We start from the raw sequence: 115,343 nt of genomic DNA, 5'->3' as shown, positions 1-115,343 counted from the left end.
CCATGCCGTCCAAGCCAATAAGCCGCCGTCGCACCGGCCACGCTGGCGCCGGAAATCAGAACGTCGGTCACTTGATATCTGCCAGCCTTTTTGCGTCGCGGAACACGTCGTCGAGCATTGCTGGTGTCAACCTACCGGTAAACATGTTTTGCTGGCTGGGGTGGTAGCAGCCGAGGAGCCGCACACCGGGCGCGAATTGCGCCACCACCCCGTGGCCGAACCGCGGCTTGCGCATCGCGGTCGCGCCCGGCAGCCGCAGCGCGATTTGCCAGGCGAAGCCGCCCAACGCGACGATCGTCCGCACGTGCTCGGCCACCAGCCGCCATTCGGCCTCCAGCCACGGCCAGCAGGTGTCCCGCTCCGCTGGCGTCGGGGCGTTGGCCGGGGGCGCGCACCGCACCGGCGCCGCGATGCGAACCCCGTTGGCCCGCAACCCATCCGCGGCGTCCACGCTGGTCGGTTGGTTCACCAGCCCCGCCCGGTGCAGCGCCGCGTAGAGCTGGTCGCCGGACCGGTCGCCGGTGAACATGCGCCCGGTGCGGTTGGCGCCGTGCGCGGCGGGCGCCAGCCCCACGATCAGCAGGCGGGGCCGCTCGGACCCCCAGCCGGGCACCGGCCGGCCCCAATACGGCTGGTCGGCGAAGGCGCGGCGTTTCAGCACGGCCACGTCCTCGCGCCAGTCGACCAGCCGCGGGCAGGCCCGGCAGACGCTGATCAGGGCGTCGAGTTCGGCGATCGACGCCGCGTCCGGCGCCAGCGCGGCGACCTGTGCCGCGTCGGCGGCCACCGGGGTCCGCGGGGTGGCCGGATCCCCCGGCCATCCGCTGCCGGGAACCACCGGGGAATCGAAGGCCTGACCGGTACGAGGGTGGGCGAGCACATGAACATCCTGCAGTCAGCCGGTTGGCGGCGGCCGAAGGGCCCGAATATTCGGTGGTCCCGCACGAAATCAGCGGCTAAATTCTCCCCGGGACAATCCATGAGCCATGCGAGCCGAGGCCCGGCGCTTCTGATCCTGTCCGCCACGCTGCTGGCGACGACGGGGACCGGCATCTCGATAGTCGCGTTCCCGTGGCTGGCGCTGCAGCACCATCACAGCGCGCGCGAGGCGTCGGTGGTGGCCATCGCCATGACGCTGCCGCTGGTGGTCGCCACGCTGGTCGCCGGCACCGCGGTCGACTACTTCGGGCGCCGACGGTTGTCCTTGGTCTCGGACTCGCTGTCGTGCACCGCGGTGGCCCGCGTCCCGCTCACCGCGCTGCTGCTGGGTGCCGAGGCGATCAACGTCGTCGAGCTGGCCGCGCTGGGCTTCTGCGCGGCCGCGTTCGACCCGGCCGGGACGACGGCCCGCGACTCGATGCTGCCCGAGGCGGCCGCCCGCGCGGGCTGGTCGCTGGAGCGCATCAACAGCGTTTACGAGGCGATCCTCAACCTGGGCTTCATCGTCGGCCCGGGCATCGGCGGCTTGATGATCGCCACGGTCGGCGGCATCAACACGATGTGGGTCACGGCGGGCTGTTTCGGGTTGTCGCTCTTGGCCATTGGCGCGCTGCGGCTCGAGGGCACCGGCAGGCCGCACCGCGCGACCCGGCCCGACGGGTTGAGGTCCGGCATCGCCGAGGGGTTGCGGTTCGTCTGGAACCTGCGGGTGCTCCGCACGCTCGGTCTGATCGACCTGGCCGTCACCGCGCTGTACCTGCCGATGGAAAGCGTGCTGTTCCCAAAGTATTTCGCCGACCGGCACCAGCCGGCCCAGCTGGGTTGGGCGTTGATGGCGCTCGGGATCGGGGGCGTCGCGGGAGCGCTCGGCTACGCCGGGGTGTCCAGATATCTGCGGCGGCGTCCGGCCGTGCTGACCGCGACCCTCACCTTCGGCGCCGCGGCGGTGGCGATCGCGTTCCTGCCGCCGTTGCCGGTGATCTTGGCGCTCTGCGCGGTGACCGGTCTGGTCTACGGGCCGATCCAGCCCATCTACAACTACGTCATGCAGACCCGGGCGCCGCACCACCTGCGCGGTCGAGTGGTCGGGGTGATGGCGGGGCTGACCTACGCCGCGGGGCCGTTGGGCTTGTTGCTGGCCGGACCGCTCGCCGACGCCGCCGGATTGCGCGTCGCCTTCCTGGCGTTGGCGGTGCCGATTCTGCTGATCGGGCTGGTGGCCCTGAGGCTGCCGTCGCTGCGGGACCTGGACCGCGCGCCGGAATTTCAGGCGAGCCCGCCTTCGCAGTGACGCGTCACTCGCCGAGGATCTTGCGCTTCTGCTGCTCGAATTCCTCGTCGGTGAGCAGTCCGCGGTCCTTCAGCGCGGCCAGCCTCTCGAGCCGGTCGATCGGGTCCGCGCCCTGGTGGGCCTGCGCCGCCTGCATCGCGCCGAGCGCCTGCTGTTGCATCTCGGCGCCGCGCCGCATCATCTCGTCGCGGAAGGCGGTGGGGTCGGCAATGGCTCGGCGGATGACGTCGGTCATCGGCATGCCCATGACCTGGGCGCCCGCCAGGTCGGGGCGGGCGGCGGTCACGGCGTCGACGGCGGCGTCGGCCGTGGCGCCCGGCCGGTGGTCGAGCTGCACGCGGCTGTGGTCCTTGGGGTCGTAGCGCACCGGCAGCCTCAGGCCCGGCCGCGGCGGGCTCAGCTGAGGTAGCAGCGCGGTGACGCTGGCCTCGAACGGCGCTTCGCCCTCGGGCGTGACCCGCAGTAGCAGCTTCCAGCGAACCTCGGTGTTGTTGACCAGGTTCGGGTTGCCGACGGTGACCGAGATCGCCGACTGCTCGGCGGCCAGGACGTCCGCGAACGCACGGACGCCGACTTTGCTGAGATCTTTGCGTCCGAACACCGCGCCCCTTCCAGGATCGGTCAACTGTACAGCGCGGACGGGCCCGTAGGATCGGGTCGTGAGTGCTGACGTCCTGGCCGAGCTGATCGCCGGCCTGCCCGACGGGATGGTCGTCACCGACCCGGCCGTGACCGAGGGCTACCGCCAGGACCGCGCCTTCGATCCGTCTGCCGGCAAACCGCTGGCGGTGGTGCGGCCGCGCTGCACCGAGGACGTGCAGACCGTGTTGCGCTGGGCGTCCGCGCGCGGGGTCCCGGTGGTGACCCGGGGCGCCGGCAGCGGCCTGTCCGGCGGGGCGACCGCGCTGGACAACGGCATCGTGCTGTCGACGGAGAAGATGCGCGACATCACCGTCGACCCTGTGACCCGCACCGCGGTATGCCAGCCCGGGCTGTTCAACGCGGAGGTGAAGCAGGCGGTCGCCGAGCACGGCTTGTGGTATCCGCCCGATCCGTCGTCGTTCGAGATCTGCAGCATCGGCGGCAACATCGCCACCAACGCCGGCGGCCTGTGTTGCGTGAAGTACGGCGTCACCACCGACTACGTGCTGGGCATGCAGGTGGTGCTGGCCGACGGTACGGCGGTGCGGCTCGGCGGCCCCCGGCTCAAGGACGTCGCGGGACTGTCGCTGACGAAGCTGTTCGTCGGCAGCGAGGGCACGCTGGGCGTCGTCACCGAGGTCACGCTGCGGCTGGTGCCCAAGCAGAACGCGTCGAGCATCGTGGTGGCCGGCTTCGCCACGGTCGAGGCGGCCGTCGAGGCGGTGCTCGGGGTCACCGCGCGGCTGCGCCCCTCGATGCTGGAGTTCATGGATTCGGTGGCGATCAACGCCGTCGAGGACACCCTGCGCATGGACCTGGACCGCGGGGCGGCCGCCATGCTGGTCGCCGGGTCGGACGAGCGCGGGCGGGCCGGCAGCGAGGACGCCGCCATCATGGCCGCGGTGTTCGCGGAAAGCGGTGCGACCGAGGTGTTTTCGACCGACGATCCCGACGAGGGCGAGGCGTTCGTCGCCGCCCGCCGGTTCTGCATCCCCGCGGTGGAGGCGAAGGGGTCGCTGCTCCTCGAGGATGTCGGGGTGCCGCTGCCGGCGCTGGGCGCGCTGGTCACCGGCATCGCGCGCATCGCCGCCGAGCGGGACCTGACGATCTCGGTGATCGCCCACGCCGGCGACGGCAACACGCATCCGCTGATCGTGTACGACCCCGCGGATGCCGCGATGACCGAGCGGGCCCACCTCGCCTTCGGCGAGATCATGGACCTCGCCGTCGGGCTCGGCGGGACGATAACCGGCGAGCATGGCGTCGGCCGGCTCAAGCGGCCGTGGCTGGCCGGCTACCTCGGGCCCGAGGTGATGGATCTCAACCGGCGCATCAAGCAGGCCCTCGACCCGCAGGGCATCTTGAACCCGGGCTCGGGCATCTAATTCCGCGCTCGTGCGCCGGTTGACATCTGGCGCGCGTTGTCGTACGAATGAGACATGTCAGCGGTTATGTCTCACGACGCGCCCGTCTCCTTCGAGCTGGCCACCGCCGACACGTGGCCGAATCCCTGGCCGATGTACCGCGGCCTGCGCGACCACGATCCGGTGCACCACGTCGTGCCGGCCAACCGGCCCGACCACGACTACTACGTGTTGTCCCGGCACGCCGACGTGTGGGCCGCGGCGCGCGACCACGAGACGTTCTCCTCCGCGCAGGGGCTGACGGTCAATTACGGCGACCTGGAAATGATTGGCCTGCAAGACAACCCACCGTTCGTGATGCAGGATCCGCCGGTACACACCGAGTTTCGCAAACTGGTCTCGCGCGGCTTCACACCACGCCAGGTGGAGGCCGTCGAGCCCAAGGTGCGCGAGTTCGTCGTCGAGCGCATCGAGCGGCTGCGCGCCGCCGGCGGCGGCGATATCGTCACCGAGCTGTTCAAGCCGTTGCCCTCGATGGTGGTCGCGCACTACCTGGGCGTCCCCGAAGCCGACCGGACGCAATTCGACTGGTGGACGGATGTGATCGTCGCGGCGAACACCAGCGACAGCGGCCTGGCCGGGGCGCTGGAAACCGTCGGCGACGCGGTCGGGTCGATGATGGCCTACTTCACTCACCTGATCGAGCGCCGTCGGTCCGAGCCCGAGGACGACACCATTTCGCACCTGGTCGCCGCCGGGGTCGGCGCCGATGGAGACATCGCCGGCACGCTGTCGGTGCTGGCGTTCACGTTCACCATGGTGACCGGCGGCAACGACACCACCACCGGAATGCTGGGCGGCTCAATGCCTTTGCTGCACCAGCGCCCCGATCAGCGGCGACTGTTGGCCGACGACCTGCGGCTGATCCCCGACGCGGTGGAGGAGCTGCTGCGGCTGACCTCGCCGGTGCAGGGTTTGGCCCGAACGACCACCCGCGACGTGACGATCGGCGACACCACCATCCCCGCCGGCCGCAAGGTGTTGCTGCTGTACGGGTCGGCCAACCGAGACGAGCGCCAATACGGGCCTGACGCAGGCGAACTCGACGTCACACGCCGCCCCCGCAACATTCTGACCTTCAGCCACGGCACGCACCATTGCCTGGGCGCCGCGGCGGCGCGGATGCAATCGCGGGTCGCGCTGACCGAACTGCTCACCCGCTGCCCGGATTTCGAGGTCGACGAGTCCGCGATCGTCTGGTCGGGCGGAAGCTATGTGCGGCGTCCGCTGTCGGTGCCGATCCGGGTGCGGTCCTGATGCCCACCGACTGGCTGGGCGCGCACCGCAGCGAAGCGGCCGCCGACCGGATACTCGACGCGGCCGAGCAGCTCTACACCGAGCGCGACCAGGCCTCGATCGGTATGAACGAAATCGCCAGGGCCGCAGGGTGTTCCCGCGCGACGCTGTACCGGTATTTCGAGAACCGCGAGGCGTTGCGGACCGCCTACGTGCACCGGGAAACCCGCCGGCTCAGCCGCGCGATCAAGGAGCGGATCGGCGGCGTCGACGATCCCCGCGAGCGGCTGGTCGCCAGCATCACCGCCACGCTGCGGATGGTGCGCGACAGCCGCGCGCTGGCGTCGTGGTTCGCCGTCACGCGGCCGCCGATCGGCGCCGAGGTGGCCGGGCAGTCCGAGGTGATCACCGCCCTGGCGGCCGCGTTCGTCGGCTCGCTCGGGCCTGAGGATCCCGCCGTCGTGGAGCGCCGGGCGCGCTGGGTGGTGCGTGTGATCACCTCGCTGCTGCAGTTCCCGGGCCGCGACGAGGCCGACGAGCGGGCGATGATCGAGGAGTTCGTCGTCCCGATCGTGACGCCGGTCTCCGCCCGTCGGTAGGCGCCGCGTCGGCTCAGGTCCGCACGCGGGTGAAGCGGTGCAGCAGCCAGGCCAACGGAATCGTCACCACCACCGTGGCGACGAACAGGTTCAGCATCGAGCCGGTGTAGACGTGGGCGCGCACGATGTAGACCATCGCGAATTCCATGGTGATCAGGTGGATCAGGAAGATCTCGTAGGAGATCTCCCCCAGCCACACCATCGGCCTGGTGGCCAGCAGCCGGTAGTACCAGCCGTGATCGCCCAGCGCCAGCGGCGCCACCGCGAGCGCGGCGATCACCGCGTAGAAGCAGGTCTTGAACAAGGCCTCGCTCAGCGTGGCCGGCGACGTGGTGGGCGCGCCGGCGATCGGGGTCGACACGATGAAGTAGCAGACGACGGCCAGCGGGATGGCCACGAACGCGTACCCGCGCACATTCATCGCCTGCAGCACCGCCAGCAGCATCCCGGCGACGAACCAGGCCAGGTAGGTGGGCAGCCACAGCCGCGCGCCGTCGGGAAACCAGTGATCGGTGTGCACGAGCACCAGCCAGGCCGGGCTGATCAGCGTCATCGCGGCCAGCGCGCCCAGCAGCAGTCTCGGCTGCCATTGCCGCCGGCAGACCCACACCAACAGCACGTAGGCCAACACCGGAAGGATCACGTAGAAGGACGCTTCGACCGCGAGGCTCCACATCTGGGTCAGGCCCTGATGCAGATACTTGCCCAGGTAGCCGTTGCAGTAGATCTGCGTCAGCGTCAGGTTGCGCGCCAGGCCCAGCCAGGTGTGCCCGGGGTTGGGTCCCGCTTCGCGGAAGTGGTACAGCACATAGGCGAACAGCACCGTGATGACGTAGGCCGGCATGATCCGCCGAACCCGGTGCCACGCATAGCGACTCACCGACGGCCCCGGCGCGCCGGTGGCGGCGGACTTCACCCACGGACGGAACAGCAGGAAGCCGGACAGCACGAAGAAGATCGGCACCCCGATCTCCATCCGGGAACCCACCAGCCCCCAATACCCGTGCGTGTACTTGCCGGTGGTGTAGGCCGCGTGGGTGCCGACGACGAGCAGGGCGGCGACGGCGCGGATGCCGGTCAGCGACGCGACGCGGTCGACGTGTGCGGTCTGCTCAAGTCCGCCCTGGGCGTCCTGCTCTTCGGACAGCGTCATCCGGTGTGTTTCCTGCGCGGCTTCCCACCGTCCCGGCCGCGGGGCTTGGTCGCCGACCGGTCCGGCTGGAGATTGATCAGCACTCCCGAAATGCGGGTCTGCTCGAGCTTTTTCAGCGTCGACTTTCCCAGCTTGGCCGGCAATTCCACCAGCGAGAAGTCGGGGCCGATCGCAATGTGGCCGAAATCGCTGCGATGCAGGCCGCCCTCGTTGGCGATGGCGCCCACGATCGCGCCGGGGCCGATCTTGTGGCGCTTGCCCACCGCGATGCGGTAGGTGGCGAAAGACCGGTCCTGCCTTGGCCTTTCGGTACGCTCCCGGCGTTCGGTGTGCCGCTCGCGTCGCTCGCGCGGCGGCTCGGGCGACATCAAGAACTCTTCGCCGTCGCGGGACTGCAACGCCAGCGCCGCGGCGATGTCGGCCAGCGGCACGTCGTGCTCGCGTTCGTAATCCTCGACCAGCTTGCGGAACAGCTCGATGCCCGGGCGACCCAGCGCGGCGGTGATGGAATCGGCGAACTTGGCCATTCGTTGGGCGTTGACGTCCTCGACGGTGGGCAGCTCGGCCTCGGTGAGCGTCTGCCGCGTCGCCTTCTCGATCGCCTTGAGCAGGTGACGTTCTCGCGGAGAGACGAACAACAGCGCGGTTCCCGACCGCCCCGCCCGGCCCGTGCGGCCGATGCGATGCACGTAGGACTCGGTGTCGTGCGGGATGTCGTAGTTGAGCACGTGCGATATCCGCTCGACGTCCAGCCCGCGCGCGGCCACGTCGGTGGCGACCAGGATGTCGATGCCGCCGTCGCGCAACGCGGCGATGGTCCGCTCCCGTTGGCCCTGCGGGATGTCGCCGTTGATGGCGGCCGCGGAAAACCCTCGGGCGCGCAGCCTTTCGGCCACCTCCTCGGTGGCCTGCTTGGTGCGCACGAAGACGATCATCGCCTCGAACGGTTCCACCTCGAGCACCCGGGTCAGCGCGTCCATCTTGCGCGGGCCTGCGACCTGGATGTAGCGCTGCGAAATGTTCTCGGCCGTGGTGGTTTTGGCCTTGGTGGTGACCTCGAACGGGTCGTGCAGGTACTTGGTGGTGAGCTTGCGGATCGCCGGCGGCATGGTCGCCGAGAAGAGGGCGACCTGTTTGTACTCGGGGGTGTCGGCCAGGATGCGTTCGACGTCCTCGGCGAAGCCCATGGTGAGCATCTCGTCGGCCTCGTCGAGCACCAGGTAGTCCACCCGGGACAGGTCCAGCGTCCCGCGCTCGAGGTGGTCGATCACTCGGCCGGGCGTGCCGACCACCACCTGGGCGCCGCGCCGCAGCCCGGCCAGTTGCACGCTGTACGACGAGCCGCCGTAGATCGGCAGCACGTTGATCTTCGGCAGGTGCGCCCCGTAGCGGCTGAACGCCTCGGCCACCTGCAGCGCCAGCTCCCGGGTGGGCGCCAACACCAGCGCCTGGGTCGCGGTGCTGGTGACGTCGATCTTGGACAGGATCGGGATGGCGAACGCCGCCGTCTTGCCGGTGCCGGTCTGCGCCAGCCCGACGACGTCCGAGCCCGCCATCAGCGCCGGAATCGTCGCGGCCTGGATGCCGGTGGGCGACTCGTAGCCGACGTCGCCGATCGCCCGCAGTACGGCGGGGTGGATCTGCAGGTCGGCAAAGGTCGTCGAGGCAGCCTCAGGCGAGCTGTCCTGGTGGTTCATCGTCCATGGAGTCTAGTGGTGACCGCGCCGTGATCATCAGCACAGTTGCGCGAGGCCCGGCCATGCCTGGCACACCCGCGCGCGCGATGACGGTACGGTGCGCGATGTGTGGTCGCTACCCTGCCGTACCGAGCCACTGACCGGCTCGGCCGCCGTCGCGTTGATCGCCATGACGTTGACCGCCTGTGGTTCGGGAGACTCCACCGTCGCTAAGACGCCGCAGGCCACGACGACCAGCGAGACCCCGTCCATCACCGCCCCGGCCCAGCCGTCCGCCGCCGCACCGCCCGGCAGCGTCGCCGCGCCGGCCGACCCGTGCGCGGTCAACCTCGCATCGCCCGTCATCGCCAAGGCGGTCTCCGAGTTGCCGCGCGACCCGCGCAGCCAACAACCCTGGAACCCGGAACCGCTGGCCGGCAACTACAACCAGTGCGCCCAGCTGTCCGCGGTGATCATCAAGGCCAACACCAACGCCGTGAACCCGACGACCCGGGCGGTGCTGTTCCATCTCGGGCAGTTCATCCCGCAGGGGGTGCCCGACACCTACGGGTTCAGTGGCGTCGACCCCGCGCAGACCACCGGCGACACGGTGGCGCTGACCTACCCCAGCGGCATCAACGGGTTGACCACCGACGTGCGGTTCCACTGGAACGGCAATTTCGTCGAGCTGATCGGCAACGCCCCGGGCCGCTAGCCGGAGCCGCCTTTGCGTCGGTCCCCTCCCCTACAGTTGCTGCTGTGTTCGTCACCGGCGACTGCATCGTCTACAGCGCGTCGGATCTCGCCGCCGCCGCGCGATGCGAGTACGCCCTGCTGCGGGATTTCGACGCGAAGCTCGGCCGGGGGTCCGCCGCCACGGCCGAGGACGACCTGCTCGCCCGCACCGCGTTGCTTGGAAACGAGCACGAGCGACGCGAATTGGACCGGCTGCGCGCCCAGTTCGGCGACGGGCTCGCGATCATCGGCCGCCCGGCCTACACGCCCGCCGGCCTCGCGGCGGCGGCCGAGGCGACCCGGAAGGCCATCGCCGCCGGCGCGCCCGCCGTCTACCAGGCCGCCATGTTCGACGGGCGTTTCGTCGGCTTCGCCGACTTTCTGGTGCGCGACGACGGGCGCTACCGGGTCGTCGACACCAAGCTGGCCCGCTCGGCCAACGTCACCGCGTTGTTGCAGCTGGCCGCCTACGCCGACGCGCTGGCCGCCTCGGGTGTCCCGGTAGCGCCCGAGGCCGAACTGCACCTGGGCGACGGCACGGCCGCCCGCTACCGCGTGCACGATCTCATTCCCGTCTACCGCTCCCAGCGCGCGCGGCTGCAGCGGCTCCTCGACGAGCACCACGCCGGCGGCGCCGCGGTGCGCTGGGACGACGAGGGCGTGGGCGCCTGTTTCCGTTGCCCCCTGTGCACCGAGCAGTTGCAGGCTCACGATGACCTATTGCTGGTGGCGGGCATGCGAGTGGCCCAGCGAGACAAGCTGATCGACGCCGGAATTACCACGGTGGCCGAGCTGGCCCGGCACACCGGCGCTGTGCCGGACCTGGCGCCGAGCGCGCTCGGCAAATTGACCGACCAGGCGAAACTCCAAGTCCGCCAACGCGAAACCGGAACCCCGCACTACGAGATCGTCGATCCGCAGCCGCTGACGCTGCTCCCCGAGCCGGATCCGGGCGACTTGTTCTTCGACTTCGAGGGTGACCCGCTGTGGACCGTCGACGGGCGGGAATGGGGGCTGGAATACCTGTTCGGCGTTTTGGAAGCGGGGCCGGCCGGCACCTTTCGCCCGTTGTGGGCGCACGACCGGGCGGACGAACGCAAGGCCCTGACCGATTTCCTGGCGATGGTGGCCAAGCGGCGCAAGCGCCGGCCGAACATGCACATCTACCACTACGCGCCGTACGAGAAGACGGCGTTGTTGCGGCTCGCCGGCCGCTACGGCGTCGGCGAAGATCAGGTCGACGAGCTGCTGCGCAGCGGGACGCTGGTCGACCTTTACCCCTTGGTGCGCAAGAGCATTCGAGTGGGGGCGGAGTCGTTCAGCCTCAAGGCGCTCGAACCGCTTTACATGGGCGCGCAGTTGCGGGCCGGCGACGTCACCACGGCCACCGGTTCGATCACCTCCTACGCCCGCTATTGCGAACTGCGGGCGGACGGCCGCTGCGACGAGGCCGCCTCCGTGCTCAAGGAGATCGAGGACTACAACCACTACGACTGCCGCTCAACGCAGGAACTGCGCAACTGGTTGATGTTGCGCGCCTACGAATCCGGCGTTGTGCCGATCGGCGCCCAGCCCGTGCGGGACGGCAACAGCGTCGAGGACCGCGACCGGCTGGCGGTGACCCTGTCGACGTTCACCGGCGATGCCGCGGTGAGCGAGCGCACGCCCGAACAGACGGCGGTCGCGCTCCTGGCCGCGGCGCGCGGATACCACCGGCGCGAGGATAAACCGTTCTGGTGGGCGCACTTTGACCGACTGAACTTCCCCATCGAGGAATGGGCGGACGACACCAACGTCTTCGTCGCCGAGCACGCGTCGGTCAGCGTCGACTGGAACACACCGCCCCGCGCGCGCAAGCCGCAGCGGCGGGTGCGGTTGCGCGGCGAGCTGGCACGCGGCGAGCTGACGGCCGACGTCTTCGCGCTCTACGACCCGCCGGCCCCGCCCGGCATGGCCGACAATCCCGACCGCCGGGCGGCCGGACGCGCCACCGTGCTAGAGGCCGACGATCCGGCGCTGCCCACCGAGGTGACCATCGTCGAACGAGTCGGCAACGACGGCAAGACATTTCACCAGCTGCCGTTCGCGCTCACCCCCGGCCCGCCGATTCCGACGACCGCGCTGCGGGAGTCGATCGAGGCGACCGCCGCCGCCGTGGCGGCCGGCCTGCCCCGGCTACCCCACAGCGCCGTGCTCGACATCCTGCTGCGCCGCGCGCCCCGCACGCGAAGCGGCTCCGCCCTGCCGCGAGGCTCCGACGCCGTCACCGACATCACGGCCGCGGTGCTGGACCTGGACTCGTCGTACCTGGCGGTGCACGGGCCGCCGGGCACCGGGAAGACGCACACCGCCGCGCGCGTGATCGGGCGGCTGACCACCGATCACGGCTGGCGCGTCGGCGTGGTCGCGCAATCGCACGCCACGGTGGAGAACCTGCTGGACTGCGTGATCGACGCCGGGCTGGACCCGGCGCGGGTCGCCAAGAAGCGCAACGACCACAGCGCCCCACGCTGGCAGGAAATCGACGGCAACGCCTACGGCGCGTTCATCGCCGACACCCCGGGCTGCGTGGTGGGCGGCACGGCATGGGATTTCGCCAACGCCAACCGGGTGCCGCCGGGCGCCCTGGACCTGCTGGTGATCGACGAGGCCGGCCAATTCTGTCTGGCCAACACCGTCGCCGTGGCGCCGTCGGCGGCCAACCTGCTACTGCTCGGCGACCCCCAGCAGCTCCCACAGGTCAGCCAGGGCACCCACCCCGACCCGGTCGATACCTCCGCGCTCGACTGGCTGGTCGACGGTCGGCGCACCCTGCCCGATGAGCGCGGCTACTTCCTGCACTGTTCGTACCGCATGCATCCCGCGGTCTGCGCCGCGGTCTCCGCGCTGTCGTATGAAGGCAGGCTGCAATCCCACGACTGCACCGCGGCCCGGCGCCTCGCCGGATACCCGCCCGGCGTGCGCACGCTGACCGTTTGGCACCACGGCAATTCGACGGAGAGCCCGCAGGAGGCCGACGCTGTCGCCGCCGAGGTCGGGCGGCTGCTCGGCGCGCGCTGGACCGACGAACACGGCACGCGACCGCTGAGCGCCTCCGACGTGTTGGTGCTGGCGCCCTACAACGCGCAGGTGGCACTCCTGCGCCAACGGTTGGCCGCCGCGGGCCTTGGCGGGGTCCGGGTGGGCACCGTGGACAAGTTCCAGGGCGGGCAGGCACCGGTGGTGTTCGTCTCGATGACCGCCTCTTCCGCGGACGTGGTGCCGCGGGGAATCTCGTTTCTGCTCAACAGGAATCGGCTCAACGTGGCCATCAGCCGGGCGCAGTATGCGGCGGTCATCGTGCGGTCGGCGTCGCTGACCGAGTACCTGCCCAGCACGCCGGCGGGTCTGGTCGACCTGGGCGCATTCCTGGCGCTGACGGAGCCGGCGTGACGACCGGCCGCTAGCCGCCCGCCGAGTGCCGACCGTAACCGGTCGGCTCGTCGTCGGCGTCGCGACGGGGGCCTCGCGGCAGGCCATTCGGCCGTTGCGGTGGCGCTGCGGGCCGGTAGGCGCGAGCCGAGAGCTCGGTGACGGGACGCAAGCGCTGCCGCCCGTCCACATGGGAGCCGTTGTGCGCGAACCCGATTGGCTTACCCGGCCGAGCCGGGTCGTCCCGCAGGCCCTCTCTTGGGGGCGCCGGGCGCGGGCGCGCGACCGGATCGGCCGGGGCCCCGGGTTGGCGGCCGTACGCAGCGCGCGTCGCGGCCGCCTCGGGCTCGCGCAGGAGGATGAATTCGACGTACTCGTCGTCGTCGTAGTCGTCGTCCACCACGTCGGTGGCCACGTGCGGGTCACCGGCCACGGCCGATCGCGCGAACCCGAGCAGGAACAGCGCGGCGATGATGCCGAACAGCGCGATGAAGGCCGGCAGCAGCACCGATTGCGACATGGCGGACGCGAACGGGTCGCGCAGGAACTCGGGCAGCTGCAGGCTGGGCGTCTCCTCGCCCCCGGGTACCGGCTGCGCCGGCATCTCGGCGCCGATGCGCGACGTCATGAACGCGGCCATGCCCGCGCTGCCGAGCACCGCGCCGAGCTGGCGGACGGAGTTGTAGACGGCCGATCCCGCGCCGGCCAGGCGCGGCGGCAGGTTCCGGGTGGCGGTGGCGGTCAGCGGCGACCACACGAACGCCATGCCGACGCCCGTGGCGAAGAACGGCAGCACCAGCCGCCAGATCGGCGTGGCCGGCGACATCTCGAAGGCCAGCCAGGTCAGGGCGATCGCCAGCACCGAGAAGCCGAAGCCCAGGACCGGCCGCGGATGATATTTGTCGACCATCCTGCCGACGAAGGGCGCGAACACGCCGTTGGCGATCGCCATGGGCGCGATCAGCAGGGCCGAGCGGGTCGGCGACAGCCCGCACACGGCCTGCGCGTAGAACGTCAGCGGCAGCATCATCGCCGTCGCGGCGAAGGAGATGATGGCCACCCCGACGTTGCACAGCCCGAAATCGCGGTCACGGAATATCGCTAGGGGAATCAGCGGCTCGTCGGTGTTCATCGACTGCCAGAACACGAACACCGTCATGAACCCGATGCCGGCGACGATCATCGCCCAGATCCAGGGTTGCCAATGCGCGCCCTGGCCCTGCTGCAGCCCGAACACGATGAGGAACGTCCCCGCGCCCGACAGCACGACCCCCACCAGGTCGAACCGATGCGACTGGGTGGGTAGCACCGGGACCAGCCAGTAGGCCAGCGCGAGGCCCAGCACGCCGATGGGGACGTTGACGAAGAAGATCCACTGCCAGCCCAGCCCGTCGACCAGCACGCCGCCGGCCAGCGGGCCGACCAGGCTGGCGACGCCGGCGGTGGCGCCCCACAGGCTCACCGCCACGCCGCGCCGCTCCGGCGGGAAGATCCGGGTGATCGTCGACAGGGTCTGCGGCGTGAGCACCCCCGCGCCCACGCCCTGCACGACCCGGGCGGCGATCAGCATGGCGGCGCTGCCCGACAGCCCGCACCACACCGAGGCAAGGGTGAACACCACCAGCCCGATCAGGTACATGTTCTTGGGGCCGAATCGGTCGCCGAGCCGCCCGGCCACCAACAGCACGACCGCATAACCCAGCAGGTAGGCGCTGGTCACCCAGATCACCGTGTCGTAGCCGATGTGCAACTTGGTCATGATCGTCGGGTTCGCGACAGCGACGATGGTCGAGTCGACCATGATCATGAAGAAGCCGATCATCATCGCCCAAAGCGCGTTCCAGGGCCGCTGGGACTGCGGCGAATTCTGGGTGAGGTAATTCCAGCGCGTGGTGAGCTGGGCTGGGTTGGGCGCCGCGCGCCCGGTCCCCCCGGGCGACGAAGGCGTCGCCGTGGTCATCTACCCACCTCGTTTCAGCTCCCGACGATGCCCGCGTCGACCGGCCCGGGCCGTCACAGACATCCAGCCTGCATTATTGCCGCTGGGGCACTGCGGGGCAGCCACGGATTCCATCCGGGGTGCACCGGGGAAGGTTTGATGTTCGGTCGGCGTTGCGCGGCGGGCACGTTAGCCTGGTAGGACGCCATTTGCAGGAGAGGCAAGATGCGGGCCCGACGGAAGCGGTCTTCGAACCGGTTTTTTAGCATGTCGCACGCGGATCAGGCGCCTGCGCCCACCAACGGCCGGCCCAAGATGTCCTCGCGGGCATTGGCCCAGGTCATCGAGCGAAGCTCGCGAATCCAAGGCCCGGCGGCCGAGGCCTATGTGACCCGGCTGCGCAACGCGCACCCGAACAGCGGGCCGGCCGACATCATCGCCAAGCTGCAGAAGCGCTACGTGGGCATGGTGACGGCCAGCGGCATGGCGGTGGGCGCCGCGGCGACCATCCCCGGCATCGGCACGTTGAGCGCGCTGTCGGCCGCCGCGGCGGAGACGGTGACGTTCCTGGAAGCCACGGCGTTCTTCGTGTTGGCCGTCGCGGTGGTCCACGACATCCCCGCCGACCACCGCGAACGGCGCCGCGCCCTGGTGCTGTCGGTGCTGGTCGGCGACAACAGCAAGGAGGCGGTCACCCAGCTGTTCGGCCCGGCCCGCACCAACGGCGGCTGGATCTCCGAGAGCGTGGCCGCGGTCCCGCTGTCGTCGATGTCGCGACTGAACTCTCGGCTGCTCAAGTCGTGGGTCAAGCGGTACACGCTGCGCCGCGGCGCCCTGATGTTCGGCAAACTGCTGCCGGTGGGCATCGGCATCGTGGTCGGCGGCGTCGGCAACTACTTCGCGGGCAGGAAGATCGTCCGCAACGCCAACCGGGCCTTCGGCGCCCCACCGGTGCGCTGGCCGCGGGCGCTGCACCTGGTGCCGCCGTTCCCCGAAGCCGGCTAGCGAACGGCGATCGGGTGCTACCCCCGTCTCCCTGGCGAATCGCCGGCGAAAGGTTAGCCTTTATAGGGCGGAAACGTTGAGCATCGCCAGCGGTGTGACATGCTCCACAATCCGGGGTCGGAAAACGCACAGGCGCCACGCAGCAGCTGCGAAAGCGCTTGCAGGACAGAGGAATTGAGGCGAACGGCGGTCGTGAGCAACATTAGTTCACCATTCGGGCAAAACGAATGGCTGGTCGAGGAGATGTACCGCAAGTTCCGCGATGACCCCTCGTCGGTCGATCCGAGCTGGCATGAGTTCCTGGTTGACTACAACCCCGAGTCCACGGGCGAATCCACATCCGGCGCCGGGGACGGCCAGGCCGCCGCGAGCCCGCCGCCCGCAAAGCCCGCCCAACCGGTCGCCCAGACCGCTGCGCCCGCCCCGCCGGCGGGCGGCGACGGCAACGGCGCCTCCGCCGCGGCGCCGGCCAGACCGAAAGCCCCGACTCCCCCGCCCGCCGAAGGCGACGAGCTGCAGACGCTGCGCGGCGCCGCGGCCGCCGTCGTCAAGAACATGTCCGCCTCGCTCGACGTGCCGACCGCCACCAGCGTCCGCGCCGTTCCGGCCAAGCTGCTGATCGACAACCGGATCGTCATCAACAATCAGCTCAAGCGCACCCGCGGCGGCAAAATCTCCTTCACCCACCTGCTGGGGTTCGCGCTGGTGCAGGCGATCAAGCAGTTCCCCAACATGAACCGGCACTACGCCGAGGTCGACGGCAAGCCCACCGCGGTCACGCCGGCACACACCAACCTCGGGCTGGCGATCGACCTGCAGGGCAAGGACGGCAAACGCTCGCTGGTGGTGGCCGGCATCAAGAAGTGCGAGACCATGCGCTTCGCGGAGTTCGTCTCCGCCTACGAGGACATCGTGCGGCGCGCCCGCGACGGCAAGCTGACCGCCGAAGACTTTGCGGGCGTGACGATTTCGCTGACCAACCCGGGCACGATCGGCACCGTGCACTCGGTGCCGCGGCTGATGAGCGGCCAGGGCGCCATCATTGGCGTCGGCGCCATGGAATACCCCGCCGAATTCCAGGGCGCCAGCGCGGAGCGCATCGCCGAGCTGGGCATCGGCAAGCTGATCACGCTGACCTCGACCTACGACCACCGCATCATCCAGGGCGCGGAGTCCGGCGACTTCCTGCGCGCCATCCACGAGATGCTGCTCTCGGACGACTTCTGGGACGAGATCTTCCGCGAACTGGGCAACCCCTACCTGCCGGTGCGCTGGAGCACCGACAACCCGGACTCGATCGTCGACAAGAACGCCCGGGTGATGGAGCTGATCGCGGCCTACCGCAACCGCGGTCACCTGATGGCCGACATCGACCCGCTGCGGTTGGACGGCAGCCGGTTCCGCAGCCACCCCGACCTGGAGATCCTCAACCACGACCTGACGCTGTGGGACCTCGACCGGGTGTTCAAGGTCAACGGCTTCGCCGGTTGCGAATACAAGAAGCTGCGCGACGTGCTGGGCCTGCTGCGCGACGCCTACTGCCGCCACATCGGCGTGGAATACACCCACATCCTCGACCCCGAGCAGACGGCATGGCTGGAGGAGCGCGTCGAGACCAAGCACGTCAAACCGACTGTTGCGCAACAGAAATACATCCTGAGCAAGCTCAACGCCGCGGAGGCCTTCGAGACCTTCCTGCAAACCAAATACGTTGGGCAGAAGCGGTTCTCGCTGGAGGGCGCGGAAAGCACCATCCCGCTGATGGATGCCGCGATCGACCAGTGCGCCGAGCACGGCCTGGACGAGGTGGTCATCGGGATGCCGCACCGCGGCCGGCTCAACGTGCTGGCCAACATCGTCGGCAAACCGTACTCGCAGATCTTTTCCGAGTTCGAGGGCAACCTCAACCCATCGCAGGCCCACGGCTCCGGCGACGTCAAGTACCACCTGGGCGCCACCGGTGTGTACCTACAGATGTTCGGCGACAACGACATTCAGGTTTCGCTGACCGCCAATCCGTCGCACCTGGAAGCCGTCGACCCGGTGCTGGAGGGGCTGGTCCGGGCCAAGCAGGACCTGCTCGACAGGGGCGCGGACGACGACGGCGGAAAGAGCTTCTCGGTGATGCCGATGATGCTGCACGGCGACGCCGCCTTCGCCGGCCAGGGGGTCGTGGCCGAGACGCTGAACCTGGCGAACCTGCCCGGCTACCGCGTCGGCGGCACCATCCACATCATCGTGAACAACCAGATCGGCTTCACCACCGCGCCGGAGTTCTCGCGGTCCAGCGAGTACTGCACCGACGTCGCGAAAATGATTGGCGCACCGATCTTCCACGTCAACGGCGACGACCCGGAGGCGTGCGACTGGGTGGCGCGCTTGGCCGTGGACTTCCGGCAGCGGTTCAAGAAGGACGTCGTCATCGACATGCTGTGCTACCGCCGGCGCGGGCACAACGAGGGCGACGACCCGTCGATGACCAACCCCTACATGTACGACGTCGTCGACACCAAGCGCGGCGCCCGCAAGAGCTACACCGAAGCCCTGATCGGCCGCGGCGACATCTCGCTGAAGGAGGCCGAGGACGCGCTGCGCGACTACCAGGGCCAGCTGGAGCGGGTCTTCAACGAGGTGCGCGACCTGGAGAAGCACGGCGTACAGCCCAGCGAATCCGTGGAGGCCGACCAGATGCTTCCGGCGGGCCTGGCCACCGCGGTGGACAAGGCGCTGCTGTCCCGCATCGGTGACGCGTTCCTGGCCCTGCCGGAGGGCTTCAGCGCGCACCCGCGGGTGCAGCCGGTGCTGGAAAAGCGCCGCGAGATGGCCTACGAGGGCAAGATCGACTGGGCCTTCGGCGAACTGCTGGCGCTGGGTTCGCTGGTGGCCGAGGGCAAGCTGGTCCGGCTGTCGGGCCAGGACACCCGCCGCGGCACGTTCTCCCAGCGGCATTCGGTGATCATCGACCGCCACACCGGCGAGGAGTTCACGCCGCTGCAGCTGCTGGCGACGAACGCCGACGGCACCCCCACCGGCGGCAAGTTCCTGGTCTACGACTCACCGCTGTCGGAGTACGCGGCCGTCGGCTTCGAATACGGCTACACCGTGGGCAATCCGGACGCCCTGGTGCTGTGGGAGGCGCAGTTCGGCGACTTCGTCAACGGCGCGCAGTCGATCATCGACGAGTTCATCAGCTCCGGCGAGGCCAAGTGGGGCCAGCTGTCCAACGTGGTGCTGTTGCTGCCGCACGGCCACGAAGGGCAGGGCCCCGACCACACCTCCGGCCGCATCGAACGCTTCCTGCAGCTGTGGGCGGAGGGTTCGATGACGATCGCGATGCCGTCGACGCCGTCGAACTATTTCCACCTGCTGCGCCGGCACGCCCTCGACGGTGTTCAGCGGCCGCTGATCGTGTTCACGCCGAAGTCGATGCTGCGCAACAAGGCCGCCGTCAGCGACATCAGGGACTTCACCGAGATCAAGTTCCGCTCGGTGCTCGAGGAGCCCACCTACGAGGACGGCGTCGGCGACCGTAGCAAGGTCACCCGCATCCTGCTGACCAGCGGCAAGATCTACTACGAGCTGGTGGCGCGCAAGGCCAAGGACAACCGCGACGACATCGCGATTGTGCGCATCGAGCAGCTCGCCCCGCTGCCCAAGCGCCGGCTCAACGAGACGCTGGACCGCTACCCCGGCGCCACGGAGTTCTTCTGGGTGCAGGAGGAGCCGGCCAACCAGGGGGCGTGGCCGCGGTTCGGCCTGGAGCTGCCGGAGCTGCTGCCCGACAAGCTGACCGGGCTCAAGCGCATCTCGCGGCGGGCCATGTCGGCCCCGTCGTCGGGGTCGTCGAAGGTGCATGCCGTCGAGCAGCAGGAGATCCTCGACACCGCGTTCCGCTGATCGCAGGTCCTGACCCACGCGTACGTCGGACCGTCGGTACCGGCTAGCCTCGACGCAACCAGACATAGGGAAGGGTGCGCATGCAAGGGTTCGCCGGCAAGGTCGCCGTGGTAACGGGTGCGGGTTCGGGTATCGGGCAGGCGCTGGCCATCGAGCTGGCCCGCTCGGGCGCCAAGGTCGCGATCAGCGACGTCGACGTCGAGGGCCTGGCGGAGACCGAGGCGCAGTTGAAGGCGATCGGGGCCGAGGTCAAGGCGGACCGGCTCGACGTGACCGAGCGCGAGGCGTTCTTGGCCTACGCCGACGAGGTCAAGGAACACTTCGGCAAGGTGAACCAGGTCTACAACAACGCCGGCATCGCCTACACCGGCGATGTCGAAGTCAGCCACTTTAAGGACATCGAGCGGGTGATGGACGTCGACTTCTGGGGCGTCGTCAACGGCACCAAGGCGTTCCTGCCGCACCTGATCGCCTCCGGCGACGGTCACGTCATCAACGTCTCCAGCGTGTTCGGGCTCTTCTCGGTGCCGGGCCAGGCGGCGTACAACGCGGCCAAGTTCGCGGTCCGGGGATTCACCGAGGCGCTGCGACAGGAGATGGCGGCGGCCGGGCACCCGGTGGCGGTGACGACCGTGCACCCCGGCGGCATCAAGACCGCGATCGCCCGCAACGCCACCGCCGCCGAGGGACTCGACCCCGAACAACTGGCCAAGCTGTTCGACAAGCGGCTCGCCAGGACCAGCCCGAAACGCGCCGCCGAGGTCATCTTGGACGCGGTCCGCAAGAAGAAGGCCCGGGTGCTGGTCGGCACGGACGCCAAGCTCCTGGACGTGATGGTGCGGGTGGCCGGCCCCTACTATCAGCAGCTGTTCGGCCCGGTCATGGGCCGGCTGATGCCCAAGCAGTGAACCCCGGCGTGGCACGGACGGTGGTTAACCGATAGCCTGACCCAGCACGCCGCCACTAGGAGTCCATATGGAAGGGTTCGCCGGCAAAGTTGCCGTCGTCACGGGCGGGGGATCGGGGATAGGTCAGGCCTTGGCGCTGGAGCTGGGCCGAGCCGGGGCGAAGCTGGCAATCAGCGACGTCGACATCGAAGGATTGGCACAGACCGAGGAGCAATTGCATGCCCTCGGCGTGCCGGTCAAAGCCGACCGGCTCGACGTGACCGAGCGCGAGGAATTCCTCGCGTACGCGGACACGGTCAGGGACCACTTCGGTCAGGTCAATCAGATCTACAACAACGCCGGCATCACGTTCGTCGGGTCCATCGAAGACACCCGATTCAAGGACATCGAACGGGTGATGGACGTCGACTACTGGGGCGTGGTCAACGGCACCAAAGCGTTTCTGCCCCACCTGATCGCATCCGGCGACGGCCACGTCATCAACATCTCGAGCGCGCTCGGCCTGTTCGCGGCGCCCGGTCAGGCGGCATACGTCTCGGCCAAGTTCGCCGTCCGGGGCTTCACCGAGGCGCTGCGACTGGAGATGATGGCGGCCGGTCATCCCGTGCGGGTGACGACGGTGCACCCCGGCGGCGTGCAGACCGGGTTCGCCCGCAACGCCATCTTCGCCGAGGGGCTCGACCAGGACACCTTTGCGGAGATGTTCGAGGAGCAGCAGGCCAAGACCACGCCGACGCGAGCGGCTCAGCTCATCCTGGCCGGGGTGCTCAAGAACAAGGCCCGGGTGTTGGTCGGGCCGGACGTCAAGGCCATGGACCTGGTGGTGCGGTTGACGGGTTCGAGGCCCGAGCGGCTGATGAGCGGGCCGGTCATGGGCCGGGTGAAGCACGCCGTCGCGCGGCTGCTGCCCAAGCGCTGACTCAACGCCCCAGGCTCAACGCCCCAGCGGGTGTTCCGCCAGCCAGCCGCCGGCCACCGCCTGCGGATCGGCCCCACCGGCCACCTGGCGGCGCATGTCGACCAGGGCCGCGGTGTCCAGCACGCCGGCCACCTCGTTGATGGCCAGCAGTTGCCGATCGGCCAGCGCGTTGCGGCGATACAGCGGCACCACGTTCTCGGCGCGTATCAACGCCGGCTTGCCGTCAACGAGCGTGACCAGGTCGGTGGGCAGGCCCGGGTCGGCGGTGGTCGTCCACCCCGCGGTCAACTGGCCGACCCGCACCGCGGCGAACATCGTTGTGTCGTCTGGGAATTCGCGCGCGTCGGGCAGCCGGCAGCTGCCGACGGCCGACGGGGCGCGGCGCCCGCTGACGGTGCCGAGACTCAGGCCGCCGCAGTGCTTCGGCAGCGTGCTCAAGTCCGCGCTGACGTCGCTGCCGCCCCAGGCCTTGGCGGTGGCGCCGGTCACCAACAGCACCGGCTTGTCCTCGGCGGCCGTCGTGTAGTCGCCCGCCGCGACGCCCTCGGGCAGCGCGGCCACCATCGCGCGGTAGACGTCGGCGTCGGACATGGCCGTCGCGCCGGGCTGCAGGCTCTGCAGCGTGCGGCCGGTCAGGGCGGGCACAACGGTGAACGCGCCCGAGTCCAGGCGCGCCATCGGATCGTCCGCGCTCTCGGCGCGCGCCGCGAAACCGTAGGACCGCAGCGCCGCGACGTAGACGCCGGCCAGCAGCGCGGACTCGGGGTCCCTCGCCGAACCGACCACCAATTCCGGTCGGGGGCCGTGGTCACCGCCGTCGGCCCCGCAGCCGGCCACCGCGAGCAGGGCGGCGAGCAGCGGCGCCGCCAGCCAGCCGGTTCTCACCCCGCGATGTCTGCGGGCTCGGCGGCCAGGGCCACCGCCGTGGCGACCGCGTGCCCGACGCGCAGGTCCAGCGGGCTGGGAACGATCCGGTCGGGGGCCAGGTCGTCGCTGACCACCGAGAAGATCGCCTCGGCCGCGGCCACCATCATCTTCTCGGTGATCCGGCGCGCCCCCGCGTCCAGCGCCCCGCGGAAGACGCCGGGGAAGGCCAGCACGTTGTTGATCTGGTTCGGGAAGTCGCTGCGCCCGGTGGCCACCACCGCCGCGTACCTGGCGGCCACCTGCGGGTGGATCTCCGGGTCGGGGTTGGACAGCGCGAACACGATCGCGTCGGGCGCCATGGTGGCGATCATCTCCTCGGGCACCACGCCGCCCGACACCCCGAGGAACAGGTCGGCGCCGCGCAGCGCTTCCGCCATGCTGCCGGTCAGGCCGTCGGGGTTCGTGCGCTGCGCGAGCACGCTCTTCACGCTGTTCATGTCGGCGCGCCCGGGGTGCAGGATGCCGCGCGAGTCGACCACGGTGATGTCCGAAACACCCATCGCCAGAAGGAGATTCGTGCACGCGACGCCGGCGGCCCCGGCGCCCGAGACCGCCACCCGCAGCGACGTCATGTCGCGGCCGAGCAACTTGGTGGCGCCCATCAGCGCGGCCAACGCGACGATCGCCGTGCCGTGCTGGTCGTCGTGCATCACCGGGCAGTCCAGCGCCTCGATCACTCGGCGCTCGATGTCGAAACAACGCGGCGCCGAGATGTCCTCGAGGTTGACGGCGCCGAAGGTCGGGCGCAACCGCACCAGGGTTTCGACGATTTCGTCGGGGTCCTTGGTGTCCAGCACGATCGGGATCGCGTTCAGGCCGCCATACGCCTGAAACAGGGCGCACTTGCCCTCCATCACCGGCAGCGACGCGGCCGGCCCGATGTCGCCGAGGCCCAGCACGGCGCTGCCGTCGCTGACGACGGCGACCAACCGGTTCGCCCACGTGTACCGGGCGGCGTGGCTGGGGTCGGCGGCGATCGCGCGACTGACCTGCGCAACGCCGGGCGTGTAGGCGATCGACAACGCGCGCTGGGTGTCCAGGGGGGCCGTCGGGCCTACCGAAAGCTTGCCGCCTACGTGTGCCTCGAAGATCTCCGCATCGGTGATCGCGCCGGCTTCGGCGCGCGTCTGTATCGATTCAATCAACTCGGACACGCGCTTCAGGGTACTGACTACCGGTTAGTAGACCTAATGGGTCAGATGAGACCCAGCTCGGTCACCGCTTTGCGCTCGTCGACCAGCTCCGCGGTGGTCTTGTCGATGCGGCCGCGGGAGAAGTCGTCGATGTCCAGCCCCTGCACGATCGACCAGTCGCCGTCCTTGGTGGTCACGGGGAACGACGACACGATGCCCTCGGGCACGCCATAGGAGCCGTCGGAATAGACCGCCATCGACACCCAGTCGCCGTCCGGGCTGCCCAGCAGCCAGGAGCGGGCGGCGTCCACGGTGGCCGACGCCGCCGAGGCGGCCGAGGAGGCGCCGCGCGCGTCGATGATCGCCGCGCCGCGCTTGGCCACGGTCGGGATGAAGTCGTTCTCGATCCAGTCCTGGTCGTTCACGACCTCCGCCGCGTTCTTGCCGCCGACCTCGGCGTGGAAGATGTCGGGGTACTGGGTGGCGGAGTGGTTGCCCCAGATCGTCATCTTTTTGATGTCGGTGACCTTGGCGCCGGTCTTGCGGGCCAGCTGCGAAATCGCCCGGTTGTGGTCCAGGCGGGTCAGCGCCGAGAACCGCTCCTTGGGGATGTCCGGGGCGTTGCTCAGCGCGATCAACGCGTTGGTGTTGGCCGGGTTACCGGTCACGCCGATGCGGACGTTGTCGGCGGCGACGGAGTTCAGCGCCTTGCCCTGCGCGGTGAAAATCGCGCCGTTGGCCTCCAGCAGGTCGCTGCGCTCCATGCCCGGGCCGCGCGGCCGCGCGCCGACCAGCAGGGCCAGGTTGACGCCGTCGAAGATCTTGTTGGCGTCCGCGCCGATCTCGACCCCGGCCAGCAGCGGGAACGCGCAGTCGTCGAGCTCCATCACGACGCCCTCGAGCGCCTTGAGCGCCGGCTCGATCTCGAGCAGGCGCAGCTCGATCGGGCGGTCGGGCCCGAGCAGCGAACCGCTCGCCAGGCGGAACAACAGGCTGTAGCCGATCTGGCCGGCGGCGCCGGTGACGGCAACCTTGAGAGGACTTGCGCTCACGTCGAAATACTCCTTGTGGAGATAGTCATGCAGATTCGGGTCTCGGCACGAAACTAGCGCACCCTGCTCGGCCGCCAACCTCCGGCCGGATCGTCACGCTTCGGGGAGACGGGACGCGTAGCATGGAGCACCGCTCGTCCAGACCTGCGCTGCGATCGGAGGTGGATGTGTTCCAGGGCTTTGACGCATTGCCCGAAGCGCTTCGGCCCCTCGCGCACGAGCCGCAGCCGCCGCAGCCGGACCCCCAGCCCCAGGCCACGCACGAAACGTTGGTCGACTGCGCCGTCTACGCCGACGGCCACCGGCTGCCCGGCAAGTTCAGCTACGCCGAGGCCCGCGACAAGGTGCGCGAGATGGAGGCGCTCGGCCAGGACGCGTTCGTGTGGGTCGGGCTGCGCGAACCCGACCAAGCTGAGATGCAGGAAGTCGCGGACCTTTTCGGGATGCACCCGCTGGCGGTGGAAGACGCCGTGTGCGCACACCAACGCCCCAAGCTGGAGCGCTACGACGAGACGGTGTTCTTTGTCCTCAAGACGGTCACCTATGTCCCGCACGAATCGGTGGTCAAGGCCCGCCAGATCGTGGAGACCGGCGAGATCATGGTCTTCGTCGGCAAGGATTTTGTGATCACCGTGCGCCACGGCGAGCACGGCGGCCTGTCCGAGGTGCGCAAGCGGATGGACGCCGATCCCGAGCAGCTGCGGCTGGGCCCGTTCGCGGTGATGCACGCGATCGCCGACGACGTGGTGGACCGCTACCTCGAGGTGAGCAGCCTGATCGAGTCCGATATCGACAGCATCGAGGAGGTCGCGTTCGCGCCGGGCAGCAAGATCGACGTCGAGCCGATCTATCTGCTCAAGCGTGAGGTCGTCGAGCTGCGCCGGTGCGTCAGCCCGCTGTCGGTGGCGTTCCATCGGATTCAGGTGGAGAACAAGGACCTCATCTCCAAGGAGGTGCGGCGCTATCTGCGCGACGTCTCCGACCACCAATCCCAGGCCGCGGACCAGATCACCAGCTACGACGACATGCTCAACTCGCTGATCCAGGCGGCGCTGGCCCGCGTCGGGATGCAGCAGAACAACGACATGCGCAAGATGGCCGCCTGGGCCGGTATTTTGGCGGTGCCCACCATGGTCGCCGCCATCTACGGGATGAACTTCCATTTCATGCCCGAGTTGAACTGGACCTGGGGTTACCCGGGAATCATGGCCGCGATGACGCTGGCCTGCCTGGCCCTGTACTTCCAATTCCGGCGCAACAACTGGCTCTAGGCTTTCGGTGTGCGCCTCGGGATTCGAGCGTGTCTCCACGGCGAGGATTTCGCGATTTTCCCGCCCTGGGCGCACGCTCGAGGCCGTGGCCGCACGCCCGGTCGCGTCAACGTGGTTGTGCGGCAGGGCGATTCGGGTTCAACACGTCCACGCCGTCGTTCTGCCACGCCTGGCGCATGGCCTCGGCGCCCTTCAACCGCACCCAAGCCGCTTCCGTCGCGGTGATCGGGGTCGCCGAGAGGAATTGCACCGGATCGCGGGGCGGTTCCAGTGGCAGGTCGTCGATGTTGTTGGGCCCCAACAACACCGCGGTGAACGGCACCGGCCCGGCGGACGCCGCCCACAGCGGTGAGCCGAGATCGACCAACGCGTCGGCGGTCAACACCAGGCCCTCGACCGCCGGGGTCGCGGCCAGGACCGCGAGGCTGCGGGCGATGCCGGTGACCGGTCCCGGGTCGCGCAGGCTGAGCACGACTTCGGCGCGCGGGCCGCGCGTCTGGTCATCGACGATCTGCGTCGGGTCGGTCATCGGATAGCGCGAACAGCCCAGCGACACGTAACGGACCACCCCTCCGCTGCCGCGGAAACGCAACACCTCGATCGGTTCGGTGCCCAGGAACGTCACGCTCGCCGAATCGGGCTGCGCGTCGGCGAAGTGGCGGTGCAGGTGGGCGCGCACCCGATCCAGGACGGGGCTCACGGCTCCCCGGCGTTGGTCAGGTTCACGCCGGAGCGCGCGTCGAAGACGGTCAGCTTCGTGGTGTCGAACGCCAGCTCGATCGACTGTCCCATCGCCGCTTTGGATTCCGCGGGAACCCTTGCCACAAACTGGTTTTGGTGCGCGTCGGCCTCGGCGGCCAGCTCGTCGAGCTGCGCGGATTGCGCGGCCCACCCGGAGGTGGAGAAGTAGACGAACTTGTCGGCGCCCAGCGACTCGACCAAGTCGACCTTCACCTCGAAGACGAGCGCCCTGATGCGCTGGTAGCCGTCGATCAGTGCGGCGTCCTGGAGATGTTCGGGCCGCACCCCGACGATGACGTCCTCCGGGGCGGGGTGCCTCGCGATTGCCGCCTGAACTTCCGGCGCCAGCATCACCTCCCCGAAGGGCAGCGTCAGCCCGACGGGCGTCAACGTGGCCGGGAAGAAATTCATGGCCGGCGAGCCGATGAAGCCCGCGACGAACAGGTTGGCCGGGTGCTCGTAAAGCTCGTCCGGCGCGCCGATCTGCTGCGCGACGCCACCGTGCATGACCACCACCCGGTCGCCCAGCGTCATGGCCTCGGTCTGGTCGTGGGTGACGTAGACCGTCGTGGTGCCGAGCCGCTTTTGCAGCCGGGCGATCTCGCCACGCATCTGGACGCGCAGCTTGGCGTCCAGGTTGGACAGCGGCTCGTCCATCAGGAAGGCCTTGGGGTGGCGCACGATCGCCCGGCCCATCGCCACCCGCTGTCGCTGCCCGCCGGACAATTGGGACGGCTTGCGGTCCAGGAGTTCGGTCAGGTCAAGGGTTTTGGCGGTCTCCTCCACCTTGCGTGCGATCTCCGCCTTCTTCATCTTCGCCAGAGTCAGCGGGAACGCGATGTTCTGCCGCACGGTCATGTGGGGGTAGAGCGCGTACGACTGGAAGACCATCGCGATTTCGCGGTCCTTGGGCGCCTTCTCGTTGACCCGCTCGCCGCCGATGCGCAGCTCCCCCGACGAGATGTCCTCAAGGCCGGCAATCATGTTCAGCGTCGTGGTCTTGCCGCAGCCCGACGGCCCGACCAGGATGAGGAACTCGCCGTCGGCGATGGTGATGCTGAGATCCTTCACCGCCACGGCGCCGTCCGGGTAGCTCTTGCTGACGTGGTCCAGCACAATCTCGGCCATCGCAGCTATCCCTTCACCGCGCCAGAGGTCAACCCGGCGATGATTCGTCGTTGGAAGATTAGAACAAACAAGATGATCGGGACCGTGATCACGATGGCGCCGGCCGCGATCGACCCGGTGGGATCCTCGAATTGCGAACTGCCACCGAAGTTCGCGATCGCCACGGGCGCGGTGATCGCCGCCTTGGTGGCCGTCAGCGACAGCGCCAGCAGCAGGTCGTTCCAGGCGAAGATGAACACCAGGATCGCCGCGGCCACCACCCCGGGCGCCGCCAGCGGGACGATCACCTTGCGGAAGGCCTGGGCCGGTGTGGCGCCGTCCATTTTGGCCGCCTTCTCCAGGTCCCACGGAATCTCCCGGAAGAACGCCGACAGCGTGTAGATGGCAAGCGGCAGCGCGAACGTGATGTAGGGCAGGATCAGGCCCGGCCAGGTGTCGAACAGGCCGACGAAGCGTTCGATGTTGAACAACGGGGTGACCAGCGAGATCGCGGGGAACATGGTGACCAGCAGGGTGGCGCCGATCAACACCCGCTTGCCCGGAAAGCTCAGCCGGGCAATCGCGTACGCCGCCATCGCACCGAGCGCCACCGCGATCGCGGTCGTGATCAGCCCGATCCCGATCGAGTTGACCAGCGCCGAACTGAACAGGTCACCGCGGAAGATGCCCCGGTAGTTCTCGAAGGACACCGACGACGGAATGAGCTTGCCGTCCTTGACCGTTGACGTCGGCTTGAGCGAAAGGCTGAAGATCCACAGCACCGGAAGGAGTGCGTACACGACGACCACCGTGTCGACGACCGCCCAGACCGCGGCGCGCCGGGCGCCTACCCCGTTAACGGCCATCGAGGTCACCGCCGGGCGCCGCCGCGCCGAAAACCTTGATGTAGACCAGTGCGATGATCCCGACACAGAGGAAGATCAGCACGCTGATCGCCGACCCCAGCCCGACATTGAAGCCCTTGAACAAGTTGTTGTAGCCCAGGATTGACACCGAGTCGGTGTTGTTGGCGCCCGCGGTCAGCACGTAGATGTTGTCGAAGATGCGGAAGGCGTCCAGCGTGCGGAACAGCAGCGCAACCACGACGGCCGGCTTGATGATCGGCAGGGTGATGCGCGCCAGCCGCCGCCACGCCCCGGCCCCGTCGACCTGGGCGGCCTTGAGCAAGTCCTCTGGCACCAACGCCAGGCCGGCCAGCAACAGCAGCGACATGAACGGCGTGGTCTTCCACACCTCCGCGAGCACCACGATGCCCAGCGACGGAATCTGCTGGGTCAGCGGCGCACTGCCGTGCGGCAAAAGGTTGGCCAGATAACCGGTTCCGGGCGTCCACGCGTAATACCAGCTGTACGACGCGACCACCGTGACGATGCCGTACGGCACCAGCACCGCGGTGCGCACCAGGCCCTTGCCCACCAGGGTGCGGTGCATCACCAACGCCAGCGCCAGGCCGAGCACGAATTCGGCGGACACCGAGACGGCCGCGATGCCCAGCGTGACGGCCAGCGCGGTCCACCAATAGCGGTCGGTCAAAACCGTTTGGTAGTTGGTCAATCCGACGAACGCGGTGTCGTCGGGGGTGGCGAGGTTGTTGCGCTGCAGGCTCAGCCATACCGCGTAGCCGATGGGGTAGGCCGTCACCGCCAGCATGAGAGTCGCCGCCGGCGCGACGAGCAGGAAGGCAAGCCGCCGCTCCGACAACCGGTTTCGGCTGCGGGTGGCGGGGGCGACGGCGGCCTCATGCGGCTCCACGGCCGTGGCGGTCACGGCAACAGCCCCTTGCCGTCGATGGCCTTCTGCGCCTGCGTGGCGAGCTCGTCGGCCGTCCGCTCCGGGTCGATATCGGTGATGGGGCTCAGCGCCGCCGACAGCCGCAGCGACAACGCCTGGTAAACCGGCGTCGCCGGCCGAACGGCGGCATAGGTGAGTTGCCGGCGGATGACCGCGTGCATGGGGTACTTGGCCTGAAATTGCGGGTCGGAGTACAACGACGTCCGCACCGCGGGCAGGCCACCCTCCATCGACACGTACTTCTGGCTCTGCACGCTGCGCAGGCAGCGCACCGCTTCGAACGCCTCCGCGCGGTGGCGGGTGGTGCTGGCGACGGCCAGGTTCAGTCCGCCGATCGTCACCTTGGCCGGCCGGTCCGGCGCCACACCGGGATACGGCGCGAAACCGAACACCTTTCGGCTGGCGTCGTAGGCGATCCGGTATTGCTCGTCGCTGGGCACGAACGTGCCGACGTCGTTGATGCTGCCGGCCAGGCCCGGATCCCGGTTCAGCGGCAGGAAGGGGACGCCGCCCTTCACCGCGTTCTCCAGCATCGACGCCAGCACGTACGGCCAGTTGACTTCCAGTGCGGCCTTGCCCTGTTCGACCGCCAGGCGCGCCGTGCCCTCGTCGGTCCGGGTGATCGACGGGTCCGCCCCCGGGGCGGCGGCCACCGACTTGAGGATACGCAGCGCGTTGACGGTCGCGGCCCGGTGCGCGGGTGTGTCGGTCAAGGTGACCCGGCGGCCGTCCTCGGAAAGCACCGCACCGCCACCGCTGACCAGCAGCGTGTTGAACCACACCACCAGGCCCTCGCCCTCGTTCGCCTGCACGGCGATCCAGGCCGGCTGGCCCTCGGCGTGCAACCGGCCGGCCTCGGTCACCATCGCGTCCCAGTCCTGGGGCGGTTGACTCACCAAATCCGTTCGATACCAAAGCAATTCCGTGTTAGTTGCGACGGGTGCGCCATACAGCTTGTGCTTCCAGCGGGCCGTCGCCAACGGACCCGGGAGGGTGTCAGCGGCGGCGTCGGCGTCGGCAAGGCCGGCGGGGTCATCCGAGAGCGGCAGCGCCCATCCGGCCTCGGCGAACTCCGCGGTCCACACCACGTCCAGCGCCATCACGTCCAGCCCGCGGTCGTGTGCGCTCAGGCGCCGCGCCAGCTGCACCCGCTGCTCGCCGGGCCCCCGCGGCAGGCTCACGTGCTGGATGGCGAACCGGCCCCCCAGTTGCTTGCTGCACTCCTGGGCGACGGCGGTGAATACGGTCGAATCGGTGGACGGGGTGAAGAAACTGATCACCAACCCGTTGCCGGCGGACCCGCAGGCCGTCGCCGCCGCCGTGATGGTGACCGCCGCCAGCCCGATGACGCCCATCCGGCGCGCACGACGATTCACCACTGGGTCACACCTCTCGCGCGCGGCCTCAAATCGCCAAGCGCGCCAACAGGTCCCGTGCCCTCTCCGCGTTCTGCGGATCGCAGAGCACGTCATAGCGGCCGGCCACCAGCTGCATGGTCGAGCTGAAATCCCTTGTGCCGCGGGCCATCGCGTAGGGGACGGCGGAGGTAATCAACCCGAAGAAGACGCCGGCCACCAGGCCGGTGGCCAGCGCGGCCCAGGGATTCGGGCTGAAGAAGCCGAGTACCAATCCGATGAACAGACCCAGCCAGGCCCCGCTCAGCACGCCACCACCGAGCACCTTGGCCCAGGTCAGCCGGCCGGTGACCCGCTCCACCTGCATCAGGTCGACGCCGACGATGGTGACCTGCTGGACCGGGAACTCCTGCTCGGAGAGGTAGTCGACGGCGCGCTGCGCCTCGGCGTAGGTGGGATAGGACCCGACCGGCCAACCCTTGGGCGGCGTCGGCAGCCCGGGCGCGCGGCGGCCCGCCGCGCCCGTGGGCGTGGCGCCGGGGACTTGACCGGGCTGGAAAGGACTAGTCATTGGTGCTCATTCTCCTCCGCCCTGGCCGATGCCACATCTCGGACCTCCTAGCCTAGCCAGCGACCTGCACAAACAAAGCCGTCATCGCCCCCGGATGGGCCGTGCGACGCGCGGCGGTTCGCCGCCGGTCGGCCAACGCGGCATCGGCTAGGTTGAACACCATGACAGCGCCCGGCGACGGCTTCGGCGACCCCGCCCACGACGACCAGGCCAAACCCTCGTCCGCCGGCGGCAGCGGGGCCCCGGACCAGCCGGGGGCCGCGTGGGAACCGCCGGCGCCGGACTACCCGCCCCCGGCGTATCCGCCCCCGGGTTACCCCATCGAGTACCAACCCGGCTACGCGGGCCAATACCCGCCGCCCCCAGCCGGATACGGGCCACCGCCCGGCTATGACCAGCCACCGGGTTATGGCGCGCCCTACCAGCCGGGCCCGTCACAATTCGGAGGGCCGGCGGGCGGCTACGGGCCGCCGCAGTATCCGGGCGGCTACTACCCCGCCCCGGACTACCTGGGCGGCTATGGCACCCCGAGCGGCGTCAAACCGGGCACGAACAAGCTCGCGATCGCCTCGCTCGTCACGTCGTTCACCGGCGTGTTCTGCTGCTGCGTCGGCTCGATTGTGGCGATCGTGCTCGGCGCGGTCGCGATCAACCAGATTCGGCGGACCCAGCAGGACGGCTACGGCCTGGCGGTGGCCGGCATCGTCATCGGCGTCGCGACCTTGGTGGTCACCACGATCGTCTTCCTGTTCGCGATGCACTCGCGTTAGCCGCATCCCAGCATCTGCCGTACCGAGCGCGGCTGCCTAGGCTCTCCCCCATGGCATCGGTCAACAGGGTCTACATCGCCCGGCTCTCGCGGATGTTGGTGCTGGGTCCGCTCGGCGAATCCTTCGGGCGGGTCCGCGATGTCGTGGTCAGCATCAGCATCGTGCGCCAACAACCGCGCGTGCTGGGATTGGTCGTCGACCTGGCGACGCGGCGCAGCATCTTCATCCCGATGCTTCGGGTCGCCGCGATCGAGCCGGAGGCCGTCACCCTCAACACCGGCAGCGTCTCCCTGCGCCACTTCGAACAGCGCCCCGGTGAAGTGCTGGCGATCGGCCAGGTGCTCGACACGCAGGTCAAGGTCAACGATCCCGCGCTGCCCGAACTGGCCGGCCTGGACGTCGTCGTCACCGACCTCGGGATCGAACAAACCCGCACCCGCGACTGGATGGTGAGCCGGGTCGCCGTCCGCAGCCAGCGGCGGCTGGGGCGACGCGGCCCCGTGCACGTCGTGGATTGGTATCACGTGCAAGGCCTGAGCCCGTCGGCGCTGGCGCTGCCGGGTCAGGGCGTGGCGCAGCTGCTGGATCAGTTCGAGGGCTGGAAGGCCGTCGACGTGGCCGACGCCATCCGCGGCCTGCCGCCCAAGCGCCGCTACGAGGTGCTCAAGGCGCTCGACGACGACCGGCTGGCGGACGTGCTGCAGGAGCTGCCCGAACTGGACCAGGCCGACGTGCTCTCCGAGCTGGGCACGGAACGCTCGGCCGACGTCCTCGAGGAGATGGATCCCGACGACGCCGCCGACCTGCTCGGCGTGCTGAACCCGACGGACGCCGAGATGCTGCTGACCCGGATGGACCCGGACGATTCGGCGCCGGTCCGGCGCCTGCTGGCGCACTCGCCGGACACGGCGGGCGGGCTGATGACCTCGGATCCGGTGGTGCTGACGCCCGACACGTCCGTCGCCGAGGCGCTGGCCCGCGTCCGTGACCCCGACCTCACCCCCGCCCTGTCGTCCATGGTGTTCGTGGTGCGCCCGCCCACGGCGACGCCCACCGGCCGGTACCTGGGCTGTGTGCAACTGCAACGGCTGCTCCGCGAGGCACCGGCGGAACTGGTCGGTGGCATCGTGGACACCGACCTGCTCACGCTGACGCCGGAGACCCCGCTGGCGGCGGTGACCCGCTACCTGGCGGCCTACAACCTGGTGTGCGGACCAGTGCTCGATGATCAGAACCACCTGCTGGGCGCGGTCACGGTGGACGACCTGCTCGATCACCTGTTGCCGCACGACTGGCGGGTGGACATGCAGGCGCTCGACGCCGCCGGGCGGCTCGACGAACTGGGAGGATCCGCGTGAGCAAGTCCCCGGCACCGCGCCGGCTGCTTTCCACCCCGCGGACGTCGCGCAGATACTCGCCGCGCCTGGACCCCGAGGCCGTCGGCCAGATCACCGAGTCCATCGCGCGGTTCTTCGGCACCGGCCGCTACCTGCTGGTGCAGACGGTCATCGTGTTCGTCTGGATCGCGGTGAACCTGTTCGCCGTGGGGTTGCGCTGGGACCCCTACCCCTTCATCCTGCTCAACCTGGCCTTCTCCACGCAGGCCGCCTACGCGGCGCCGCTGATCCTGCTCGCCCAGAATCGTCAGGAAAACCGGGACCGGGTGGCGCTCGAACAGGATCGTCATCGCGCGGCGCAGACCAAGGCCGACACCGAGTTTCTGGCCCGCGAGCTCGCGGCCGTGCGGCTGGCGGTCGGCGAGGTCGTGACCCGCGAATATCTGCGCCATGAGCTGGAGGATCTGCGCTCGCTGCTGGCCCGGTTGGACCCCGAATCCGACGGCGCCGAGGGGGTCCAGGGCGGCGACGGCGTGGACCGCGCGACTAAGAAATCGGGCTGAGAACCAGTTCAGACCATTGCGCCACTCTGGTCACAAGAGTTATGTATGGTGATCTAGTTCACGGCTGAAGAGCAGTTGACCAGCTCACATACCTAGGACGGTCGAGTGCGCATTGGGGGACGCCGGGGTGCACGCCCGGCCGCCGCAGCGGAGCGGCAAGGAGCACTTCAGGTGACGCGGACGCGCGCATTCGGCGTCGCCACCATCGCCCCGTTGGTCTTCGCCGGGGCGGTGAGCGGGGCGGCGCCCTCGCTCCCCGAAAAGCTTCCGCAGGTGCACGCGAAAGTGGCCCCGGTGGCCGCGGTTTCCCCCACCGTTCCCGACCTGTCGGGCCCGGCGGTCGTGTCCGTCGACCGTTCACCGACCGCCTTCCACGTCGCCGAGCCCGCCCTGTCGGCTCCGCCGAAACCGATGATCGTGAATGCGCCTGGGGCGCTTGGCATTCCGAGCATCGCGCTGGCGGCCTATCGCAGCGCCGAACAGAAGATGGCCGTGGCCGCGCCCGGCTGCGGCGTCAGCTGGAACCTGCTGGCCGGGATCGGCCGCATCGAGTCGGGTCATGCCGGCGGCGGGGCGGTCGACGCGCGCGGCACCGCGGTCGTCCCGATCTACGGCCCCGCGTTGGACGGCACGCTGCCGGGCAACGAGATAATCCTGCAGAGCAGCACCGGCAACCGGCCCACCTACGCCCGGGCGATGGGGCCGATGCAGTTCTTACCCGGCACCTGGGCGCGGTACGCCTCCGACGGCAAGGGCGACGGCGTCGCCGATCCGCAGAACCTGTTCGACTCCACCCTGGCCGCGGCGCGCTACCTGTGCAGCGGCGGCCTCAACCTTCGCGACCCGTCGCAAGTGATGGCCGCGATCCTGCGCTACAACAACTCGATGGCGTACGCGCAGAACGTGCTGGGCTGGGCGTCGGCGTACGCCACCGGCGTGGTTCCGGTCGACCTGCCTCCGATGACGGGCCCGCCGCCCCCGCTCGCCGACGCGCACCTCGAGCATGCCGAGGGACTCGGCCCCAACCTGCCGATGAACGTCAACGGGTTGCCGTTGGACGACCCCCTGGCGCGCATGCCGCTGATCGACCTTTCCTCGCCGCAGAGCCCCGGTCAGCAGCCGATGTTCCCGTGGATGACCCCCACGCCGCAGCAGGCCCCGACGCGTCTGCCCGGCTGCACGGTGATCTGTGTCGGTTCCCAGAATCCGCCGCAGCCGGCCCAGCCGTGGGCGCCGCCCATGGCACCGCCGCCGATGGCACCACCCCCGCCGATAGCCCCGCCGCCACCGCCGGACGCGCAGGCTCCCGCGCCCCAGGCGGCCCCGGCCCCCGCGGCTGCGGCACCCAAACCCGCCGGCCCGCCGAACGCGGCGGCGCCGAAGCCGCCGGGACCCGTCGCGGGCGGCGGACCGCCGCCAGACGGCCCCATCGCACACGCCTACACTCGGCGGTGATGTCTGGTCATGACGCTGCCGACTTGAGCGCAGCAATCCGCACCGCCCTGGGGAAGGTGATCGACCCCGAACTTCGGCGCCCGATCACCGAACTGGGGATGGTCAAGAGCATTGACACCCAGCCCGACGGCGGCGTGCACGTCGGGATCTACCTGACCACCGCCGCGTGCCCGAAGAAGACGGAGATCACCGAGCGGGTCACCAACGCGGTCGCCGACGTGCCGGGCACCGGCGCCGTCAAGGTCACCCTGGACGTGATGAACGACGAGCAGCGCACCGAACTGCGCAAGCAGTTGCGCGGCGATGCCCGCGAGCCCGTCATCCCCTTCGCCCAACCGAATTCGCTGACGCGGGTCTACGCGGTCGCGTCCGGGAAGGGCGGCGTGGGCAAGTCCACCGTCACGGTCAACCTGGCCGCGGCCATGGCGGCCCGCGGCCTCTCGGTCGGCGTGCTCGACGCCGACATCCACGGCCATTCCATCCCCCGGATGATGGGCACCACGGACCGGCCCACCCAGGTCGAGTCGATGATCCTGCCCCCCATCGCCCACGAGGTGAAGGTCATCTCGATCGCGCAGTTCACCGAGGGCAACACCCCGGTGGTGTGGCGCGGGCCGATGCTGCACCGGGCGCTGCAACAGTTCCTGGCCGACGTCTACTGGGGCGATTTGGACGTCCTCCTGCTGGACCTGCCGCCGGGCACCGGGGACATCGCCATCTCGGTGGCCCAGCTGATTCCCAGCGCCGAGATCATGGTGGTGACGACGCCGCAGCTGGCCGCGGCCGAGGTCGCCGAGCGGGCGGGCAGCATCGCGATGCAGACGCGGCAGCGCATCGCCGGCGTGGTGGAGAACATGGCGGGCCTCACGCTGCCGGACGGCTCGACGATGCAGGTGTTCGGCGAGGGCGGCGGAGGGCAGGTGGCCGAGCGCCTGTCCCGCGCCGTCGGCGCCGAGGTGCCGCTGCTCGGCCAGATCCCGTTGGACCCCGCTCTGGTGGCCGCCGGCGATTCCGGCACCCCGATCGTGCTCAGCGCCCCGGATTCCCCGGCGGGCAAGGAACTGCGCAGCGTGGCCGACAACCTGTCGTCGCGACGGCGCGGATTGGCGGGCGTGTCGCTGGGGCTGGATCCGACGCGGCGCGGATAGTCAGGTCGCGTCGGCGTCGAACGGCGCCGGCCCCGGAGCCTGCACGGGCGGTGGCTGTACCGGCTGGGCGGGCTCCGCCGGCGTGGCCGCGGTGCCGTTGGCCGGCCGGTCGAAGTTGCCCGTCAAGAACGAATCGTCGCCGTCCAGCAGGTGTTTGGTCAGCGCGGCGCGCGGCGTCATCCCGCGCAGCCGCTGCAGCTCGCTCAGCGGCGCGCGCAGATCGTCGAACTCGGGCCCGAGGTCTTCGCGCAGCTGGGTGGTCACCCCGCTGAGGTAGTCGCGCGCCTGGCGCAGCGCGGTCGACGTCCAGCGGATGGCGCCGGGGAGCCGCTCGGGGCCGAGGACCACCAGCCCGACCACGACGAGGACCAGGATGTGCTCCCAGCTCAGGCTGCCGAACATCTAGCTGCCGTCGGGGTCGGGCTTGACGGTCAGGGTAACGTGCCGGCCGTCGCGGACCACCTCGATCGGGGAGTCCTGGCCGATGGTCAGCTGCCGGACGGCGACGACGAACTCGTCGGCGTCGGCGACGGTCCGGCTACCCACCTTGACGATGACGTCGTTCTCCAGGATCCCGCCCTTTTGCGCGGGGCTGCCGGCCTTCACGTTGGCGACCTGCGCGCCGGAGGCGATCGCGTTGCTCACCGACCGGGTGCTGATGCCCAGCGTCGGGTGCACGATCTTGCCGTCCTTGATCAGCGTCTGGGCCACCTGCTTGGCCTCGTTGATCGGGATCGCGAAGCCCAGCCCACTTGCGCTGTCGGACAACGACTTACCCGCGGTGTTGATGCCGATCACCTGCGAATCCATGTCGATCAGCGGACCACCGGAGTTGCCGTGGTTGATCGACGCGTCGGTCTGCAGGGCGTCGATGACGGTGTCGGTGTCCGAGCCCTCCCCCGACAACGGAACGGGCCGGTGCAACGCGCTGATGATGCCGTGGGTCACGGTGCTGCGCAGCCCGAGCGGCGCGCCCGCCGCCAGCACCTCGTCGCCGACGCGCACCTTGTCCGAGTCACCGAACCGGGCCACGCTCAGGTTGTCGACGTTGTCGACCTTGAGCACCGCCAGGTCGGTCTTGGGGTCGCGCCCGACCAGGTTGGCGGGCACTTCCTTGCCGTCGTTGAACACCACGGTCGTCTTGAACTGGCTGGGGTTGTTCGCCGCCTCGGAGATCACGTGGTTGTTCGTGATGATGTAGCCGCGGCCGTCGATCACCACGCCGGAGCCCTGCATGCCCTCCTGGTCACTCTTGGACTCGATGGTCACCACCGCGTTCGCGGTGGCGGCCGCCACCTTGGCGAACCGGCCGGCCGGGCCCTCCCCGTTGCCGTTGGTCGAGAGCGTCACCTTCGAGGTGGTGAACGCCTCGGCGACCTCGGCCGTCTTGCGCCCGATCACCCCGCCGATCACGCCGATCACCAGCGCGATCAGCAACAGCACCAGCAGCGCGAGGTAGGACACCTTGCCGCCGAACAGCACGTCGCGCACGCCCAGCTTGCCGCCGTAGCCCTGCGGCCCCCGCGGCCCCGACGGGGCGACCGCCGGGGTGCCCAACGCGGCCCCGGCCGACGGATCCCGCCACGGATCATCGAGCTCGTCGGGGCCGGCACCGTCCTTCTCGGCGGCCAGCGCGCCGGCGTCGACGGGGTGGCGCTGCAGCGAGTCGGGGCTGCCGACCGGCCGGCTGAACGCCTCCTGGAGGACCGGATCGGCCGGCTCGTCGTGCGGGGAGAACTCGCCCTGATCCCGGTACTTCTGCGGGCGGACGCGGTCGGCCAGGAAGGACCCGCGCAGTCCGGCGGGGCGGCTGAAGAGTTGACGCGAGGCGGGGTCCACCGGCGGACGGGAGACGGGGCGCGGGGCTAAGCGGTTGCCGCTGTTCTTGCCGCTGTCCTGCTTCTGGTCGAAGCCTTGATCGGAGGTCACGTTATCCCTTTGGATCCTCTTCTTGAGCGCTCGAGACAGGCCCTGCACCGGGCGATATCCACGACACCGGCGTGGTCGTGTTCACCCTAGTATCCACGGTTCGCAGCGGGTCGCCCATGAGCGCGGGGGCGGGGTGCGCAAAATTCGGCCGGGTCAACCATCGGCAGTTGCGCGGGACGGCGCCGAGCTAGGGGCGCTTGCGCTGCTCACGGGCGTCGCGGTCAGCGAATCGGTCGGATGCCCGGGTGGTGGCGTCGTCGGGCGAATCGTAGGGAATCTCGGCGAGCATGCCGAGCAGCGTGCTGGGGATGCGGATGGGATGTGAGTCGCGCAGCGCGGCGCGGGCCCGGCTTTGGTCGTCGACCTCCGCCGCGCACTGCGGGCACAGCGACAGGTGATGCGCCGCCCGCAGGTGCGCGTTCATGCGCAGCTCACCGTCGACGAACGCCGCGATGGCCTCCACGGAAAGGTGCTCGGTGGAACCGAACTGGCGCGGCGCGCCGACGGGCGCATCGCTCTGAGAGGCGAACTGTGCGGGGAGCCAGGAGAACGCGCGCCGGAAGAGATGTCCTCGATCGGGCATCACCGGGTCCTTTCGTTGCGCCTACCCCTCGAATGTAGCGCGAGGCGGTGCGCAATATCGCGTCTCAATACCGCAAATCCGCTGGCTTATCCCCAAGCGGCGAACCCGGGTGTGGCGATTCGGGCGGTCGGCTACGCCGACTCGGCGTGGGCCGCGGCCCCCGGTTGGGGGTGGGCGGCCAGGTAGTCGCGCAAGGCCTGGCGGCCGCGGTGGATGCGGCTGCGCACGGTGCCGAGCTTCACCCCCAGCGTCGCGCCGATCTCCTCGTAGGACAGGCCCTCGATGTCGCACAGCACGACCGCGGCGCGGAACTCCGGCGGCAGCGAATCCAGGGCCGCCTGCAAATCCGGGCCCAGCCGCGAATCGTGGTAGATCTCTTCGGGGTTGGGCTCGTCGGCGGGCACCCGCTCGTAGTCCTCGGGCAGCGCCTCCATCCGGATGCGCGCGCGCCGGCGCACCATGTCGAGGAAGAGGTTGGTGGTGATGCGGTGCAGCCAGCCTTCGAACGTTCCCGGCTGATAGTTCTGCACCGACCGGAAAACCCGGATGAAGGTCTCCTGGGTGAGGTCCTCCGCGTCGTGCTGATTGCCGGACAGGCGGTAGGCCAGCCGGTAGACCCGGTCGGCGTGCTGACGCACCAGCTCGTCCCACGAGGGCATCGTGGCCTTGTCCCCGGTCGCGTCGAAAACCGCGGTGCCTTGCAAGCCCTCGGACGGCTCCACCCACTCGTCTGCAGGGCAGTCCTGCGGGTGCGACATGCTGGTCGGGCCCAAAAGCGTGGTGATGATCAGATCCTCCGAATCCGTCCTGCCGAAAAGCGACAAGTCGTCACCGGCGGCAACACGTAGCCGCCAGTCCGTATTCCCGTCCCAACGCGCTCCGCGATCCATAGGGACACCGTCGCGTATCGGCGTATGTGCGATATATGAACAGTCTGAGCTCCGGCTGAGAAACCGTATCGTTACCAGCGCTGTGCAGGACATATCCGGCGCGGGGTGAAGTTAAACGCATCGGCTTCGCCGGGTGTGTCGTGGCGGGCCGCGTTAGGCGCGCCATGTCGGGGCCGCACACCGAAGTGGAATACGCTGCGGGCATGGACGGCACCGACGCAGAAACCCCCGACCAGGCGGCGCCCAGTCGAGCCGAATCCCTCATTGCGCACGCCGAGGGGTCGATCTCGGAAGACGCCCTGCTGGCGGCCGCCCGCGAGCGCGCCGTGGACATCGGCGCCGGGGCGGTGACGCCGGCGGTGGGGGCCCTGCTGAGCTTGCTGACCAAGCTCAGCGGCGGCAAGGCCGTCGCGGAGGTGGGGACCGGCGCGGGGGTCAGCGGGCTCTGGCTGTTGTCGGGCATGAGCGACGACGGCGTCCTGACGACGATCGACATCGAGCCCGAGTATCTGCGGCTGGCCAAGCAGGCCTTCTCCGAGGCCGGCATCGGGCCGTCGCGCACGCGGTTGATCAGCGGCCGGGCGCAGGAGGTGCTGACCCGGCTCGCCGACGAGTCCTACGACCTCGTGTTCGTCGACGCCGACCCGGTCGACCAGCCGGACTACGTCGTGGAGGGCGTGCGGCTGTTGCGCTCGGGCGGCGTCATCGTCGTGCATCGGGCCGCCCTCGGCCAGCGGGCCGGCGATCCCGCCGCGCGCGACGCCGAGGTGGCCGCGGTGCGGGAAGCGGCGCGGCTGATCGCCGAGGACGAGCGGCTCACCCCGGCCCTCGTGCCGCTGGGCGACGGGATTTTGGCCGCGGTTCGCGACTGACCGGCGTTGGCGGCGTCCGCCGCGCCGAGCGTGCACTGACGGCGAACTTCCGGCCGAAATGTCGCCCTGAGCGCACGTTCGGCGACGGCGCCCGAGGATCTATATGAATTCTTGAGGCGGCACCTCCTTGACTCGCGACTGAACAGACGTTTAGCGTACTGAACATGCGTTCAGCCGACCTGACCGCCGCCGCCCGGATCCGCGACGCGGCCATCGAGCAGTTCGGCGAGCACGGCTTCGGGGTCGGACTACGCAAGATCGCGGAGGCCGCCGGCGTCAGCGCGGCGCTGGTGATTCACCACTTCGGCTCCAAGGAAGGCCTGCGCAAGGCCTGCGAGGACTACATCGCCGATCAGATCTACAACCAGAAGTCCGAGGCGATTCGCTCCAACGACCCGGCCACCTGGTTCGCGCAGTTGGCCGAGATCGAGGAGTACGCGCCGCTGATGGCCTACGTGGTCCGCAGCATGCAGACCGCCGGCGAGCTGGCGAACATGATGTGGCGCAGGATGATCGACAACACCTCCGCCTACATGGAAGAGGGCGTGCGCGCCGGCACGATCAAGCCCAGCCGCGACCCCGAGGCGAGGGCCAAATACCTGGGCATCACCGGCGGCGGGGGGTTCTTGCTCTACCTGCAAATGCACGAAACCCCAACGGATCTGCGGGCAGTCCTACGCGACTATGCCCGAGACATGGTGCTGCCGGCCCTGGAGATCTACACCGAGGGATTGATGGTCGACCGGACCATGTACGACGCGTTCCTGGCCGCCGAAGATCAAGGAGGATCACATGACGATTGACAATGCAGCGCCCATCGAAATCCACGGCCTGATAAAGAATTTCGGGTCGGTGCGCGCGCTGGACGGCCTCGAGCTCTCGGTGCGCGAAGGTGAAGTGCACGGCTTCCTCGGCCCCAACGGCGCCGGGAAATCGACGACGATGCGCATCCTGCTTGGCCTGGTCAAGGCGGACGGCGGCAGCGTGCGGTTGCTGGGTGGCGATCCCTGGACCGACGCGGTCGCGCTGCACCGCCAGATCGCCTACGTGCCAGGCGATGTCACGCTGTGGCCGACGCTGACCGGCGGCGAGACCATCGACATGCTGGCCCGCATGCGCGGCGGCATCGACCACAAGCGTCGCGCCGAGCTGATCGAGCGTTTCGACCTCGACCCACACAAGAAGGCGCGGACCTACTCGAAGGGCAACCGACAGAAGGTCTCGCTGATCTCCGCCTTCTCCTCGCGGGCCCGCCTGTTGCTCTTGGACGAGCCCAGCAGCGGCCTGGACCCGTTGATGGAGAACGTCTTTCAGCAGTGCGTCGCCGAGGCGCGCGACGGTGGGGCAACGGTCTTGCTGTCCAGCCACATCCTGGCCGAGACCGAGGCTTTGTGCGAACGGGTGACCATCATCCGGGCCGGCAAGACCGTCGAGAGCGGGTCGCTGGACTCGATGCGCCATCTGAGCCGCACCTCGATCAAGGCCGAAATGACCGGCGACCCCGGCGACCTCACTCGCATCAAGGGGGTCGAGGACGTCAGCGTCGAGGGCAACACCGTGCGCGCCCAGGTCGACGGCGAGAGCCTCGGAGAACTGATCCGGGCGCTGGGCGACGCGGGCGTGCGCAGCCTGGTCAGCCAGCCGCCGACCCTCGAGGAACTCTTCCTGCGCCACTACGACACCGCGGACAAGGTGGCCGCATCATGAGCACCGCGACCCTGGATCGGTCGCACCGGCCGGCCCACCCCGCGCCGCCCCGGCGGCCGAACTTCGCGGGAACCCTGGGCATGCTGCGGCTCTACTTGCGGCGCGACCGCATCGCCCTGCCCCTGTGGGTGCTGCTGCTGTCGGTGCCGTTGGCAACGGTGTACGTCGGCAGCATCGAAAAGGTTTACCCCACCCAGGCCGCCCGCGCCGGGTTCGCGGCGTCCATCATGGCAAGCCCCGCACAGCGCGCGCTCTACGGGCAGGTCTACAACGACAGCCTTGGGGCCGTTGGCATTTGGAAGGCCGGGATGTTCCACATGCTGATCGCGGTGGCCGTCATCCTGACCGTCATCCGGCACACCCGCGCGGACGAGGAGGCCGGCCGCACCGAACTCGTGGATTCGACCGCGGTCGGTCGCTACGCCAGCCTCAGCGCCGCCCTGCTGTTGTCGTTCGGTGCCAGCATCGCCACCGGGGCGATCGGTGCGGCGGGGCTGCTCACCACCGATGTGGCGCCCGGCGGGTCGCTCGCCTTCGGCGCGGCGCTGGCCTGCTCCGGGCTGGTGTTCACCGCCGTCGCCGCGGTGGCCGCGCAGCTGTCGCCGAGCGCGCGGGTCGCGCGCGGCACGGCGTTTGCGATCCTGGCGGCCGCCTTCACGCTGCGCGCCCTCGGCGACGCGGGTTCCGGTGCGCTGTCCTGGCTTTCGCCGCTGGGCTGGTCGCTGCAAGTCCGCCCCTACGCCGGTGACCACTGGCCGGTGCTGATGCTGCACCTGGCAACCACCGTCGCGCTCACCGCGGTGGCGTATCGGCTCCTCGCCGGCCGGGACGTGGGCGCGGGCCTGTTCGCCGAGCGCCCCGGCCCCGGCGCCGCCGCGCCCGCGCTCGGCAACGTGTTCGGGCTGGCGTGGCGGCTGGACCGCGGCGCGCTGCTGCTGTGGACCGTGGGCCTGTGCCTGTACGGCCTCCTGATGGGCAGCGTGGTGCAAGGCATCGGCGCGCAGCTCGGCGACAGCAACGCCGCCCGCGACATCGTCGTCCGAATGGGCGGCACCAACGCCTTGGCCGAAGCCTTCATCGCCGTCGCGTTCACGATGCTGGGCATGGCCGCCGCCGCGTTCTCGGTTTCGCTGACGTTGCGGCTGCATCAGGAGGAGTCGGCCCAACGCGCCGAGACGACGCTGGCCGGCGCGGTGTCGCGCGATCGGTGGCTCGCCAGCCACGTGCTGGCCGCGTTGCTGGGCTCCACGGTGGCGATGCTGGTCAGCGGGTTGGCGGGCGGCCTCGTCTACGGCGCCGCCGCGGGGGACGTCGGTGGCAAGGTGGCCGTTGTGGTGGCAAGCGCGGCCGTTCAACTGCCCGCCGTCTGGCTGATGTGCGCGGTGACCGTCCTCTTGTTCGGTGTCGCACCGCGATTCACGCCCGTGGCCTGGGGCGTTCTCGTCGGCTTCGTCGCCCTGTACCTGATCGGCTCCCTGGCCGGGTTCCCGCAGTGGGTGCTCGATTTCGAGCCGTTCGCTCACATCCCACGCGTCAGCAAAGATTTCACGGCCGCGCCGCTGTTGTGGTTGCTCGCCATCGATGCCACACTGATCGCCCTGGGAGCCGTGGCTTTTCGACGACGCGATCTGCGCGGTTAGGAGCGGCATGAAGATCGGTGTTCGATTGGCGGTGTCTTCGATCCTCGGGATCGCCGCCTACGCCCTGGTCCTATTCGTGCCGGCCGGCACCATCCGCTATTGGCAAGGATGGGTGTTCATCTCCATCTTCACCGTGGTATCGATCATCCCGACAATCTATTTGGCGCGGAAACACCCGGCCGCCCTCCAGCGCCGCATGCACGCGGGACCGCAGGCGGAAAGCCGAACCGCCCAGAAGATCATCAGCGCCGGCGCGTTCGGGATCCTCTTCGTGATCATGGCGTTCAGCGCGTTCGACCATCGGATGGGCTGGTCGACCGTGCCCGTATGGCTGTGCCTGGTCGGTGTGGTCCTGATAGCGGCCGGGCTGGGGCTCTCGATGCGGGTGATCATCGAGAACAGCTACGCCGCCGCCACCGTCACCGTGGAGGAAGGCCAGAAGGTGGCCTCCGAAGGTCTCTACAAGTCCATCCGGCACCCGATGTACGCCGGAAACGTGATCATGATGGTGGGCATGCCGCTGGCGCTGGGCTCCTACTGGGCGCTGCTGTTGATCATCCCGGGCGTCGCGCTGCTCGTGCTGCGCATCCTGGACGAGGAGAAGCTGCTCTACACCGAACTGCCCGGCTACCGCGAGTACGCCGAGCACGTGCCCTACCGGCTGCTACCGAACGTGTGGTAGCCGCCCGGCGCGGCTAGATCCAGACGCCCTTGCCCACCGCGACCACACCGCCGGCGCTGATGGCGAAGCGTTCGCGGTCCTTCTCCAGGTCCACGCCGACCATCTCGCCGGGCCCCACGACGACGTTCTTGTCCAGGATGGCGTGACGCACCACCGCGCCCCGGCCGACCCGGGCGCCCGGCATGATCACGCTGCCCTCCACGATCGCGCCGTCGTCGACCACGACGTTGGACGACAGCACCGAATTGCGCACTGACGCCGCGGAAATGATGCTGCCGGCCCCGACGACCGACTCCTGCGCCGAGCCGCCGTTGACGAACTTGGCCGGCGCCAGGTTCTCGGACTCGCCCCGAATCGGCCAGCGCTTGTTGTAGAGGTTGAAGACCGGATGGACCGACACCAGGTCCATGTGCGCGTCGTAGAAGGCGTCGAGCGTCCCCACGTCCCGCCAGTAGCCGCGGTCGCGATCGGTGGCCCCGGGCACCTCGTTGTCCCTGAAGTCGTACACCGCCGCCAGCCCGTCGCCCACCAGGCGCGGGATGATGTCACCGCCCATGTCGTGATCGGAGTGATCGTCGTCGGCGTCCGCGCGGATCGCGTCGATGAGCACCTTGGTGGTGAAGATGTAGTTGCCCATCGACACGTACGTCGAGTCGGGATCGTCGGGTGTTCCCGGCGGGTCGAGCGGCTTCTCCACGAAATCGCGGATGCGGCCGGAGTCGTCGGAGTCGATGCACCCGAATGCGGTGGCCTCGCCACGGGGCACCCGGATGCCGGCGACTGTCGCACCCGCCCCGCTTTCGATGTGGAACTGGACCATCTGCTCGGGGTCCATCCGGTACACGTGGTCGGCGCCGAAAACGACTATGTAGTCCGGGTCTTCGTCGTAGATCAGGTTGAGCGACTGGTAGATCGCGTCGGCGGAGCCGGTGTACCACCGCGGGCCCAGCCGCTGCTGCGCGGGCACCGGGGTGATGTACTCACCGGCCAGCCCGGACAACCGCCAGTTCTGCGAAATGTGACGGTCCAGTGAATGCGACTTGTACTGAGTGAGAACGCAGATGCGCAAATAGCGGGCGTTGACGAGGTTGGACAGCACGAAGTCGATCAATCGATAGGCGCCGCCAAAGGGAACCGCGGGCTTGGCCCGATCCGCGGTCAGCGGATACAGTCGCTTGCCCTCACCCCCGGCCAGGACAATGCCCAGCACGTGCGGCGCTTCCCTCATGGGTCAAACCTATCGGCCCTCGGGAGACGCTGCCAGGGGGACCGCGCTATTGGCGGTGTTCTGTGCGGCTGTCCGTCAAGGTATTTGGTCCCGCCGGCCGGTCACCCATAACCCGGCCCGACTCGCGGGCCTCGCCGCCGCCGGGGGGCTCGATTTATTCGGCGTCTTCTCGGCCCGACTCGCGGGCCTCGTCGCCGCCGAACTACCGTGCGGGTATGCGGGTGGCGATGATGACTCGGGAGTACCCACCGGAGGTCTACGGGGGAGCCGGGGTACATGTCACGGAACTGGTCGCCCAATTGCGCCGCCTGTGCGCGGTCGACGTGCACTGTATGGGCGCGCCGCGGCCGAACGCCTTCGTGCACCAGCCCGATCCGCGCCTGCAGGGCGCCAACCCGGCGCTGTCGACGTTGTCCTCGGACCTGCTGATGGCCAACGCCGTATCGGCGGCCACCGTGGTGCATTCGCACACCTGGTACACCGGCATGGCCGGTCACCTGGCCGCGCTGCTCTACGACCTCCCGCACGTGTTGACCGCTCATTCGCTCGAGCCGCTGCGGCCGTGGAAGGCCGAGCAGCTCGGCGGCGGCTACCGGGTGTCGACGTGGGTGGAGCACACCGCGGTCCAGGCCGCCGACGCCGTCATCGCGGTGAGCTCCGCCATGCGCGAGGACATTCTGCGGGTCTACCCCGCCCTGGATCCCAGCGTCGTGCACGTCATCCGCAACGGCGTCGACACCGGCGTCTGGCATCCGGCGGGGCCGATGCAAACGGGGTCGGTGCTGGCCGAACTCGGGGTTGACCCGCAGCGGCCCACCGTCGCATTCGTCGGCCGGATCACCCGGCAGAAGGGCGTCGCCCACTTGGTGGCGGCGGCGCACCACTTCGATCCGCAGGTGCAGGTCGTGCTCTGCGCGGGCGCCCCCGACACCCCCGAGATAGCCGACGAGATCCGGTCCGCGGTGGCGCGGCTGGCCCACAACCGGCAGGGCGTGTTCTGGATCAGGGACATGCTGCCCATCGGCGAGCTGCGCGAAATACTATCGGCGGCAACAGTTTTCGTGTGCCCCTCGGTGTACGAACCACTCGGCATCGTGAACCTGGAAGCGATGGCATGCGCGACGGCCGTGGTGGCGTCCGACGTCGGCGGGATCCCCGAGGTGGTGGCCGACGGGGTGACCGGTTCGCTGGTGCATTACGACCCCAGCGACCAGACCGGGTTCCAGGTCCGGCTGGCCGAGGCGGTCAACGAGCTCGTCGCCGATCCCGAGAAGGCGAAGCGTTACGGCGAGGCGGGACGTCAGCGCTGCGTCGAGGAATTCTCCTGGGCCCGGGTGGCCGAGCAGACCTTGGACATCTACCGAAAGGTGTGCGCCTAGCGCCGCGGGCAGCCGGGCGCGGCGGGCGTCAGCTGGAGCTCGTGACACCCTTGAGTTCGTCACCGAGTGCGGCGGCTTCGTCGGGCGTCAGCTCGACGACCAGTCGACCGCCTCCCTCAAGTGGTACCCGCATCACGATGCCGCGCCCCTCCTTGGTTGCTTCCAGAGGACCGTCGCCGGTCCGGGGCTTCATCGCCGCCATCGAGTGCTCCCTCCAGGTTCGAGCCGGCCCGCCCTTGCGGACCCGGTCGGCGCCGAGCATGCCCCGCCAGCGATTTTCCAGCCATACCCGACATCGAACTGCCAAATCACGCCTCCATTGTTCCCTATCCAGGTCACGAGTTGTACAAAGACCCGGTTCTCGGGGGTTTGCGGGCCGCATCGTCACCGGGCGGAACCACATTGCCCGCTTCCTCCGCGGGCCGCCAGCGGCCCGCATCGTCACCGGGCGGAAGGCACCCAGCAGCCCCGGATATGGTCGTCGACCATCCCGGTGGCCTGCATCAACGCATAGGCGGTGGTCGGGCCGACGAAGCGGAAGCCGCGCCGCTTGAGCTCGAGGGCCATGGCCTTTGATTCCGCAGTGGCCGAGGGGATTTCGGAGCCGTCGGCCGGACGGGGGCGCGGTTCCGGCGCAAACGACCACAGCAGCTTGGACAGGTCCGCCGGGGTGCCCAGCTCGGCGGCGGCGCGCGCGTTCGCGATCGTCGCGTCGATCTTGGCCCGGTTGCGCACGATTCCGGTATCCGCCATCAGCCGCTGCACGTCGGCGTCGGTGTAGCCGGCGACCCGTTCGAAATCGAACCCGGCGAAGACGCGCCGGAAGTTCTCCCGCTTGCGCAGGATGATCAGCCACGACAACCCGCTCTGGAAGGCCTCCAGACTCATCCGCTCGAACAGCGCCACCCCGTCGTGCACCGGGCGGCCCCACTCCTGGTCGTGGTAGTCGCGGTACATCTCGAAGTCCGGTCCGGGCCGAATGACCGCCCAGCCGCACCGAACCAGCCCGTCATCGCTCACATCTGGTCCTGACGCTCCTCGCCGCCCTCGGGTTCCCCGGGTTCGTCCTCCGCCGCAGCGGGGGCGTGGACCGCGGCCAGCTGGCCGCGCAGCGCCTCGAGCTCGCGGGCGAGCCGGTCCAGCACCCAGTCCACCTCGCTGGTCTTGTATCCGCGCAGCACCTGGGTGAACTTGACGGCATCGACGTCCGCGCCGCTCACCCCGTAGGCGGGCAGCACCGTCGCGGTCGTGCCGCGCGGCAGGGGCGGCAGCTGCTCACCGCGACCGAACAGCAGACTCGCGGCACCGAACAGCACGATCGCCACCAGCACCAGCACGACCAGGTACAGCAACACCAACGCCACGCCGTCGATACTGCCCTATGCCACCGACACCGCGATGAACCAGCGTGGCCTCAGCGCGGCCGCAGGACCGTCATGGGCGGGCGGTCCGCCAGCGACACCGGCGACGTGTGCTGGGTGTAGCCGAACCCCTCCCGGTCGTCGGCGAAGAACTGCGTCAACCCGACCCCGGAGTCGGGGACCCCGCAGCGCGACAGCATGGTCGCGATGACCTGGCGGCTCATCGCCCCCAGCTCGGCGAGCGGCCGGTTGCGGTGGGCGCGCACCCCGAGGTTGACCTGGGCGATCGCCTCCAGACCCAGCTTGTCGAAGGTGTCCAGCAGCAGGCCGATCTCCACGCCGTACCCGGGCGCGAACGGCACCGACGTGAGCAGTTCGCGGGTGGCCGCGTACTCCCCGCCGAGCGGCTGCAGGATGCAGCCCAGCTCGGGTCGCAGCGCGGCGAGCAACGGCCGGGCCACCAGCTCGGTGACGCGTCCGCCGCCGGTGGTCCCCCCCCCCCCCCCAAACCAGCCGACCTGCAGCGGCCGCCGGTAGAAGCTCTTGACCAGGTGGATGCCGTCGCCGGTGAGCAGCGGGGCGACCAGCCAGGGCACGAACATCGGGTGCGGGCTGATCAGGTCCGAGTCGACGAAGACGACAATGTCGCCGCTGGTGGCCGCGAGCGAGCGCCACAGCGCCTCGCCCTTGCCGGGCCGGACGGGCACCTCGGGTAGGGCCTGCTCCCGGCTGACGACGCGGGCGCCGGCGGCGACGGCGCGGATCTCGGTGTCGTCGGTGGAGCCGGAGTCCAGCACGATCAGCTCGTCGACCAGGCCGTCCACCAGCGGCGAGATGCTGTCGACCACCGATTCGATGGTGTCCTCTTCGTTGAGCGCCGGCAGCACGACCGAGATGGTCCGTCCCGCCTTGGCGGCCTCGAGTTCGGCGAGGGTCCAGCTCGGACGGTTCCAGCTGCGATCGGCCAGCCACGCGTCACCGGGCCCGGCGGCCAGCACGGCGGCGTCGCTGAACAGGTCGGACGCCGTCATGCCAGCCCCCTCACCGTGCGCGCCGGCGCCCGCACGCCCTGGATGGCGGCCACCATTTCCAGCACCCGCCGGGTCGCCGCGACCTCGTGCACCCGAAACATCCGCGCGCCGGCGGCCGCCGCCAGCGCGGTGGCCGCCAACGTCCCCTCCAGCCGCTCGGTCAATTCCACACCCAGAGTCTCCCCGACGAAGTCCTTGTTACTCAAAGCCATGAGCACGGGCCATCCGGTATTAACAAGATCGCTGACATGGCGCAACAGCAGCAGCCCGTGGAAGGTGTTCTTGCCGAAGTCGTGGGCCGGGTCGATCAACACCCGGTCGCGGGCCACCCCGCGGGCGACCGCGCGTTGGGCCGCGGCGGTGACCTGGCGGATGACGTCGTCGACGACGCCGCGCGTGGTGGTCCCGTAGCTCACCCGGAACGGACGCGTCCGGGGCAGCGCGCCGCCGGTGTGCGAGCACACCAGGCCGGCGCCGAACTCCGCGGGCTCCTCGGCCAGGGCCGGGTCGATGCCGCCCCAGGTGTCGTTGATCAGGTCCGCCCCGGCCGCGCAGGCCACCTTGGCCACCTCGGAGCGCCAGGTGTCGACGCTGATCAGCTGGTCCGGATAGGCGCCGCGCAACCACTCGATGAATGGGATCAACCGGGCGATCTCGGTGCCCGCGTCGACCTCCTGGCCGGGTCCGGCTTTGACGCCGCCGACGTCGACGACGTCGGCGCCCTCGGCGATGGCGCGGCGCGCGGCGTCGCGGGCGGCCTCGTCGCTGAAGGTCGCCCCCTTGTCGTAGAACGAGTCCGGGGTGCGATTGACGATCGCCATGATCAGCGGGCGATCACCGGCGACCGGGCGGCCGCAGAACGTCGACTGCACACGTCCATGGTGCCCGGTCACCGCGCCGGGCGCGGCCTGGGGATCGAATGTGCGGCCAGCCGCACAGTGGACGCCGAGCGTGCGGCCAGCCGCACACTCAGCCCTTGGGGCGCTTACCGTCGGCCACTTCGTCGGGGTATTCGTCGTAGTAGGGCACGTAGCCCTCGTCGCGGCCGGCCAGCACGTACAACGGGTCCTCGATGTCGGAGCCGTAGGCCTGCTCGCGCAGCTCGACCTTGCGGCTCTTGAACGTCGTGGTGTGCTCGAGCGACTTGACCACCCGCACGAACAGCGGCAACGCGTAGGCGGGCAGCTGGCCGTACACCGCGGCGGCCAGGGACTTGCCGTCGAACTCGGCGCCGTCGCGCAGCTTGACCGCGGCCATCCCGGCCCGGCCGCCGGTGCGGGGAATCTCGACCCCGAACACCGTGCACTCCTCGACGGACTCGTCGGAGGCCAACGCCGCCTCGACCTGCGTGGTGGCGACGTTCTCCCCCTTCCACCGGAAGGTGTCGCCGAGGCGGTCGACGAACGCGGCGTGACCCATGCCCTGCGGGCTCATCACGTCGCCGGAGTTGAACCACACGTCGCCCTCGCGGAAGGCGTTGCGCACCAGCTTCTTCTCGCTCGACTCCTTGTCGGTGTAGCCGTCGAACGGCTGCAGCCGGTTGACCTTGCTGAGCAGCAGGCCGGGCTCCCCCGGCGGCACCCGCCGGACCCGCCCGTTGTCGTCGCGCAGCGGGGCTCCGGTGTCGGGGTCGTACTCCACGTAGGCCAGCGGCATCGGGAAGACGCCGGTGGTGCGCGGCACGTTGAAGATGTTGATGAACGCGGTGTTGCCCTCGCTGGAGGCATAGAACTCGCAGACCCGGGCGATGTCGAACCGGCTGGTGAACTCGTCCCAGATCTCGGGGCGCAGCCCGTTGCCCGCGATCACCCGCACCCGGTGCGCGCGGTCGGTGGGCTTGCGCGGCTGGTTGAGCAGGTACCGGCAGATCTCGCCGATGTAGATGAACGCGGTGGCTTCCGCGGCGATCACCTCGTCCCAGAACTTCGACGCCGAGAACGACTTGCCCAGCGCCAGCGTGGCCCCGGAGTTGATCACCGACGAGAGCGCGACCGTCAACGCGTTGTTGTGGTACAGCGGCAGGCAGCTGTACAGGGTGTCGGAGCTCTTCAGCCGCAGCCCGATGCCGCCGAACGCCGCGAGCGCCTTCAGCCACCGCAGGTGGGTCATCACGCTGGCCTTGGGGAAACCCGTTGTGCCCGAAGTGAAGATGTAGAACGCGGTGTCCCTGGCCTGCACGGCCGACGCCGAGGCGGGGTTGGTGGCCGGGGCGCTCGCGGCGAGTCGCTCCAGGTCTTCGACGGTCATCGTCTCCGTGTCGCCCGAGCCGCCGCACTCGGCCACCGCGCTGACGAGGTCGGTCTCGGCGATCAGGACCTTGGCCTTCAGCAGGCCCAGGCTGTGCGCCAGCACCTCGCCGCGCTGGTGGTAGTTGAGCATGCCGGCGACCGCGCCGCACTTGACCGCCGCCAGCATCGCCAGCACCGCGTTGGGCGAGTTGCGCAGCATGATCGCGACGACGTCGCCGTGGCCGACGCCGTGCGCGGCCAACACCGCGGCGTACCTGTTGGCGGTGGCGTTGGCGTCGCGGTAGGTGAGTTGCTGGTCGCCGAACCGCAGGAAGACACGGTCGCCGTAGCGGGCGGCCCGTTCCTGGAACACCGTGCCGATCGACTTCTTCGAGCCCGGCTGGGCCAGCAGCCCCGTCCTCGCCCCCCGCACGATCGCCGGGAAATCGGCCAGCAGGCGCGGCGCCCGAGATGCGATATCGGTCAGTTTGACCGCCGTGCGCGCTCCCCCGTCGTGATCGGCCACGTCATCCCTCGATTCTGCGTAAACAAATCCGGCGGTCAGCCTAGTAGGGGCCGCGCACTCATTCGGGCGCGCAGGCCTCCAGGGCGGCGCTCACCTTGTCGACCAGCAACAACCGGTCCATCGCCGGCTGCCCGACGTAGCCGCTGTCGAGCAGCCCGCACAGCCAGGTCGACAGGCCCTCGTAATGCCCGAACGGATCGAGCAGGACGATGGGTTTGCGGTGCAGGCCGAGGTAGCCGGTGGTCCACGAGTCCAGCAATTCGTCGAGGGTGCCCACGCCGCCGGGCAGCACGACGAACGCGTCGGAGCGGTCCTCCATGACCTGTTTGCGCTCGTGCATGGTCTCGGTGACGATCAGCTCGTCGGCCTCGGTGTCGGCGATCTCGCGGCGCATCAGGATCTGGGGGATGACGCCGACGGTCCGGCCGCCGCGGGCGCGCGCCGCGGTGGCGACCGCGCCCATCGCCGCCACGCGGCCGCCGCCCCACACCAGGGTCCAGCCGCGCTCGGCGATCGCCTCGCCGAGTTCGGCAGCGACGGCGAGCAATTCGGGATGTTCCGGTCCGGACGCGCAGTACACGCACACCGCCCAGTCGCGCATACAACGAAAGGTAGACCAAGCTTGCTGCGGGCGGCACACCGCGCGCCATAAAATCCGGCGATGCCGATTCGATGGAACGTCCCCGAGCACGCGTCGGCCCTTCAGCGGCTGGAGGCGGCGCTGGCGACCGGCCGCGGGAGCGTCGTGCTCGGACCGGACGGCTGCGGCAAGTCGACGCTGGCCCGCATGGCCGCCGAGGATTTCGGCGACCGCCACCCCGGCACGCGCGTCCGCTGGGTCACCGGCACCCCCACCGAGCGCGCGGTTCCGTTCGGCGCCTTCAGCCACCTGGTGCAGATCGCCGAGCTGGGCAAGCCGGCCGCGCTGTTGCGGGCCGCGCGGACGTCGCTGGACGGCCCCGACCTGTTGCTCGTCGTCGACGACGCCCACGACCTGGACATCCTGTCGGCCACGCTGGTGTACCAGCTGGCGCGGGCCGGCGCGGCCAAAATGATCGTCACCGGCCGCGCCGATTCGTCCCCCGAGGCCGTCGCGGCGCTGTGGACCGACGGCCTGCTCCCCCGCATCGACATCGAGCCGCCCGAAGGTGCCGGCACGCCGGCCTCGGTCGACGCGTTCCTCGCCGAGATACCCGAAGCGGCCCGGTCCGTGCTCGAGTACCTGGCCGTCGCGGAGCCGCTGGCACTCGCCGACCTGACCGCACTCACCTCGGCGGAAGCCATTGCGCAGGCGGCCGATTGCGGGGCGGTGGAGACGCGGGAGCGCGGCGGGGCCTCGGATGACCCGGTGGTGTACACGGCCCACCCGCAGTTCGCCGAGCGGGCGCGCGCGGCCCTTGGCGGCGACGGCGCGCGGCGGCGGCGCACCGAGTTGGCGCGGCTGCTGTCGCAGCATCGCTCGGACCACCTCAGCGACCGGCTCCGGCTGGCCGGCCTGGCGCTGGACAGCGACGCCCCGCAGCCGACGGCCGAGGTGGTGGCCGCCGCGCAGCAGGCGCTGCGCCTGGGCGACCTGGCGCTGGGGGAACGGCTGGCGCGCGCGGCGCTGGAGCGGTCGGGCGGGTTGGCGGCGCGGCTGGCGCTGGCGCACGCCCTGGGGTGGCAGGGCCGCGGCCGCGAAGCGGACGCGGTGCTGGCCGGCCTGGATCCCGGCGCGTTGACCGAAGCCGCCCTGATGGACTGGGCGCTGCTGCGCGCGGCCAACCAGTTCTGGATGCTCAGCGAGCCCGAGCGGGCGACCGCGTTCCTGCGGACCATCCGCGGCCGCATCACCGACGCGGGCCCGCGCACCACCCTCGACGCGCTGAGCGCCACGTTCGCGATGAACGCCGGCAACGTCGCGCACGCCGTCAAGGTCGCCGGCGAGGTGCTGGACGCCCCGGAGGCCGACGACCAGGCCGTGGCCTGGGCGGCCAGCGCGGCGGCACTGTGCGCGGCGCGGCAAGGCCGTTTCGACGACGTCGAGCCGCTGGCCCAGCGCGCCCTGGCCGCCGAGCATCCGGGGTTGCTGCGCTTCACGATCGGGCTGGGGCAGACCACCGCGTTGTTGATGGCGGGCCGGCTGGACGCGGCCCGCGAACTCGCCCAGCAGTTCACCGATTTCGCCGAATTGCAACAGCCGGGCCGGGCGATCGGCGAGGTGTTGCTGGCTTACGTGCTGCTCGCTGACGGCGAATTCGACCGGGCCGCAGCGTTACTCGGCCCGGCGGCCGGCACGCTGCAACGCACCGGCTATTCGTGGGGTCCGCTGTCGTTGACGCTGCTGGCCACCGCCCTGGCCCAGCGCGGCGACGTGGCGGCCGTCGGAAAGGCGTTGGCGAAAGCGGAATCGCGGCACGGGACGAAATCGGCGCTGTTCGCGCCGGAGCTCGGCGTCGCGCGGGCGTGGCGGCTGGCCTCGATGCGCGACTCGCATGGCGCCGTGGCCGCCGCCCGCGACGCCGCCCGGATGGCCGAACGCGGCGGGCAGCGGGCCGTGGCGTTGCGCGCCTGGCACGACGCCGTGCGGCTCGGCGACATCCGCGCGGCCGACCCGCTGGGCCGGCTCTGCGACGAGATCGATTGCGTCGCGGGCAAACTCGCGCTGGCGCACGGGCAGGCGCTGGCCGCCGGCGACGGGGCGGCGCTGCTCGCGGTGTCGGAGGACCTGGCCGCGGTGGGGATGCGCGCTGCCGCCGCCGACGCGGCCGCGCAGGCCCAGCGCTGCCGGGGCTGACTAGCCGCCGAGGTAGGCGCGCAGCATGGCCACCGCGGCGGTGATGTTGGCGACCGGAACACTCTCGTCGCGCTTGTGCGCCAGGTTCGGGTCACCCGGTCCGAAGTTGACCGCCGGGATGCCCAGCGCCGCAAAGCGTGCGACGTCTGTCCAGCCGTATTTCGCCCGCACCTGTCCCCCGGCGGCCTCGACCAACGCCTTGGCCGCAGGCTGGGACAGCCCGGGCATCGCGCCCGCGGCGGCGTCGGTCTGCTCGATGCGAACGTCGAGCCCGTCGAACACTTCGTGCACGTGCTCGAGCGCCGCGGCCACCGACCGGTCGGGGGCGAACCGGAAGTTGACCGTGACCGCGGCCGCGTCGGGAATCACGTTGCCCGCCACGCCGCCGTCGATGCGCACCGCGGACAGACCCTCGCGATACTCGCAGCCGTCGATGTCCACGGTGCGGGCACAGTAGGCGGCCAGCCGGTCCAGCACGGCGCCCAGCTTGTGAATGGCGTTGTCGCCCAACCACGGTCGCGCCGAATGCGCGCGCGTTCCGGCGGCCGAGATCACCACCCGCAGCGTGCCCTGGCAGCCCGCCTCGATGTAGCCGCCGGTGGGTTCGCCGAGCACGGCCACGTCGGCGGTCAACCAGTCCGGCAGCTCGCGCTCGATGCGGCCCAAACCGTTTGCGGCCGCGTCGATTTCCTCGCAGTCGTAGAACACCAGCGTCAGGTCGTGGACCGGATCGGCCACGGTGGCGGCCAGATGGAGGAAGACCGCGTCACCCGATTTCATGTCCGCGGCGCCGCATCCGTACAGGTCCCCGTTCTCGCGGCGGCTGGGCAGGTTGCCGGCGACCGGGACGGTGTCCAAATGCCCGGCCAGCAGCACCCGCGACGGCCGCTGGTTGCGGGTGCGCGCCAGCACGGCGTTGCCGTTGCGGACGATCTCGAACCCCGACGTCTGGGCCCGCAGCGCGGCCTCGACCTCGTCGGCCAGGCGCGCCTCGTCCCGCGATTCGCTGGGAATGTCGACCAACGCCGCGGTCAGCTCGATCGGGTCCCCGCGCAAGTCCAGCACGGGTCCAAGGTTATCCGCTGCCGCGCGGCAAGTAACCTGACCGCCGTGACTGGAGCTGTAGGCATCGGGCTGGCGACGCTGGCCGCCGACGGATCGATCCTCGACACGTGGTTCCCCGCACCGGAACTGACCGAGTCGGGCACCGGCGGCACCTCGCGGCTCGCGCTGTCCGACGTTCCGCCGGAGCTGGTCGGGCTCGTCGGCCGGGACGACGACCGCCACACCGAAACCATCGCCGTGCGCACGGTGATCGGCTCGCTCGACGACGTGGCCGCCGACGCCTACGACGCCTACCTGCGGCTGCATCTGCTGTCGCACCGGTTGGTGGCGCCGCACGGGCTGAACGCCGGCGGCCTGTTCGGGGTATTGACCAACGTGGTGTGGACCAACCGCGGCCCGTGCGCGATCGAAGGATTCGAGGCGGTGCGGGCCCGGCTGCGCCGGCACGGCCCGGTGACCGTCTACGGCATCGACAAGTTCCCGCGGATGGTCGACTACGTCGTGCCCACCGGGGTGCGCATCGCCGACGCCGACCGGGTGCGGCTGGGCGCCCACCTGGCGCCGGGCACCACCGTGATGCACGAGGGCTTCGTCAACTACAACGCCGGCACGCTGGGCGCCTCGATGGTGGAGGGCCGCATCTCCGCCGGCGTCGTGGTGGGCGACGGATCGGACGTCGGCGGCGGCGCGTCCATCATGGGCACGCTGTCCGGCGGCGGCACGGAGGTCATCTCGATCGGCAAGCGGTGCCTGCTCGGCGCCAACGCGGGGCTGGGCATCTCGCTGGGTGACGACTGCGTCGTCGAGGCCGGCCTGTACGTGACCGCGGGCACCAAGGTCGCCACGCCCGACGGCCAGGTGCTCAAGGCCCTGGAGCTGTCCGGCGGCAACAACCTGCTGTTCCGCCGCAATTCGGTCAGCGGGGCCGTCGAAGTTGTGGCGCGCGGGGGTCAGGGCATCGCCCTCAACGAGGACCTGCACGCCAACTGAGGCCGGCTAGACCTCGGCGGAGACCCTGTCGGCGGCCGGGGCGGCGCCCAGGGCGGTTCCCCTGGTCTCGGGCAGCAGATACACCGACACGAAGCTGGCCGCGACGAGGCCGGCCATCATGAGCCCGACCGCCCACCCGCCGTAGGTCGCCAGCAACGTTCCCGCGATCAGCGGCGGCACGGCCGCGCCGAGGATGCCGGCCAGGTTCATCGCCACCGCGGCGCCGCTGTAGCGGTAGCGGGTGGCGAACAGCTCGGGCACGAACGCCGCCGTGGGCCCGTTGGCCACCGCCGCAGCGCCGAACATGCCGATGACGGCGACCGCGTAGAGCACCGGCTTGCCGGTGTCCAGCAGCGGGATGACCGCGAACGCCCAGGGCAGGCACGCCGCTAGGCCGCACAGCATCACCCGGCGCCGCCCGACCCGATCGGAGAGCCACGCCGAGAACGCCACGCACACCATGCTGGTGAGCCCGCCCAGGGCGCCGATACCCCAAATGAATGTGCGCGAATAGCCCAGATGGTTGTGGGCGTACATGACCAGGAAGGTGTTGCCCAGGTAGACGAATCCCATCCCACCGAGGAAGGCGCCCGCGACCAGCACGATCTCGCGCCGCTGGAACCGCAACAGCTCGGCCAGCGGCGCCTTGGGCACCAGGTCGCGGGCCTTCTCCTCGACGAACAGCGGGGTTTCGTCGATGTTGAGCCGCACATAGAGGGCGATGCCGATCAGCCCGCTGCTGATCAGGAAGGGCACCCGCCACCCCCAGTCCATGAACGCGGGGCTGTTCTCGCCCACGGTCAGGTTGACGGCGAGAAAGGTCAGGCTGGCCAGGATTCCGGCGGTGCCGCCGCCGAGCAGGGTGAACATGCCGTACCAGCCGCGTTTGCCGGTGGGCGCGTACTCGGCGCTCAGCAGGACCGACCCGGCCCATTCGCCGCCGACGGCGAACCCCTGCATCAACCGCAGGACGATCAGGATCAACGGCGCCGCGATCCCGATCGTCGCGGTGCCGGGGACCAGTCCCACGCTCACCGTCGATACGCCCATGATCAGCAGCGTCGCGACCAGCGTTTTCTTGCGTCCGAGGCGGTCGCCGAAGTATCCGAAGACGGCCGCGCCCAGCGGGCGGGACAGGAACGCCGTCGCGAACGTCGCCATGGCGGCGACGGTGGCCAGCGTCACACCCAGGCGCGGGAAGAACACCGTGGGAAACACCAGGGCCGCCGCGGTCCCGTAGATCAGGAAGTCGTAGAACTCGATGGCCGACCCGACGAGGCACGCGGCCGCTATTCGCCGCATGGGGGTGGTGGGCCGATTCACGGTTACGACGGTAGGTGAAGCCGCCCGGTCACGCTCGGCGCTGAAGCTGACAACTTCCTGCGGGTCTGGTCAGCCGTCGGACAGCAGCTGCTTCTTGAGCACCTTGCCCATCGCGTTGCGGGGCAGCGCGTCGACGAGGCGCACCTCGCGCGGCCGCTTGTGCACCGACAGCTCCCGCGCGACGTAATTGGTCAGCTCGTCGGGGTCGGCCGAGCCGACGACGAACGCGACGATGCGCTGGCCCAGGTCTTCGTCGGGCATCCCGACGACGGCGGCCTCCCGCACCCCGGGATGCCCGAGCAGCGCCGTTTCGATCTCGCCGGCGCCGATGCGGTAGCCGCCGGACTTGATCAGGTCGACCGACTCGCGGCCCACGATGCGGTGCATCCCGCCGGCGTCGACGACCGCGACGTCACCGGTGCGGTACCACCCGTCGGCGTCGAACGCCTCGGCGGTGGCCTCGGGGCGGTTCAGGTACCCGTCGAACATCGTCGGCCCCCGAACCTCAAGGCGCCCAACGGTTTCCCCGTCGTGCGGCACTGGGGCGCCGGCGTCGTCGAGCAGGCGGGTTTGCACGCCGGTGAGCGGCAGGCCCACCCAGCCGGCGCGGCGCTCGCCGTCCACGCGGGTGGACAGGGTGATCAGCGATTCGGAGGCGCCGTACCGTTCGACGGGCTGGTGCCCGGTGAGCCGCTCCAGCCGCTCGAACACCGGCACGGGTAGCGGCGCGCTCCCCGAAACCAGCAGCCGGGCGGGGCGCAGCGCGCGGGCGGCGGCCGCGTCGGCGACCAGCCGCGACCACACGGTCGGCACGCCGAAATAGAGGGTGCCCCCGGCCTCCGAACAAGCCGCAGCGTAGCCCGCCGGCGTCGGTTTTCCGGTGTGCACGAAGCGATTTCCCACCCGCAGCGATCCGAGCAGGCCCAGCACCAGCCCGTGCACGTGGAACAGCGGCAGGCCGTGCACCAGCACGTCGTCGGGCGTCCACTGCCAGGCCTGCGCCAGGGCATCGAGATCGGCGGCGATCGCGCGCCGGCTCAGCACCACCCCCTTGGGCAGCCCGGTGGTGCCCGAGGTGTAGATGATCATCGCGGTGGCGTCGGGCGACGGTTCGGGGTAGCGGTGCCACGACCGGGCGTGCAGGCGCACCGGGATGTGCGGCAATCCCTCCGGCTCGTCCGGCACCGGACCGAGCCAGGCCTGCACCGCCGAATCGGTGAGCATGTGCCGGCGTTCGGCGACGCCGACGTCCGCGGGCACCGGGACGAACGGGACGCCGGCGATCAGGCAGCCGGTGACCGCGAGCACGGTCGCGGCGGTGGGGGTGGCCAGGATCGCGACCCGGTCCGCGCCGGCCACCCGCTCGGCCACCGACGTGGCGGCGCCCACCAGGTCGCTGCGACTCAACACGGCGCCGTCGATGCGCACCGCGTCGGCGATGTCGGTGGCGGTGACCGCCGCGGGATTCAGGGAAGCCAGCAGCACGTGAGCAGGCTACCCGGCCCAGAGAGGGTCAGCCCTGCTCGTCCCAGATCTTGGTCAGGGTGGACAGGATCTCTTCGCCGCGCCCGAGCCCACCCAGGTGGCTTTCGCCGGGGAGCACGATCAGCTCGCAGTCGGGCAGCAGGGAGACCACGTGCTCGCCGTGGGCGAACGGGACGATGTGGTCGCTGTCGCCGTGCCACCAGCGCACCGGCACCTTGACCTCGTCGAGCCGAAATCCCCAGTCCTGGGTGAACAGGATGATGTCGTTGAACGGCGCCGCCAGTTGCTTGCGGCTGCCGTTGAGCAGGTCGTCGAGGAACATCGCGCCGAACTCCGGCCGGGTCAGCAGGCGCCGGTCGCCCTCGGGCGATATCGCGGCATACAGATACAGCGCCGGATTGGCGACCGGACGGATCATCCGGACCACCAGGCTCGCGCCGATCCGCAGCGGGTCGCCGCCGAGCCGCAGCAGGGGTGCGACCCGCTTGCCGAGGTTCATCAGCCCGCTGGTGATGCCCTCGTCGCCGAGGAAGGGCGCGACGCCGCCGAGCACGCCGAGGGCGACGACCCGGTCGGACAGCACCGCTGCGGACGCGAGCGCGTACGGCCCGCCGCCGGACAGGCCGATGACGGCCATCTTGTCGATGCCGAGGGTGTCCGCGATGGTGCGCAGGTCGTCGCCGAAAGCGCGGATGTTGTGGTACCGGTGTGGCGTCGACGAGCCGATTCCCGGGCGGTCGAGGCCGATCAGGCGGATGTGGTGGTTCTCGGCGTAGACACGCGCCTCGACCGGGATCTGCCGGCGGGCGCCGGGGGTGCCGTGCAGCCAGAACATCGCGCGGCCCTGCGGATCGCCGAATTCGGCGAAGCCGATCTGGCGGTCCTCGCCGACGGCGATGTTTCCTTCGAGCTTCGGGCGGGCGATCTCGATGACCATGTCAGCAGCCTCGCATGTGACGGGGGAGTTTACGAAATGCTCACCGGCCTCAGGCGTTGAGCGGCCGCTCACCGATGACCTTCTCGGCCCGCAGGCCCGCGACCTCGTCCGCGGACAGGCCCAGACCGGCCAGCACCTCGTCGTTGTGCTGGCCCAGGGTCGGCGGGGCGGCATGGTGGTGGCGGGCCGGCCCGGGCGTGATGCGAAACGGCCAGCCCGGATAGCGGTGCGGTCCGGTGATCGGGTGGACGAGCTCCTGGTAGTAGCCGCGGGCGTCGAGCTGGGCGATCTCATACATGCGCTCGCCGGTGATCACGCGTTCGGCCGGAATGCGTTGCGCGTGCAGGGTTTCCATGATGGCCGCGGCGTCCTGGCCGCGGGTCCAGGCGGCGACCAGCTCGTCGAACACGTCGTGGTCGAGCTGCCCCTCGTCGGGCAGCGACAGCGCCACCCACACGTCGTCCTCGTTCGTCGGGTAGACGCCCTGCAGGTAGCCGCGCCGGCGGTTGCCCTGCCGCCCTTGCACTATGCCGTTCATCGAGTACTCGATCACCGGTTCGGCGGTCACGGCGGCGGCGACCTCGATCTGGGCGACCTCGATCAGCTGGCCCTCCCCGGTGCGGCGCCGGTGCTCGAGCGCCGCCAGCAGCGCGACCCCGGCGTGCACGCCGACGACGGGATCGGCGGGCCCCTGCGGGTTGCACGGCGGCCCGTCCGGATACCCGGTGACCGCCGACATCCCCCCGGTCTGCTCGAAGTTCAACGCCCACCCCACGTAATCGCGCCAGGGGCCCTGCAGACCGAAACCCGGCATCCGGACCATGATCACGTCGGGCTTCAGCGCTACCAGCGACTCGTAGTCCAGACCGAACTGCTCCACCACCCGCGGTGAAAAGTTCTCCACGACAACGTCGGCCTGCGCGGCCAGCCGCCGGACAATTTCCAGCCCGCGCTGCGAGGTCAGGTCCAGCGTGAGGTCTTTCTTGTTCAGGTTGGTGGCCTGCCATAGGCCGCTGCGCTCGTACCAGTCGTCACCCTCGAAGGGAAACGCGCCGGAGTAGCGAAAACCGTCGGGCCGCTGGATCGACTCGACCTTGAGGATGTCGGCGCCGAACGCGCCCAGATAGCAGGTCAGGTACGCACCCGCCCAGAATGTGCTCAGGTCGAGCACCTTCAGCTTGGCGAACGCAACGGCGCCCGACCCCCGAGGTGGCACCGAATGATGCGGCGCCGCAGGGCCTTTGGTGAGCCGGAACGGCGCGCCGGGGCGTCGGAAGCCCCCACCATCTAAGAAAAACTCGCGCTTGGCGTATTGCGGACATTCACCCACGGTGGCCCCGTCGTTGACCGGGGTGGCCGGGATCCGCATTGCCTGGCTCAGGTCGACGATCTCGGCGACGGTCTGCTCGGCGAGCAATGGCTCTGCGCGCGAATAGAATTCGGCGCGTTCCGGGCCGCCCAGCATGATCGGGATCTGCTGCTCGCCGAACTCGGGCAGGCCGAGCATCGCGCACACGTCCAGCCAATGCTGGCCCGTCAGGCAGTTGATTCCGACCCAGCCGTCGGCGGCGCGGACCACCCCGAGCATGGGAGCGCCGCGAGCGTTGGCGGGCAAGCCGAGGCTCTGCATCTTCTGGGCCATCAGCATGGGATACGGCAGCGTCGACAGCAACGATTCGAATTCCGAAACATCGACCAGCACAACATCATCGGAAGGGCAACGCAGGGCGGTCAACGCGCCCAGCGCACCGTAGGCTCCCGCGACGTACTCGGCGATCCGCGCGCCCACCTGCACGGGTGGGCGGTCGGGGTCGCGGGCGCTGACCCAGCCCGACGCCGCCTGCAGGGTCAGGGAGGTGGCCGGCCGGTCCCGCCACGGGCCGGACTGCCCGAACGCGGAGATCCGCAGCAGCACCAGGTTTGGGTTGATTTCGCCGAGCCTGTCGCGGCCGAATCCCCAGCCCTCCAGCGTTCCGGGCGGGAAGTTCTCGATGAGCAGGTGCGCGCCCGCGATCAGCTCGCGGGCATCGGCAAACGGCGCAATTCGCTTGCCGGCGTTCAGGTAGGCGAACATGCCGGAGCGCTCGGGGTCCGGTACCCCGTGGGGAAACGGGCCCCAGTGGCGCAGCGGGTCCCCGTCGGGCGGCTCGATCTTGGTGACCTCGGCGCCGAGGTCGACGAAAAGCTTTGCCGCGTAAGGGCCTGAGATCTCGGTGGCGAGTTCGACGACGTGGAGCCCGGCGAGGGGTCCCGTCATGCCGGGATCCCGATGGCCTTCACCTCCATGTACTGGTGCAGCCCGCTGATCCCGCCGCTCTCCCGCCCGAACCCGCTCAGCTTGAAGCCGCCGAACGGCGCGTCACCCGGCCCGATGCCGTTGACGGCGACCTGACCCGTGCGCATGCGCCGGGCGATCGCGACGGCCCGGTCCACGTCGGTGCCCCACACCGCGCCGGAGAGCCCGTAGCACGAGTTGTTCGCGATCGCGACGGCGTCGTCGTCGTCGCGGTAGCGCAACACCGACAGCACCGGTCCGAACACTTCCTCCTGCGCGATCGTCGAATCCGGTTGCACGCCGGTGAGAATCGTCGGCTCGAAGTAGTAGCCGACATCCAGGCCGGCCGGGCGGCCCCCGCCCGTCGCCAGCTTGGCCCCGTCGTTGACCGCGCCGTCGACGTGGGCCTGCACCCGGTCACGTTGGGCCGCGCTGATGAGCGGCCCCATTTGCACGGTCGGGTCGTTGGGGTCGCCGACCTTGACGTCGCGGGCCAGCGCGACGAGCCGGTCGACGATGTCGTCGTGCAGCGAATCGGGCAGCAGCAGCCGGCTGTGCAGGATGCAGGCCTGCCCGGCATGCAACGAGCAGCAATCGAACAGCATCTGCCGCAGCATCTCGTCGGTCACCTGCGTGTCGTCGAGGATGATGCTGGCCGACTTCCCGCCGCACTCGAGCAGGAGCCGCTTCATGGCGTCGCCCGCGGACCGCATGACCTCACACCCGACGGCCGAGCTGCCGGTGAAGCTGATCATGTCGATGCGCGGATCCGTGGTGAGCAGTTTGGCGGCGTCGAGCCCCGAGGGGGTGACGACGTTGACCACGCCCGGCGGGATGTCGGTCTCCTCGTCGATGATGCGCGCCAGCGCGAGCCCGGCCAACGGCGTCAGCGGCGACGGCTTGAGCACGACGGTGTTGCCGGCGGCCAGCGCGTTGTTCACCTTCATGACGTTGAGGCAGTGCGGGAAGTTCCACGGCGTCAGGATCGATACGACGCCCAGCGGCTCGTGGCGCAGCAGCGTCGTTCCGGCGCCGATGCCGGTGACCGGCTCGTCGACCAGCTTGGTGGCGAGCTGGGCCGCGTGCATCGACATGTAGCCCGCGCCGTCGATCTGCATCATGCGCTCGTTGCCGACGCAGCCCCACTCGATCTGGGACAGCGCGAAGATCTCGTCGGCGTGCTTCAGCAGCGCCGCGCCGAGCTGATTGAGGCAGCCGGCCCGCTGCTCGGGACCCGTTGCGCCCCAAGGTCCGTCGTCGAAGGCCCGGCGGGCGGCGTCGATCGCCGCGCCGACCTGGGCGACGCTCGCGTCGGGGGCGGTGCCGATGGGCCGCTCGGTGGCCGGGTTGATGTCGTCGTAGCGACCGTCCTCCGGCTCGACCCATCGCCCGTCGATGTAGAGCTGATAGGTGTCGACAAGGGACCGCGGAGTTTGTAGCTCGGTCATGCGCTTCCTCACCCGAATGTCGGTCATCTAACCACTTGGTGTACACCCATGCCCCGTTGCCGTCAATCACTAACTGCGCGAATTGCGCGCTATTTTCACGTTTCGCGGCGGTATTGACAGCGTCGGGCGGGGCGAGTAGACACAAGGCCGCAAGACACATTGCATAGATGTGTCGGATCGCCTGTCCAGGGAGGCCGCCGTGCGGACCACTTTTCCACTGCACTCCCCCGACTTCTACGCGGGCGATCCCTACCCGGCCTACCGCGAGCTGCGCGCAACGGAGCCGGTGTGCTGGAACGACGTCACCAACTTCTGGGCGCTGCTGAAGTACGAGGACATCCGGTTCGTGTCGAGCAACCCGGCGCTGTTCTCGTCGACCAAGGGCATCACCATCCCCGATCCCCAACAGCCGAGCCCGGTCCAGCCGGGCAGCTTGATCTTCACCGACCCGCCGCGGCACCGGCAGATGCGCAAGTTGATCAACTCGGGGTTCACCCGGCGGCGGGTGGCGGTCCTGGAGCCGAAGATTCGCGAGATCGTGCGAGGCATCCTCGACGACGTCCGACCCGATTCCGTCCACGAGTTCGCCGAGGAGATCGCGGCTCCGCTGCCCACCCGGATGATCGCCGAACTGATCGGCGCGCCGCCCGACGACTGGGAGCAATTCCGCGCGTGGTCGGACGCCGCCACCGGCACCGCGGACCCGGAGATCGAACTCGACCCCCTGGTGGCCATGGGTCAGCTGTTCGAGTACTTCCAGAAGTTGATCGCGGCCCGGCGAACCGACCCGCGCGACGACCTGTTGTCGGTTCTGGCCGGGGCCGAGATCGAAGGGGTTCGCCTCACCGACGAAGACCTGCTCAACTTCGCCTTCCTGCTGTTGGTCGCGGGCAACGAGACCACCCGCAACCTGATCGCGCTGGGCACCTGCGCGCTGATCGCCCACCCCGACCAATGCCGCCTGCTGGCCGAGAATCCCGCGCTGATCCCGGGCGCCGTCGAGGAAATGTTGCGGTGGAACAGCCCCGTGGTCCACATGGCCCGCACCGCGACCACCGACGTCGAGATCCGCGGGCAGCGGATCGCCGCGGGCGACGTGGTGGTGATGCTCTACGGGTCCGCCAACCGGGACGAGGACATCTTCGGGCCCGACTCCGAGGAGTTCAGGGTGACCCGGCACCCCAACCCGCACATCGCGTTCGGGTGTGGTGAACATTCTTGCGTGGGTGCACAATTGGCGCGGCTGGAGGCGTGCGTGCTGTTCGACGAGTTGCTGCGCCGCTTCCCCCACCTGGAGCTGGTGGGTGCGGTGGACCGGATGCGCGCCACCATGGTGCCCGGGGTCAAGCGGATGCCCGTGCGGCTGGGGGCCTGATGGATCTGGAGTATTCACCCGAGCAGGAGCAGCTGCGCGCCGAGATCCGCGCGACGCTGGAGCAGGTGATGACGCCCGAGCGCAGCGCCGCGATCGGCGAGAACATCGAGGGTGGCCCCGCCGTCCGGGAATGTGTGCGGGCCCTGGCCGCGGCCGACCTGCTCGGCGTCGGCTGGCCCAAAGAGTATGGCGGACGCGGTTTCTCGGCGATAGAGCAGTTCATCTTCTCCGAGGAGGCGCGGCGGGTCAACGCCCCCATCCCGCTGGTGACGCTGAATACCGTCGGGCCGACGCTGATGCAGTGCGGCACCGAGGAGCAGAAACAGCGGTTCCTGCCCGCGATCCTGGACGGCAGCGTTGAGTTCGCGATCGGCTACTCCGAACCGGAGGCCGGCAGCGATCTGGCGGGTCTGCGCACCACCGCGGTTCGAGAGGCGAACGACGCCGATTCAGAATGGGTGATCAACGGCCAGAAGATGTTCACCAGCGGCGCGGCCTACGCCGATTACATCTGGCTGGCCGCGCGCACCGACCCGAACGCCAAGAAGCACAAGGGCATTTCGATCCTGATCGTGCCCACCTCGTCGCCCGGGTTCTCCTGGCAGCCGCTGCACACCATGCCGGGCATCTCCACGTTCTACACGTTCTACGACAACGTCCGGGTGCCGGCCAGCGCGCTGGTGGGCGGTGAGAACCAGGGCTGGCAGCTGATCACCACGCAGCTGAATTTCGAGCGGGCGGCGCTGGGCAATCTCGGCGCGCTGGAACCGCTGTTCGAGCGGACGCTGCAGTGGGCCACCAACACCGAGTTCGACGGCGCCCGCGTGATCGACCAGCCGTGGGTGCAGCTCGCGCTGGCGCGGGTCGAGGCCCAGGTGGCCGCCTACAAACTGGTGAACCTGCGGGTGAACGCCGCGATGACCAAGGGCGTGCTCAGCATGGGGGAAGCGTCGGCGGCCAAGGTGTTCGGCACCGAGCTCACCCAGCAGGTCGCCCGCCAGCTGCTCGAGGTGCTCGACCGCAACGGCGTGCGCCGCGGGCCCGGCGCGCCCCTGCGCGGCGCCCTGGAATCCGCGTACCGTCAGGCGGTGATCAACACCTTCGGCGGCGGCGCCAACGAGATTCAGCGTGACATCATCGCCATGGCCGGATTGGGCATGCCGCGAGCTCCCCGTGATCTTCGCGCCACCGCACAGTAGGAGGACAGCAGCACGTGACCGACTCAGAAACCGTCAGCGCCAAGGTGCGGGCCCTCGTCGGCCAGCCGACCGGCGGCACCGGAAAGCCGTCAGTGGCCCCGGATCCGGTCAACCAGCCGATGATCCGGCACTGGGCCTACGCGATGGCCGACATGAACCCCGTCTACCTCGACCCCGAGTTCGCCGAGACGTCGCGGTTCGGCGGCATCGTGTCGCCGCCGGTGATGCTGCAGACCTGGACGATGCCGTCGCCCATCCTGGAGGGCATCGGTGAACGTGGCGGCGCGCCCATCGAAATCAAAAGCAACCCAACGGCGTTCCTCGACGAGGCCGGCTACACCAGCACGGTCGCCACCAACTCGGAGTTCGAGATCGAGCGCTACCCGCGACTGGGCGACGTCATCAGCGCGACGACCGTCTACGAAACGGTTTCCGAGGAAAAGAAGACGGCGCTGGGCACCGGGTTCTTCCTGACCTGGCTCACGACCTACACCGACCAGAACGGTGAGGTGCTGGGACGCCAGCGATTCCGAGTGCTGCGATTTCGGCCGGAGCGCTGATGGCCACCCGACTGGCGCCGGCCATCACCAAAGACACCGAATTCTTCTGGAACGGGTTGCGGGAGAACAAACTCCTGATCCAGCGCTGCGGCGGATGCGGACAGCTGCGGCACCCGCCGCGACCCATGTGCCCGCACTGCCGTTCCCTGGACTGGGACACGGTCGAGTCGTCGGGCCGCGGCACCGTCTACAGCTACGTGATGCCGCACGAGCCGAAGTTTCCGTTCTTCGAATATCCGTACGTGGTCGTGCTCGTGGAACTCGAGGAGGGAATCCGGCTGGTGTCCAACCTGACCGGCATCGACCCGGGCGACGTGACAACCGGAATGCCGGTCGAGGTGTACTACCAGGATTTCGATAACGACCTGGTGCTGCACCAGTTCCGGCCGGCGAGCTAGGCGAGCGCTGATGGACTTCACCTTCACCGAGGAGCAGGAGACCATCTCCAAGCTCGCCCGCGACCTCTTCGAGCGCCGGGCGGCACCGGAGCGCCTGGCCGAGTTGGAGGCCGGCGAGGTCCGCTTCGACGAGGCACTGTGGCGGGAACTGGCGACCGCTGACCTGCTGGGCACCGCGCTGCCGGAATCGGTGGGCGGGACCGGCGGCGGCTTCGTCGAGCTCGGCGTGCTCTTGGCCGAGGTCGGCTGGGCGGTCGCGCCGGTGCCGGCCTACGCCACGCTGGTCCTGGGGGCCGACCCCATCGCGCGCCACGGCAATCCCGAACAGCGGCAACGTTTCCTGCCGGGCGTCGTCGCCGGGGACCGCATCCTCACCGCGGGACTGGCCGAGCCGGGCCGCTCCGACGCGACGGCTCCCGCGACCACCGCGCGCCGCGACGGCGGCAACTGGCGGCTCGACGGCGCCAAGGAACTGGTCCCGGCCGCCCAGCTCGCCGACACCGTACTGGTCCCGGCCTCCATCGACGGCGGGGAGGCGGCCCTGTTTCTGTTGCCGGCCGACGCCAACGGCGTCGAGATCCGGCCGGCGGCCACCACCAACCGCGAGCCGCACGCCGACGTATACCTGGACGGCGCAACGGTTTCGGACGCCGACCGGATCGCCGGGCCCGACCTGATCGAGTCGCTGCGCACCCGCGCGCTGGTCGCGCTGTGCGCGATCCAGCTCGGTGTCGCGGAGCGCGCCCTGCGGATCGCGGCCGAATATACCAGCGGCCGAGAGCAATTCGGCCGGCCCATCGGCAGCTTCCAGGCCGTGCAACAGCGCATGGCCGATGCCTTCATCGATGTCGAGGCGATCCGGTGGACGACGTGGCATGCGGCCTGGCTGATCGCGGACGGTCGGCCCTTGGCGCAAACCCATCGCGCCGCGCGCATCGCGAAGTTCTGGGCCGCCGAGGCCGGCGCCCGCGTCGCCGCCACCGCCCAGCACGTCCACGGCGGCATCGGCATCGACACCACCTACCCCCTGCATCGGTATTTCTTGTGGGCCAAGCACAACGAGCTCACGCTCGGCCCGGCCGCGGCCCAGCTGGCCCACTTGGGTGCAACGTATGGCGCCACGTATTCGGAAGGACTTTCATGACGACCACCGCGACCCGCACCACCACCCTGCGCTGGGCCGACATCTCCGTGGGCGACGAGGTCACCCCGCTGGAGGTCCCCATCACCACGACGATGATCGTCGCCGGGGCGATCGCCACCCGCGACTTCATGCCCGTGCACCACGATCGCGACTACGCCAACAAGCAGGGCTCGCCCAACCTGTTCATGAACATCCTCACCACCAACGGCTACTGCGTGCGGTTCCTCACCGACTGGGCCGGACCGGAAGCGATGGTCAAGAAGCTGTCGATCCGCCTTGGCGTGCCGTGCTTTCCGGACGACCCGCTGCGCTTCACGGGCAGCGTCACCGCGCAGACCGAGGGCACCGGCGGGGAGAACTTCGTCGAGGTGACCTTCAAGGGCTCCAACAGCCTGGGCGATCACGTGTCGGGCACCGCGATCCTCAGCCTGCTCGACGAACGGGATCGAGCGTGAGCCGCTCGCTGCCGGGGGCCGCGGCCATCGTCGGCATCGGCCAGACCGAGTTCTCCAAGGAATCCGGCCGCAGCGAGCTGCAATTGGCGTGCGAGGCCGTGAGCGCCGCGCTCGACGACGCCGGCCTGACGCCCGGCGACGTGGACGGCATGGTCACCTTCACGATGGATGCCAGCGACGAGATCGACATCGCCCGCAACGTGGGCATCGGCGATTTGAGCTTCTTCTCGCGCGTGCACCACGGCGGCGGCGCGGCCGCCGGCACCGTCGTGCACGCCGCGATGGCCGTCGCAACCGGCGTCGCGGACGTGGTGGTGTGCTGGCGCGCCTTCAACGAGCGCTCCGGTTTCCGGTTCGGCGGCAGCGGGCGCAACATGGCCGAAACCCCGCTGTTCCTAGCGCATTACGCGCCGTTCGGGTTGCTCACCCCGGCGGCCTGGGTCGCGATGCACGCCCAGCGCTACATGTCGACATACGGCGTCACCAACGAAGACTTCGGCCGCATCGCCGTCGTCGACCGCGCGCACGCCGCCCGCAATCCCGATGCGTGGTTCTACCAGCGCCCGATCACGCTGGAGGACCACCAGAATTCCCGCTGGATCATCGAACCGGTGCTGCGGCTGCTGGATTGCTGCCAGGAGAGCGACGGCGGGGTCGCGCTGGTGGTCACCAGCGCCGCCGTCGCGCCGGCCGTGCGGCAGCCGCCGGCGGTCATCACCGCGGCCGCCCAGGGTGCGGCCGCCAACGGCGAGATGATGACCAGCTACTACCGCGACGACATCACCGGCCTCCCCGAGATGGGCGTGGTCGCCGAGAGGCTGTGGCGCGATTCGGGGCTCAAGCCCCAAGACATCCAAACCGCCTTCATCTACGACCATTTCACGCCGTTCGTGTTCACCCAGCTCGAGGAGCTCGGGTTCTGCGGGCGCGGCGAGGCGAAGGACTTCGCCACGGTCGAACGACTGTCGCTGGGGGGAGACTTCCCGATCAACACCAATGGCGGGCTGCTGGGCGAGGCCTACATCCACGGCATGAACGGCATCACCGAGGGGGTGCGCCAGGTGCGCGGCACGTCGTACAACCAGGTCGACGACGTCGAACACGTCCTGGTCACGTCGGGCACCGGGGTGCCCACCAGCGGGCTGATCCTGGCGCCCGCCGACTAGAGGGGGATCGGAATGCCCAAGCTCGCACTGCTCACCGCCCACGGCGGGCCCATCGAGCTGGCCGAATTCCCGTTGTCATCCCCGGCGCCGGGGACCGCGGCGCTGCGGCTGCGGATGGCCGGCATCTGCGGGTCCGACTTGCACATCTTCCGCGGCGAGCTGCCACTGCCGTGCCCGTTCGCCATGGGCCATGAAATGGTCGGCGAGATAGCCGAACTCGGCGAGGGCCTGACCGCCGACGCGACCGGCAAGCCGCTGGCCGTCGGCGATCGCGTGGTGACGCCGTACTTCTGGTTCTGCGGGCAATGCCACGCCTGCTCCCGGGGCCGGTCGTACGCGTGCCAGAACCTGATGGCCGGCGAGTACCGCACCCACGACCAGGAACCGCACTTCGTTGCGGCCTACGGCGAGTACTACTACACCAGCCGGCGCCAACCGCTGTACAAGGTGCCCGAGGGCCTGCCCGATGCGGCCGTCGCACCGCTGAACTGCGCCCTGGCCCAGGTGCTTTTCGCGCTGCGCGAGGTGCGGCTGGGCGACACGGTCGTCATCCAGGGCGCCGGCGGCCTGGGCATCAACGCCGCGGCCGTGGCCCGCACGGCCGGGGCCGCGGAGGTCATCGTCATCGACAAGATCCCCGAACGCCTCGACGTCGCAGCCGATTTCGGCGCCACCCACTGCATCGACGCGAGCGCGATCTCCGCAGCGGAGGTCGCCGAACAGGTGCGCGCGCGCACCGACGGCATCGGCGCCGACTGGGTGCTCGAGGTCGTCGGCGTGCCGGGCGTGATTCCCGAGGGCGTCGGATTCCTCAACAACGGCGGCACGCTTCTCGAGGTAGGCAACGTCGGCATGGGACGCACCTTCGAGCTGGACCCCAGTGCGCTGGTCTACGGCAACAAATCCATCCGCGGCGTGATGTTCTACGACCCCGTCACGCTGGCGATCGGTCTGACCTTTTTGCAGCACACCGACTTTCCGTTCGACCGCCTGATGCCCGAACCATTCCACCTCGCCGACGTCAACGCCGCCTTCGCCTCGGCCGATGCGGGGCTGGTGCCCCGGGGGGCGTTGGTGCCGTGACGACGCAAGCGGCCCAGGCCATCGACACCCGCGAGCTGATCGTGGAGTCCGCGTACGCCTGCTTTCGCAAGCAGGGACTGCAGAAGGCGACGATCGTCGACATCGCCAAGACGGCCGGCGTTTCCCGCAGCACCATCTACGAGTACTTCTCCGATAAGGGCGCCATCATCGAGGCGTGCGCCGAACACGCTTCCGAACGGTTCTATCTCGAGATGTCCAAGGCGATGGACCGGGGCGGTTCACTGGAGGAAAAGCTTAGCCAGGCAGCCGTTTTCGTGACGCAGGCGCGGAGGTCGATCGCGTCGGAGAAGTACTTCGACGAGGATGCCATCAGCCTGCTGCTCACCAAGGACGCCGCCGTGCTGCTGCGCGAGTGCGTCGACTTCTTCGCGCCCTACCTGTCCGCCGCCCGGCTCACCGGCGAGGTGCGCAAGGACCTCGACGTCGAGGCCGCCGCGGAATGGTTTGCGCGCATCCTGTTCTCGCTGTTCAGCACGCCGTCCTCGATCCGGGACATGGACGATCCCGAGGTGGCGGCCGATTTCGTGCGCGCGCACGTGGTGCGTGGCTTCGCGGGCGACCGGCCGCGCCCCCGCCGCGCGTAGCGGCTCAACGCCGCTGTTGCGGCCACACCGTTTCGCCGGCACGAACCGGCCGTCCATGGCCGGGCAACAGATTCGCAACCGGCAACTCCTCCAAGCGCTTTCGCGTGGCGGCGGCGCTGGCGGCGTCGACGATTTCCGGTGTATGCCAAACCTTGCCGCGGACGGTCAGTACGGCATCACCGGACAGCAGCGTGCGCGTCGTCGGGTTCCACAGCGCGATGCTGTCATCGGTGTGCCCGCCCGCGTTGACGACGGTCCACTCCGGTGCGCCGGGCAGCGACTGGCCGTCGGCCAGTCCCCCGCGGGGCGGTGCCCCCGTCCAGCGCATGCCGGCCGGCGTGCCGTATCCCGCCAACCGAGCGCCGCCCACGAACCCGCTGAAGCCGACACGATCGAGCGGCTGGTCGATCAGCGTGGGCCAGATGCTCGCGGCCCGGCCCAGGGTCGGCGTGCGCGGCTTCGCTCCGTCCAGGTAGGTAAGCGTTTTGGCGGGCAGCCAGATCGGCGCGGGGTAGCGGGCGGCCAGTTCCGCGGCGCCGGCGACGTGGTCGCTGTGCCCGTGGGTCGCCACCACCGCGTGCACGGTGCCGCCGAGCCGATTCAGCATCCCCGCCAGATCGCCGGCTACTCGCGGCAACCCGGCGTCGACCACCACAGCGCCGTCGTCGCCGTGCAGGACATAGCAGTTGAACACCCACCGCGAGAACCGGGTGATGCCGAGATCGGGCATCTCCTCGATGACCAGGCTCATGGCCGAAAGGCTACGCCTGGTCATGAGGTCTCTGGCGCGCCGCGGCGAGTGTGAATCGTGGGCTTCCAGCGTGCGGCCAGGGTTGTGATCGGCGGCGTGTCGTCGCCCTGACGGCACGCTCAAAGCCCTGGGCGCACGCTCAGTGGCCGCAAATGTAGTGACGGCCCGCTGTGCCCGGCTTCGCCGCGCTTGCGACCGTCACGGCTGCGCCAGCGCCCGCAAGAAGAATGTCAGGTTGGCCGGCCGCTCGGCAAGGCGGCGCATGAAGTAGCCGTACCACTGGGTGCCGAACGGCACGTAGACCCGGACCCGGTTTCCCGATTCCGCCAGCCGCCGCTGCTCGCCGTCGCGAATGCCGTACAGCATCTGGTACTCGAAATCCGACCGGCCCGCTTCGCGCGCCAGCGCGGGCACCGCTTCGATGATCGCCGGGTCGTGGGAGGCCACCATCGGGTAGCCGGAGCCGGCCATCAACACCCGCAGGCAGCGCAGGTAGGCGGCCGTGACGGCGGCGGGGTCGCGGTGGGCGACCGCCGCCGGTTCGTCGTATGCGCCCTTGCACAACCGGATTCGCGCCCCGGCCGCCGCGAACTCCTCGCAATCGTCGAGCGTGCGCCGCAGATAGGCTTGCAAGGCCACCCCCAGCCAGCCGAACTCGGCCCGCAACTCGCGCACGATCGCCAGCGTCGAATCGGTCGTTGTGTGGTCCTCGGCGTCCACCGTCACCCACACCCCGGCCCGCTGCGCCGCTTCGCAGATCGCCCACGCGTTCTCCCGGGCGATCTTCTCGCCGTTGCGATCGAGCGCCTGCCCCAGGGCCGACAGCTTCACCGACACCTCGAGCGGCGAGACGGCGGCACGGTCGTCGCACCGGCCCAGGCGGTCGATCAGATCGAGGTAAACGCGCACGGCCGCGCCGGCGTCGTCGGCGTCGGTGACGTCTTCACCGAGGTAATCCAGGCTGACATGGCGGCCCGAATTACGAAGCGCGGCAGCGCTGTCCAGCGCGCTGTCGATGGTCTCGCCGGGAACGAACCGGTGCACCACGCGACGGGTGACCGGCAACCCCTCGGCGGCCCGGCGCAAGCTCGGCCGCCGGCTGGCGGCGATGATCGCCGGCCGCAGGGTGCTGGCAAACACGCGGCCCATCAGTCGGCCGCCATGTGCGGATAGGTGTGCCGCGTCGCCGGGACGAACGTCTCCTTGAGGGTGCGGGCCGACGTCCACCGCAACAGGTTCAGCACCGACCCGGCCTTGTCGTTGGTGCCCGAGCCGCGCGAACCGCCGAACGGCTGGCGCCCGACGACCGCGCCGGTCGGCTTGTCGTTCACGTAGAAGTTCCCGGCGGCGAAGCGCAGCCGCTCCTGCGCGGTCAGCACCGCCTCGCGATCGTCGGCGATCACCGCGCCGGTCAGCGCGTATCGCGAGCCGGTGTCAATGACGTCGAGGATGCGCTCGTAGTCGTCGTCGGGGTAGACGTGCACCGACAGCAGCGGGCCGAAGTACTCGGTGGCGAACGACTCGTCGGCCGGGTCGTCGGAGAGCAACACGGTGGGGCGTACGAAATAGCCGACGCTGTCGTCGTATTCGCCGCCCACCGCGATGGTGACGTGGGCCGCGCTCTTCGCCCGCTCGATGGCCTTGACGTTCTTGGCGAACGCCCGCTCGTCGATCAGCGCGCCCCCGAAGTTGGTCAGGTCGGTGACGTCGCCGTAGCGCAGCGCCGCGGTCTCCCCCAGGAAGTCGTCGCCGATGCGCCGCCACACCGACAGCGGGACGAACGCCCGCGACGCCGCCGAGCACTTCTGCCCCTGATAGTCGAACGCGCCGCGAATCAGGGCCGTGCGCAACACATCCGGCCGCGCCGACGGGTGGGCCACCACGAAGTCCTTGCCGCCGGTCTCCCCCACGAGCCGCGGATAGCTCCGGTAGCGGCCGATGTTCGTCCCGACCTGCTGCCACAGGTGCTGGAAGGTGGCCGTCGACCCGGTGAAGTGGATGCCGGCCAGCCGCGAATCGGCCAGGGCCACATCGGATACCGCGAACCCGTCGCCGGTGACGAGGTTGATCACGCCGGGCGGCAGCCCGGCGGCCTCGAGCAGCTGCATGGTCAGATAGGCCGACAGCGTCTGGGTGATCGACGGCTTCCACACGACGGTGTTGCCCATCAGCGCCGGCGCGGTCGGCAGGTTGCCGGCGATCGAGGTGAAGTTGAACGGCGTGATCGCATAGACGAAGCCGTCCAGCGGTCGGTAGTCGCTGCGATTCCACTCCCCTGGCCCGCTGATCGGCTGCTGCGCCAGGATCTGACGCGCGAACGCCACGTTGAAGCGCCAGAAGTCGATCTGCTCGCAGGGCGAGTCGATTTCGGCCTGGTAGGCGGACTTGGACTGGCCGAGCATGGTCGCCGCGGCGATCTTCTCCCGCCACGGTCCGGCCAGCAGATCGGCGGCCCGCAAAAACACCGCCGCGCGCTCGTCGAAAGGCATTGCCGCCCAGGCGGGTTTCGCGGCGGTCGCGGCGTCGATCGCCGCCACGGCATCGGCGTGCCCGGCGTTGGTCAGCGTGCCCAGCGTCGCGGCGTGCCGGTGCGGCTGGACGACGTCGATGCGTTCGCCGTCGCCCATCCGGTGCCGACCGCCGATGACGTGCGGGAGGTCGATGGAGTGATCGGCCAGCGCGGCCAACTCGGCGCGCAGCCGGTCACGTTCGGGGGAGTGCGGGGCGTAGTCATGGACCGGCTCGTTGGCCGGCAACGGCACCTCGGTGATCGCGTCCATGCTGCCAGGATCCTCGCCGCGACGGCGCGCGGACCTAGCCGATCGGACAAGATGACCCGTCTTTGATAGTACGATCGGACAATGACCGGGTTGGGCCAGCTGTTGCTGGCGCTGGACGCGACGCTGGTCAGCCTGGTGGAGGCGCCGCGGGGCCTCGACCTGGCCGTGGGGTCGGCGGCCCTGATCGACAGCGACGACGTGCGGCTGGGGCTGGCGGCCGCCGCCGGCTCGGCCGACGTGTTCTTCCTGCTCGGCGTGGCCGACGACGAGGCGCTGCGGTGGATGGACAAGCAGGCGCGCGAGCGCGTTCCGGCGGCGATCTTCGCCAAGGAGCCGTCGACCCGCCTGGTCACGGCGGCGGTCGCGGCGGGGTCGGCGGTGGTGGCCGTCGAGCCGCGCGCGCGGTGGGAACGGCTCTACCAGTTGGTCAACCACGTGCTGGAGCATCACGGCGACCGCGCCGACGCGACCGAGGACTCGGGCACGGACCTGTTCGGGCTGGCGCAGTCGCTGGCCGACCGCATTCACGGCATGGTCAGCATCGAAAACGCCCAATCGCACGTGCTGGCGTATTCGGCATCCAACGACGAGGCCGACGAGCTGCGCCGGCTGTCCATCCTGGGCAGGGCGGGGCCGCCCGAGCATCTCGAATGGATCGGGCAATGGGGCATTTTCGATGCCCTGCGGGCCGGCGACGGCGTGGTGCGGGTGGCCGAGCGCCCGGAGTTGGGCCTGCGCCCGCGGCTGGCCATCGGGATCTACCGGCCCCCGGCGGACGCGCGGCGACCGCCGGAGTTCGCCGGCACAATCTGGGTGCAGCAGGGCGCACAACCGCTGGCCGACGACGCCGAGGAGATGTTGCGGGGCGCCGCGGTGCTGGCGGCGCGCATCATGGCACGCTTGGCCGCCCGGCCCTCCACGCAGCTGCGGCGGGTGCAGCAGCTGTTGGGCCTGATCGACGGCGAACCCGACGTGGGCGCCGTCGCCAGCGAACTCGGCCTGGCCGCCGACGGAGTCGCGGCGCTGGTCGGCTGGGACACCGCGGACGCGGACGCCGGCGCGGCCCGTCAAGTTCGATTGCCCGACGTGATGGCGCTCAGCGCCAGCGCTTTTCGGCCGGACGCCCAGGTGGCCTCCCGGGGATCCCGAATCTATGTGCTACTGCCCCAGACGCAGACCCGCTCGGCCACCTCCTGGGTGCGCGGCACCATCGCCGGGATGCGCACCGAGCTCGGGATGCAGCTGCGCGCCGCCGTCGCCGCTCCGGTCACCGGCCTCGCCGGGATCGCAGCCGCGCGCGCCGAACTGGACCGGGTGCTGGACAGCGCTGCGCGCCATCCCATTTCGATGCCACAGGTGACGTCGCTGGCCGAGGCGCGCACCACCGTCCTGCTCGACGAGATCCTCGGCCTGGTTGGGCGCGAGGAGCGCCTGGCCGACCCGCGGATCGTCGACCTGCGCGCCCGGGAGCCGGCGCTGGCCGACACGCTGCGGGTGTATCTGGACAGCTTCGGCGACATCGCCGCCGCCGCGCGGTCGCTGCACGTGCACCCCAACACGGTTCGCTACCGCGTGCGGCGCATCGAGAGGTTGCTGTCGACATCGCTTGCCGATCCCGAGGTGCGGCTGCTGTTTTCGTTGAGTTTGCGACTCCCGGGTGCACCCCGGCGGGAGGCGGTACCCTAACGGCCATGCCGAACGCGTCCGTGGTCGCCCTGCTGCGCGAGCGCGCGGGCCTGCAGCCCGACGATGTCGTGTTCGCCTACACCGACTACGAACGCGATTGGGAGGGTGTCACCGAGACGGTGACGTGGGCGCAGCTCTACCAGCGGACCCTGAACGTCGCGCACGAGGTCAAGCGGCACGGCGCCGTCGGGGACCGGGCCGTCATCCTCGCCCCGCAGGGGCTGGACTACATTGTGGCCTTCCTGGGCGCGATGCAGGCCGGGCTGATCGCGGTGCCGTTGTCCGTTCCGGCGGTGGGCTCGCACGACGAACGGGTGAGCGCCGTCCTGGCCGACACCGCGCCCGCCGTCGTCCTCACCACGTCCCCGGTCGCCGGGGCGGTTTCCGAGTACCGGGGGCCGGGCCCGGTCGCCGTCGAGGTCGACGCGCTGAACCTGGACGACCCCGGCGCGCCCAGCATCCACGTCAGCGGGGCCCCCGACACGGCGTACCTGCAGTACACGTCCGGTTCGACCCGCGTGCCCGCCGGGGTGATGATCTCGCACCGCAACCTGCACGTGAACTTCCGGCAACTGATGACCGCCTACTTCGCCGAATTCAACGGTGTTCCGCCGCGCGGCAGCGCGGCGGTGTCCTGGCTGCCCTTCTACCACGACATGGGTCTGGTGCTCGGCGTCATCGCGCCGATCCTGGCCGGCTATCGCGCCAACCTGACCAGCCCGGTCGCCTTCCTTCAGCGCCCGGCGCGGTGGATTCAGGCCATGTCGATCGGCGTCCCGATCATCTCCGCGGCGCCCAATTTCGCCTTCGAGCTGGCCGTGCGAAAGACGACGGACGCCGACCTCTCCGGTGTCGACCTCGGCAAGGTCTTGGGCATCGTCAGCGGGGCCGAACGCATCCACCCCGCGACGCTGGAGCGGTTCTGTAAACGATTCGGGCCGTACAACTTTCGCGACCACATGATGCACCCCTCCTACGGTCTGGCCGAGGCCACCGTCTACGTCTCGAGCCGCACCGCGAGCGGCCCGCCCGAGATCGCGCACTTCGATGCCGAGAAGCTGTCCGAGGGCACCGCCCAGCGGTGTTCGGCCGAGACCGGCTCACCGCTGTTCAGCTACGGCATGCCCGAGTCGCCTGCGGTGCGGATCGTGGACCCCGACACCAGCAAGGAATGCCCGCCGGGTTCGGTCGGCGAGATCTGGGTGCACGGCGAGAACGTGGCCGCCGGCTACTGGCAGAAGCCCGAGGAGACCGCGCGCACGTTCGGCGGCATGCTGGCCGACCCGTCGCCGGGCACGCCCGAGGGGCCGTGGCTGCGCACCGGCGACCTCGGCTTCGTCTCGCAGGGCGAGCTGTTCATCGTCGGCCGGACGAAGGACCTGTTGATCGTCTACGGGCGCAACCACTATCCCGAGGACATCGAGTCGACGGTCCAGGAGATCACCGGGGGGCGGGTCGCGGCCATCTCGGTCGCGGTGGACGAGACCGAGAAGCTGGTGACCATCATCGAAATGAAGAAGCGCGGCGATTCCGACGAGGAGGCGCTGCGCCGGCTCGCCGTCGTCAAAAACGATGTCACCGCGGCGATTTCCAACTCGCACGGTCTGAATGTCGCCGATCTCGTGCTGGTGTCACCGGGGTCGATTCCGACCACGACCAGCGGCAAGATCCGGCGGGCCGCCTGCGTCGAACAGTATCGCCGCCAGGAGTTCACCCGGCTGGACGCCTGAGCGGACCGCTAGGGTTGCGATTCGTCCAGGAAGCGACCCATCACGTCCGGGCCGGTGGAGTGCATGCTGATCGACAGCTCGAGCAACCGGTCCTTGGCCTTCTTCGGGAGTAGCTCGATGGACTTGGTGGTGGCGGAGTCGTACTTGGCCCCCGGAAAGCGTTGCAACACAACGTCCTTCTGCTCCTCGGTGGTGTAGATCTCCAGGAGCTTCATGCCGGCGAAGGCGTCCTTCGCCGAATCGGCCATTCCCGCTTTCGCCAGCGCCTCCAGCCGTTCCTCGTTGATCCAGACGTTGACCTTGATCTTCTTGGCGGCGCTCATGATTCGGCCCCCTCCAGCTGGTTGAGCGTGAACACCGGCAGCCGGTCCGCCAGGTACTCCTCGGTGACGAACGGTGAGCCCTGACCGTATTTCGCGGCGGATTCCAGCACGACCTCGAACACCTCGTGGCGCATGACCTGCTGGGTCGGCTTCACCTCGTCGGTGAGGATGCTGCGGATCAGGCTGCCGCTGAAGCTCTGCGCCTGTGCGTCGTGACCGCACAGCGCCGAGTTGGTCACCTCGCGGCATTCGGGGCAGTACCAGTTCTCCCGCAGGAACACCGGTTTGATGCCGAGGTCCGACCGGTGATCCTGCAGCAGGTTCTGCGAGTCGTAGGGGTCGTAGAAGTCGCCGACGCCGGCGTGGTCGCGCCCGAACATGTGGTGCGTGCAGCCGAGGTTGGTCCGCAGGATCGCGTGGAAGATCGCCTCGCGCGGGCCCGCATAGCGCATGTCCCACAGCGTGAAGGTCACCTTGTGCACGTCCTCGCGGAAGTAGCCGCTCTTGCGCAGCTCGTCCTGCGTGAGCAGGATCGCCTCGTCGATGTAGTCCCCCACCCGCTTCTGGCCGATGATCGCGTTCACCAGCACGCCGGTGTTCAGGTTGTCGACGGGCATGTCCTCGTTCGCGGCCAGCCACGCCTGCTTCATCAGCGCCTCGTGACCGGTGTGCGGGACGTTGCGGGTCTGATGGGCGACAACGTGTTTCCAGTCCTTCTCCGCCAACACGTCCTGATGCTGCTTGGGGGTGAGCCAGAAACTCTTGAAGGGCTCGTTGAAGACCGGCTCGTTGATCAGCGTGATGTCCCCGGCGATGAACCGGTTCGCGTAGGCGAGCGTCTTCTTCACCCCCGGGTGCCGGGGATCGGTTGTGCCGTAGGTCTTCTCGGCGAAGTGCTGCAGGTCGTAGGTGTAGATCTCGGCGACCTCGAAGGTGGCCATCGGGGCCCCCAGGTACTCGAGGACGACGCTGCGGCCCTCTTCGATTCCCAGCTCCTCGATTTCGTCGGAGGACAGGTCGAACACGATCGGGATGCTCCACAGCGTTCCGTCCGGCAGCGCCATCTTGTCCAGCGTGGTGTCGACCTCTTGCCGGCCCATGAACCCCGTCAGCGGCGTGAAGAAGCCGTAGGACAGGCTGATCACCTCGTGCGCGGTCGCCTTCGAAATGGGCACGCGGGGCAGGCCTTTGATCAGTTCGGCGGCGCCGGCAGTGGCCACCCTTTCCACGATCGGTTTCCCGTTGTGGCCCGTATAGCTCATCTGATGACCTCGCTTCGCGTGCGTGTTCGAGCAGTCCGCCTTGATGCCCGTTATCCCGGATTGCTAAACCCGACCGTTGCATCCTGGCTGCGGGCGAGGGCCGGAATGACACCCACCTTCTCGAGGTGGGCGATCACTTCCTCGGCCAGCGTGTCCGCGTCCTTCTGGCCGCCCTCGAGCCGCAACTCGGGCTGCGCCGGAGCCTCGTACGGGTCGTCGATGCCGGTGAATCCCTTGATCTCCCCGGCCCGCGCCTTCTTGTAAAGCCCCTTGGGATCCCGCTTTTCGCAGATCTCTATCGGGGTGTCGATGAAGATTTCCTGGAAGTCGCCTTCGACCAGCGTTTCGCGGACCGCGTCGCGATCGCGCCGGTAGGGGCTGATGAAGGCGGTCAACGCGATGATGCCGGCCTCGCAGAACAGCTTGGACACCGCCCCGATCCGCCGGATGTTCTCCTCGCGATCCTGGGCGGAGAAGCCCAGACCGAATCTCTTGGCGAACTCGGCCCCGTGGCGTGGTTCGAGGGTTCCGGGGCCCGCGTTGAGCCCGTAGCGGACGTTGTCCCCATCCAGCAGATAGCTGCGGACGCCCCGCTCGTAGAGCTTCTGCTCGACGGTGTTGGCCACCGTGCTCTTGCCGCTGCCGCTGAGCCCGGTGAACCAGAGGACGCAGCCCCGGTGCCCGTTGAGTTGTTCCCGGCTGCTGCGGCTGATGTGGTGTTCGTGCCAGGTGATGTTGTCCGCCATTCTCAGCCCCTCACCACGTCGCTCGCCAGTCAAACCGGGGTGTAGCCGTTCGGCTACTTAAGATGGCCAATTTACAGGAGATTTGACGGGCCCCGCCACCGCGCGGCGCCGGCCGGCTCGCCTGGCCGCCGGGTGGCCTTGCCCGACCGTGACGGCAACGGTTACGACCGCGATGAGTCGAATTGCGTCAGGATGCCGACGGTGCGAGTTCGGTGGCGGCGATCTCGTCGCACAGATGCTCCGCCAGATCCCGCACGGTGGTGATCTTGGTGGGGCTGACGCGCACGCCCGTTTCGGTTTCGATGCGGGTGCGCAGTTCCAAATTCCCGAGCGAATCCAGCCCGTAGTCGGAAAGGGGACGATCGGGATCGATTGTGCGCCTGAGCAACAGGCTGATCTGACCGGACACCAGCCGACGGATCGCGCTGGGCCATTCCTCGCGGGGCAACCCCTTGAGCTCGGCCAGGAATCTGCCCGTGTCCGGGTCGCCCTGACTCGACGACCGGAACGCCTCGGCGAACCGGCTGCGTTGCGCGAACGAGGTCAGCCACGGCGTTCCCATGATCGGCGCGTAGCCGCAGTAGGGGCGGTCGTAGCGCAGCAGCGACTCGAAGGCGCGGTAGCCCTCGGCGGGCTTGATGGCGATGCCGGCGCCTTCCGCCAGGGCGGTGGCCCGCCCCACTTCGGACCACGCGCCCCAGGCGATCGCGCTGCCCGGCAGCCCCTGGGCGCGGCGCCAGTGCGCGAACGCATCCAGCCAGCTGTTGGCCGCCGCGTAGGCGCCCTGCCCCGGGGAGCCGACGAGCGCGGCCGCCGACGAGAACGCGCAGAACCAGTCCAGCGGCTGCCCCGCCGTGGCGTGATGCAGATTCCAGGCCCCGTAAACCTTTGGCGCCCAACACCGTTCGACCAGTTCGTCCGTGACGTTGGTCAACGTGGCGTCCTCGACCACGGCCGCCGCGTGCAACACGCCGCGCACCGGCAGTCCCGTCGCGGTCGCGCACGCCACCAGGCGTGCGGCCGTGCCCGGCTCGGCGATGTCGCCACACTCCACCACGATGTCCGCCCCGCCGGCGGTCAGGCGCTCAATGGCTTGCCGCGCCCGCGCGTCGGGCGCCGAACGGGAGTTGAGCACGAGCCGCCCGGCTCCCCGAGGGGCCATCTCACCGGCCAGGAACAGCCCCAGCCCGCCGATACCGCCGGTGACGATGTAGGCGCCGTCGCCGCGGAACGGCCGCACCTGTTCCGGGGGGACCGTGGCCACGCTGCGCCCGGCCCGCGGCACGTCGAGCACCACCTTGCCGGTGTGGCCGGCGGCGCCGACCAGCCGGACCGCGGCGGCCGCGTCGTGGATCGGGAAGTGCGTGGTCCGCGGCGGCGGCAACTCGCCGTCGGCCGTGCGCTGGTACACCGTGGTCAGCAGCCGTCGGACCGTCTCGGGATGGGTGACCGTCAACAGCGCCAGGTCGACCGCGAACAGGGACAGGTTGCGGCGGAACGGATATAGCCCGAGGCGGGTATCGCCGTAGATGTCGCGCTTGCCCAACTCGATGAACCGGCCGCCGAAGGCCAACAATTCGATTCCCGCGCGCTGCGCCGCGCCGGGCAGCGAGTTGAGCACCACGTCGACGCCGTAACCGTCGGTGTCCCGGCGGATCTGGTCGGCGAACTCCGTGCTGCGCGAATCGTAGACGTGTTCAATTCCCATGTCGCGCAGCAGTTGCCGGCGCTGCGGGCTGCCCGCGGTGGCGAAGATCTCGCAACCGGCGGCGCGGGCGATCGCGATGGCGGCCTGCCCGACGCCACCGGTGCCGGAGTGGATGAGCACCTTGTCGGTGGGTGCGACCCGGGCCAGATCATGCAGGCCGTACCAGGCGGTCGCCGCGGCGGTGGGTACCGCGGCCGCGGCGTCCAGCGGCAGGCCGGGCGGCAGGACGACCGCGTGCCGCGCGTCGGCGATGACGAACGTGCCCCAGCAGCCGTTGCGGGAGAGACCGCCGACCCGATCACCCACCTTCGGCCCGGTGACGTCCGGCCCGACGGCGGTGACCACCCCGGCGAAGTCGCCGCCCAACTGCTGCTGGTAGCCCTCGAAGGTGGGATAGCGACCGAAGGCGAGCAGCACATCGGCGAAATTGACGGTGGACGTGGTGACGGCGACCTCGATCTCCCCCGGCCCGGGCGGGACGCGGTCGAACGCGACGAACTCCAGCGATTCCAGGTCGCCCGGGGTGCGGATCTGCAGGCGCACGCCGTCGCGCTCGTGGTCGACGACGGTGGTCTGGCGGTCGGCCGGACGCAGCGGCGCCGGCCGCAGCCGCGCGGTGTGCCACTCGCCGTGCCGCCAAGCGGTCTCATCCTCCTCCGAGCCGCTCTTCAGCTGCAGGGCAACATGTTTGGCATCGGTCGCCTCGTCGACGTCGATCTGGGTGGCGCTCAGGTGCGGGTGCTCGGAGTCGATCACCCGCAGCAGCCCGCGCAGCCCGGTCTGCTCCAGGTTGGCCACGTCACCGGTGGTCACGTGCGCGGCGTTCCTGGTCACCACGAAGAGGCGGGGTGATTCGCCCGGCAACTCGGAGAGCTCGCGGGCGATGGTCGCCAGGTGCGAGACGTAGTCGCGGCCGCGCCGGGTCGGGTCGGCCTCGCCGGCGGGTGGCGCGGTCACCACCACGACACCGGAGAGGCCCTTGAGTGGCCCATGCCCGTTCGAGGCGGCGTCTCTCGCCAGCAGCGTCCGCAGCTGCGGGGTCTCCGCCGACCCGGGCGGCAGCGCCACCGTGGTGCATTGGGCGCCGTCGGACAACGCCTCGCCCAGTTGCGCCGTCAGCGGATCGGTCACCTCACCGGCGCTGAGCAGCAGCCACGATCCCGGCTCGCCGCGCGACGGGTCGGGGAGGCTGCGGGTCTCCCATTCGATGGTCAACAACCGCTCGCCCAACAGCCGGCGCGCCCGGTCCCCCTCGGAGGCGCCGCCGGCCAGGCGCAGGCCCTCGACGGTCAGCAGCACGGCGCCGGACCGGTCCAGCACGTCGATGTCCGCCTCACACGCGCCGGGGCACGACGACGTCACCCGCGCGAGGCAGTATTGCGCGTTGCGGGTCGAGGCAAAGCCGCGCAAGCGGCGCACGCCGACCGGCAGCAGCAGACCCTCCGCGCTCGCCTTCTGCACCTCGGGATGAACGACGACCGACTGGAAGCACGCGTCCAGCAGGGCGGGGTGGATGCCATAACCCGACTGCTGCGAGCGGATCGCGCCGGGCAGCGCCACCTCGGCAAGCACGGTGCCCGCGCCCGCGTCGGAGTTGCGGGCCGCGGCCAGGCCCGAGAAGGCGGGCCCATACTGAATGCCGATGGCGCCGAACGCCTTTCGCAGTTCGCCGCCGTCGGTGCCGGACGGGTGATTGGCGATCAACGTGGCCATGTCGTGGGCGGGCGGCTGCCGCGGCGCTGCCCCATCGGCTACCGGTGGGGCGTGCAGCACCGCGGCCGCCCGGCGAACGCGTTCGCCGTCGGCGTGGGTGTCCACGGTGAATTCCAGGACGCCGGGCGCGGTGACCGTGGCGGTCGACGATGCCGGCGTCTTCCCGTCCAGCAACAGCGTCTGGTCGAACGTGATGTCGCGGACTTCGGCCTGGCCGCCGAGGGTCGCCCGCGCGGCGGCCAGCGCCATTTCGCAGTAGGCGGCGCCGGGAAGCGCCGCCACGCGGTGGATTTGGTGGTCGCCGAGCCATGGGTGCGCCTCGGTGCCGACGTCGGACTGCCAGACGTGGCGCTCGGGTTCCTCGTGCAGGTGGACGTGCGCGCCCAGCAGCGGATGGACGGCCTGGACCGACGCGCCGTGCGCCTGCTCTTTTGCCTCGCGGCGCAGCATCAGGGTGCGGTGCGTCCAGGCCGGGAGCGGGGCGTCCAGCAGGCGGCCGGTCGGGTACTGCACCGAGAAGTCGACCGCGGCGCCGGCGCTGTGCACGTCGGCGACGAAACCACGCAATCCGGCCGGCAGCTCTTGCTCCCGGCGCACGGCCGCCAGCGCCGCGATTGGCGTGTCGAGGGCGCCGGCGTTCTGCTCGACGGCGTGAGTGAGCAACGGATGCGGCGCCAGCTCCCCGAAGACGCGGAACCCGTCCTTGAGGGCGGCCTGCACCGCCGCCGCGAATCGCACGGTCTGGCGCAGGTTTTCGACCCAGTAGTCGGCGGTGAACGACGGGCGTTCGCGGGGGTTCCACAGCGTCGCCGAGTAGTAGGGAACCTCGGGCTCCCTCGGCTCGAGGCCGGCGAGGGCCTCGAGGAGTTCGTCGAGGATCGGTTCCACCTGCGGCGAATGCGAGGCCACGTCCACCGCCACCTCGCGCGCCAGCACGTCCTGCTCGCTCCAGGCCGCGACCAGGTCCCGGATCGTCTGCGTGTCGCCGCCCACGACCGTCGACGTGGGCGAGGCGACCACGGACAGGACCACGTCGGTGATGCCGCGGATGGACAGTTCCGAGAGCACCTGTTGGCCGGGCAGTTCCACCGACGCCATGGCGCCGCTGCCGGCGATGCGCGCCATCAACGCCGAGCGGCGGCAGATGACGCGCACGCCGTCTTCGAGCGACAGGCCGCCGGCCACGACCGCCGCGGCGGATTCACCGAGCGAATGCCCGATGACGGCGCCGGGGCGCACCCCGTAGGACTTCATCGTCTCGGCCAGGGCGACCTGCATCGCGAAGATCGTCGGCTGCACGCGGTCGATGCCGGTGACGACCTCCGGCGCCGACATGGCCTCGGTGACCGAGAAACCCGATTCCGCGGCGATCAGCGGCTCCAACGTGGCGATCGTCGCGGCGAACACCGGCTCCCTCGCCAGCAGTTCGGCGCCCATGCTCGGCCATTGCGAACCCTGCCCGGAGAACACCCACACGGGCCCACGATCGTCCTGCCCGACGGCGGGCTGGTAGGGCAAATCCCCGTCGGCGACGTCGCGCAGGGCCGCGCTCAGCTCACCGAAGTCGCTCGCCGACACCACCGTCCGCACCGGCCGGTGCGCGCGCCGGCGCGCCAGGGTGTAGCCGAGGTCGCGCAGGCTTACGGCGCCGGCGTGCTCGTCGACCCAGGCCGCGAGGCGGGCGGCCGTGGCACGCAACTGTTCCGCCGACGTGGCCGACACGGCAAACAGCAACGCCCCGCCGGTGATCGGCGGCTGCTCCCCCGCCCCGTGCGGCTGCGCCTCCTCCAAGACGGCGTGCACGTTCGTGCCGGATATGCCGTACGACGACACCGCGGCGCGCCGCGGGTGGTGACCGTCGGTGGGCCAGGGCGAATTGGCCTGCGGCACAAACAGTTCGGTCTCGATCTCGGCCATCCCGTCGGGCAGGCGGGTGAAGTGCAGGTTCCGCGGCACCACGCCGTGCCGCAGCGCCAGGATCGCCTTCATCAGCCCCAGCGGTCCCGACGTCGACTGCAGGTGGCCGAAGTTCGTCTTCACCGAGCCCAGCGCGCACGGCCCCGCGGTCCCGTACACCGCGGCCAGGCTCGAGTACTCGATCGGATCCCCGACCGGCGTGCCGGTCCCGTGCGCCTCGACGAAGCCGACGGTGGCCGGGTCGACGCCGGCGGCCTCCAGGGCCTTCCGGTAGACGGCCACCTGGGCGGTTTCCGACGGCGCCGCGATGTTCACGGTGCGGCCGTCCTGGTTCGCGGCGGTGCCGCGCAGCACGGCCAGGATGCGGTCGCCGTCGCGCTGCGCGTCGTCGAGCCGCTTGAGCAGCAGCATGACGCAGCCCTCGCCGGACACCAACCCGTCGGCCGCCACGTCGAAGGCGTGGCAGCGGCCGGTCGGCGACAGCATGCCCTGCAGCGAGCCCGACACGGACTTGCGCGGTTCCAGCGTCACGACGACGCCCCCCGCCAGGGCAATGTCGCTTTCCCCGCTGTTCAGGCTGCCGCAGGCCTGGTGGACGGCCATCAACCCCGACGAGCACGCGGTGTCCACGGTGACCGCCGGGCCGTGCAAACCCAGCGTGTAGGCGACCCGCCCCGAGGCGAAGCTGTTGGAAGTCCCGGTGAATCCGTACGGCCCTTCGGCGGCGCCGCAGTCGGCGGACAGCAGTTCGTAATCGCCGTGGGTCAGTCCGACGAAGACCCCGGTCTGCGAGTGGGCCAGGCGCGCGGGATCGAGGCCCGCGTGCTCGATGGCGTCCCAGGACGTCTCCAGCAGCAACCGGTGCTGCGGGTCGATCGCGGTGGCTTCGCGCTCGGTCATGCCGAAGAAATCGCAGTCGAAACCGCCGACGTCGTCCAGGAAGGCGCCCCACCGCGTCACCGACCGCCCCGGCACGCCGGGCTCGGGGTCGTAATAGCGGTCGGCGTCCCACCGGTCGGCGGGAATCTCGCCGACGAAATCCTCTCCGCGCAACAACGCGTCCCACAGCTGTTGCGGCGAGTCGATGCCGCCGGGAAGCCGGCAGGCCATGCCGATCACGGCAACGGAGGTGGCGGCGTTCGCGAGAGGCAACGTGCGGTCCCCTGTTTCTCCGCTGTTGGGCGGTCGGCGGCCGTACGAATGCTCGGCAGAGCCCCCCCGTGCGCATGGGCGCACCACCGCTCACGCATCCGGGCTCAGGATTCGTAAAGTGCGGTATCAGCTTAGCGACCCGAACTCCGTGCGCTGCGCGGTTGGAAAATTTCGGGCGCGCAACCAGTCTCGGGTCGAGATCGAGCGAAACTCGGGTGGCGCTGGCGTGCCCGCGCACGCTGGGGCGAAAGGACTTGGCGGGCAACCTCGTTCGCGAGCGTTACGTCTCACCGTCAGCGCCGGATTCGCCGGATTCGCCGGATTCGACAGCGTCGGCCGGGTCCTCGATCACCTGATAGGTCGGGTCCACCATCGTGATGGGCCGGGTGCCCGATTGCCGGGCCTTCCCGCTGACCCGCAAAACCTGGCCGGGCTGGATGTCGGCGCCCCCGCGGCCGGGCCGGAAGGTGATCGTCAGTTCCCCGCTGTTGTCCCCGATCACGACCTCGCGCAGGGTGCGCCCGCGGTCGTTGACGTCCTCGACCTCGCTGACCCGACCCTCGACGGTGGCCCGTTGGCCGGAGATCAGGCCGGCCACCAGGATGACCGACGCCGGGCGCTCCGGGTGCTCGTAGGCGTCCACCTTCTCGTCCTCGCCCTTCGACACCCACGCCTCGAGCTTGTCGATCTCGCCGGCGATCCGTTGCTCGACGGTGTCGGGGTAGGCCTCCCTGATGCGGGATTCCACGTCGTACGGCACGATGGTCGCCGCCGCGTCGGGGATCAGGCTCACCGCGCTGGAGATCTTGTCCGCGGTGCGGTCGTGCAGCAGCCGCCCCAGCAGCCGCCCGAATGTCCGGCGCGGCAGGAGCACGGTCACGTTGGTGCGCGCTTGTTCGTCGCGGGCCTTGGCGACAAACAGCTGCGCGGCCCGGATGATCCGCCGGTCCGGGCAGTCGACGACCCGCAGCGGGGTGTCCAGATCGAAGTGGTCCCAACGCTTTCGCAGGACGGCGGCGTGGGCCGGGTCCACCATGAAGTGCACCGCGGTCAGCTCGTCGGCCCGCAGTCCCCTGCCGTAGCGCAACGCTTCGATCACCGCCAGGTCGACGGAGTCGACGAACACGAACACCCGGTGCCGCGCGTACTTCACCAGCTCCGGGCGGTCGGTGCGGAACATCTCGAGAATGGCGGCCTCGGCGCGGTATTCGCGGTTGAGCCGGGTCAGGATGAACACCAGCAGCGGGAAAACCACGACCACCAGCCACGCGCCCTCGGTGAATTTCGCGACCGCGAAGATGCCCACCACGATCGTGGACAGGATTGCCGCCGACAGGTTGATGGCCAGGCGTCGTCGCCATCCCCGTTCGCGGTGCGTCAGATGGTGTTTGGTCATGCCGTAGCCGGCCATCGAGAACCCGGTGAACACGCCGATCGCGTAGAAGGGGACCAGCGCGTTGACCGAGCCGCCCGTCACCACGAGCAGCACCACCGACAGCGCGGTCAGGGTGATGATGCCGTTCGAAAAGACCAGCCGGTGCCCGCGTTTGGTGAGTTGGCGCGGCAGGAAGCGGTCCTCGGCGACGAAACTGGCCAGCGCCGGAAACCCGTTGAAGCTGGTGTTCGCGCCGGTGAACAGGATGGCCGCGGTCGCGGCCTGGACCAGCGTGTAGAAGACGTTGCCGAGCACGCCGTTGCCGAAGACGGCGCGCCCGATCTGCGAGAGCACCGACGGGTATTCGGTGAGATACGGCGTGGCGTGGGTGACGTGGGCCAGATAGGCGACGCCGGCCAGCAGCAGGCCGAGGATGGCGGCCATGGCGGTAAGCACTCGGCGGGCGTTGCGGCCCTGAGGCTTTCGGAAGTGATCCACGGTGTTGGAGATGGCCTCCACCCCCGTCAGGGACGAGCCCCCGTTGGCGAAGGCTCGCAGCAACACCAAGATCGTGGCCCCCAGCACCAGGCCGTTGCCCTGGTGAACGGGGACGGTTCCGGACATGTGCGCGGGATCGTAGATCGGCAGATTGCCCAGGGCCGCGCGGATGACGCCGACCACGATGGTCAGGCCGACCATGCCGATGAAGGCGTAGGTGGCCAGCGCGAACGGCAGGCCCGCCTCCTTCAGGCCACGCAGGTTCGCGTAGCAGATGGCGAACACCACCCCGACCGTGATTTCCAGGCTGTACGGGCCCAGCGAGGGTACGGCCGACACCACCGCGACCGTCCCGGCCGCCGACTGCACCGCGACGGTGACCACGTAGTCGATCAGCAACGCGGCGGCGGCGATCTGCGCCACCCGGGGCCCGAAATTCTCGCGGGCGACGATGTAGGAGCCGCCCGCTCGGGTGTACGCCATCACCACCTGGCGATACGAGGCGGCCACCAGCACCAGGATGAGCAGGATGACGCCCGTGATCGGAAGCAACAACACGAAGGCGGCCAGCCCCGCGTGGGGCAGCAGCTCGATCAGGATCTGCTCGGGGCCATAAGCGACCGACGAGACCGCGTCCGGCGAAAGCGCGCCCAGGGCAACCGGATTCGACAACTTCTCGGAGGCGATGTCCTCGGTGACCAGCGGCTTGCCCAGGAACACCCGCTTGGCGATGTCCCCGACCGAAAGCGGGATCCGTAGCTTGCCGGCCGAAGTGGTCACGACAACCGTCCTTAAGTCGAGCGGGCGAACACCTCCGATGCATTGTGCATGGTCGCCGCCGTCACTGGGGCGGCTTGCCGGCGTCGGCTAGGCGAGTCGCTGCACCGCGGCGGCGATCCGCTCGTCGGTGGCCGTCAGTGCGACGCGGACGTGCTGTGCGCCGCGCGGGCCGTAGAAGTGGCCGGGCGCTACCAGAATGCCCCGTTCGGCCAGCCAGGTGACGCTGTCGGCGCATGGCTCGGCGCGGGTGGCCCACAGGTACAGGCCGGCCTCGGAATGGTCGACGGCGAATCCGGCGGCGCGCAGGGCCGGCAGCAACGCGGCGCGCCGCCGCTCGTACCGTTCGCGCTGCGCCCGCTGGTGGGCGTCGTCATCGAGAGCGGCGACCATGGCCGCCTGCACCGGCGTCGGGACCATCATCCCGGCGTGTTTGCGCACCGCCAGCAGCTCGGCCACCAGATCGGGGTCACCGGCGACGAACCCGGCGCGGTAGCCGGCCAGCGACGAGCTCTTCGACAGCGAGTGGATCGCGAGCAGCCCGGAATGGTCGCCGTCGCACACCGAGGGATGCAGGATCGACAGCGGTTGGGCCTCCCAGCCCAGCCCCAGGTAGCACTCGTCGGAGGCCACGATGCTGCCCCGGTCGCGCGCCCAGCCGACCACCTTGCGCAGGTGGTCGACGCCCAGCACACGCCCGGTGGGGTTGCTCGGCGAGTTCAGGTAGACCAGGGCCGGCGATTGCGGGCCCAGCTGGGTCAGCGAATCCGCGCGCAGCACCGTCGCCCCGGCCAGCCGGGCCCCGACGTCATAGGTCGGGTACGCCAGCTCGGGCACCACGATCGCGTCCGCGGGCCCGAGCCCGAGCAGGGTCGGCAGCCAGGCGATGAGTTCCTTGCTGCCGATCACCGGCAGGACGGCGGCCTCGGTCAGTCCCGTGATGCCGAAGCGCCGAGCCAGGGCGGCGACCGCCGCCTCGCGCAGTCGCGGGGTGCCGGCGGTGGCGGGGTAGCCGGACGCGGAACCGGCGGCCGCCAACGCGTCGGAGATCACCGGCGCGACCGGGTCCACCGGGGTCCCGACGGACAGGTCGACGATGCCGTCGGGATGCGCGACGGCCAGCGCCTTCGCGTCGGCGAGTGTGTCCCAGGGGAATTCCGGCAGGGCCGCCGAGACCCGCCCGCGGGTGGCTCGCGACCGCGCCCCGGGCTTATCCAGCACCGGCCCGCTCAGTCGCCCTCGCCCTGCGGCGGCAGGTCCTTGACCACCTGCGGGTCGTTCTCGGTCATGCCGACCTTGGCGGCGCCGCCCGGCGAACCCAGCTCGGTGAAGAAGTCGGCGTTGATCTGCGTGTACTGGCTCCACTGCTCGGGCACGTCGTCCTCGTAGTAGATCGCTTCGACGGGGCAGACGGGCTCGCACGCACCGCAGTCGACACACTCGTCGGGGTGGATGTACAGCATCCGCGCGCCCTCGTAGATGCAGTCGACCGGGCACTCCTCGATGCATGCCTTGTCTTTGATGTCGACACAGGGCTCGGCGATCGTGTAGGTCACAGACGTCTCCTCCATGTACTGCGGTGTGGGCTGCTCTTCGGCTCGCGCCCGGTGCTTCCGGCCGCGCCAGACAAAGCTTTCGGTTACTGATACTAGACGTTGCACATACACGTCAACCACTTGGCACGCCCGTTGAATCGACGATTTAAGACCGCCAGTCTCGCAAGCCGCGACCGGGGCCCGTTTCGCCAAGGGCGAACACCGCCCCCGGGCCGCCGACCTGCGCATAGTCGCAGTCCAGCCGGGTTCGGCGATATTCGTTGAGATGGAAGCACGGTCGTGGCGCCTGGTAGCCTCGACCGGAAGACGGCAACCGCTGGGCAGATGTCGTCGCCTTTAAAAGCGGTGCATTAACGGGGAAGGTGTCCACACATGAGGCTGTCGTTGACCAAATTGACCGTTGCGGTGGGTAGCGCTGCAGTGGCGTTGACCGCCGGCGCCGGGATCGCATCCGCGGACCCGTCGGACGCGATCATCAACACCACGTGCAACTACGGGCAGGTGATCGCTGCGCTCAACGCCACCGACCCGGCGGCCGCCGCGCAGCTGAACAACTCGCCGATCGCGCAGTCCTACATCCGCAACTTCCTGGCCGCGCCGCCGCCGAAGCGTCAGCAGATGGCCCAGCAGATCCAGGCGATGCCGTCGGCGATGAAGTACTACGACGACATCAATCAGGTCGCCGTCACCTGTAACAACTTCTGAGTCAGTAACCGCTGAGCAGGCCGCGGACGCGGCCCAGGGTTTCCGGGCCGACGCGGCTGCAGATGCGCGACGGGTCCGCGGGCTTACGCCCCCAGAGCAGCAGCACGCGTGCGGCCGGATCCGTTTCCAGCGTGGCGGGTCCCTCGGGTTGCCTGAGTTCGATGGCGGTGCGGTCCGCCTCGGCGCTGATCAACACGTCGTCGGTGCCGGGGGCCCGCAGCCGCGCCTCGACGCGTTCGTCCGGCCGTAGTCGCTTGGCGCCCTTGACCAGCAGCGGCTTGCCGACCGCCAGGACGCTGTGGGTGGTCATCCAGGGCTCGGCCAGCCGCGCCTGAGCGGCGGCATCATCACCGGTGATGTCCCAGCCGTGCAGCACCAGCTCCTCGCGCATGTGCTCGGCGAACCAGGGCACCTTCATGGTGCGGCCCGTCCAGGCCACGTCGGTGTCCTGCGGTACAGCGTCGGCCTCCGCCGAGACGGCGCTCAGCGTGGCCATCCGGTCGAGCAGGGCGTCCCACAACTGGGCGTCGGTCAGGTCGCGCAGCGGTCCCTCGCGCTCCTCGAAGGAGCGCGTGCCGACGGTTTCACCGGCCAGGTGCGCGCCCAGCACCCGGGCGAGCTCCTCGGCGTTGCCGGCCTGATGGATGACGATGTCGCGCACCGTCCATGCCTCACACCAGGTTCCGGCGTCGGGCCGCCGCCGCTGCACCGCGTCGACGAACGGCCGCCACTCCGGGAACCGGTCCTGATCGATGTCTTGGTTCACGGCGTCGGTTATACCCGCCGCCGGTGACACGCAAGCGCCGCTACGCCGCCCGCGGGGCGTACGTGGTGGTGCGCTGACGCGCCGGGCGCCCGATCCCTTCGGCGATGGCCGTCAGCTCTTCGACGGTCTTGGCCGACCCGTGCTCCGAGCCGGCCATCCGCGAGATGGTCTCCTCCATCAGCGTGCCGCCCAGATCGTTGGCGCCGCCGTTGAGCATCACCTGGGTGCGCTCGACGCCCAGCTTGACCCAGCTGGTCTGAATCTGGGATATCCGGCCGTGCAACATGATTCGCGCCAGCGCGTGCACGGCCCGGTTGTCGCGGTGGGTGGGCCCGGGCCGGGCGGCGCCGGCCAGATACAGCGGCGAGCTCTGGTGCACGAACGGCAGCGGCACGAACTCGGTGAACCCGCCGGTGCGATCCTGGATCGCGCGCAGCACGTTGAGGTGGGCGACCCAGTGCCGCGGGCTGTCCACGTGCCCGTACATCATCGTCGACGACGACCGCAGGCCCACCTCGTGCGCGGTGGTGACGATGTCGATCCACTCCGACGTCGGCAGCTTGCCCTTGGTGAGCACCCAGCGCACCTCGTCGTCCAGGATCTCGGCGGCGGTGCCGGGGATGGTGTCCAGTCCGGCCTCGCGCAGGCTGATCAGCCACTCGCGCACGCTCAGCCCACTCTTGGTCACGCCGTTGGCGATCTCCATGGGCGAGAAGGCGTGCACGTGCATGGACGGCACCCGCGCCTTGACGGCGCGGACCAGGTCGGCGTAGCCGGTGACCGGCAACTCGGGGTCGATCCCGCCCTGCATGCACACCTCGGTGGCGCCCTCGACGTGTGCCTCCCACGCGCGGTCGGCCACCTCTTGGGTCGACAGCGAATACGCGTCGGCGTCGCCCTTGCGCTGCGCGAACGCGCAGAACCGGCAACCCGTGTAGCAGATATTGGTGAAGTTGATGTTGCGGTTCACCACGAACGTCACGTCGTCACCGACAGTGTCGCGCCGCAGCGAATCCGCCAGCGCGGCAACGGCTTCCAGCGCGGGCCCGTCGGCGGTGGCCAGCGCCAGGTATTCGCTGTCGGTGCAACCGGCGGGATTGCGCTCGGCCGCCCGCAGCGCGGCGAGCACGTCGGTGGCTAAGCGCTCTGGCGCTTTAGGGCCCTGGGCGGCCAATTCGTGGACGTGGGCGCGGATCGATTCCCAGTCGCCGAACGCGCTGTCCAGGTCGCTGCGGGCTTCGGTCGCGCGGCCCTCGGTGTCGATCGCCGCGTTGAGGTCGGTCCGCCCGGCGGACGCGACGTCGTCGGGCTCCTGCCACGGCAGCCCCACCGGGTTGACGTCGCGGGCCAGCCCGGTCGCCGAATCGGCCAGCGCCATGACGTGGCCGCGCACCCGCGGGTCGATCCACGCCGCGCCCGCCTGCACGTATTTCGGCTGGGCGGTCAGCCGCTGCACCAGTTCGTATCCGGCCTCGGCGGTGACGTCGGCCAGCTCGTCGAGCGCGGGCCACGGCCGCTCGGGGTTCACGTGGTCGGGCGTCAGCGGCGACACCCCGCCCCAGTCGTCGACCCCGGCGCCGACCAGGGCCAGGCACTCGTCGCGGGACACCAGGTTCGGCGGCGCCTGGATGCGCATGCCGGGCCCGAGCACCAACCGCGCGACCGCCACCGTCGCCAGGTAGTCGTCGATTCCCGCGTCCGGGACCGCGGCCATCGCGGTGTGCTCCTTGGCCCGGAAGTTCTGCACGATCACTTCCTGGACGTGCCCGAACTCCTTGTGGGACTTGCGAATCGCGTGCAAGGTCTCGGCCCGCTCGGTCAGCGTCTCGCCGATTCCGACCAGCAGGCCGGTCGTGAACGGAATGGACAACCGGCCGGCGTCGGTGAGCGTGCGCAGCCGGACCGCCGGATCCTTGTCCGGACTGCCGTAGTGCGCAAGCCCTTTCGTTTCGAACAATCGACGCGACGTGGTCTCGAGCATCATGCCCATCGACGGCGCCACCGGCTTGAGCCGCGCCATCTCCGACCAGCTCATCACGCCGGGATTCAGGTGCGGCAGCAGCCCGGTCTCTTCGAGCACCCGGATCGCCATGGCCCGCACGTAGGACAGCGTGGAGTCATATCCGCGTTCGCCCAGCCACTGCTGCGCCTCCGGCCACCGATCCTCGGGGCGATCGCCAAGGGTGAAAAGGGCTTCCTTGCAACCAAGTTCGGCCCCGCGACGGGCGATGTCGAGGATTTCGTCGGGCTCGAGATACATCCCCGCCCCCTGCGCGCGCAGCTTGCCCGGCACGGTGACGAAGGTGCAGTAATGACACGTGTCGCGGCACAAATGGGTGACCGGGATGAACACCTTGCGCGAATAGGTGATCGGCAGCCCGCCACCGGGGCCGCGCCGGCCGGCGGACGTCAGGCCCGCGTCGCGCACCCGCGCCGCGCTCGCGCACAAATCCGCGAGGTCTTCACCCCGCGCGGTCATCGCGACGGCCGCCTCATCGACGTTGAGCGCGACGCCGTCTCGGGCGCGGCGCAACACCCGCCGCAGCGCCGAGGCGCTGGTCTTAGGCGGAACCACAGGATTAGGAAGAGCGGTGGGCTCCTCGCCCGGAGTCAGCGGCACCTTCGTGTAACTTCCCCACGATCGAATTTCATCCGCGTGTCCCAACATGTGAAATTTTCTCCGACCCGTGCGGGCCCCGTCTGCGCAACAGTAAACAGTAGCGTCAGGGCCGCAACCCGGGACATCCCGGCCCGCGCGAACCTCAGAACCCGCGACCCCGCCGCCACAGCACCCAGAACGGCGGCGCCACACCGAGCACGATCAGCAGCAGGGCCCCGTAGGCCAGCAGGCCGCGACCGCCCAGGATGACGTCGTCGGCCGGGCCGCCCATGCTGATCACCGCCACGGTGAGCAGCCACGTCCACAACGGCAGCGCGGCCAGCCGCGACGACGTGGTCCACCGCCCGGCGGCCCACACCAGCGCGGCGTTGACCAAGCCGGAAATCAGGCCGCTGATGGGAAACGGGACGGCCCCGATATAGGACGGCAGCAGCAGGGCCCCGGCAAGTGCGGAGAGGACCCCGTCGACGGCGAGCAGCGCCAGGACAACGAAACGTATCGCGGGGTCTGTCGCGCCGGCGTCCTCGGTGGAGGCGGCGCGCGGCTTCGTTTCGGTCAGGTCGGGACGCTGTCGATGTTGGAGAGTATCGAGCCGATAACCCACTGCAGGCTGTCGAGCCGGTCCTGCCAATGCTGCTGATTAGGGTCCAGGTCGGGGTCCATGCCGAAGTCCTTCCGTGGCTGCCTGATTGAAAAGCCTACCGCGTATCGACCGCGCTGAAATCAAGCCCCGCAAGCAGATCTGTTTCCCAGCCGCGCTCGTCGCGCTCGCCCGCCGCGCCGGCGGCAAGCACGTAGTGCTCCTCCGCCACGATCGGCAGCGCCATGTTGTTCGACAGCGCGCAGGTCCGCCCGGTCGGGCCGATGACCACCTGGGTGGCGTGCGCGGCCAGTGCCGCCCGCTTGGCCTCCCACGCCAGGGGGCCCGCCTCGACGATGGCGTCGATCTTGTCGTCCGAATAGCCGAAGTCGAACTCGTCGCGCGGCGGAATCGCCCAGTGTGGCAGCAGATCGTTGTCGTCCAGCGTCTCCCAGGCGGCCTCGAAGGCGCTCTCGGCCACCACGGTCCAGTAGAACTTCGGCACCGTCCATGGCTCGCCCGGAAAGTCGCCGGCGCCGGCCGTCAAACCGGCAGCGGTCACGGCCGCCGTCGTGACCGCGTGGGCGTGGACGTGATCGGGGTGGCCGTAGCCGCCGCCCGGGTCGTAGGTCACGACCACGTGCGGGCGCTGCTCGCGAATGACCGCGACCAGCGCGCCGACGGTTTCCTGCTCGTCGGCGTCGATGAAGCGCTGGCGCCGCCGCGGGGGCGTGCCCCGCATGCCCGAGTCGCGCCAGCGCCCGGCGCCCCCCAAATAGTGGGGCGCGCCGACGCCCAGCGCGTGCAGCGCCGCGGTGAGCTCGCCGATGCGGTAGCCCCCCAACTGATCCGCGCGGTCGACGGCCAGCTCGGCCCAGCGGTCCCCGATGACCTCGCCCTCCTCGCCGAGCGTGCAGGTGACGACCCGCACGTCGGCCCCGCGGGCCGTGTAGTGGGCGATGGTCGCCCCGTTGCTGAGGCTCTCGTCGTCGGGGTGCGCGTGGACGAACAGCAGCCGCGGAGTGTCGGGCATGACGGCACCCTACCCGCAGCACTAGCGATAGGAACGCATGCGACTACTATCGAGGAATGCCGCAGCTCACCAAGACCGCCCCGGCCGGCGGCCGGAGCCGCCGACGGGGCGAGGTCCTCGAACGGGCCCTCTACGAGGCCACGCTGGCCGAACTGGCCGAGGTCGGCTACGGCGGGCTGACGATGGAGGGAATCGCGACGCGCGCCCACACCGGCAAGGCGGCCCTCTACCGACGGTGGGCCACCAAGTGCGAGCTGGTGCACGCCGCGTTGGTGCACACCCTGCCGCCGTTGCCCGAGGCGCGGCCCGGCCGCTCGGCCCGGGAAAACCTGCTGACGGTGTTCACCGCCCACCGCGACGTCTGCGCCGGCAAGACCGCCTTCCCCGGCATGGCCACCGTCAACCAGCTGCTGCACGAGCCCGAGATGCGCGCCATCTTCGCCGACGCGGTGGTGGCGCCGCGGCTGCGGATCGTCGAATCGATCCTGCAGGCCGCCGTCGCTGAGGGTGACCTCGACCCGGACATGATCACCCCGCTGACCGCGCGCATCGGCCCGGCGCTGATCAATCAGCACTTCCTGCTGACCGGGTCGCCACCCAACCGGCGGGAACTGGCGCTCATCGTCGATGCCGTGATGCCGCCGCGGGCGGGGCGGGCGGCCCTGGACTAGCGGAGCCCGATCACGGCCCGGTCTTGATCCATTGGCCGGCGTCGCCGACGATGCCGACCGGCACCGCACCCGACAGGCCCACGTTCTGCACGCTGGGGCCGGCCGCGACGATCGTGGTGTCCTGCAGGATCGGCAACACGGTGGACATGTTCCACAGTCTCGGCTCGACCGCGGTGATCACGTCGTTGATGTTCTTCGTCCCGTTGAGCGCGGCATCGATGTTCGACTGGACGCTGCGATCGCAGATGCCGGTGAGGTTGGACGGCGCCTGCACCAGCGCGTTGGGGTCCGCCGGCCGGCTGGGCTGGGTCGACGGCGTGGTGGCGGGGGTGCCCGGCCGACCCGTCGTCGGCGCCGCCGAGGTGGGCGCCCCCGGGGACGTCGGCACCTGCGTGGACTCCAGCGCCGGGCAGCCGTACCGCGAGGCCAGCCGCGTGGCCAGGTTCCCACCCGCCTGATGCCAGCCGACGATCGCGTCCACCTGGTTGTTGTTCAGCGCGTCGCGATACAGCGTGACCGGGTCCAGCGCCAGCACGCTGGCCGCGATGCCGACGTTGCGCAATTGGTCGGCGGCGGTGTTGGCCACCGCGACCGACGTCGGGTCGTTCGCGGCCACGCCGATGACCAGCGAAAGTTGTTGGCCGTCCTTACTGATCCGGCCGCGGATGACCTCGGGCGGTCCCCCCGTGTTCGTCGGGGTGGGCGCCGGCGAACCCGACGCGTTGCCCTCGACCTTGTAGCCGGAGCCCTCCAGCAGGGCCAGCGCAGCCGGCGTCGTCATCGCGGGCGGCGCGGTGGGCTCGTAGCCCGGGTCGCTGGGCGCCCGGATCTGGGCCTGGTCCAGCGTGACGGTGTTGTCGCTGCCCGCGCCCACCGCCGCGAGCAGGTCGACGTCCAGCAGCCCGAGGATCGCCTTGCGCACCTGCGCGTCGGACAGCTTGGGCTCGTTGGCGCGCAGCGTCAGCTGCATCACCCGCGGCGTCACGATCCGGGCCGTCCGCACGTCGGGGATGGCGGACAGCTGCGCGAACGCCGCCGAACCCCCATGCACCTGGGCCACCTGGGTGTCGCCGTTGCGCACGGAATCGGCCAGCGCGGCCGGCGCCCCGGCCCGCCGGAAGAGGATCAGCGCGGGCTTGGCCGGTGGGCCCCAGTAGCGGTCGTTGCGGGCCACCAGGATCTCGTCGCGCTGCGGATCGATGCTCTCCACCCGGAACTGGCCGCCGGTGACCGGAAGCGCCCGGGCCAGCCCGGCCGCGAAACCGCCCGGCACGTCCTTGACGATGTGTGCCGGAAGGAGGTTGCTGAACAGCTCCTTCCACGAGGGGTACGGCTGGGCGAAGGTGACCACCGCCTGCTTGCCGCCCTCGAGCGACTGCACGCCGGTGATGAGGTCGTAGCCGGCGGGGTCGACGACGCCGGGCTGGCTGACCATCTGGTGCCACAGGTACCAGAAGTCGTCGGCCGCGATCGGGGCGTTGTCCGTCCACTGCGCCTCCGGCCGGATCTTGTAGGTCACCGTGAACGGGTTCTGGTTGGTGACGTCGGCGGACTCCAGCAGGGTGGGGTCCATCTCCCAGCGCGAGCCCGTCGGCGTGGCGGGATCGGGCACCGGGCGGAACGCGCTCGGCAGGACCAGCGCGCTGATCGCCGCGTTCACCGGGGACAGGTCGGACAGCAGGTGCGGGTTGAAGCCGGCGCCGATCGAGTCGATGCCCATGATGATCTGGGTGGGCCGCGGCGGAGGTGGTGGCGAGTTGTGCGGCGTGTCGGTGCTCTGCGGCGCCGGCGGGGGGTTCACCGTGCACGCCGCGAGCGCCAGCCCGGTGAGCGAGACGAGCACGCCGACCGTCACAAATAATCGGCGGACGCGGCTCGGCATGCCGATCAGGGTATCGAGCAGCTGCCCAGCAGCCCGCCCAAGCACGCGCGATTAACCCCGGGCCTTGGCCCGCGAGCGGCTGCGGGCCCGGGATGTGGCGTCCAGCTCCACCTTGCGCACCCGGACGATCTCCGGGGTCACCTCCACGCACTCGTCCTGGGCGCAGAACTCCATGGCCTGTTCCAGGTCGAGTTCGAGCGGCTTGGCCAGGGTCTCGATCACGTCCGCGGTCGAGGACCGCATGTTGGTGAGCTTCTTCTCCCGGGTGACGTTGATGTCGAGATCCTCGGCGCGCGGGTTGATCCCGACGACCATGCCCTCGTAGGTGTCCTGGCCCGGTTCGACGAAGAACTGGCCGCGGTCGGCGAGCTGAATCAGCGCGAACGGCGTGATGACCCCGGAACGATCGGAGACCAGCGACCCGGTGTGGCGGGCGCGGATCTCCCCCGCCCACGGCCGGTACCCGTCGAACACCGCGTTGGCGATCCCGGTGCCGCGCGTGATGGTGAGGAAGTCGGTGCGGAAACCGATCAGGCCGCGGCTGGGCACGATGAAGTCCATCCGGACCCAGCCCGCCGCGTGGTTGGTCATCTCCTCCATGCGGCCCTTGCGCGCGGCCATCAGCTGGGTGATCGCGCCGACGAACTCCTCGGGGCAGTCGATCGTCATCGCCTCGAACGGCTCGTGCAGCTGGCCGTCGATCGTGCGGGTCACCACCTGCGGCTTGCCGACGGTCAGCTCGAAGCCCTCCCGGCGCATCTGTTCGACCAGCACCGCCAGGGCGAGCTCGCCGCGGCCCTGCACCTCCCACGCGTCGGGCCGACCGATGTCCACCACTCGGATCGACACGTTGCCGACCAGCTCGGTGTCCAGGCGGTTGCGGACCATGCGCGCGGTCAGCTTGTGACCGAACACCTTGCCCGCCAGCGGCGACGTGTTGGTGCCGATCGTCACCGAGATCGCCGGCTCGTCGACCGTGATGCGCGGCAGGGCGTGGGCGTGGTCGGGATCGGCCAGAGTGTCCCCGATCATGATCTCGGGCAGCCCGGCCACCGCCACGATGTCACCGGCGATCGCCTCGTCGGTGGGGCTGCGCTCGACGCCCTCGGTGGCGAGCAACTCGGTGATCTTGGCGCTGGTGATCACGGGCAGGCCGTCGACCTCCCGCATCCAGGCGACCTGCTGGCCCTTGCGCAGCTTGCCGTTGTAGATGCGGATCAGGGCGAGCCGGCCGAGGAAGGCCGACGCGTCGAGGTTGGTCACCAGCGCCTGCAGCGGGGCCTCGGGGTCCCCCGACGGCGGCGGGATGTGCTCCATCAGCACGTCGAACAGCGGGTCCAGGTTGTCGCCGGCGGGCACCTCGCCGTCGGCGGGTTGCTCGGTGCTCGCGATGCCCGCGCGCCCGGACGCGTACAGCGTGGGCAGGCCCAGCGCGTGCTCGGCGGCCTTGGCGGCCTCGTCGTCGAGGTCGGACGCGACGTCGAGCAGCAGGTCGTGGCTGGCGTCGACGACCTCCGCGATGCGGGCGTCGGGCCGGTCGGTCTTGTTGACGACGAGGATCACCGGAAGGTGCGCAGCCAGCGCCTTGCGCAGCACGAACCGCGTTTGCGGCAGCGGCCCCTCGGACGCGTCTACCAGCAGCAGCACGCCGTCGACCATGGACAGGCCGCGCTCCACCTCGCCGCCGAAGTCGGCGTGCCCGGGGGTGTCGATCACGTTGATGACCGTGACGGTCCCATCCGAGTTGACGCGGTGCACCGCGGTGTTCTTGGCCAGGATGGTGATGCCCTTTTCCTTCTCCAGGTCACCGCTGTCCATGATGCGTTCCTGGGTGTCGTCGCCGCGGTGGTGCAGCGCCCCGGACTGCCGCAGCATCGCGTCCACCAGGGTGGTCTTGCCGTGGTCGACGTGGGCGACGATGGCGACGTTACGGAATGGCACGTCGGTGATTGTGGCAGCGCGGGGCCGTCAAAGGCGAACCGGCAGGTGCGGCCCGCCCGCGATCTGGTGTGCTCGCATGGCGACTCAGCACGGCGTTTCGCCACCCTGACCGCACACCAAAAGCCCTGGATGCACCCGGGCGCTACCAGCCCCGGCGGCGGGGCGCGGTGCCGACCAATTCGCCCTTGTCCGCCTCCTCGCGGCTGCGGTAGACGATGTAGGGCCGGAACAGGTAGGCGATCGGCGCGCTGAAGATGTGCACCAGCCGGGTGAACGGCAACAGCGTGAATAAGACCATGCCGATTAGGGCGTGCAATTGGTAGTCCAGCGGCGCGTTGATCATCACCTCGCCGTGCGGCTGCAGGAGCCAGATTCGGCGGAACCACATGCCGACCGTGTAGCGGTAGTGGAACTCGCCGCCGTGCGGCCCGGTGCCGATCAGGTCGCAGTACAGGCCCACCACGATGGCCAGCACCAGCACGGTGTACATGATCTTGTCGCTGCGGGTGGTGGCCAGCGACACCGCGGGGCGGGTGAACCGCCGGTAGATCAGCAGGCCGATGCCGGCCAGCGTCGCCAAGCCGGCCAACGACCCGGCGATCACGGCCTGCAGATGGTAGAGGTGGTCGCTCAGTTTGAGCATTTGCGTCACCCGCGGGGGGATCAGCAGGCCCATCACGTGCCCGGCGAACACCGCCAGGATGCCGAAATGGAACATCGGGCTGGCCACCCGCAGCAGCCGCGACTCGTAGATCTGCGAGGACCGCGAGGTCCAGCCGAACTTGTCGTAGCGGTAGCGCCACCAGGTGCCGACGATCAACACCGACAGCGTGACGTACGGCGAGATGTCCCAGAACAGTACGCTGTCAAACACCTTGCGCTCCTTCACGTCTGGGTGGCACGGTCAAGTTGAAGGGTTGCAGCCCAACGGCTTCCGCGGGCGGCCCGGCTTGGGCCAGGCGCTCCGCGCGGCGCACGTCCTGGTCGCTCGCCACGGGCAGCGTCGCGCACACCGCCGCCACGCATGCCTCATACGGCGACTCGGCGTCCGCGAGGGCGCCCCGCAACACGTCGATGGGGACGCGGTGTTCGGTCAGCACCCGCCGCCCGGCCTCGGGGTCGACGGTGGCGGCGAATTCGAGCACGACGGGCAGGTGGTCGGGCGCCTCGGAGCACGGGGGCTGCACGCCCGCTTCCCGGTATGCGGCGGCGAACTCCACCATCTCGCGCCCGCGGTTACGGGTGTCCCCGGCGGTCCAGTACGTCAGGTACATCGTGCAGCGGCGCCGCATGTCGAAGGTCGCGACGTAGTCCATCGCGGCGGCCATCGGTTCGCGCGCGCGCAGCGCGGCCAGCGTCTGCCCCAGCAGCGCCGCCGCGGGCCCGGTGAGGTGGCCGAGCAGCTCCTCGACGGTGTCCAGCCGGGCCGGCAACTCGTCGTCCGGGTAGGAAAGCAGCAGCGACGCCGCCTGCCAGATCAGTCGGTCCCGCAGGGTGTCGGTGCGTCCGCGACGCAGCCTCATTGCCCCTTCCCCTGCGGAAACATTCCGGCGGGCACCTGGCCGCCGTCCCAGTTGAGCAGGTTCACCCGCCGCTCACCATTGGTGGCCGGCTCGCCGCCGGGCCGCTTGAGCGCGTGGAACGTTTCCACGGAGACGGGCGACGGTTCACCCGACTCGTACATACCCGGTCCGCCCTCGCCGTCCAGCGAGCAACCCATCTGCTCGAGGTCGTGGGCCTGCGGGCTGAACGCGGTCGGAATGACATAGCGCTCTTCGTATTTCGCGATGGCGAGCAGCCGGTACATCTCGTAGATCTGCTCCTCGGTCATCCCGACGGCGTGTGGGATGTGCGGCTGCGTCTCGCGCCCGAGGTTGATGTCACGCATGTACGAGCGCATGGCTGCCAGCCGCCGCAGCACGCCCTCGACCACGGCGGTGTCGCCGGCGGTGAACAGCTCGGCCAGGTACTGCATCGGGATGCGCAGCGCGTCCAGCGCGCCGAACAGGTTGCCCAGGTCCTCCCCGTCGTGGCCGTCGCGGCTGACCGCATCGACCACCGGCGACAGCGGCGGGATGTACCAAACCATCGGCATGGTGCGGTATTCCGGGTGCAGCGGCAGGGCCACCCGGTAGGTGTTGATCAGCGCGTGCACCGGCGAACGCTGCGCGGCCTCGATCCACTCGTCGGAGATGCCGCCCGCGCGGGCGGCGGCGATCACCTCGGGGTCGTTGGGGTCCAACAGGATTCGGCGCTGCGCCTCGTACAGGTCCTTCTCGTTCTCCACCGACGCCGCCTCCAGCACCCGGTCGACGTCGTAGAGGACCAGGCCCAGATACCGCAGCCGCCCCACGCAGGTCTCCGAGCAGATGGTCGGCAGCCCGACCTCCATCCGCGGGTAGCACAGCGTGCACTTCTCGGCTTTTCCGGTCTTGTGGTTGAAATAGACCTTCTTGTAAGGACATCCGGAAACACACATCCGCCAGCCGCGGCAGCGGTCCTGGTCGACCAGCACGATGCCGTCCTCGCTGCGCTTGTACATGGCGCCCGACGGGCACGACGCCACGCACGACGGGTTGAGGCAGTGCTCGCAGATGCGGGGCAGGTAGAACATGAAGGTCTCTTCGAGCTTGAGCTTGACCTCGTCGCTGACCTTCTTCAGGATCGGGTCGCCCGCCAGGATCTCCGGAGACCCGGCCAGGTTGTCGTCCCAGTTCGGGCCCCAGGACACCTTCATCGGCTCGCCGCTGATCAGGCTCTTGGGCGCGGCCGTGGGGAAGGTGTCGCCGGCGGGCGCCGTGGTCAGGTTCTCGTAGTCGTAGGTCCACGGCTCGTAGTAGTCGTCGATGACGGGCAACCGGGGGTTGGCGAAGATGCGCAGCAGTTTGTAAATGCGGCCGCCGTCGCGCAGCCGCAGCCGTCCCTTCTTATCGCGTATCCAGCCGCCCCGCCACCGCTCCTGATCCTCGTAGGTGCGCGGATAGCCTTGCCCTGGACGGGTTTCGACATTGTTGAACCACACGTACTCGGTGCCGCTGCGGTTGGTCCAGGCCTGCTTGCAGGTGACCGAGCAGGTGTGGCAGCCGATGCACTTGTCCAGGTTCATCACCATCGCCAACTGCGCCATTACCTTCATCTAGTACGTCACCTCCTGGCTGCGCCGCCGCACCACGGTGACCTCGTCGCGCTGGTTTCCGGTGGGCCCCATGTAGTTGAAGGCGAACGCGTGCTGGCCGTACCCCCCGGCGAGGTGGCTGGGCTTGATGCGGACGCGGGTCAGCGCGTTGTGGTTGCCGCCGCGCTTGTTGTTGGTTTCGGTGCGGGGCGTGTCGACCGTGCGTTCCTGCACGTGGTAGACGAACACCACCCCGTCGGGCATCCGGTGGCTGACGATCGCGCGGCACACGTAGATGCCGTTGGCGTTGACCGCCTCGACCCAATCGTTGTCGCGCACCTTGAGTTTGGCCGCGTCGGCGGGGCTCATCCACATCGTCGGCCCGCCGCGGGACAGCGACAGCATGTACAGGTTGTCCTGGTAGGTGGAGTGGAACGACCACTTCGAGTGCGGGGTTAGATAGCGGACGGTGAGGCCGATCCCGCCTCGACCGTCCGGGGTAGGGCCAAGCTCGGGCTGGCCGAACAGCCGCGTCATGTCCAGCGGTGGACGGAACACCGGCAGGTGCTCGCCCAGCTCCTCCACCCAGTCGTGGGCCAGATAGAAATGCATCCGCCCGGTCAACGTGTGGAACGGCTTGAGATTCTCGATGTTGATGGTGAACGGCGCGTAGCGGCTTCCGCCGGTTTCGCTGCCCGACCATTCCGGGCTGGTGATCACCGGCACCGGACGCGCCTGGGTGTCGGCGTAGCTGATGCGCCGCTCCTCGCTGCCCTCGGCCAGGTGCGCCAGCCGTTGACCCGTCCGCTTCTCCAGCTCGCGGAAGCCCTCGACCGCGAGCCGGCCGTTGGTGGTGCCGGACAGCAGCAGCAGCACGTCGGCCATCCGCGCGGCCGTGGTGATCGCCGGACGCCCCGCCGCTGCACCGGAATTCATCACGCCGAACTTGGCGGCCAGCTCCTCGACCTCCCGAAACGGATGCACGGTGATGCCCTTGGTGGTCAGCCCGAAGGTGTCGACGAGCGGGCCCAGGGCCTGCCACTTGTCGTAGACGGCGCCGTAATCGCGTTCCACCACGGTGAGTTTGGCCATGCTGCGCCCGGGCACCGGCGTCGCGCCGGTGTGCAGCCAGTCTTCCTCGGCGCCATCGGGATAGGCCATCGCGTCCGGGGTGTCGTGCTGCAGCGCGGTGAGCACCACGTCGCTGCGGGTGCCCAGGTGCCGCTTGGCCTGCGCGCTGAAGGCGCGCGCGATGGCGCCGAAAGCCTCGAAGTCCGAACGGGTTTCCCAGGGCGGATCGGTCGCGGCGCTGAAGGCGTGCACGTACGGGTGCATGTCGGTGCTGGAGATGTCGGCCTTCTCGTACCAGGTGGCCGCGGGGAGCACGACATCGGAGACCAGCGTCGTCGAGGTCATCCGGAAGTCGATCGACATCATCAGGTCGAGCTTGCCCTCGGGGATGTCGCCCTCGCAGACCACGTCGGCGGGCCGTATCCCGTCGGCCGGCGGCTCGGCCTGCACATTGGAATCGGTGCCGAGCAGGTGACGCAGGAAGTATTCGCCGCCCTTGCCCGACGAGCCGATCAGGTTGGCCCGCCACACCGTAAGCACCCGCGGCCAGTTGACCGGGTTGTCGGGATCGGTGACGGACAGCTTGAGTCTGCGGTCGCGGAGCTGCTCGGCGACGTACTCGGCGACGTCACGCCCAGCGGCGCGGGCGTCGTCGGCGACGTCCAAGCTGGACCGGTCGAACTGCGGATAGAACGGGCTCCAGCCCATCGCCGTCGCCGAGGCCAGCAGATCCATGGTGTGCTTGCCCGCGAACCTGCCGCGCCCCAGGGGGCTGGCCAGCTTGTCCGCCCCGTAGCCGTCGTAACGCCACTGGTCGGTGTGCGCGTACCAGTAGGAGGCGCCCGGCACCTGCCGGGGCGGACGCACCCAGTCGGTGGCCATCGCCATCGTCTGAAAACCGGTGAGCGGACGCACCTTTTCCTGGCCGACGTAGTGCGCCCAGCCGCCGCCGTTGCGCCCCATCGAGCCGGTCAGCATCAGCAGCGCGAGCACCGCCCGGTAGATGGCGTCGCCGTGGAACCACTGGCAGATGCCGCTGCCCATGATGATCATGGACCGGCCCCCGGATTCCTCTGCGCTGCGGGCGAATTCCTTGGCGACGCGGATGGCCTGCGCCGCGGACACGCCGGTGATGGTCTCCTGCCACGCGGGGGTGTTCTGCTGGGTCGGGTCGTCGTAACCCGTGGGCCATTCGCCGGGCAATCCCGGCCGGGCGACCCCGTATTGGGCGAGCATCAGGTCGAAAACGGTGCACACCCGGTGCTTGCCGACGCGGCGCACCGGGACGCCGCGCGCGACGGTGGCGCCTTCGCCGTTGATTGTGTCGAAGCTGGCCAGGTGCACCAGCGCGGTGTCGTCCGACCCGAGGACGCTGAGCGCCGGCTTCAGCTCGCCGAGATCGAGGTTCCACTTTCCGACGCCGTCCTCGCCGTACCGGAAACCCAGCGAACCGTGGGGCACCGCAACCGAATTCGTCGCCTCGTCCCACACCGCGGGTTTCAGCGCCGCGTTCTCGGAGCTCTTGAAGGCCTCGCCCAGGTCGGCCGCCGTGAGGTTCTTCCCCGGCACCAGCATGTCGCCGCGCTCTTCCAGTTTGATCAGGAACGGCAGGTCGGTGTAGCGGCGCGCGAAGTCGGCGAAGAACGGAACCTCTTTTTGCACATAGCATTCCGAGAGGATCACGTGCCCCATCGCCATGGCCAGCGCGCCGTCGGTGCCGGCCGCGCACGGCATCCACTCGTCGGCGAACTTGGTGTTGTCGGCGTAGTCGGGGCTGACGGTCACCACCTTGGTGCCGCGGTAGCGCGCCTCGGCCATCCAGTGCGCGTCCGGCGTCCGCGTGATCGGCACGTTGGAGCCCCACATCATCAAGTACGCCGCGTCCCACCAGTCGCCGGACTCGGGCACATCGGTCTGATCGCCGAACACCTGCGGCGAGGCCACCGGCAGGTCGGCGTACCAGTCGTAGAACGACGTCATCGGCGCGCCGATCAGCTCGAAGAACCGCGACCCGGCGGCGTAGGACACCATGGACATCGCCGGGATGGGCGAGAAGCCGGCGACCCGGTCGGGCCCATAGGCCTTGATGGTGTGGACGTGCGCCGCGGCGATCAGCTCGGTGGCCTCCGCCCAGGTGACCCGGACCAGCCCGCCCTTGCCCCGGGCCCGCTGATAGCGCCGCCGGCGCTCGGGGTCGGCCTGAATGTCGGCCCACGCCAGCACCGGATCGCCGAGGCGGGCCTTGGCCTCCCGGTACATCTCGACCAGCGCGCCGCGGGCGTACGGATAGCGCACCCGGGTGGGCGAGTAGCTGTACCAGGAGAACGACGCCCCACGGGGGCACCCGCGCGGCTCGTATTCCGGCCGGTCCGGGCCGACCGAGGGATAGTCGGTCTGCTGGGTCTCCCAGGTGATGATCCCGTCCTTGACGTAGATCTTCCAGGAGCAGGAACCGGTGCAGTTGACCCCGTGGGTGGAGCGCACCACCTTGTCGTGGCTCCACCTGTCGCGGTAGAACACGTCGGCCTCGCGGCCGCCCTTGCGCGTCACCGTGCGCAGGTCGGGCGAGAACTCGCCGGGCGTGAAGAACCGCCCGCTGCGCTCCAGCAACTCCTCGAGCGCTCCACCGACGTGTGGTGTGACAGTCAACAGCTACCCCTTCTACTTCGTGGCGCCACGCGTCGGGACCGTTGCTTCGATCCAGGTGCATCCAGCCGAAGATTCGTCGGCCCGCGGGCAATGCCCGCTCGATCGGACACCGGCATCAGGCGCGGCGGACGGGCCTATCGCCTTCGCGCGTGGCCTCTTAACGAAATGTCGTTTGGTCAGCATCGGTTTTACGGACCCAGCGGCGCCCGGCGCCGTCATCACCCGACCGCTTCCGGCGGGCACTTCAGGGTCAAGTGGTTATTACAAGTTCACGTTGGCGTTATACCTAAAGTTCACCTTCGCCACCTTCTGCGGCGCTGGATGTCAGCTGCGGAAAGGCTGTGGGCTTGTTATGAGGCCGATTCGGCCAGCGCGCGTACCAGGTCGGCGACCCAGGCCCGGTCGGCGGGGACCCAGTCGACGTCCGGCAGCTCGGCCGCCGGCACCCAGCGCACCGCCCGGTGGTCGTGCGCGCGCGGCTCGCCACCGAGCAGCCGCACGCGGTACGCGCGCAGCGTCATGCGGTCCAGCGCGATGTCACCGCCCAGCCGGTCCCCCACCGCGACGTCGTTGACCGACAGCCCCAGCTCCTCGGCCAACTCCCGGGCCAGCGCGTCGCGCTCGGTCTCGCCGGGTGCCACCTTGCCGCCGGGCAACTCCCAGCGGCCGGCCAGCTCGGGCGGCCGGGCGCGTTGGGCCACCAGGACCGTGGCCCGGCGGATGATCGCGCCGGCGACGACGATCTGGGTCGGCATGGCCAGACGGTATACGTCGGGTGGGTGCGGGCCGAAGGTGGTGAGTCGGCGGGGCGAGCGCCCCGACCCCGCCCGCCCGATTTTTCCGAATTCGGCCCGCGCGCTTGCGAAGCCGCATACGCTTTCGACACGAATCCAACAAGGTAGCGACACGTCACTCCATCGGGCGATTTGGCAAGGATGCATGCGACCTTGCTAGGGCGGCGGCAGACCCAACTGCCGCGGTGTTTCATTTTTCTGGGTGCCGCGTCGTGATCCTCCTTACGCGTGTGCCCGAAACCCCATCAAGGAGCCTTTCCTGTGACTGCGACAGATGCATCCGAGGTAATCATCGGCAGAGTGGCCAAGCCGGTTCATCGACAGCTGGTGGACCGCAGCCGAGAAATTGGCCTTTTGGCTTTGAAATATCTTGTGTTGGGCGTCGCCCAAGCCGCCATCAAGGTCGTCGACCTATCGGTTCCCCGCAGGTTTTCTCTGGTCGAGACGACCCCGTTCATTGATCCGCGCCAATTCGAATGGCACGAAACCCTCACGGCGGCCTACCCCAAAATTCGGTCCGAGCTGGAAGCCCTGTTGTCCCACGCCGAAACGATCCCGAATCACCAAGACATCGTCGAGGCGATACGGGCCCTCACGGACGACGACAAATGGCTGAGCCACTTCCTGTACATCTATGGCCGGCGTTTCGAGAAGCAGTGTGCGGAGTGCCCGGAAACCACCGCCCTGCTCGACGAAATACCGGGGATGAAGACCGCGTTCTTCTCCATCCTTTCGCCTGGCAAGCGGATACCCCCGCACAAGGGGCCCTACCGCGGCGTCATGCGTTACCACCTGCCCCTCCTCGTCCCCAGCCACGGCGACTGCGCCATCCGGGTGCACGACGAGATCGCCAAATTCGAAGAGGGCGTCGCGATCATGTTCGACGACACGTACGAGCACGAGGTGTGGAACGACACCGAGGAAACCCGCGTGGTCTTATTCCTCGACATCGTGCGGCCGATGAAATTCCCCTTCAATCTGGTGAATTCGGCGATCATCGGTTTTGCCGGCTGGTCTCCACTTGTCAAAGGGATGCAAAAGAACCAGCTGACATTCGATCGCGCTGTCAAAAAGTCCGCTTAACTGCGCGCCGGCCCAGGGCAAAAGCGAGCCATAGCCGATTAAGCGCGCCAAGAGCGGCGCGCGGCGGCGCGTTTCCGGTCGCACCCGGGCGGTCGTGACTCTCTAATCCGGTGACCCGGACCGGGCCGCCGGCCGGGCAAATGAGCGGCCATTCCGGCCGAGCGCGCCGAAAATGCCGGGACGCCTTTGTCCGTGCCGAGTTCGTCGTGCTTATTCGATATCCCTCGACGACAAAGGCGACAGCATGTCCAATTGCGACGGAAAGCTGAGTCGATCCATCTCAAGTGCGGCCGAAAGAAACCGCCAATTGCCATTGGGTGGTGCTGTCGGCGGCGGCCGAAATCGCGCTCAGCGATTCGAAAGCACGTGGCTGGCTAATAGCGCTGGAACACATGGTTGATTGTTGCCGATGCGACCGAAATCAAGCGCGTCAGATGCGGGGGCGCACCGCGTCGTTGGCGCGCACGGCCTACCGTCGAGTGCAGGCACAACGGAGAGGACGCGCGATATGACCGTGTTAACGGACGAGCAGGTGGACGCCGCACTGCCCGATCTCGACGGGTGGGAGCGCATCGACGGTGCGCTGCGCCGGTCGATCAAGTTCGACAGCTTTCTCGCGGGCATCGACGCGGTGCGCCGGGTGGCCGAGCACGCGGAAAGCAAGGACCATCACCCCGACATCGACATCCGATGGCGGACAGTCACTTTCGCCTTGGTGACGCATTCCGCGGGTGGCATCACCGAGAACGACGTCGCGATGGCACACGACATCGACGAGATCGTCGGGGGTTAGTCCGTCGGGGCGGACCGCCTGCCGCTGGCGGCGATCCACACCAGGGTCGCCACCGCCGCCACGATGTAGACCAGGCCCGCCCACGCCAGGTACCACGGGCGGCTGATCTGCCAGATCGTCGGTTGCGCAAAGCTCAGTAACCACGGCACGCCGACGATGGTCAGCGCCAGCCAGCCCCAGCCCACGACCCGCGCGCCGGGGCGCTCGCGCGGCGGCCCGTGAATCGCCCAGATCATCAACGGCACCAACCAAACCCAGTGATGCGTCCAGGAAATCGGCGAGAGCAGCAGCCCTAACACCTCAACCACCAGCAGCCTGCCCAGCCGGTCGGACGGGTCCAGCGCCCGCCAGGCCAGGACGGCGGCCACCGCGGTGGCGCCGATGGCGATCAGCACGGGCGGGCCGAATCCCGCGTCATGGCCCAGGATCCGGGAGATGCCGCCACGCCAGGATTGGTTGAACGACGTGGCGATCGGCCCCACCCGGTGCGCGTCGCCCAGCAGCCGGGTGAAGTAGTAGCGGGTCTGGTCGCCGACCACCAGGGCCGACACGCCGATGGTCGCCGCGAAGACGACGACGGAGAACGCCGCCGCGGCCCATCGCCGCACGCCGACCAGGTAGACGCCCGCGATCGCGGGGGTCAGCTTGATTCCGGCCGCCACGCCGACGAGTAGACCCGACAGCCACCACCTCGTCGTCCACACCGCCCACAGCACGGCCAGCATCAGCAACACGTTGACCTGCCCGTAGTCGAACGTGCTGCGCAGCGGCTCGATCCAGATGGTGACGGCGGTCCAGAGCATGGCCAGGCGGCGGCCCTCGGCGCCGCCCGCATCGCCGATCAGGCGCTGGCTGACCCGGATCGCGCCGTACAGCGCGGCCATCGTCGCGAGCTGCCACGCAAACGCGACCAGGCCGAACGGCAGCCGGGTCAGCGGGTAGAACACGACCGCCGCGAAGGGCGGGTAGGTGAACGGCAGCGGGAAGTCGGGCGTCTGATCCGCGTACACGTAGCTGTAGAGCGTGCCTGGGTGGTCGATCGCGGCGGCGCCGCCGAGGTAGACGTGCAGGTCGACGAAGTTCGCGCCGTGCGGCGCCAGATACGTCCAGGCGAACCGGGCGGCCACGCTGGCGACCAGCAGCGCGGGCGCCGCGGCCCGGAGCAGGCTCGCGAACCGCCAGCGCGGGGATGCCGCCGGGGCGGCCGAGGTGGTGTCTATCCGCCCGACTTTAGCGATCCGGGCCGGCCGATCCGCACATCCCCGCGCGCCCGGTCGGCGGGCGTTCGGTCACCGCCGTCACTCGTATCAATAACGATCAAATAAATGCCACACGTGTCACTTGAGTCCCATCTGTATCAACGTAACTTCGGCCCTGGACCCGTAATCCACAACCAGGGAGAGTCATGCCAACCATCTGGACTTACTTGCGTGCAGCGGCCGTCGTAGTCGGTTCGTCCGCGGCTCTACTGACGGGCGGTATCGCCCACGCCGACCCCGTGCCGGCTCCGCCGATTCCGAACATTCCGCAGCAGCTGATCAGTTCGGCGGCCAACGCGCCCCAAATCCTGCAGAACCTCGCCACCGCCCTCGGCGCCACCCCGCCGGCCGCGCCGGCCGCCCCCGGCATCACCTTCCCGGGTGTTCCGTCGGCGGCCGCCACGTCACCGGCGACTTCGGCGACCGTGCCCTCCATCCCCGGTCTGGCGCAGGCGCCGACGCCGTCCGCACCGACGACGGCCCAGGGCCTGCAGGGGTTGATCCCCGGCCTGACCCAGCCGGCACCCGCGGCGCCGGCCGCCCCGGCCACGTCGTCCATTCCCGGACTTCCGGCCATCCCGGGGCTGTCGACGCCGACCGCCCCCGCCACCCCGCCGACCCCGCAGCTCCCTCAGGCGAAGGTCGACATGCCGGCGTTCCTGCCCAATCTGCCGGTCAGCGTGCCCGCGCAGATGACCCTCCCGCAGGACCTGACGGCGCTGGCCGGGGCTCCCGCAGCACCGGCGGCTCCGGCCGCACCGGCGACCGGGGCCAACCCGGTGGCTCCGCTGCTCGCCGGCCTGCCCTGAGTAATTAGCCAGACAGCAACGCCAACCCCCTAATGACCGGAGGACACACCGTGGCAACCACTTGGAATCTGTCCAAAGGTTTGGCCGCTGTCGTCACGGCTTCGGCTGCCGCGTTGGGGGGGGGCCCCCCCCCGCGGGCCCGGCGGGGGGCCCCCCCCCCCGCCCGGCGCGAAAAAACCCCGGCCGGGCCGCGGGGGGGCGGCGGGGGGGCGGGGGCGGGCGCCCCCCCCCCCCCCGCCGCC

At 69.7% G+C, this 115,343-nt stretch carries 95 protein-coding genes and 1 pseudogene (1 of these 96 running past the window's edge); 41 read left to right on the top strand and 55 right to left on the bottom strand.

Going from position 1 to position 115,343, the window contains the following annotated elements:
• Positions 1-71 carry the beginning of an FAD-binding protein gene (locus tag A5730_RS08505; RefSeq protein WP_067898254.1) on the bottom strand. Its footprint begins 1,048 nt before the window's first position, so 71 of the gene's 1,119 nt are visible here — the first part of the coding sequence; the start codon lies at positions 69-71; the stop codon falls past the left edge of the window.
• The gene (locus tag A5730_RS08500) at positions 68-895 is read right to left on the bottom strand and encodes a uracil-DNA glycosylase (protein ID WP_067898251.1); all 828 of its coding nucleotides are present in this window, start codon (positions 893-895) and stop codon (positions 68-70) included. Before A5730_RS08500 ends, A5730_RS08505 begins: the two co-directional genes overlap by 4 nt.
• Before the next feature lie 84 nt (positions 896-979).
• Between A5730_RS08500 and A5730_RS08495 the strand changes: the two genes are divergently transcribed.
• A complete protein-coding gene (locus A5730_RS08495; RefSeq protein ID WP_067898249.1) occupies positions 980-2,230 on the top strand; it encodes an MFS transporter in 1,251 nt (416 codons plus the stop codon).
• Between the two features lie 4 nt (positions 2,231-2,234).
• On the opposite strand, the gene A5730_RS24930 is transcribed toward A5730_RS08495, so the two are convergent.
• Positions 2,235-2,831: an SHOCT domain-containing protein gene (locus A5730_RS24930; RefSeq protein ID WP_067898246.1), complete on the bottom strand. Its 597-nt coding sequence runs from the start codon at positions 2,829-2,831 to the stop codon at positions 2,235-2,237.
• Between the two features lie 58 nt (positions 2,832-2,889).
• Between A5730_RS24930 and A5730_RS08485 the strand changes: the two genes are divergently transcribed.
• From A5730_RS08485 to A5730_RS08475, 3 genes are read left to right on the top strand one after another with little or no spacing between them, the layout of a single operon-like run.
• Positions 2,890-4,257 carry an FAD-binding oxidoreductase gene (locus tag A5730_RS08485; protein ID WP_067898243.1) on the top strand — a complete coding sequence of 456 codons (1,368 nt, stop codon included), beginning with the start codon at positions 2,890-2,892 and terminating at the stop codon, positions 4,255-4,257.
• 54 nt (positions 4,258-4,311) lie between these two features.
• The gene (locus A5730_RS08480) at positions 4,312-5,553 is read left to right on the top strand and encodes a cytochrome P450 (RefSeq protein WP_197506213.1); all 1,242 of its coding nucleotides are present in this window, start codon (positions 4,312-4,314) and stop codon (positions 5,551-5,553) included.
• Complete coding sequence (locus A5730_RS08475; protein ID WP_197506215.1) at positions 5,550-6,131, top strand: TetR/AcrR family transcriptional regulator; 582 nt, start codon at positions 5,550-5,552, stop codon at positions 6,129-6,131. Before A5730_RS08480 ends, A5730_RS08475 begins: the two co-directional genes overlap by 4 nt.
• Positions 6,132-6,144: 13 nt before the next feature.
• On the opposite strand, the gene A5730_RS08470 is transcribed toward A5730_RS08475, so the two are convergent.
• Both A5730_RS08470 and A5730_RS08465 read right to left on the bottom strand, forming a co-directional pair.
• Positions 6,145-7,284: an acyltransferase gene (locus A5730_RS08470; RefSeq protein WP_067898234.1), complete on the bottom strand. Its 1,140-nt coding sequence runs from the start codon at positions 7,282-7,284 to the stop codon at positions 6,145-6,147.
• Entirely contained in the window at positions 7,281-8,981 is a 1,701-nt protein-coding gene (locus A5730_RS08465) for a DEAD/DEAH box helicase (RefSeq protein ID WP_067898231.1), read from the bottom strand. The genes A5730_RS08470 and A5730_RS08465 overlap by 4 nt, the downstream gene beginning before the upstream one ends.
• Positions 8,982-9,078: 97 nt before the next feature.
• Between A5730_RS08465 and A5730_RS08460 the strand changes: the two genes are divergently transcribed.
• Both A5730_RS08460 and A5730_RS08455 read left to right on the top strand, forming a co-directional pair.
• Positions 9,079-9,675 carry an LppP/LprE family lipoprotein gene (locus tag A5730_RS08460; RefSeq protein ID WP_067898228.1) on the top strand — a complete coding sequence of 199 codons (597 nt, stop codon included), beginning with the start codon at positions 9,079-9,081 and terminating at the stop codon, positions 9,673-9,675.
• 44 nt (positions 9,676-9,719) lie between these two features.
• Positions 9,720-13,127 (top strand): TM0106 family RecB-like putative nuclease, encoded by a 3,408-nt coding sequence (locus tag A5730_RS08455; RefSeq protein WP_067898225.1) that lies wholly within the window; start codon positions 9,720-9,722, stop codon positions 13,125-13,127.
• Between the two features lie 10 nt (positions 13,128-13,137).
• Here A5730_RS08455 and A5730_RS08450 read toward each other — a convergent pair whose 3' ends face one another.
• Entirely contained in the window at positions 13,138-15,066 is a 1,929-nt protein-coding gene (locus tag A5730_RS08450) for an MFS transporter (RefSeq protein WP_067898222.1), read from the bottom strand.
• Positions 15,067-15,270: 204 nt separating this feature from the next.
• Here A5730_RS08450 and A5730_RS08445 point away from each other — a divergent pair, with 204 nt between their 5' ends.
• The 4 genes from A5730_RS08445 to A5730_RS08430 all read left to right on the top strand — a co-directional run bounded on the left by A5730_RS08445 (position 15,271) and on the right by A5730_RS08430 (position 21,774).
• The gene (locus A5730_RS08445; protein ID WP_067898219.1) at positions 15,271-16,050 is read left to right on the top strand and encodes a hypothetical protein; all 780 of its coding nucleotides are present in this window, start codon (positions 15,271-15,273) and stop codon (positions 16,048-16,050) included.
• A gap of 192 nt (positions 16,051-16,242) precedes the next feature.
• Positions 16,243-19,947: a multifunctional oxoglutarate decarboxylase/oxoglutarate dehydrogenase thiamine pyrophosphate-binding subunit/dihydrolipoyllysine-residue succinyltransferase subunit gene (locus A5730_RS08440; RefSeq protein ID WP_067898216.1), complete on the top strand. Its 3,705-nt coding sequence runs from the start codon at positions 16,243-16,245 to the stop codon at positions 19,945-19,947.
• Between the two features lie 80 nt (positions 19,948-20,027).
• On the top strand, positions 20,028-20,855 hold the full coding sequence (locus tag A5730_RS08435; RefSeq protein ID WP_067898213.1) for an SDR family oxidoreductase: 828 nt from the start codon (positions 20,028-20,030) through the stop codon (positions 20,853-20,855).
• Positions 20,856-20,922: 67 nt separating this feature from the next.
• Entirely contained in the window at positions 20,923-21,774 is an 852-nt protein-coding gene (locus tag A5730_RS08430) for an SDR family oxidoreductase (protein ID WP_067898210.1), read from the top strand.
• A gap of 15 nt (positions 21,775-21,789) precedes the next feature.
• Here the strand turns inward: A5730_RS08430 and A5730_RS08425 are convergent, their stop codons facing one another.
• The 3 genes from A5730_RS08425 to A5730_RS08415 are packed head-to-tail and all read right to left on the bottom strand — an operon-like array spanning position 21,790 to position 24,886.
• Positions 21,790-22,659 carry a glycine betaine ABC transporter substrate-binding protein gene (locus A5730_RS08425; protein ID WP_067898206.1) on the bottom strand — a complete coding sequence of 290 codons (870 nt, stop codon included), beginning with the start codon at positions 22,657-22,659 and terminating at the stop codon, positions 21,790-21,792.
• Complete coding sequence (locus tag A5730_RS08420; protein WP_067898203.1) at positions 22,656-23,855, bottom strand: NADP-dependent malic enzyme; 1,200 nt, start codon at positions 23,853-23,855, stop codon at positions 22,656-22,658. The genes A5730_RS08425 and A5730_RS08420 overlap by 4 nt, the downstream gene beginning before the upstream one ends.
• Positions 23,856-23,896: 41 nt before the next feature.
• The gene (locus A5730_RS08415; RefSeq protein ID WP_067898200.1) at positions 23,897-24,886 is read right to left on the bottom strand and encodes a malate dehydrogenase; all 990 of its coding nucleotides are present in this window, start codon (positions 24,884-24,886) and stop codon (positions 23,897-23,899) included.
• 167 nt (positions 24,887-25,053) lie between these two features.
• On the opposite strand from A5730_RS08415, the gene corA reads away from it, so the two are divergent.
• Positions 25,054-26,157 carry a magnesium/cobalt transporter CorA gene (gene corA / locus A5730_RS08410; RefSeq protein WP_067898295.1) on the top strand — a complete coding sequence of 368 codons (1,104 nt, stop codon included), beginning with the start codon at positions 25,054-25,056 and terminating at the stop codon, positions 26,155-26,157.
• A 106-nt stretch (positions 26,158-26,263) separates the two neighbouring features.
• Here corA and A5730_RS08405 read toward each other — a convergent pair whose 3' ends face one another.
• From A5730_RS08405 to A5730_RS08380, 6 genes are read right to left on the bottom strand one after another with little or no spacing between them, the layout of a single operon-like run.
• Positions 26,264-26,857 (bottom strand): suppressor of fused domain protein, encoded by a 594-nt coding sequence (locus A5730_RS08405; RefSeq protein ID WP_067898197.1) that lies wholly within the window; start codon positions 26,855-26,857, stop codon positions 26,264-26,266.
• The gene (locus tag A5730_RS08400; protein WP_067898194.1) at positions 26,854-28,026 is read right to left on the bottom strand and encodes an ABC transporter ATP-binding protein; all 1,173 of its coding nucleotides are present in this window, start codon (positions 28,024-28,026) and stop codon (positions 26,854-26,856) included. Before A5730_RS08400 ends, A5730_RS08405 begins: the two co-directional genes overlap by 4 nt.
• Before the next feature lie 5 nt (positions 28,027-28,031).
• Positions 28,032-28,871, bottom strand: a complete 840-nt coding sequence (locus tag A5730_RS08395) for a carbohydrate ABC transporter permease (protein ID WP_067898191.1) — start codon at positions 28,869-28,871, stop codon at positions 28,032-28,034.
• On the bottom strand, positions 28,861-29,778 hold the full coding sequence (locus A5730_RS08390) for a carbohydrate ABC transporter permease (RefSeq protein WP_067898293.1): 918 nt from the start codon (positions 29,776-29,778) through the stop codon (positions 28,861-28,863). Before A5730_RS08390 ends, A5730_RS08395 begins: the two co-directional genes overlap by 11 nt.
• A gap of 11 nt (positions 29,779-29,789) precedes the next feature.
• Positions 29,790-31,172: an extracellular solute-binding protein gene (locus tag A5730_RS08385; protein WP_156745735.1), complete on the bottom strand. Its 1,383-nt coding sequence runs from the start codon at positions 31,170-31,172 to the stop codon at positions 29,790-29,792.
• Positions 31,173-31,221: 49 nt separating this feature from the next.
• Positions 31,222-31,743 (bottom strand): general stress protein, encoded by a 522-nt coding sequence (locus A5730_RS08380; RefSeq protein WP_067898185.1) that lies wholly within the window; start codon positions 31,741-31,743, stop codon positions 31,222-31,224.
• A 161-nt stretch (positions 31,744-31,904) separates the two neighbouring features.
• Here A5730_RS08380 and A5730_RS08375 point away from each other — a divergent pair, with 161 nt between their 5' ends.
• The 6 genes and pseudogenes from A5730_RS08375 to A5730_RS08355 all read left to right on the top strand — a co-directional run bounded on the left by A5730_RS08375 (position 31,905) and on the right by A5730_RS08355 (position 37,016).
• Positions 31,905-32,513 carry a DUF4190 domain-containing protein gene (locus A5730_RS08375; protein WP_067898182.1) on the top strand — a complete coding sequence of 203 codons (609 nt, stop codon included), beginning with the start codon at positions 31,905-31,907 and terminating at the stop codon, positions 32,511-32,513.
• A gap of 492 nt (positions 32,514-33,005) precedes the next feature.
• A pseudogene (locus tag A5730_RS25400) lies at positions 33,006-33,050 on the top strand (hypothetical protein); the annotation flags it as partial.
• Entirely contained in the window at positions 33,038-33,871 is an 834-nt protein-coding gene (locus A5730_RS25395) for a magnesium transporter MgtE N-terminal domain-containing protein (protein WP_369829861.1), read from the top strand. The pseudogene A5730_RS25400 and the gene A5730_RS25395, both read left to right, overlap by 13 nt.
• Positions 33,868-34,413, top strand: a complete 546-nt coding sequence (locus A5730_RS08365) for a DUF1003 domain-containing protein (RefSeq protein WP_067898176.1) — start codon at positions 33,868-33,870, stop codon at positions 34,411-34,413. Before A5730_RS25395 ends, A5730_RS08365 begins: the two co-directional genes overlap by 4 nt.
• A gap of 105 nt (positions 34,414-34,518) precedes the next feature.
• Positions 34,519-35,868, top strand: a complete 1,350-nt coding sequence (locus A5730_RS08360; RefSeq protein WP_082946755.1) for a lytic transglycosylase domain-containing protein — start codon at positions 34,519-34,521, stop codon at positions 35,866-35,868.
• A complete protein-coding gene (locus A5730_RS08355) occupies positions 35,868-37,016 on the top strand; it encodes an Mrp/NBP35 family ATP-binding protein (protein ID WP_156745731.1) in 1,149 nt (382 codons plus the stop codon). Before A5730_RS08360 ends, A5730_RS08355 begins: the two co-directional genes overlap by 1 nt.
• Here the strand turns inward: A5730_RS08355 and tatB are convergent, their stop codons facing one another.
• The 4 genes from tatB to sigE all read right to left on the bottom strand — a co-directional run bounded on the left by tatB (position 37,017) and on the right by sigE (position 40,418).
• A complete protein-coding gene (gene tatB / locus A5730_RS08350) occupies positions 37,017-37,418 on the bottom strand; it encodes a Sec-independent protein translocase protein TatB (protein WP_067898169.1) in 402 nt (133 codons plus the stop codon).
• Positions 37,419-38,945 (bottom strand): S1C family serine protease, encoded by a 1,527-nt coding sequence (locus A5730_RS08345; RefSeq protein WP_067898166.1) that lies wholly within the window; start codon positions 38,943-38,945, stop codon positions 37,419-37,421.
• Between the two features lie 187 nt (positions 38,946-39,132).
• Complete coding sequence (gene rseA, locus A5730_RS08340; protein ID WP_055398747.1) at positions 39,133-39,528, bottom strand: anti-sigma E factor RseA; 396 nt, start codon at positions 39,526-39,528, stop codon at positions 39,133-39,135.
• Positions 39,529-39,659: 131 nt separating this feature from the next.
• Positions 39,660-40,418, bottom strand: coding sequence for an RNA polymerase sigma factor SigE (gene sigE, locus A5730_RS08335; protein WP_067898162.1), 759 nt, complete (start codon positions 40,416-40,418; stop codon positions 39,660-39,662).
• Between the two features lie 203 nt (positions 40,419-40,621).
• Here sigE and A5730_RS08330 point away from each other — a divergent pair, with 203 nt between their 5' ends.
• From A5730_RS08330 to A5730_RS08310, 5 genes are all read left to right on the top strand, one after another.
• Complete coding sequence (locus A5730_RS08330; RefSeq protein WP_067898287.1) at positions 40,622-41,290, top strand: O-methyltransferase; 669 nt, start codon at positions 40,622-40,624, stop codon at positions 41,288-41,290.
• Between the two features lie 164 nt (positions 41,291-41,454).
• Positions 41,455-42,093, top strand: a complete 639-nt coding sequence (locus A5730_RS08325) for a TetR/AcrR family transcriptional regulator (RefSeq protein WP_067898159.1) — start codon at positions 41,455-41,457, stop codon at positions 42,091-42,093.
• Positions 42,083-42,997 carry an ABC transporter ATP-binding protein gene (locus A5730_RS08320; protein WP_067898156.1) on the top strand — a complete coding sequence of 305 codons (915 nt, stop codon included), beginning with the start codon at positions 42,083-42,085 and terminating at the stop codon, positions 42,995-42,997. Before A5730_RS08325 ends, A5730_RS08320 begins: the two co-directional genes overlap by 11 nt.
• Complete coding sequence (locus A5730_RS08315; RefSeq protein ID WP_156745730.1) at positions 42,994-44,637, top strand: ABC transporter permease; 1,644 nt, start codon at positions 42,994-42,996, stop codon at positions 44,635-44,637. The genes A5730_RS08320 and A5730_RS08315 overlap by 4 nt, the downstream gene beginning before the upstream one ends.
• Before the next feature lie 7 nt (positions 44,638-44,644).
• The gene (locus A5730_RS08310) at positions 44,645-45,319 is read left to right on the top strand and encodes an isoprenylcysteine carboxylmethyltransferase family protein (protein ID WP_067898153.1); all 675 of its coding nucleotides are present in this window, start codon (positions 44,645-44,647) and stop codon (positions 45,317-45,319) included.
• 13 nt (positions 45,320-45,332) lie between these two features.
• Here A5730_RS08310 and glgC read toward each other — a convergent pair whose 3' ends face one another.
• Positions 45,333-46,547 (bottom strand): glucose-1-phosphate adenylyltransferase, encoded by a 1,215-nt coding sequence (gene glgC / locus A5730_RS08305; RefSeq protein WP_055398759.1) that lies wholly within the window; start codon positions 46,545-46,547, stop codon positions 45,333-45,335.
• A gap of 215 nt (positions 46,548-46,762) precedes the next feature.
• On the opposite strand from glgC, the gene glgA reads away from it, so the two are divergent.
• Positions 46,763-47,926, top strand: coding sequence for a glycogen synthase (gene glgA / locus A5730_RS08300; RefSeq protein WP_067898150.1), 1,164 nt, complete (start codon positions 46,763-46,765; stop codon positions 47,924-47,926).
• Positions 47,927-47,954: 28 nt separating this feature from the next.
• Here the strand turns inward: glgA and A5730_RS08295 are convergent, their stop codons facing one another.
• The 7 genes from A5730_RS08295 to A5730_RS08265 all read right to left on the bottom strand — a co-directional run bounded on the left by A5730_RS08295 (position 47,955) and on the right by A5730_RS08265 (position 53,673).
• Entirely contained in the window at positions 47,955-48,128 is a 174-nt protein-coding gene (locus A5730_RS08295) for a DUF3117 domain-containing protein (protein ID WP_003878471.1), read from the bottom strand.
• A gap of 239 nt (positions 48,129-48,367) precedes the next feature.
• Complete coding sequence (locus A5730_RS08290) at positions 48,368-48,946, bottom strand: DNA-3-methyladenine glycosylase I (protein ID WP_067898147.1); 579 nt, start codon at positions 48,944-48,946, stop codon at positions 48,368-48,370.
• Positions 48,943-49,290, bottom strand: a complete 348-nt coding sequence (locus A5730_RS08285; protein ID WP_067898144.1) for a DivIVA domain-containing protein — start codon at positions 49,288-49,290, stop codon at positions 48,943-48,945. Before A5730_RS08285 ends, A5730_RS08290 begins: the two co-directional genes overlap by 4 nt.
• 50 nt (positions 49,291-49,340) lie before the next feature.
• Positions 49,341-50,318: a glucosyl-3-phosphoglycerate synthase gene (locus A5730_RS08280; protein ID WP_067898141.1), complete on the bottom strand. Its 978-nt coding sequence runs from the start codon at positions 50,316-50,318 to the stop codon at positions 49,341-49,343.
• On the bottom strand, positions 50,315-51,190 hold the full coding sequence (gene folP / locus A5730_RS08275) for a dihydropteroate synthase (RefSeq protein WP_067898282.1): 876 nt from the start codon (positions 51,188-51,190) through the stop codon (positions 50,315-50,317). The genes A5730_RS08280 and folP overlap by 4 nt, the downstream gene beginning before the upstream one ends.
• Positions 51,191-51,287: 97 nt before the next feature.
• Positions 51,288-53,072 carry a long-chain-acyl-CoA synthetase FadD6 gene (gene fadD6 / locus A5730_RS08270; RefSeq protein ID WP_067898138.1) on the bottom strand — a complete coding sequence of 595 codons (1,785 nt, stop codon included), beginning with the start codon at positions 53,070-53,072 and terminating at the stop codon, positions 51,288-51,290.
• Between the two features lie 58 nt (positions 53,073-53,130).
• Positions 53,131-53,673, bottom strand: coding sequence for a TIGR00730 family Rossman fold protein (locus A5730_RS08265; RefSeq protein ID WP_067898135.1), 543 nt, complete (start codon positions 53,671-53,673; stop codon positions 53,131-53,133).
• Between the two features lie 60 nt (positions 53,674-53,733).
• On the opposite strand from A5730_RS08265, the gene A5730_RS08260 reads away from it, so the two are divergent.
• Positions 53,734-55,848: an AAA family ATPase gene (locus A5730_RS08260; RefSeq protein ID WP_067898132.1), complete on the top strand. Its 2,115-nt coding sequence runs from the start codon at positions 53,734-53,736 to the stop codon at positions 55,846-55,848.
• Here the strand turns inward: A5730_RS08260 and dapE are convergent, their stop codons facing one another.
• Positions 55,849-56,913 carry a succinyl-diaminopimelate desuccinylase gene (dapE, locus tag A5730_RS08255; RefSeq protein ID WP_067898129.1) on the bottom strand — a complete coding sequence of 355 codons (1,065 nt, stop codon included), beginning with the start codon at positions 56,911-56,913 and terminating at the stop codon, positions 55,849-55,851.
• 36 nt (positions 56,914-56,949) lie between these two features.
• Between dapE and dapD the strand changes: the two genes are divergently transcribed.
• Positions 56,950-57,903: a 2,3,4,5-tetrahydropyridine-2,6-dicarboxylate N-succinyltransferase gene (dapD, locus tag A5730_RS08250; RefSeq protein WP_156745733.1), complete on the top strand. Its 954-nt coding sequence runs from the start codon at positions 56,950-56,952 to the stop codon at positions 57,901-57,903.
• Between the two features lie 6 nt (positions 57,904-57,909).
• On the opposite strand, the gene A5730_RS08245 is transcribed toward dapD, so the two are convergent.
• The 5 genes from A5730_RS08245 to A5730_RS08225 form a co-directional block, all read right to left on the bottom strand.
• A complete protein-coding gene (locus A5730_RS08245) occupies positions 57,910-59,205 on the bottom strand; it encodes an MFS transporter (RefSeq protein WP_067898123.1) in 1,296 nt (431 codons plus the stop codon).
• Between the two features lie 90 nt (positions 59,206-59,295).
• Positions 59,296-60,711, bottom strand: coding sequence for an acyl-CoA synthetase (locus tag A5730_RS08240; protein WP_067898119.1), 1,416 nt, complete (start codon positions 60,709-60,711; stop codon positions 59,296-59,298).
• Positions 60,712-60,739: 28 nt separating this feature from the next.
• A complete protein-coding gene (locus A5730_RS08235; RefSeq protein WP_055398785.1) occupies positions 60,740-61,648 on the bottom strand; it encodes an alpha/beta fold hydrolase in 909 nt (302 codons plus the stop codon).
• A 49-nt stretch (positions 61,649-61,697) separates the two neighbouring features.
• Positions 61,698-63,905: a CaiB/BaiF CoA-transferase family protein gene (locus tag A5730_RS08230; RefSeq protein ID WP_067898115.1), complete on the bottom strand. Its 2,208-nt coding sequence runs from the start codon at positions 63,903-63,905 to the stop codon at positions 61,698-61,700.
• Complete coding sequence (locus tag A5730_RS08225; protein ID WP_067898279.1) at positions 63,902-65,371, bottom strand: aldehyde dehydrogenase family protein; 1,470 nt, start codon at positions 65,369-65,371, stop codon at positions 63,902-63,904. Before A5730_RS08225 ends, A5730_RS08230 begins: the two co-directional genes overlap by 4 nt.
• A 199-nt stretch (positions 65,372-65,570) precedes the next feature.
• Between A5730_RS08225 and A5730_RS08220 the strand changes: the two genes are divergently transcribed.
• The 9 genes from A5730_RS08220 to A5730_RS08180 are packed head-to-tail and all read left to right on the top strand — an operon-like array spanning position 65,571 to position 73,356.
• Entirely contained in the window at positions 65,571-66,746 is a 1,176-nt protein-coding gene (locus A5730_RS08220; protein ID WP_067898112.1) for a cytochrome P450, read from the top strand.
• Complete coding sequence (locus tag A5730_RS08215) at positions 66,746-67,945, top strand: acyl-CoA dehydrogenase family protein (RefSeq protein WP_067898109.1); 1,200 nt, start codon at positions 66,746-66,748, stop codon at positions 67,943-67,945. Before A5730_RS08220 ends, A5730_RS08215 begins: the two co-directional genes overlap by 1 nt.
• A 14-nt stretch (positions 67,946-67,959) precedes the next feature.
• Positions 67,960-68,505 carry a MaoC family dehydratase N-terminal domain-containing protein gene (locus tag A5730_RS08210; RefSeq protein WP_067898106.1) on the top strand — a complete coding sequence of 182 codons (546 nt, stop codon included), beginning with the start codon at positions 67,960-67,962 and terminating at the stop codon, positions 68,503-68,505.
• Positions 68,505-68,903, top strand: a complete 399-nt coding sequence (locus tag A5730_RS08205; protein ID WP_067898103.1) for a Zn-ribbon domain-containing OB-fold protein — start codon at positions 68,505-68,507, stop codon at positions 68,901-68,903. The genes A5730_RS08210 and A5730_RS08205 overlap by 1 nt, the downstream gene beginning before the upstream one ends.
• 10 nt (positions 68,904-68,913) lie before the next feature.
• Entirely contained in the window at positions 68,914-70,047 is a 1,134-nt protein-coding gene (locus tag A5730_RS08200; RefSeq protein ID WP_067898100.1) for an acyl-CoA dehydrogenase family protein, read from the top strand.
• On the top strand, positions 70,044-70,502 hold the full coding sequence (locus tag A5730_RS08195; protein WP_067898097.1) for a MaoC family dehydratase: 459 nt from the start codon (positions 70,044-70,046) through the stop codon (positions 70,500-70,502). Before A5730_RS08200 ends, A5730_RS08195 begins: the two co-directional genes overlap by 4 nt.
• Positions 70,499-71,668 (top strand): lipid-transfer protein, encoded by a 1,170-nt coding sequence (locus tag A5730_RS08190; RefSeq protein WP_067898094.1) that lies wholly within the window; start codon positions 70,499-70,501, stop codon positions 71,666-71,668. The genes A5730_RS08195 and A5730_RS08190 overlap by 4 nt, the downstream gene beginning before the upstream one ends.
• 12 nt (positions 71,669-71,680) lie before the next feature.
• Positions 71,681-72,751, top strand: coding sequence for a zinc-binding dehydrogenase (locus tag A5730_RS08185; RefSeq protein WP_067898091.1), 1,071 nt, complete (start codon positions 71,681-71,683; stop codon positions 72,749-72,751).
• On the top strand, positions 72,748-73,356 hold the full coding sequence (locus A5730_RS08180) for a TetR/AcrR family transcriptional regulator (protein ID WP_067898087.1): 609 nt from the start codon (positions 72,748-72,750) through the stop codon (positions 73,354-73,356). The genes A5730_RS08185 and A5730_RS08180 overlap by 4 nt, the downstream gene beginning before the upstream one ends.
• 4 nt (positions 73,357-73,360) lie before the next feature.
• On the opposite strand, the gene A5730_RS08175 is transcribed toward A5730_RS08180, so the two are convergent.
• The 3 genes from A5730_RS08175 to pruA all read right to left on the bottom strand — a co-directional run bounded on the left by A5730_RS08175 (position 73,361) and on the right by pruA (position 76,887).
• Entirely contained in the window at positions 73,361-74,107 is a 747-nt protein-coding gene (locus A5730_RS08175) for an MBL fold metallo-hydrolase (RefSeq protein ID WP_067898083.1), read from the bottom strand.
• Positions 74,108-74,305: 198 nt separating this feature from the next.
• The gene (locus tag A5730_RS08170) at positions 74,306-75,256 is read right to left on the bottom strand and encodes a proline dehydrogenase family protein (protein WP_067898078.1); all 951 of its coding nucleotides are present in this window, start codon (positions 75,254-75,256) and stop codon (positions 74,306-74,308) included.
• Positions 75,256-76,887, bottom strand: coding sequence for an L-glutamate gamma-semialdehyde dehydrogenase (gene pruA, locus A5730_RS08165; protein WP_067898075.1), 1,632 nt, complete (start codon positions 76,885-76,887; stop codon positions 75,256-75,258). The genes A5730_RS08170 and pruA overlap by 1 nt, the downstream gene beginning before the upstream one ends.
• A gap of 81 nt (positions 76,888-76,968) precedes the next feature.
• Here pruA and A5730_RS08160 point away from each other — a divergent pair, with 81 nt between their 5' ends.
• Complete coding sequence (locus A5730_RS08160; RefSeq protein WP_067898073.1) at positions 76,969-78,573, top strand: CdaR family transcriptional regulator; 1,605 nt, start codon at positions 76,969-76,971, stop codon at positions 78,571-78,573.
• 5 nt (positions 78,574-78,578) lie between these two features.
• Positions 78,579-80,303: a fatty-acid--AMP ligase FAAL21/FadD21 gene (gene fadD21 / locus A5730_RS08155; RefSeq protein ID WP_067898070.1), complete on the top strand. Its 1,725-nt coding sequence runs from the start codon at positions 78,579-78,581 to the stop codon at positions 80,301-80,303.
• Between the two features lie 8 nt (positions 80,304-80,311).
• On the opposite strand, the gene A5730_RS08150 is transcribed toward fadD21, so the two are convergent.
• The 7 genes from A5730_RS08150 to fdxA form a co-directional block, all read right to left on the bottom strand.
• Positions 80,312-80,626 carry a hypothetical protein gene (locus A5730_RS08150; RefSeq protein ID WP_067898067.1) on the bottom strand — a complete coding sequence of 105 codons (315 nt, stop codon included), beginning with the start codon at positions 80,624-80,626 and terminating at the stop codon, positions 80,312-80,314.
• The gene (gene sat / locus A5730_RS08145) at positions 80,623-81,888 is read right to left on the bottom strand and encodes a sulfate adenylyltransferase (RefSeq protein WP_067898064.1); all 1,266 of its coding nucleotides are present in this window, start codon (positions 81,886-81,888) and stop codon (positions 80,623-80,625) included. Before sat ends, A5730_RS08150 begins: the two co-directional genes overlap by 4 nt.
• 50 nt (positions 81,889-81,938) lie before the next feature.
• The gene (gene cysC / locus A5730_RS08140) at positions 81,939-82,634 is read right to left on the bottom strand and encodes an adenylyl-sulfate kinase (protein WP_067898061.1); all 696 of its coding nucleotides are present in this window, start codon (positions 82,632-82,634) and stop codon (positions 81,939-81,941) included.
• 187 nt (positions 82,635-82,821) lie between these two features.
• Positions 82,822-89,124: a type I polyketide synthase gene (gene pks2 / locus A5730_RS08135; protein WP_156745729.1), complete on the bottom strand. Its 6,303-nt coding sequence runs from the start codon at positions 89,122-89,124 to the stop codon at positions 82,822-82,824.
• Between the two features lie 280 nt (positions 89,125-89,404).
• Positions 89,405-91,777 carry an APC family permease gene (locus tag A5730_RS08130; protein ID WP_067898058.1) on the bottom strand — a complete coding sequence of 791 codons (2,373 nt, stop codon included), beginning with the start codon at positions 91,775-91,777 and terminating at the stop codon, positions 89,405-89,407.
• A gap of 87 nt (positions 91,778-91,864) precedes the next feature.
• Complete coding sequence (gene dapC / locus A5730_RS08125) at positions 91,865-92,992, bottom strand: succinyldiaminopimelate transaminase (protein ID WP_067898273.1); 1,128 nt, start codon at positions 92,990-92,992, stop codon at positions 91,865-91,867.
• An 11-nt stretch (positions 92,993-93,003) separates the two neighbouring features.
• A complete protein-coding gene (gene fdxA / locus A5730_RS08120; protein ID WP_055398945.1) occupies positions 93,004-93,330 on the bottom strand; it encodes a ferredoxin in 327 nt (108 codons plus the stop codon).
• A gap of 372 nt (positions 93,331-93,702) precedes the next feature.
• Between fdxA and A5730_RS08115 the strand changes: the two genes are divergently transcribed.
• On the top strand, positions 93,703-94,035 hold the full coding sequence (locus A5730_RS08115; RefSeq protein WP_055398820.1) for a hemophore-related protein: 333 nt from the start codon (positions 93,703-93,705) through the stop codon (positions 94,033-94,035).
• Between the two features lies 1 nt (position 94,036).
• Here the strand turns inward: A5730_RS08115 and A5730_RS08110 are convergent, their stop codons facing one another.
• The 4 genes from A5730_RS08110 to mshB form a co-directional block, all read right to left on the bottom strand.
• The gene (locus A5730_RS08110) at positions 94,037-94,801 is read right to left on the bottom strand and encodes a maleylpyruvate isomerase N-terminal domain-containing protein (RefSeq protein ID WP_067898055.1); all 765 of its coding nucleotides are present in this window, start codon (positions 94,799-94,801) and stop codon (positions 94,037-94,039) included.
• A 40-nt stretch (positions 94,802-94,841) separates the two neighbouring features.
• On the bottom strand, positions 94,842-97,469 hold the full coding sequence (locus A5730_RS08105; RefSeq protein WP_082946752.1) for a bifunctional FO biosynthesis protein CofGH: 2,628 nt from the start codon (positions 97,467-97,469) through the stop codon (positions 94,842-94,844).
• A gap of 94 nt (positions 97,470-97,563) precedes the next feature.
• Complete coding sequence (locus A5730_RS08100) at positions 97,564-98,025, bottom strand: hypothetical protein (RefSeq protein ID WP_067898049.1); 462 nt, start codon at positions 98,023-98,025, stop codon at positions 97,564-97,566.
• A 94-nt stretch (positions 98,026-98,119) separates the two neighbouring features.
• Entirely contained in the window at positions 98,120-99,034 is a 915-nt protein-coding gene (mshB, locus tag A5730_RS08095) for an N-acetyl-1-D-myo-inositol-2-amino-2-deoxy-alpha-D-glucopyranoside deacetylase (RefSeq protein ID WP_067898046.1), read from the bottom strand.
• 56 nt (positions 99,035-99,090) lie between these two features.
• Here mshB and A5730_RS08090 point away from each other — a divergent pair, with 56 nt between their 5' ends.
• Positions 99,091-99,705 (top strand): TetR/AcrR family transcriptional regulator, encoded by a 615-nt coding sequence (locus A5730_RS08090; RefSeq protein ID WP_067898043.1) that lies wholly within the window; start codon positions 99,091-99,093, stop codon positions 99,703-99,705.
• 10 nt (positions 99,706-99,715) lie between these two features.
• Here the strand turns inward: A5730_RS08090 and A5730_RS08085 are convergent, their stop codons facing one another.
• The 7 genes from A5730_RS08085 to A5730_RS08055 form a co-directional block, all read right to left on the bottom strand.
• Positions 99,716-101,593: an ABC transporter family substrate-binding protein gene (locus A5730_RS08085; RefSeq protein ID WP_197280994.1), complete on the bottom strand. Its 1,878-nt coding sequence runs from the start codon at positions 101,591-101,593 to the stop codon at positions 99,716-99,718.
• Positions 101,594-101,638: 45 nt separating this feature from the next.
• A complete protein-coding gene (gene typA, locus A5730_RS08080; RefSeq protein WP_067898041.1) occupies positions 101,639-103,528 on the bottom strand; it encodes a translational GTPase TypA in 1,890 nt (629 codons plus the stop codon).
• Positions 103,529-103,670: 142 nt separating this feature from the next.
• Positions 103,671-104,402, bottom strand: coding sequence for a respiratory nitrate reductase subunit gamma (narI, locus tag A5730_RS08075; RefSeq protein ID WP_067898270.1), 732 nt, complete (start codon positions 104,400-104,402; stop codon positions 103,671-103,673).
• Entirely contained in the window at positions 104,395-105,051 is a 657-nt protein-coding gene (gene narJ, locus A5730_RS08070; RefSeq protein WP_067898039.1) for a nitrate reductase molybdenum cofactor assembly chaperone, read from the bottom strand. The genes narI and narJ overlap by 8 nt, the downstream gene beginning before the upstream one ends.
• Positions 105,048-106,664: a nitrate reductase subunit beta gene (gene narH, locus A5730_RS08065; RefSeq protein WP_067898036.1), complete on the bottom strand. Its 1,617-nt coding sequence runs from the start codon at positions 106,662-106,664 to the stop codon at positions 105,048-105,050. The genes narJ and narH overlap by 4 nt, the downstream gene beginning before the upstream one ends.
• Positions 106,665-110,363, bottom strand: a complete 3,699-nt coding sequence (locus A5730_RS08060) for a nitrate reductase subunit alpha (RefSeq protein WP_067898034.1) — start codon at positions 110,361-110,363, stop codon at positions 106,665-106,667. It lies immediately after the preceding gene.
• A 350-nt stretch (positions 110,364-110,713) separates the two neighbouring features.
• Positions 110,714-111,118, bottom strand: coding sequence for a (deoxy)nucleoside triphosphate pyrophosphohydrolase (locus tag A5730_RS08055; RefSeq protein WP_067898031.1), 405 nt, complete (start codon positions 111,116-111,118; stop codon positions 110,714-110,716).
• Positions 111,119-111,418: 300 nt separating this feature from the next.
• Here A5730_RS08055 and A5730_RS08050 point away from each other — a divergent pair, with 300 nt between their 5' ends.
• Together A5730_RS08050 and A5730_RS08045 are read left to right on the top strand one after the other, a co-directional pair.
• Positions 111,419-112,240: an aspartyl/asparaginyl beta-hydroxylase domain-containing protein gene (locus A5730_RS08050; protein ID WP_197506212.1), complete on the top strand. Its 822-nt coding sequence runs from the start codon at positions 111,419-111,421 to the stop codon at positions 112,238-112,240.
• Between the two features lie 508 nt (positions 112,241-112,748).
• Positions 112,749-113,033 carry a 4a-hydroxytetrahydrobiopterin dehydratase gene (locus A5730_RS08045; RefSeq protein ID WP_067818915.1) on the top strand — a complete coding sequence of 95 codons (285 nt, stop codon included), beginning with the start codon at positions 112,749-112,751 and terminating at the stop codon, positions 113,031-113,033.
• Here the strand turns inward: A5730_RS08045 and A5730_RS08040 are convergent.
• Positions 113,030-114,271: a mannosyltransferase gene (locus A5730_RS08040; protein ID WP_067898025.1), complete on the bottom strand. Its 1,242-nt coding sequence runs from the start codon at positions 114,269-114,271 to the stop codon at positions 113,030-113,032. The genes A5730_RS08045 and A5730_RS08040 overlap by 4 nt on opposite strands.
• Before the next feature lie 167 nt (positions 114,272-114,438).
• Here A5730_RS08040 and A5730_RS08035 point away from each other — a divergent pair, with 167 nt between their 5' ends.
• Entirely contained in the window at positions 114,439-115,101 is a 663-nt protein-coding gene (locus A5730_RS08035; RefSeq protein WP_055398851.1) for a hypothetical protein, read from the top strand.
• The last annotated feature ends 242 nt before the right edge of the window (positions 115,102-115,343 follow it).

The organism is Mycobacterium sp. ACS4054 (assembly GCF_001667275.1).
Classification (GTDB): Bacteria; Actinomycetota; Actinomycetes; order Mycobacteriales; family Mycobacteriaceae; genus Mycobacterium.
Note: the sequence above shows the minus strand (reverse complement) of the source record. Positions and strands in the feature narration are given on the sequence as shown.

Bases quoted from the DNA above. Each gene is read 5' to 3' on its own strand.
- A5730_RS08385 (WP_156745735.1), bottom strand. From the start codon at position 31,172: ATGGGCGTCATCGGGCTGGCGGCGGTCACCATCACGGCGGCGGCGACG.
- A5730_RS08445 (WP_067898219.1), top strand. From the start codon at position 15,271: ATGCGGGCCCGACGGAAGCGGTCTTCGAACCGGTTTTTTAGCATGTCG.
- A5730_RS08450 (WP_067898222.1), bottom strand. From the start codon at position 15,066: ATGACCACGGCGACGCCTTCGTCGCCCGGGGGGACCGGGCGCGCGGCG.
- fadD21 (WP_067898070.1), top strand. From the start codon at position 78,579: ATGCCGAACGCGTCCGTGGTCGCCCTGCTGCGCGAGCGCGCGGGCCTG.
- A5730_RS08325 (WP_067898159.1), top strand. From the start codon at position 41,455: ATGCGTTCAGCCGACCTGACCGCCGCCGCCCGGATCCGCGACGCGGCC.
- A5730_RS08055 (WP_067898031.1), bottom strand. From the start codon at position 111,118: ATGCCGACCCAGATCGTCGTCGCCGGCGCGATCATCCGCCGGGCCACG.
- rseA (WP_055398747.1), bottom strand. From the start codon at position 39,528: ATGCCCGATCGAGGACATCTCTTCCGGCGCGCGTTCTCCTGGCTCCCC.
- A5730_RS08355 (WP_156745731.1), top strand. From the start codon at position 35,868: ATGTCTGGTCATGACGCTGCCGACTTGAGCGCAGCAATCCGCACCGCC.
- A5730_RS08480 (WP_197506213.1), top strand. From the start codon at position 4,312: ATGTCAGCGGTTATGTCTCACGACGCGCCCGTCTCCTTCGAGCTGGCC.
- A5730_RS08380 (WP_067898185.1), bottom strand. From the start codon at position 31,743: ATGACTAGTCCTTTCCAGCCCGGTCAAGTCCCCGGCGCCACGCCCACG.
- A5730_RS08090 (WP_067898043.1), top strand. From the start codon at position 99,091: ATGCCGCAGCTCACCAAGACCGCCCCGGCCGGCGGCCGGAGCCGCCGA.
- A5730_RS08235 (WP_055398785.1), bottom strand. From the start codon at position 61,648: ATGGTCATCGAGATCGCCCGCCCGAAGCTCGAAGGAAACATCGCCGTC.
- A5730_RS08315 (WP_156745730.1), top strand. From the start codon at position 42,994: ATGAGCACCGCGACCCTGGATCGGTCGCACCGGCCGGCCCACCCCGCG.
- A5730_RS08185 (WP_067898091.1), top strand. From the start codon at position 71,681: ATGCCCAAGCTCGCACTGCTCACCGCCCACGGCGGGCCCATCGAGCTG.
- A5730_RS08175 (WP_067898083.1), bottom strand. From the start codon at position 74,107: ATGAGCCTGGTCATCGAGGAGATGCCCGATCTCGGCATCACCCGGTTC.
- sat (WP_067898064.1), bottom strand. From the start codon at position 81,888: ATGAGCTATACGGGCCACAACGGGAAACCGATCGTGGAAAGGGTGGCC.
- A5730_RS08320 (WP_067898156.1), top strand. From the start codon at position 42,083: ATGACGATTGACAATGCAGCGCCCATCGAAATCCACGGCCTGATAAAG.
- A5730_RS08225 (WP_067898279.1), bottom strand. From the start codon at position 65,371: ATGACCGAGCTACAAACTCCGCGGTCCCTTGTCGACACCTATCAGCTC.
- A5730_RS08045 (WP_067818915.1), top strand. From the start codon at position 112,749: ATGACCGTGTTAACGGACGAGCAGGTGGACGCCGCACTGCCCGATCTC.
- A5730_RS08375 (WP_067898182.1), top strand. From the start codon at position 31,905: ATGACAGCGCCCGGCGACGGCTTCGGCGACCCCGCCCACGACGACCAG.
- A5730_RS08295 (WP_003878471.1), bottom strand. From the start codon at position 48,128: ATGGCGGCGATGAAGCCCCGGACCGGCGACGGTCCTCTGGAAGCAACC.
- cysC (WP_067898061.1), bottom strand. From the start codon at position 82,634: ATGGCGGACAACATCACCTGGCACGAACACCACATCAGCCGCAGCAGC.
- A5730_RS08150 (WP_067898067.1), bottom strand. From the start codon at position 80,626: ATGAGCGCCGCCAAGAAGATCAAGGTCAACGTCTGGATCAACGAGGAA.
- pruA (WP_067898075.1), bottom strand. From the start codon at position 76,887: ATGGACGCGATCACCGAGGTGCCGTTGCCGGCCAACGAGCCGGTCCAT.
- A5730_RS08115 (WP_055398820.1), top strand. From the start codon at position 93,703: ATGAGGCTGTCGTTGACCAAATTGACCGTTGCGGTGGGTAGCGCTGCA.
- sigE (WP_067898162.1), bottom strand. From the start codon at position 40,418: ATGGATCGCGGAGCGCGTTGGGACGGGAATACGGACTGGCGGCTACGT.
- A5730_RS08310 (WP_067898153.1), top strand. From the start codon at position 44,645: ATGAAGATCGGTGTTCGATTGGCGGTGTCTTCGATCCTCGGGATCGCC.
- A5730_RS08160 (WP_067898073.1), top strand. From the start codon at position 76,969: ATGACCGGGTTGGGCCAGCTGTTGCTGGCGCTGGACGCGACGCTGGTC.
- A5730_RS08495 (WP_067898249.1), top strand. From the start codon at position 980: ATGAGCCATGCGAGCCGAGGCCCGGCGCTTCTGATCCTGTCCGCCACG.
- A5730_RS08280 (WP_067898141.1), bottom strand. From the start codon at position 50,318: ATGACGGCGTCCGACCTGTTCAGCGACGCCGCCGTGCTGGCCGCCGGG.
- glgA (WP_067898150.1), top strand. From the start codon at position 46,763: ATGCGGGTGGCGATGATGACTCGGGAGTACCCACCGGAGGTCTACGGG.
- A5730_RS08230 (WP_067898115.1), bottom strand. From the start codon at position 63,905: ATGACGGGACCCCTCGCCGGGCTCCACGTCGTCGAACTCGCCACCGAG.
- A5730_RS08215 (WP_067898109.1), top strand. From the start codon at position 66,746: ATGGATCTGGAGTATTCACCCGAGCAGGAGCAGCTGCGCGCCGAGATC.
- mshB (WP_067898046.1), bottom strand. From the start codon at position 99,034: ATGCCCGACACTCCGCGGCTGCTGTTCGTCCACGCGCACCCCGACGAC.
- A5730_RS08260 (WP_067898132.1), top strand. From the start codon at position 53,734: ATGCCGATTCGATGGAACGTCCCCGAGCACGCGTCGGCCCTTCAGCGG.
- A5730_RS08470 (WP_067898234.1), bottom strand. From the start codon at position 7,284: ATGACGCTGTCCGAAGAGCAGGACGCCCAGGGCGGACTTGAGCAGACC.
- A5730_RS08265 (WP_067898135.1), bottom strand. From the start codon at position 53,673: ATGCGCGACTGGGCGGTGTGCGTGTACTGCGCGTCCGGACCGGAACAT.
- A5730_RS08395 (WP_067898191.1), bottom strand. From the start codon at position 28,871: ATGGCCGTTAACGGGGTAGGCGCCCGGCGCGCCGCGGTCTGGGCGGTC.
- narH (WP_067898036.1), bottom strand. From the start codon at position 106,664: ATGAAGGTAATGGCGCAGTTGGCGATGGTGATGAACCTGGACAAGTGC.
- A5730_RS08465 (WP_067898231.1), bottom strand. From the start codon at position 8,981: ATGAACCACCAGGACAGCTCGCCTGAGGCTGCCTCGACGACCTTTGCC.
- A5730_RS08170 (WP_067898078.1), bottom strand. From the start codon at position 75,256: ATGGGCCGCGTGTTTGCCAGCACCCTGCGGCCGGCGATCATCGCCGCC.
- A5730_RS08330 (WP_067898287.1), top strand. From the start codon at position 40,622: ATGGACGGCACCGACGCAGAAACCCCCGACCAGGCGGCGCCCAGTCGA.
- A5730_RS08245 (WP_067898123.1), bottom strand. From the start codon at position 59,205: ATGCGGCGAATAGCGGCCGCGTGCCTCGTCGGGTCGGCCATCGAGTTC.
- glgC (WP_055398759.1), bottom strand. From the start codon at position 46,547: ATGAGGGAAGCGCCGCACGTGCTGGGCATTGTCCTGGCCGGGGGTGAG.
- narJ (WP_067898039.1), bottom strand. From the start codon at position 105,051: ATGAGGCTGCGTCGCGGACGCACCGACACCCTGCGGGACCGACTGATC.
- A5730_RS08430 (WP_067898210.1), top strand. From the start codon at position 20,923: ATGGAAGGGTTCGCCGGCAAAGTTGCCGTCGTCACGGGCGGGGGATCG.
- A5730_RS08400 (WP_067898194.1), bottom strand. From the start codon at position 28,026: ATGGCCGAGATTGTGCTGGACCACGTCAGCAAGAGCTACCCGGACGGC.
- A5730_RS08195 (WP_067898097.1), top strand. From the start codon at position 70,044: ATGACGACCACCGCGACCCGCACCACCACCCTGCGCTGGGCCGACATC.
- A5730_RS08105 (WP_082946752.1), bottom strand. From the start codon at position 97,469: ATGTTGGGACACGCGGATGAAATTCGATCGTGGGGAAGTTACACGAAG.
- A5730_RS08035 (WP_055398851.1), top strand. From the start codon at position 114,439: ATGCCAACCATCTGGACTTACTTGCGTGCAGCGGCCGTCGTAGTCGGT.
- A5730_RS08200 (WP_067898100.1), top strand. From the start codon at position 68,914: ATGGACTTCACCTTCACCGAGGAGCAGGAGACCATCTCCAAGCTCGCC.
- A5730_RS08205 (WP_067898103.1), top strand. From the start codon at position 68,505: ATGGCCACCCGACTGGCGCCGGCCATCACCAAAGACACCGAATTCTTC.
- tatB (WP_067898169.1), bottom strand. From the start codon at position 37,418: ATGTTCGGCAGCCTGAGCTGGGAGCACATCCTGGTCCTCGTCGTGGTC.
- A5730_RS08435 (WP_067898213.1), top strand. From the start codon at position 20,028: ATGCAAGGGTTCGCCGGCAAGGTCGCCGTGGTAACGGGTGCGGGTTCG.